Source organism: Streptomyces sp. NPDC091387, assembly GCF_044756945.1.
In the GTDB taxonomy this organism is placed as follows: Bacteria; Actinomycetota; Actinomycetes; order Streptomycetales; family Streptomycetaceae; genus Streptomyces.
This window is the reverse complement of sequence record NZ_JBIVTZ010000010.1, coordinates 256,059-365,136: the sequence shown is the minus strand read 5'-3', so window position 1 is coordinate 365,136 and position 109,078 is coordinate 256,059. Positions and strand designations below refer to the sequence as shown.

General features: G+C 71.5%; 96 protein-coding genes and 2 pseudogenes (1 of these 98 running past the window's edge). 42 read left to right on the top strand and 56 right to left on the bottom strand.

Annotated features, from left to right (window positions below; translation table 11 throughout):
- The first annotated feature begins 258 nt into the window (after positions 1-258).
- Entirely contained in the window at positions 259-3,525 is a 3,267-nt protein-coding gene (locus ACIQM0_RS22795) for a S8 family serine peptidase (RefSeq protein ID WP_401289475.1), read from the top strand.
- Between the two features lie 100 nt (positions 3,526-3,625).
- Here ACIQM0_RS22795 and ACIQM0_RS22790 read toward each other — a convergent pair whose 3' ends face one another.
- From ACIQM0_RS22790 to ACIQM0_RS22755, 8 genes are all read right to left on the bottom strand, one after another.
- Positions 3,626-4,903 carry a thymidine phosphorylase gene (locus tag ACIQM0_RS22790; protein ID WP_401289446.1) on the bottom strand — a complete coding sequence of 426 codons (1,278 nt, stop codon included), beginning with the start codon at positions 4,901-4,903 and terminating at the stop codon, positions 3,626-3,628.
- Between the two features lie 130 nt (positions 4,904-5,033).
- On the bottom strand, positions 5,034-5,456 hold the full coding sequence (locus tag ACIQM0_RS22785; protein ID WP_363022293.1) for a cytidine deaminase: 423 nt from the start codon (positions 5,454-5,456) through the stop codon (positions 5,034-5,036).
- Positions 5,453-6,742, bottom strand: coding sequence for an ABC transporter permease (locus ACIQM0_RS22780; RefSeq protein ID WP_401289443.1), 1,290 nt, complete (start codon positions 6,740-6,742; stop codon positions 5,453-5,455). Before ACIQM0_RS22780 ends, ACIQM0_RS22785 begins: the two co-directional genes overlap by 4 nt.
- Positions 6,739-7,854, bottom strand: coding sequence for an ABC transporter permease (locus tag ACIQM0_RS22775; protein ID WP_385041542.1), 1,116 nt, complete (start codon positions 7,852-7,854; stop codon positions 6,739-6,741). The genes ACIQM0_RS22780 and ACIQM0_RS22775 overlap by 4 nt, the downstream gene beginning before the upstream one ends.
- Positions 7,851-9,437 (bottom strand): ABC transporter ATP-binding protein, encoded by a 1,587-nt coding sequence (locus tag ACIQM0_RS22770; RefSeq protein ID WP_401289440.1) that lies wholly within the window; start codon positions 9,435-9,437, stop codon positions 7,851-7,853. The genes ACIQM0_RS22775 and ACIQM0_RS22770 overlap by 4 nt, the downstream gene beginning before the upstream one ends.
- Positions 9,438-9,694: 257 nt before the next feature.
- Entirely contained in the window at positions 9,695-10,735 is a 1,041-nt protein-coding gene (locus ACIQM0_RS22765; RefSeq protein ID WP_401289437.1) for a BMP family protein, read from the bottom strand.
- 138 nt (positions 10,736-10,873) lie between these two features.
- Positions 10,874-12,112, bottom strand: a complete 1,239-nt coding sequence (locus ACIQM0_RS22760) for an amidohydrolase (protein WP_401289435.1) — start codon at positions 12,110-12,112, stop codon at positions 10,874-10,876.
- Between the two features lie 129 nt (positions 12,113-12,241).
- Positions 12,242-12,793, bottom strand: coding sequence for a hypothetical protein (locus tag ACIQM0_RS22755; RefSeq protein WP_401289432.1), 552 nt, complete (start codon positions 12,791-12,793; stop codon positions 12,242-12,244).
- A 128-nt stretch (positions 12,794-12,921) separates the two neighbouring features.
- On the opposite strand from ACIQM0_RS22755, the gene ACIQM0_RS22750 reads away from it, so the two are divergent.
- The gene (locus ACIQM0_RS22750; protein WP_401289430.1) at positions 12,922-14,154 is read left to right on the top strand and encodes an XRE family transcriptional regulator; all 1,233 of its coding nucleotides are present in this window, start codon (positions 12,922-12,924) and stop codon (positions 14,152-14,154) included.
- A 384-nt stretch (positions 14,155-14,538) separates the two neighbouring features.
- The gene (locus ACIQM0_RS22745; RefSeq protein ID WP_401289428.1) at positions 14,539-15,699 is read left to right on the top strand and encodes a M48 family metallopeptidase; all 1,161 of its coding nucleotides are present in this window, start codon (positions 14,539-14,541) and stop codon (positions 15,697-15,699) included.
- Positions 15,700-15,881: 182 nt separating this feature from the next.
- On the opposite strand, the gene ACIQM0_RS22740 is transcribed toward ACIQM0_RS22745, so the two are convergent.
- From ACIQM0_RS22740 to ACIQM0_RS22715, 6 genes are all read right to left on the bottom strand, one after another.
- Positions 15,882-16,223, bottom strand: coding sequence for a hypothetical protein (locus ACIQM0_RS22740; RefSeq protein ID WP_401289425.1), 342 nt, complete (start codon positions 16,221-16,223; stop codon positions 15,882-15,884).
- A 163-nt stretch (positions 16,224-16,386) separates the two neighbouring features.
- Entirely contained in the window at positions 16,387-16,995 is a 609-nt protein-coding gene (locus ACIQM0_RS22735) for a hypothetical protein (protein WP_401289422.1), read from the bottom strand.
- 368 nt (positions 16,996-17,363) lie between these two features.
- Positions 17,364-18,422 (bottom strand): hypothetical protein, encoded by a 1,059-nt coding sequence (locus ACIQM0_RS22730; protein WP_363022272.1) that lies wholly within the window; start codon positions 18,420-18,422, stop codon positions 17,364-17,366.
- An 11-nt stretch (positions 18,423-18,433) separates the two neighbouring features.
- Complete coding sequence (locus ACIQM0_RS22725; RefSeq protein ID WP_401289418.1) at positions 18,434-19,369, bottom strand: N-acetylneuraminate synthase family protein; 936 nt, start codon at positions 19,367-19,369, stop codon at positions 18,434-18,436.
- An 11-nt stretch (positions 19,370-19,380) separates the two neighbouring features.
- Entirely contained in the window at positions 19,381-20,637 is a 1,257-nt protein-coding gene (locus tag ACIQM0_RS22720) for a cytidylyltransferase domain-containing protein (protein ID WP_401289415.1), read from the bottom strand.
- Between the two features lie 32 nt (positions 20,638-20,669).
- Entirely contained in the window at positions 20,670-22,058 is a 1,389-nt protein-coding gene (locus ACIQM0_RS22715; RefSeq protein ID WP_401289412.1) for a DUF6716 putative glycosyltransferase, read from the bottom strand.
- 220 nt (positions 22,059-22,278) lie between these two features.
- Between ACIQM0_RS22715 and ACIQM0_RS22710 the strand changes: the two genes are divergently transcribed.
- Positions 22,279-23,259, top strand: a complete 981-nt coding sequence (locus ACIQM0_RS22710; RefSeq protein ID WP_363022265.1) for a glycosyltransferase family 2 protein — start codon at positions 22,279-22,281, stop codon at positions 23,257-23,259.
- Positions 23,256-24,629: a polysialyltransferase family glycosyltransferase gene (locus ACIQM0_RS22705; RefSeq protein WP_401289410.1), complete on the top strand. Its 1,374-nt coding sequence runs from the start codon at positions 23,256-23,258 to the stop codon at positions 24,627-24,629. The genes ACIQM0_RS22710 and ACIQM0_RS22705 overlap by 4 nt, the downstream gene beginning before the upstream one ends.
- Before the next feature lie 91 nt (positions 24,630-24,720).
- Here the strand turns inward: ACIQM0_RS22705 and ACIQM0_RS22700 are convergent, their stop codons facing one another.
- Both ACIQM0_RS22700 and ACIQM0_RS22695 read right to left on the bottom strand, forming a co-directional pair.
- Positions 24,721-27,048: a glycosyltransferase gene (locus tag ACIQM0_RS22700; RefSeq protein WP_401289408.1), complete on the bottom strand. Its 2,328-nt coding sequence runs from the start codon at positions 27,046-27,048 to the stop codon at positions 24,721-24,723.
- Positions 27,045-28,595, bottom strand: coding sequence for a hypothetical protein (locus ACIQM0_RS22695; protein WP_401289405.1), 1,551 nt, complete (start codon positions 28,593-28,595; stop codon positions 27,045-27,047). Before ACIQM0_RS22695 ends, ACIQM0_RS22700 begins: the two co-directional genes overlap by 4 nt.
- 266 nt (positions 28,596-28,861) lie before the next feature.
- Here ACIQM0_RS22695 and ACIQM0_RS22690 point away from each other — a divergent pair, with 266 nt between their 5' ends.
- Positions 28,862-31,369: a YfhO family protein gene (locus ACIQM0_RS22690; RefSeq protein ID WP_401289402.1), complete on the top strand. Its 2,508-nt coding sequence runs from the start codon at positions 28,862-28,864 to the stop codon at positions 31,367-31,369.
- Positions 31,370-31,390: 21 nt separating this feature from the next.
- Here the strand turns inward: ACIQM0_RS22690 and ACIQM0_RS22685 are convergent, their stop codons facing one another.
- Positions 31,391-31,474: a hypothetical protein gene (locus ACIQM0_RS22685; protein ID WP_401289472.1), complete on the bottom strand. Its 84-nt coding sequence runs from the start codon at positions 31,472-31,474 to the stop codon at positions 31,391-31,393.
- Between ACIQM0_RS22685 and ACIQM0_RS22680 the strand changes: the two genes are divergently transcribed.
- The gene (locus tag ACIQM0_RS22680; protein ID WP_401289399.1) at positions 31,453-31,845 is read left to right on the top strand and encodes a hypothetical protein; all 393 of its coding nucleotides are present in this window, start codon (positions 31,453-31,455) and stop codon (positions 31,843-31,845) included. The two genes, ACIQM0_RS22685 and ACIQM0_RS22680, sit on opposite strands and share 22 nt — an antisense overlap.
- 15 nt (positions 31,846-31,860) lie before the next feature.
- Here ACIQM0_RS22680 and leuE read toward each other — a convergent pair whose 3' ends face one another.
- Both leuE and ACIQM0_RS22670 read right to left on the bottom strand, forming a co-directional pair.
- Positions 31,861-32,520: a leucine efflux protein LeuE gene (gene leuE, locus ACIQM0_RS22675; protein ID WP_401289396.1), complete on the bottom strand. Its 660-nt coding sequence runs from the start codon at positions 32,518-32,520 to the stop codon at positions 31,861-31,863.
- A gap of 51 nt (positions 32,521-32,571) precedes the next feature.
- Entirely contained in the window at positions 32,572-34,152 is a 1,581-nt protein-coding gene (locus ACIQM0_RS22670) for a methylmalonyl-CoA mutase (protein WP_401289394.1), read from the bottom strand.
- Between the two features lie 143 nt (positions 34,153-34,295).
- On the opposite strand from ACIQM0_RS22670, the gene ACIQM0_RS22665 reads away from it, so the two are divergent.
- The gene (locus ACIQM0_RS22665; RefSeq protein ID WP_401289392.1) at positions 34,296-35,210 is read left to right on the top strand and encodes a L,D-transpeptidase family protein; all 915 of its coding nucleotides are present in this window, start codon (positions 34,296-34,298) and stop codon (positions 35,208-35,210) included.
- A 192-nt stretch (positions 35,211-35,402) separates the two neighbouring features.
- Here the strand turns inward: ACIQM0_RS22665 and ACIQM0_RS22660 are convergent, their stop codons facing one another.
- Both ACIQM0_RS22660 and ACIQM0_RS22655 read right to left on the bottom strand, forming a co-directional pair.
- Positions 35,403-36,596 carry a hypothetical protein gene (locus ACIQM0_RS22660; RefSeq protein ID WP_401289389.1) on the bottom strand — a complete coding sequence of 398 codons (1,194 nt, stop codon included), beginning with the start codon at positions 36,594-36,596 and terminating at the stop codon, positions 35,403-35,405.
- Positions 36,596-37,399 carry an RNA polymerase sigma factor gene (locus ACIQM0_RS22655; protein ID WP_401289388.1) on the bottom strand — a complete coding sequence of 268 codons (804 nt, stop codon included), beginning with the start codon at positions 37,397-37,399 and terminating at the stop codon, positions 36,596-36,598. Before ACIQM0_RS22655 ends, ACIQM0_RS22660 begins: the two co-directional genes overlap by 1 nt.
- A gap of 551 nt (positions 37,400-37,950) precedes the next feature.
- Here ACIQM0_RS22655 and ACIQM0_RS22650 point away from each other — a divergent pair.
- Complete coding sequence (locus tag ACIQM0_RS22650) at positions 37,951-39,369, top strand: AAA family ATPase (protein WP_401289385.1); 1,419 nt, start codon at positions 37,951-37,953, stop codon at positions 39,367-39,369.
- Positions 39,366-39,998, top strand: a complete 633-nt coding sequence (locus tag ACIQM0_RS22645) for a hypothetical protein (RefSeq protein ID WP_401289382.1) — start codon at positions 39,366-39,368, stop codon at positions 39,996-39,998. The genes ACIQM0_RS22650 and ACIQM0_RS22645 overlap by 4 nt, the downstream gene beginning before the upstream one ends.
- A gap of 84 nt (positions 39,999-40,082) precedes the next feature.
- Here the strand turns inward: ACIQM0_RS22645 and ACIQM0_RS22640 are convergent, their stop codons facing one another.
- Together ACIQM0_RS22640 and ACIQM0_RS22635 are read right to left on the bottom strand one after the other, a co-directional pair.
- On the bottom strand, positions 40,083-40,244 hold the full coding sequence (locus tag ACIQM0_RS22640) for a hypothetical protein (protein ID WP_401289481.1): 162 nt from the start codon (positions 40,242-40,244) through the stop codon (positions 40,083-40,085).
- A 187-nt stretch (positions 40,245-40,431) separates the two neighbouring features.
- Positions 40,432-40,599: pseudogene (locus tag ACIQM0_RS22635) on the bottom strand (NUDIX domain-containing protein); the annotation flags it as partial.
- Positions 40,600-40,785: 186 nt separating this feature from the next.
- Here ACIQM0_RS22635 and ACIQM0_RS22630 point away from each other — a divergent pair.
- Both ACIQM0_RS22630 and ACIQM0_RS22625 read left to right on the top strand, forming a co-directional pair.
- The gene (locus ACIQM0_RS22630) at positions 40,786-41,526 is read left to right on the top strand and encodes a beta-phosphoglucomutase family hydrolase (protein WP_401289380.1); all 741 of its coding nucleotides are present in this window, start codon (positions 40,786-40,788) and stop codon (positions 41,524-41,526) included.
- Positions 41,523-43,901, top strand: coding sequence for a glycoside hydrolase family 65 protein (locus ACIQM0_RS22625; RefSeq protein ID WP_401289378.1), 2,379 nt, complete (start codon positions 41,523-41,525; stop codon positions 43,899-43,901). The genes ACIQM0_RS22630 and ACIQM0_RS22625 overlap by 4 nt, the downstream gene beginning before the upstream one ends.
- Positions 43,902-44,252: 351 nt before the next feature.
- Here the strand turns inward: ACIQM0_RS22625 and ACIQM0_RS22620 are convergent, their stop codons facing one another.
- The 3 genes from ACIQM0_RS22620 to ACIQM0_RS22610 all read right to left on the bottom strand — a co-directional run bounded on the left by ACIQM0_RS22620 (position 44,253) and on the right by ACIQM0_RS22610 (position 48,064).
- Positions 44,253-45,593, bottom strand: a complete 1,341-nt coding sequence (locus ACIQM0_RS22620; RefSeq protein WP_401289377.1) for a tetratricopeptide repeat protein — start codon at positions 45,591-45,593, stop codon at positions 44,253-44,255.
- Between the two features lie 114 nt (positions 45,594-45,707).
- The gene (locus tag ACIQM0_RS22615) at positions 45,708-46,403 is read right to left on the bottom strand and encodes a class F sortase (RefSeq protein WP_401289376.1); all 696 of its coding nucleotides are present in this window, start codon (positions 46,401-46,403) and stop codon (positions 45,708-45,710) included.
- Positions 46,400-48,064, bottom strand: a complete 1,665-nt coding sequence (locus ACIQM0_RS22610) for a DUF4331 domain-containing protein (RefSeq protein WP_401289373.1) — start codon at positions 48,062-48,064, stop codon at positions 46,400-46,402. The genes ACIQM0_RS22615 and ACIQM0_RS22610 overlap by 4 nt, the downstream gene beginning before the upstream one ends.
- A gap of 405 nt (positions 48,065-48,469) precedes the next feature.
- On the opposite strand from ACIQM0_RS22610, the gene ACIQM0_RS22605 reads away from it, so the two are divergent.
- The 3 genes from ACIQM0_RS22605 to ACIQM0_RS22595 all read left to right on the top strand — a co-directional run bounded on the left by ACIQM0_RS22605 (position 48,470) and on the right by ACIQM0_RS22595 (position 52,362).
- Complete coding sequence (locus tag ACIQM0_RS22605) at positions 48,470-50,173, top strand: nickel/cobalt transporter (protein WP_401289370.1); 1,704 nt, start codon at positions 48,470-48,472, stop codon at positions 50,171-50,173.
- Between the two features lie 157 nt (positions 50,174-50,330).
- Positions 50,331-51,623: a hypothetical protein gene (locus ACIQM0_RS22600; RefSeq protein ID WP_401289368.1), complete on the top strand. Its 1,293-nt coding sequence runs from the start codon at positions 50,331-50,333 to the stop codon at positions 51,621-51,623.
- Between the two features lie 217 nt (positions 51,624-51,840).
- Positions 51,841-52,362, top strand: a complete 522-nt coding sequence (locus ACIQM0_RS22595) for a hypothetical protein (RefSeq protein ID WP_401289366.1) — start codon at positions 51,841-51,843, stop codon at positions 52,360-52,362.
- Between the two features lie 70 nt (positions 52,363-52,432).
- On the opposite strand, the gene ACIQM0_RS22590 is transcribed toward ACIQM0_RS22595, so the two are convergent.
- From ACIQM0_RS22590 to ACIQM0_RS22580, 3 genes are all read right to left on the bottom strand, one after another.
- A complete protein-coding gene (locus ACIQM0_RS22590; RefSeq protein WP_401289364.1) occupies positions 52,433-53,002 on the bottom strand; it encodes a hypothetical protein in 570 nt (189 codons plus the stop codon).
- Positions 53,003-53,120: 118 nt separating this feature from the next.
- Complete coding sequence (locus ACIQM0_RS22585) at positions 53,121-53,912, bottom strand: DUF4328 domain-containing protein (protein WP_401289362.1); 792 nt, start codon at positions 53,910-53,912, stop codon at positions 53,121-53,123.
- A gap of 165 nt (positions 53,913-54,077) precedes the next feature.
- A complete protein-coding gene (locus tag ACIQM0_RS22580; RefSeq protein WP_401289360.1) occupies positions 54,078-55,685 on the bottom strand; it encodes a glycoside hydrolase family 20 protein in 1,608 nt (535 codons plus the stop codon).
- A 326-nt stretch (positions 55,686-56,011) separates the two neighbouring features.
- Here ACIQM0_RS22580 and ACIQM0_RS22575 point away from each other — a divergent pair, with 326 nt between their 5' ends.
- The 6 genes from ACIQM0_RS22575 (at position 56,012) to ACIQM0_RS22550 (ending at position 60,892) form a co-directional block, all read left to right on the top strand.
- Positions 56,012-56,521 carry a 2-oxo-4-hydroxy-4-carboxy-5-ureidoimidazoline decarboxylase gene (locus tag ACIQM0_RS22575; protein ID WP_401289357.1) on the top strand — a complete coding sequence of 170 codons (510 nt, stop codon included), beginning with the start codon at positions 56,012-56,014 and terminating at the stop codon, positions 56,519-56,521.
- Positions 56,522-56,743: 222 nt separating this feature from the next.
- A complete protein-coding gene (gene sdhC, locus ACIQM0_RS22570) occupies positions 56,744-57,124 on the top strand; it encodes a succinate dehydrogenase, cytochrome b556 subunit (protein WP_401289356.1) in 381 nt (126 codons plus the stop codon).
- 5 nt (positions 57,125-57,129) lie between these two features.
- The gene (locus tag ACIQM0_RS22565) at positions 57,130-57,603 is read left to right on the top strand and encodes a succinate dehydrogenase hydrophobic membrane anchor subunit (protein ID WP_401289353.1); all 474 of its coding nucleotides are present in this window, start codon (positions 57,130-57,132) and stop codon (positions 57,601-57,603) included.
- A gap of 30 nt (positions 57,604-57,633) precedes the next feature.
- Positions 57,634-59,394: a succinate dehydrogenase flavoprotein subunit gene (sdhA, locus tag ACIQM0_RS22560; protein WP_401289351.1), complete on the top strand. Its 1,761-nt coding sequence runs from the start codon at positions 57,634-57,636 to the stop codon at positions 59,392-59,394.
- The gene (locus ACIQM0_RS22555) at positions 59,394-60,170 is read left to right on the top strand and encodes a succinate dehydrogenase iron-sulfur subunit (protein ID WP_362954064.1); all 777 of its coding nucleotides are present in this window, start codon (positions 59,394-59,396) and stop codon (positions 60,168-60,170) included. Before sdhA ends, ACIQM0_RS22555 begins: the two co-directional genes overlap by 1 nt.
- 179 nt (positions 60,171-60,349) lie before the next feature.
- Positions 60,350-60,892, top strand: coding sequence for a hypothetical protein (locus tag ACIQM0_RS22550; protein ID WP_401289348.1), 543 nt, complete (start codon positions 60,350-60,352; stop codon positions 60,890-60,892).
- 66 nt (positions 60,893-60,958) lie between these two features.
- Here ACIQM0_RS22550 and ACIQM0_RS22545 read toward each other — a convergent pair whose 3' ends face one another.
- Positions 60,959-61,468: a MarR family winged helix-turn-helix transcriptional regulator gene (locus ACIQM0_RS22545; RefSeq protein ID WP_401289346.1), complete on the bottom strand. Its 510-nt coding sequence runs from the start codon at positions 61,466-61,468 to the stop codon at positions 60,959-60,961.
- Between the two features lie 99 nt (positions 61,469-61,567).
- On the opposite strand from ACIQM0_RS22545, the gene ACIQM0_RS22540 reads away from it, so the two are divergent.
- From ACIQM0_RS22540 to ACIQM0_RS22530, 3 genes are read left to right on the top strand one after another with little or no spacing between them, the layout of a single operon-like run.
- Entirely contained in the window at positions 61,568-61,999 is a 432-nt protein-coding gene (locus ACIQM0_RS22540; protein ID WP_401289344.1) for a hypothetical protein, read from the top strand.
- Between the two features lie 9 nt (positions 62,000-62,008).
- On the top strand, positions 62,009-62,449 hold the full coding sequence (locus ACIQM0_RS22535; protein WP_401289342.1) for a thiol-disulfide oxidoreductase DCC family protein: 441 nt from the start codon (positions 62,009-62,011) through the stop codon (positions 62,447-62,449).
- A 20-nt stretch (positions 62,450-62,469) separates the two neighbouring features.
- Positions 62,470-63,207 (top strand): TetR/AcrR family transcriptional regulator, encoded by a 738-nt coding sequence (locus ACIQM0_RS22530; protein ID WP_401289339.1) that lies wholly within the window; start codon positions 62,470-62,472, stop codon positions 63,205-63,207.
- 87 nt (positions 63,208-63,294) lie between these two features.
- On the opposite strand, the gene ACIQM0_RS22525 is transcribed toward ACIQM0_RS22530, so the two are convergent.
- The 3 genes from ACIQM0_RS22525 to ACIQM0_RS22515 form a co-directional block, all read right to left on the bottom strand.
- Positions 63,295-64,848 carry an ABC transporter substrate-binding protein gene (locus tag ACIQM0_RS22525; protein ID WP_401289337.1) on the bottom strand — a complete coding sequence of 518 codons (1,554 nt, stop codon included), beginning with the start codon at positions 64,846-64,848 and terminating at the stop codon, positions 63,295-63,297.
- 227 nt (positions 64,849-65,075) lie between these two features.
- On the bottom strand, positions 65,076-66,368 hold the full coding sequence (locus ACIQM0_RS22520) for a metallophosphoesterase (RefSeq protein WP_401289335.1): 1,293 nt from the start codon (positions 66,366-66,368) through the stop codon (positions 65,076-65,078).
- A 65-nt stretch (positions 66,369-66,433) separates the two neighbouring features.
- Entirely contained in the window at positions 66,434-66,679 is a 246-nt protein-coding gene (locus tag ACIQM0_RS22515) for an SCO4848 family membrane protein (protein WP_385034668.1), read from the bottom strand.
- Positions 66,680-66,800: 121 nt separating this feature from the next.
- Between ACIQM0_RS22515 and ACIQM0_RS22510 the strand changes: the two genes are divergently transcribed.
- Positions 66,801-68,063 (top strand): D-alanyl-D-alanine carboxypeptidase family protein, encoded by a 1,263-nt coding sequence (locus ACIQM0_RS22510; RefSeq protein WP_401289332.1) that lies wholly within the window; start codon positions 66,801-66,803, stop codon positions 68,061-68,063.
- Here ACIQM0_RS22510 and ACIQM0_RS22505 read toward each other — a convergent pair.
- Positions 68,011-69,027 (bottom strand): YihY/virulence factor BrkB family protein, encoded by a 1,017-nt coding sequence (locus ACIQM0_RS22505; RefSeq protein ID WP_401289329.1) that lies wholly within the window; start codon positions 69,025-69,027, stop codon positions 68,011-68,013. The two genes, ACIQM0_RS22510 and ACIQM0_RS22505, sit on opposite strands and share 53 nt — an antisense overlap.
- 140 nt (positions 69,028-69,167) lie before the next feature.
- On the opposite strand from ACIQM0_RS22505, the gene ACIQM0_RS22500 reads away from it, so the two are divergent.
- Together ACIQM0_RS22500 and ACIQM0_RS22495 are read left to right on the top strand one after the other, a co-directional pair.
- Positions 69,168-70,550, top strand: a complete 1,383-nt coding sequence (locus tag ACIQM0_RS22500; protein ID WP_401289326.1) for an FAD-binding protein — start codon at positions 69,168-69,170, stop codon at positions 70,548-70,550.
- A gap of 83 nt (positions 70,551-70,633) precedes the next feature.
- Positions 70,634-71,413, top strand: coding sequence for a decaprenylphospho-beta-D-erythro-pentofuranosid-2-ulose 2-reductase (locus tag ACIQM0_RS22495; protein WP_401289323.1), 780 nt, complete (start codon positions 70,634-70,636; stop codon positions 71,411-71,413).
- 22 nt (positions 71,414-71,435) lie between these two features.
- Here ACIQM0_RS22495 and ACIQM0_RS22490 read toward each other — a convergent pair whose 3' ends face one another.
- Together ACIQM0_RS22490 and trpS are read right to left on the bottom strand one after the other, a co-directional pair.
- On the bottom strand, positions 71,436-72,026 hold the full coding sequence (locus tag ACIQM0_RS22490; protein WP_401289321.1) for a 2'-5' RNA ligase family protein: 591 nt from the start codon (positions 72,024-72,026) through the stop codon (positions 71,436-71,438).
- A 106-nt stretch (positions 72,027-72,132) separates the two neighbouring features.
- Complete coding sequence (gene trpS / locus ACIQM0_RS22485; protein WP_401289318.1) at positions 72,133-73,152, bottom strand: tryptophan--tRNA ligase; 1,020 nt, start codon at positions 73,150-73,152, stop codon at positions 72,133-72,135.
- A 180-nt stretch (positions 73,153-73,332) separates the two neighbouring features.
- On the opposite strand from trpS, the gene rocD reads away from it, so the two are divergent.
- Positions 73,333-74,538 (top strand): ornithine--oxo-acid transaminase, encoded by a 1,206-nt coding sequence (gene rocD / locus ACIQM0_RS22480; RefSeq protein WP_401289315.1) that lies wholly within the window; start codon positions 73,333-73,335, stop codon positions 74,536-74,538.
- Positions 74,539-74,615: 77 nt separating this feature from the next.
- Positions 74,616-75,473, top strand: coding sequence for a hypothetical protein (locus ACIQM0_RS22475; RefSeq protein WP_401289469.1), 858 nt, complete (start codon positions 74,616-74,618; stop codon positions 75,471-75,473).
- Between the two features lie 54 nt (positions 75,474-75,527).
- Here ACIQM0_RS22475 and ACIQM0_RS22470 read toward each other — a convergent pair whose 3' ends face one another.
- A complete protein-coding gene (locus ACIQM0_RS22470; RefSeq protein WP_401289467.1) occupies positions 75,528-76,496 on the bottom strand; it encodes a helix-turn-helix domain-containing protein in 969 nt (322 codons plus the stop codon).
- 413 nt (positions 76,497-76,909) lie between these two features.
- Here ACIQM0_RS22470 and ACIQM0_RS22465 point away from each other — a divergent pair, with 413 nt between their 5' ends.
- From ACIQM0_RS22465 to ACIQM0_RS22455, 3 genes are all read left to right on the top strand, one after another.
- A complete protein-coding gene (locus ACIQM0_RS22465) occupies positions 76,910-77,077 on the top strand; it encodes a hypothetical protein (protein ID WP_401289313.1) in 168 nt (55 codons plus the stop codon).
- 115 nt (positions 77,078-77,192) lie between these two features.
- Positions 77,193-77,600: a peptidase inhibitor family I36 protein gene (locus tag ACIQM0_RS22460; RefSeq protein WP_385034682.1), complete on the top strand. Its 408-nt coding sequence runs from the start codon at positions 77,193-77,195 to the stop codon at positions 77,598-77,600.
- A gap of 195 nt (positions 77,601-77,795) precedes the next feature.
- Positions 77,796-78,782 (top strand): hypothetical protein, encoded by a 987-nt coding sequence (locus tag ACIQM0_RS22455; protein WP_401289310.1) that lies wholly within the window; start codon positions 77,796-77,798, stop codon positions 78,780-78,782.
- Positions 78,783-78,870: 88 nt separating this feature from the next.
- On the opposite strand, the gene ACIQM0_RS22450 is transcribed toward ACIQM0_RS22455, so the two are convergent.
- Entirely contained in the window at positions 78,871-79,083 is a 213-nt protein-coding gene (locus ACIQM0_RS22450) for a DUF397 domain-containing protein (RefSeq protein ID WP_401289307.1), read from the bottom strand.
- Between the two features lie 92 nt (positions 79,084-79,175).
- On the opposite strand from ACIQM0_RS22450, the gene ACIQM0_RS22445 reads away from it, so the two are divergent.
- Entirely contained in the window at positions 79,176-79,535 is a 360-nt protein-coding gene (locus ACIQM0_RS22445; protein WP_401289304.1) for a hypothetical protein, read from the top strand.
- Between the two features lie 28 nt (positions 79,536-79,563).
- On the opposite strand, the pseudogene ACIQM0_RS22440 reads toward ACIQM0_RS22445, so the two are convergent.
- The 4 genes and pseudogenes from ACIQM0_RS22440 to ACIQM0_RS22425 all read right to left on the bottom strand — a co-directional run bounded on the left by ACIQM0_RS22440 (position 79,564) and on the right by ACIQM0_RS22425 (position 82,091).
- Positions 79,564-80,625: pseudogene (locus tag ACIQM0_RS22440) on the bottom strand (helix-turn-helix domain-containing protein).
- A 140-nt stretch (positions 80,626-80,765) separates the two neighbouring features.
- The gene (locus ACIQM0_RS22435; RefSeq protein ID WP_401289302.1) at positions 80,766-80,978 is read right to left on the bottom strand and encodes a DUF397 domain-containing protein; all 213 of its coding nucleotides are present in this window, start codon (positions 80,976-80,978) and stop codon (positions 80,766-80,768) included.
- A gap of 70 nt (positions 80,979-81,048) precedes the next feature.
- Entirely contained in the window at positions 81,049-81,258 is a 210-nt protein-coding gene (locus ACIQM0_RS22430) for a DUF397 domain-containing protein (protein ID WP_401289299.1), read from the bottom strand.
- Positions 81,255-82,091: a helix-turn-helix transcriptional regulator gene (locus ACIQM0_RS22425; RefSeq protein WP_401289297.1), complete on the bottom strand. Its 837-nt coding sequence runs from the start codon at positions 82,089-82,091 to the stop codon at positions 81,255-81,257. Before ACIQM0_RS22425 ends, ACIQM0_RS22430 begins: the two co-directional genes overlap by 4 nt.
- A 106-nt stretch (positions 82,092-82,197) precedes the next feature.
- Here ACIQM0_RS22425 and ACIQM0_RS22420 point away from each other — a divergent pair, with 106 nt between their 5' ends.
- A complete protein-coding gene (locus tag ACIQM0_RS22420; RefSeq protein ID WP_401289294.1) occupies positions 82,198-82,437 on the top strand; it encodes a hypothetical protein in 240 nt (79 codons plus the stop codon).
- On the top strand, positions 82,434-82,640 hold the full coding sequence (locus ACIQM0_RS22415; RefSeq protein WP_401289291.1) for a hypothetical protein: 207 nt from the start codon (positions 82,434-82,436) through the stop codon (positions 82,638-82,640). Before ACIQM0_RS22420 ends, ACIQM0_RS22415 begins: the two co-directional genes overlap by 4 nt.
- A gap of 464 nt (positions 82,641-83,104) precedes the next feature.
- Here ACIQM0_RS22415 and ACIQM0_RS22410 read toward each other — a convergent pair whose 3' ends face one another.
- Complete coding sequence (locus ACIQM0_RS22410; RefSeq protein WP_401289289.1) at positions 83,105-84,508, bottom strand: PLP-dependent aminotransferase family protein; 1,404 nt, start codon at positions 84,506-84,508, stop codon at positions 83,105-83,107.
- Between the two features lie 47 nt (positions 84,509-84,555).
- On the opposite strand from ACIQM0_RS22410, the gene ACIQM0_RS22405 reads away from it, so the two are divergent.
- Complete coding sequence (locus ACIQM0_RS22405) at positions 84,556-85,065, top strand: carboxymuconolactone decarboxylase family protein (RefSeq protein WP_363022191.1); 510 nt, start codon at positions 84,556-84,558, stop codon at positions 85,063-85,065.
- A gap of 43 nt (positions 85,066-85,108) precedes the next feature.
- Entirely contained in the window at positions 85,109-85,837 is a 729-nt protein-coding gene (locus ACIQM0_RS22400) for an isocitrate lyase/phosphoenolpyruvate mutase family protein (RefSeq protein ID WP_401289287.1), read from the top strand.
- A 117-nt stretch (positions 85,838-85,954) separates the two neighbouring features.
- Here ACIQM0_RS22400 and ACIQM0_RS22395 read toward each other — a convergent pair whose 3' ends face one another.
- From ACIQM0_RS22395 to ACIQM0_RS22380, 4 genes are all read right to left on the bottom strand, one after another.
- Positions 85,955-86,944: a malate dehydrogenase gene (locus ACIQM0_RS22395; RefSeq protein ID WP_024488992.1), complete on the bottom strand. Its 990-nt coding sequence runs from the start codon at positions 86,942-86,944 to the stop codon at positions 85,955-85,957.
- A gap of 185 nt (positions 86,945-87,129) precedes the next feature.
- The gene (locus ACIQM0_RS22390; protein WP_401289284.1) at positions 87,130-88,224 is read right to left on the bottom strand and encodes a helix-turn-helix domain-containing protein; all 1,095 of its coding nucleotides are present in this window, start codon (positions 88,222-88,224) and stop codon (positions 87,130-87,132) included.
- A 485-nt stretch (positions 88,225-88,709) separates the two neighbouring features.
- Entirely contained in the window at positions 88,710-89,324 is a 615-nt protein-coding gene (locus ACIQM0_RS22385) for a DUF3017 domain-containing protein (RefSeq protein ID WP_401289282.1), read from the bottom strand.
- Between the two features lie 20 nt (positions 89,325-89,344).
- On the bottom strand, positions 89,345-90,211 hold the full coding sequence (locus tag ACIQM0_RS22380; protein WP_363022183.1) for a bifunctional methylenetetrahydrofolate dehydrogenase/methenyltetrahydrofolate cyclohydrolase: 867 nt from the start codon (positions 90,209-90,211) through the stop codon (positions 89,345-89,347).
- A 228-nt stretch (positions 90,212-90,439) separates the two neighbouring features.
- On the opposite strand from ACIQM0_RS22380, the gene ACIQM0_RS22375 reads away from it, so the two are divergent.
- Positions 90,440-91,219, top strand: coding sequence for an RDD family protein (locus tag ACIQM0_RS22375; protein ID WP_401289279.1), 780 nt, complete (start codon positions 90,440-90,442; stop codon positions 91,217-91,219).
- An 81-nt stretch (positions 91,220-91,300) separates the two neighbouring features.
- Here ACIQM0_RS22375 and purH read toward each other — a convergent pair whose 3' ends face one another.
- Both purH and purN read right to left on the bottom strand, forming a co-directional pair.
- The gene (gene purH, locus ACIQM0_RS22370) at positions 91,301-92,854 is read right to left on the bottom strand and encodes a bifunctional phosphoribosylaminoimidazolecarboxamide formyltransferase/IMP cyclohydrolase (RefSeq protein WP_401289277.1); all 1,554 of its coding nucleotides are present in this window, start codon (positions 92,852-92,854) and stop codon (positions 91,301-91,303) included.
- Positions 92,841-93,497 carry a phosphoribosylglycinamide formyltransferase gene (gene purN / locus ACIQM0_RS22365; protein WP_401289274.1) on the bottom strand — a complete coding sequence of 219 codons (657 nt, stop codon included), beginning with the start codon at positions 93,495-93,497 and terminating at the stop codon, positions 92,841-92,843. Before purN ends, purH begins: the two co-directional genes overlap by 14 nt.
- A gap of 384 nt (positions 93,498-93,881) precedes the next feature.
- On the opposite strand from purN, the gene ACIQM0_RS22360 reads away from it, so the two are divergent.
- Positions 93,882-94,877, top strand: a complete 996-nt coding sequence (locus ACIQM0_RS22360) for a hypothetical protein (RefSeq protein WP_401289272.1) — start codon at positions 93,882-93,884, stop codon at positions 94,875-94,877.
- On the opposite strand, the gene ACIQM0_RS22355 is transcribed toward ACIQM0_RS22360, so the two are convergent.
- Positions 94,867-96,687: a DUF6350 family protein gene (locus ACIQM0_RS22355; RefSeq protein WP_401289465.1), complete on the bottom strand. Its 1,821-nt coding sequence runs from the start codon at positions 96,685-96,687 to the stop codon at positions 94,867-94,869. The genes ACIQM0_RS22360 and ACIQM0_RS22355 overlap by 11 nt on opposite strands.
- Positions 96,688-96,812: 125 nt before the next feature.
- Between ACIQM0_RS22355 and ACIQM0_RS22350 the strand changes: the two genes are divergently transcribed.
- Positions 96,813-98,219 carry a helix-turn-helix domain-containing protein gene (locus tag ACIQM0_RS22350; RefSeq protein ID WP_401289269.1) on the top strand — a complete coding sequence of 469 codons (1,407 nt, stop codon included), beginning with the start codon at positions 96,813-96,815 and terminating at the stop codon, positions 98,217-98,219.
- A gap of 113 nt (positions 98,220-98,332) precedes the next feature.
- On the opposite strand, the gene sucD is transcribed toward ACIQM0_RS22350, so the two are convergent.
- From sucD to ACIQM0_RS22325, 5 genes are all read right to left on the bottom strand, one after another.
- Entirely contained in the window at positions 98,333-99,217 is an 885-nt protein-coding gene (sucD, locus tag ACIQM0_RS22345; protein ID WP_401289267.1) for a succinate--CoA ligase subunit alpha, read from the bottom strand.
- 21 nt (positions 99,218-99,238) lie between these two features.
- Positions 99,239-100,420, bottom strand: a complete 1,182-nt coding sequence (gene sucC, locus ACIQM0_RS22340; RefSeq protein ID WP_363022171.1) for an ADP-forming succinate--CoA ligase subunit beta — start codon at positions 100,418-100,420, stop codon at positions 99,239-99,241.
- A 250-nt stretch (positions 100,421-100,670) separates the two neighbouring features.
- Positions 100,671-101,945 (bottom strand): vWA domain-containing protein, encoded by a 1,275-nt coding sequence (locus tag ACIQM0_RS22335; protein WP_401289265.1) that lies wholly within the window; start codon positions 101,943-101,945, stop codon positions 100,671-100,673.
- Positions 101,942-104,347: a DUF5682 family protein gene (locus tag ACIQM0_RS22330; RefSeq protein WP_401289262.1), complete on the bottom strand. Its 2,406-nt coding sequence runs from the start codon at positions 104,345-104,347 to the stop codon at positions 101,942-101,944. Before ACIQM0_RS22330 ends, ACIQM0_RS22335 begins: the two co-directional genes overlap by 4 nt.
- A complete protein-coding gene (locus ACIQM0_RS22325; protein ID WP_401289259.1) occupies positions 104,344-105,456 on the bottom strand; it encodes an AAA family ATPase in 1,113 nt (370 codons plus the stop codon). Before ACIQM0_RS22325 ends, ACIQM0_RS22330 begins: the two co-directional genes overlap by 4 nt.
- A gap of 116 nt (positions 105,457-105,572) precedes the next feature.
- Here ACIQM0_RS22325 and ACIQM0_RS22320 point away from each other — a divergent pair, with 116 nt between their 5' ends.
- Positions 105,573-107,033: an SWIM zinc finger family protein gene (locus tag ACIQM0_RS22320; protein WP_401289256.1), complete on the top strand. Its 1,461-nt coding sequence runs from the start codon at positions 105,573-105,575 to the stop codon at positions 107,031-107,033.
- A gap of 17 nt (positions 107,034-107,050) precedes the next feature.
- A complete protein-coding gene (locus ACIQM0_RS22315) occupies positions 107,051-108,793 on the top strand; it encodes a DUF5691 domain-containing protein (RefSeq protein ID WP_401289253.1) in 1,743 nt (580 codons plus the stop codon).
- A 42-nt stretch (positions 108,794-108,835) separates the two neighbouring features.
- On the opposite strand, the gene ACIQM0_RS22310 is transcribed toward ACIQM0_RS22315, so the two are convergent.
- Positions 108,836-109,078, bottom strand: the 3' portion of a protein-coding gene (locus ACIQM0_RS22310; RefSeq protein WP_145767369.1) for a cobalamin B12-binding domain-containing protein. Its footprint extends 171 nt past the window's final position; only the last 243 of its 414 coding nucleotides appear in the window; its start codon lies beyond the right edge, outside the window; its stop codon occupies positions 108,836-108,838.

Genomic DNA, 109,078 nt, shown 5'->3' with positions numbered 1-109,078 from the left:
GCGCGGGCCCCCATTTCAGGCGCCCCCCCCCCCCCTTGGTGGTGGCCGGCGTTTACCCCCCCCGCGACCGCCCCCCCCCCTCTCCGGGTCCCCGGCGGGGGGGGGGGCCCCCCCCGGCCCCCGACTGCCCAGTGGCCCCCTCGGGGGCTGCCTGATTCTCCAGGGGGAGAGTTGCGCAGACACGTCAGAAGAGCGTGTGTTTCGACCGTCGCCACGGCAGCCGCCGTGGCGCTCGCGGCCGGGTTGACCACCCCGGCCATGGCCCGCGACAGCAGCCCGTCGCGGCCGGCGGACAGCCCGTCCGGCGCCCGGCACCAGCTGACGCTCATCACCGGCGACCGCGTCACGGTGGACGCCGAGGGCCAGGTCGTGAGCTTCCGCCCCGCGGCGGGACGCGAGCACATACCCGTGCAGCGTCAGATACGCGACGGGCACACCCTGCTCGTCCCGGCCGACGCACACCGGCTGATCGCTTCCGGAAAGCTGGACCCCCGGCTGTTCGACGTCACGGAGCTGAACCGGGCGGAGAACCGCAGGGCGCAGAAGTCGGGCCTGAAACTGATCGTCGCCTACCGGGGCACCGGGGCCACGGCCGCGAAGGCCGAGATCCAGGACGCGGGCGCGACCCGGGTCGGGCCCGTGCTGAAATCGCTGAACGCCCAGTCCGTGGCCACCCCGCGACAGGACGCCGCGGCTGTCTGGCAGGCGCTCACCGCCAGGCCCTCGAACAGCGCCCAGCGGACCACGGCCGCCGGGATCGACCGGGTGTGGCTGGACGGTGTGCGCCGGGCGAGCCTCGACAAGAGCGTCCCGCAGATCGGCGCCCCGACCGCCTGGAAGGCGGGCTACACGGGCAAGGGCGTCAAGATCGCCGTCCTGGACACCGGTGCGGACGCCACCCACCCGGATCTCAAGGGCCAGATCCTCACGTCGAAGAACTTCGCGGGGACGCCCGACGCGTTGGACCACTTCGGCCACGGCACCCATGTCTCCTCGATCGCGGCCGGCACGGGTGCGAAGTCGGGCGGGAAGTTCAAGGGTGTGGCCCCCGACGCCAAGCTCCTCGAGGCCAAGGTGCTCGACGACGACGGCTTCGGTGACGACTCCGGCATCCTGGCCGGCATGGACTGGGCGGTCGCGCAGGGCGCCGACGTCATCAACCTGAGCCTCGGCGGCACCGACACCCCGGGCATCGACCCGCTGGAGGAGGCGGTCAACAAGCTCTCCGCTTCCAGCGGCGTGCTCTTCGCCATCGCGGCGGGCAACGAGGGCGACCAGGCGGGCACGGTCGGCTCCCCCGGCAGCGCGGACGCCGCGCTGACCGTCGGCGCGGTCGACGACCACGACCGGCTGGCGGACTTCTCCAGCCGAGGACCCCGGGTCGGCGACAGCGCGATCAAGCCCGATGTCACCGCTCCCGGCGTGGACATCACGGCGGCGGCCTCACCCGGCTCCGAGATCGACAAGGAGGTCGGCCAGAACCCGCCGGGGTATCTGACGATCTCCGGTACGTCGATGGCGACCCCGCACGTCGCGGGCGCCGCGGCGCTCCTCAAGCAGCAGCACCCCACGTGGAAGTACACCGAGCTCAAGGGTGCGCTCACGGCCTCCACGAAGCCGGGGAAGTACAGCCCCTTCGAGCAGGGCTCGGGCCGGATCGCCGTCGACCGGGCGATCACCCAGTCCGTCGTCGCCGACCCGGTCTCGGTGAGCTTCGGCCTCCAGCAGTGGCCGCACACCGATGACGTGCCGGTCACCAAGCAGGTGTCGTACCGCAACCTCGGTACGGCCGATGTCACGCTCGCGCTCACCGTCCAGGGCACCGGCCCGACGGGCAAGCCGGCCCCGGCCGGCTTCTTCACCCTCGGCGCCACCAAGGTGACCGTCCCGGCGGGCGGCACCGCCCAGGTACCGCTGACCGTGAACACCAAGCTCGGCGGCACGGCCGTCGGTGACTACTCCGCGTCCCTCGTCGCGACCGGCGGCGGGCAGACCGTCCGCACCGCCGCCGCCGTCGAGCGCGAGCGCGAGTCGTACGACCTCACGCTCAGGACCATCGGGCGCGACGGCAAGCCGGCCGCGTTCACCACGGGCGACGTCTACGGCATCGGCGACGCCGAGGCCGGTCTGTGGGAGTCGCCCGAGGTCGTCGACGGCAAGGCGAAGCTCCGCGTCCCCAAGGGCGGGTACGTGCTGAACTCGGCCGTGTACGTGGACCCGGAGGACTTCGGCAAGGGCGTCGACTGGCTCACCCAGCCGTACCTGAACGTCACCAAGAACACCACGGTGACCTTCGACGCGCGGCTGGCCAAGCCGGTGGACATCACCGTTCCGGCCGCCGGCGCGAAGCCCCTGCTCGCCTCGGCCGACCTCCAGGTCGAGACCGCGGACAACGCCTACGGCTACGGCTGGCTGCTCGACTCGTACAAGCCGCTGCGCACCGCGCACATCGGTCCGAAGGCGACCGCCGTCCAGCTCTCGCAGCACTGGTACGGCAGTTGGGCCACCAAGAGCGGAGCGACCCGGTACGACATCGCGGTCGGCGGCCCGGTGAGCCGGGCGGCGACCGGCTACCACCGCGCGTTCAGCAGCGGCCAGCTGGCCAGGTTCACGATCCGCTCGGGTTCCTCCGTCAAGGGCAAGACCGGCGACATCTTCGCGTCGGGCTATGTGTCCGGCGCGCTCAGCGGCTGGGCGGCGATGACGACCCAGAAGCTCCCGTCGACCACCACCGCCTATGTGTCCACCGCCGACAAGGTGGAGTGGGGCTTCGACTTCGATCAGAGCGGCGCACCCGACGAGGACGGCTTCCCGCAGACCGACGCCTCGTACTCCCTCGGCGCCCCGCAGACCGTCAAGGCGGGCAAGGCGTACACGAAGACCGTGAACACCGCGGTGTTCGGCCCGTACGTCAACGCCGACTTCGGGGTCTTCCGTAAGGGCAACGGCCTCACGGGGTCGCTGCCGCTGGTCGCCGACGGCCACCGGAACGTCGGCGGCTCCACCTACAGCTCGGTGAAGACCGTGCTGTACCGCAACGGCAAGGTGCTCGTCCGGAACGACGACCCGCTGGCCGGCGAGAACTCCTTCACCGTGCCGGCCGCGGCAGCCGACTACCGGCTGACCACGTCGGTGCGGCGCGGCGCCGATGTCGCTTCCGTCTCCACCCGGATCGACGCGAGCTGGACCTTCCGGTCCGGCCGGACCAAGGGTCTCGCCGCGCTGCCGGTGTCCATGGTCCGCTTCACGCCCGACGTGGCGCTGGACAGCACGGCCAAGGCCGGGAAGTCCGTCTCGGTGCCGGTGACGGTGCAGGGCGCGGCCGCCGGGAAGAACCTCAAGTCGCTCACGGTGTACGTCAGTTACGACGCCGGGAAGACCTGGAAGAAGACGGCGGTCAAGAAGGGCAGGATCTCCGTGAAGAACCCGGCCAAGAAGAAGTCACTCTCCTTCAAGGCCGATGTCACGGACAAGAAGGGCAACAAGTCGTCGGTGTCCATCTATGACGCCTACTTCGGCAAGTAGCCGGTGACCGGCGGAACACAGCCGGCGCCGACCGCGTGAAAGCGGCCCGCCGGGACGGTGAGACACCGTCCCGGCGGGCCGTTCGCGTCGGCGGGCGCGGTTACGCGATGCGCTCGCGCACCACCGGGGTGGCGGTGAACTCCGTGCCCGACGGGGCGATGTCGTACGCGTCGGGCAGCGCCTTCAGCGCGTAGTCGAACTTCTCCGGGGTGTCCGTGTGCAGCGTCAGCAGCGGCTGGCCGGCCGTCACCGTCTCGCCCGGCTTGGCGTGCAGTTCGACGCCGGCGCCCGCCTGCACCGGGTCCTCCTTGCGGGCGCGGCCCGCGCCGAGGCGCCAGGCGGCGACGCCGATGTCGTACGCGTCCAGGCGGGTCAGTACGCCGGACGACGGGGCCGTCACGACGTGCTGCTCGCGGGCGACCGGGAGGGTGGCGTCCGGGTCGCCGCCCTGGGCGGAGATCATCCGGCGCCAGACGTCCATCGCGGAGCCGTCCGCGAGGGCCTTCTCCGGGTCGGCGTCCTTGAGCCCGGCCGCGTCCAGCATCTCGCGGGCGAGGGCCAGGGTGAGGTCGACGACGTCCTTCGGGCCCCCGCCGGCCAGCACCTCGACCGACTCGCGGACCTCCAGGGCGTTGCCCGCGGTCAGACCGAGCGGGGTGGACATGTCGGTGAGCAGCGCGACCGTCCGCACTCCGCTGTCGGTGCCCAGGGCGACCATGGTGGAGGCCAGTTCGCGGGCGTCCTCGATCGTCTTCATGAAGGCGCCGGAGCCGACCTTGACGTCCAGGACGAGTGCGCCGGTGCCCTCGGCGATCTTCTTGGACATGATCGAGCTGGCGATCAGCGGGATCGCCTCGACGGTGCCGGTGACGTCGCGGAGCGCGTACAGCTTCTTGTCGGCGGGGGCGAGGCCGTCGCCCGCCGCGCAGATGACCGCGCCGGTGGTGTCGAGGACGTGCAGCATCTCGGCGTTGGTGAGGTGGGCGCGCCAGCCGGGGACGGACTCCAGCTTGTCGAGGGTGCCGCCGGTGTGGCCGAGGCCGCGTCCGCTGAGCTGCGGCACGGCGGCGCCGCACGCGGCGACCAGCGGGGCGAGCGGCAGGGTGATCTTGTCGCCGACGCCGCCGGTGGAGTGCTTGTCGGTGGTGGGGCGGGAGAGCGCGGAGAAGTTCATCCGCTCGCCGGAGGCGATCATGGCGGCGGTCCAGCGGGCGATCTCCGTGCGGTTCATGCCGTTCAGCAGGATCGCCATGGCCAGCGCGGACATCTGCTCGTCGGCGACCTCACCGCGGGTGTACGCGTCGATGACCCAGTCGATCTGCTCGGGGGTCAGCTCGCCTCGGTCCCGCTTGGTGCGGATGACGGAGATGGCGTCCATGTCCTGGAGTCCTTCCGGCCGGTACGTACGCATGAGTCCCGTTGACTCTACGCGCATAGAGGATAAGAGCACCGCCGGGCGGGCAGGTTTCCCGGCCCGCCCGGCGGCGGCGGTGGTGCGGCGTGCGGCGCTATCCGAGGTGGGACGGCCCGAACGCCTGCGGGAGCATCTCGTCGAGGGTGCGGAAGCCGTCCGGGGTCTCCAGGACGAGTTCCGGCCCGCCGAACTCGTACAGCAGCTGTCTGCACCTGCCGCACGGCACCAGGATCTCGCCCGCCCCGTCCACGCAGGTGAAGTGGGTCAGCCGGCCGCCGCCGGTGGCGTGCAGCTGGGAGACCAGTCCGCACTCGGCGCACAGCCCGATGCCGTACGAGGCGTTCTCGACGTTGCAGCCGACGATCGTGCGGCCGTCGTCGACCAGGGCGGCGACGCCGACCGGGTAGCCCGAGTAGGGCGCGTACGCCCGGGACATGGCTTCCCGGGCCGCGGTCCGCAGGGCGTCCCAGTCGGCCCCTGCCACGGCGGTGGCGCCGGCCCCGGCGGTGGGCGTCACTTGCCCTGCCCCTTGCGGTAGCGCATGCCGTCCGCCTTCGGCATCCGCAGCCGCTGCGCGGAGAGCGAGAGGACGAGCAGCGTGACGACGTACGGGGTCGCGCTCACGAACTCGGTGGGCACGGTGTCCGTACCGAGGTACCAGACCAGGACCGCCGCGGCGATGACCGCGCTGACGACGCCCTGCACGAAGCTCTTGCGGTAGAGCTTCCAGGCCGCGATGCCGGCCAGGACGACCACGAGCAGCAGGAGCAGCGCGTGGACGGACTCGCCGCCGTTGCGCAGCTGGAGCGCGTCGGCGAAGCCGAACAGGCCCGCGCCCATGGCGAGTCCGCCGGGCCGCCAGTTACCGAAGATCATCGCGGCGAGACCGATGTATCCGCGGCCGCCGGTCTGTCCCTCGTTGTAGATGTGCGAGGTGACCAGGGAGAGGAAGGCGCCGCCCAGTCCGGCCATGCCGCCGGAGATGATCACCGCGATGTACTTGTACCGGTAGACGTTGACGCCGAGCGACTCCGCGGCCACCGGGTTCTCGCCGCAGGAGCGCAGCCGCAGGCCGAAGGCGGTCTTCCACAGGACGAAGAACGTCAGGACGAAGAGGAGCACGGCGACGATCGTCAGCAGCGACACGTTGGTGACCAGGCCGCCGAGGACGCCGGCCAGGTCGGAGACGAAGAACCAGTGGTGCTTCTCGACGGTGTGCAGCCAGTCGGAGAGGCCCGGGATCGTCACCGAGGTGATGTCGTCGGCCGGTGGGGACTGCTTGGGTGAGCCGCCCTTGAGCGCCGCGTCGCCCGAGTTGAACCAGAGCTTGGCGAGGTAGGTGGTGAAGCCGAGCGCCAGGATGTTGATGGCGATGCCGGAGATGATGTGGTCGACGCCGAAGGTGACGGTCGCCATCGCGTGCAGCAGTCCGCCGAGCATTCCGCCGACGACACCGGCGAGCACGCCGAGCCAGGGGTTGGTCTGCCAGCCGGCCCAGGCGCCGAAGAAGGTGCCCAGGATCATCATGCCTTCGAGGCCGATGTTGACCACGCCGGCCCGCTCGGCCCAGAGGCCGCCGAGACCGGCGAGGCCGATCGGCACGGCCATCGCGAGGGCCGCGCTGATCTGTCCGGCCGAGGTGACGTCCTGCGCGCCGGTGATGGCGCGCACGGCGGACAGCGCGAGCAGCACGCCCGCGATCATCAGGAGGATGACGGGGAAGGAGAAGCGGGTGCGGCCGCCCTTGCCGCCGGAGACCTTGGGGGCCGCGGGGGGCGGGGTGGAAGTCGCCGTGACGGTCACGCCGACACCTCCTGCTGGTCGGAGTTACGGGCGGCCTGTGCGGCGAGTTCCGCGCCGACCTTGCTCTGCTGGCGCTTGAGTCCGTAGCGGCGGACGACTTCGTAGGCGATGACGACGCACAGGACGATGACGCCCTGGATCACGCCGACGATCTCCTTGTCGTACCCCTCGAACTCCAGCTTTCCGGTGCCGCGTTCCAGGAAGCCCCAGAGCAGCGCGCCGAGCGCGATGCCGACGGGGTGGTTGCGGCCGAGGAGCGCGATGGCGATACCGGTGAAGCCGATGCCGACCGGGAAGTCGCCGCTGTACTCGTAGCTGTCGTTGAGCAGCGTGGGCATGCCGATCAGGCCTGCCACGGCGCCGGAGATGAGCATCGAGGTGACGACCATCCGCTTGACGTTCACACCGCTGGCCTCGGCGGCGGAGCCGGACTGGCCGACGGTGCGCAGGTCGAAGCCGAACCGGGTGCGCGAGAGCGTGAACCAGTAGGCGACGCCCGCGACGACCGCGACGACGACGAAGCCCCAGACGGGCGTCGGGGTGGTCGGGAACGTGAAGAAGTGCGAGGACTCCGGGAGCGGCTTGGTGGAGATCTTGGTGCCGGCCTCGTCGAGGTGCCCGAGGCGGTTCTGCTGGAGCAGGTAGCCGATGATCGCGGTCGCGATGGCGTTCAGCATGATCGTCGAGACGACCTCGCTGACGCCCCGGGTGACCTTGAGGACACCGGCGATCCCGGCCCACATCGCGCCGACGATCATCGCGGTGAGGATGATCAGCGGGATCTGGAGGGCGCCGGGCAGGGTCAGCGCGCCGCCGACCGCCGCGGCGAAGAACGCGGCGAGGCGGTACTGGCCGTCGACGCCGATGTTGAAGAGGTTCATCCGGAAGCCGACGGCCACCGCGAGACCCGCGAGGTAGTACGTCGTCGCCTTGTTCAGGATGTAGACCTGGCTGTCCGACTTCACCCCGTAGTCGAACATGATGCCGAAGGCGCTGAACGGCTCCTTGCCGGTGGCGGCGAGCACGAGTGCCGTCACCAGGAAGGCGACCACGATCGCGAGTACGGGGGCCGCGATCCCCAGGAGCAGCCGCTCCTTGTCGATCTTCTTCATCGGTCCTCTCCCCCGTCCCGGGGGTCGGTGTCGTCCGTGGTGGGGGCGGCGGACCCGCCGTCGCCCTCGGGCACTTCGAGGTGGCCCTCGGCCGCGCCCGTCATCGCCGAGCCGAGTTCCTCCGGGGTGACGGTGGCGGGGTCGGCGTCCGCGACGAGTCCGCCGCGGTACATGACGCGCAGGGTGTCGGAGAGCCCGATCAGCTCGTCCAGGTCGGCGGAGATCAGCAGCACGGCGAGCCCCTCGCGGCGTGCCTCGCGGATCTGGTCCCAGATCTGGGCCTGGGCGCCGACGTCCACGCCCCGGGTCGGGTGCGCGGCGATCAGGAGCTTGGGCGAGTGGCTCATCTCGCGGCCGACGATCAGCTTCTGCTGGTTGCCGCCGGAGAGCGAGGCCGCGGTGACCTCGATGCCGGGGGTGCGCACGTCGTACTCGCGCACGATCCGCTCGGTGTCGGCGCGGGCGGCCTTGAGGTCGAGGAAGGCGCCCTTGCTGTTGGGGCGCTCGGTGACGTGGCCGAGGATGCGGTTCTCCCAGAGCGGGGCCTCCAGCAGCAGTCCGTGCCGGTGGCGGTCCTCGGGGATGACGGCCATCCCGTCCTCGCGGCGCTTGCGCGTCGGCGTGCGGGAGATGTCCGCCCCGTCCAGGGAGAGGGTGCCCGCGTCGAGGGTGCGCATGCCCATGATGGCGTCGACCAGTTCGGACTGGCCGTTGCCCTCGACGCCGGCGATGCCGAGCACCTCGCCCTTGTGGATGGTGAAGGTGATGCCGTCGAGCACGGCACGCACCACCCCGTCCGGGTCGGTGGCGGTCAGCCGCAGCCCGTCGACGGCCAGCATCGGCGTGTCGGTGACGGTCGACTCGCGGGTCTCCGGCGACGGCAGCTCACTGCCGACCATCAGCTCGGCGAGCTGCTTGGCCGTGGTGTGCGCCGGGTCGGCGGTGCCCACGGTCGTCCCGCGCCGGATGACGGTGATCTCGTCGGCCACCGAGAGCACCTCGCCCAGCTTGTGCGAGATGAAGATGACGGTCAGGCCCTCGGCCTTGAGCTCGCGCAGGTTGTCGAAGAGCGCCTCGACCTCCTGCGGTACGAGGACGGCGGTGGGCTCGTCGAGGATCAGGGTGCGGGCGCCGCGGTAGAGGACCTTGAGGATCTCCACGCGCTGGCGGTCGGCGACACCGAGGTCCTCGACCATCGCGTCGGGGCGGACGCCGAGACCGTAGGAGTCGGAGATCTCCCTGATCCTCGCGCGGGCCCGGTCTCCGATGCCGTACAGCTTCTCGGAGCCGAGTACGACGTTCTCCAGGACGGTGAGGTAGTCGGCGAGCATGAAGTGCTGGTGCACCATGCCGATGCCGCGGTCGATGGCGTCGCCCGGGTTGGAGAAGGTGACCTGTTCGCCGTCCACCGCGATGGTGCCCTCGTCCGGCTTCTGCATGCCGTACAGGATCTTCATGAGCGTGGACTTGCCGGCACCGTTCTCGCCGATGAGGGCGTGGACGGTGCCGCGGCGCACGGTGATGTCGATGTCGTGGTTGGCCACGACCCCGGGGAACCGCTTGGTGATGCCGCGGAGCTCCACGGCATGGGGACTGCTGGACGCGTTGATGGCGCACTCTCCTTGACAGGAGCGGAGGGCGGAGGCGGTGGGGTGCCGATTGCGGGGGCGGAAAAAGGTACCGCGCCCGAGCGGGCGCTACGCGCGTAGCGCCCCCGAATCGTTGGCCACCCGTTCACAGGTGGCATACCGGGGCCGTGACCCCCGTCGCGGGGGTACGTGAATCGGGGCCCGGACGAGCAGCCGAAGCCGCTCGTCCGGGCCCCGATCGACGGGCCGGATCAGGTCGTGGACTTGACCTTGATGGTGCCGTCGACGATCTTCTTCTTCGCGGCGTCCAGCTTGGCCTGGATGTCCTTGAGGTGGTCACCCGTGTTGGTCAGGCTGACACCGCCCTTGGCCAGGGAGTAGGTGTTCGTGCCGGTCAGCGGCTTGCCGTCCTTGACGGACTTGACCAGGTCGAACACACCGGTGTCGACGTTCTTGACGACCGAGGTCAGGATCGTTTCCTTGTACTTCGCCAGCGCCGGGTCCAGGGCCTGGTCGGAGTCGACTCCGATGGACCAGGCGCCCTTCTTGCCCGCGACGGCCTCGATCGAACCGGCACCCGAGCCGCCCGCGGCGGCGAAGATGACGTCGACGCCCTTGTCGAGCATGCCCTTGGCGGCTTCCTTGCCCTTGTCGGGGCTGCCGAAGCCGGACAGGTCCGAACCGGTGGACAGGTACTGGATCTGCACCTTGGCCTTGGGGTTCGTGTCGGTGACGCCCTGCTGGAAGCCGGCGGCGAACTTCTTGATCAGCGGAAGGTCCACACCGCCGATGAAGCCGACCTGGCCGTCCTTGGACTTCAGCGCCGCCGCGACACCGGCGAGGTAGGAGCCCTGCTCCTCGGTGAAGACGATCGAGTCGACGTTCTTCACGTCGGAGACCGAGTCGACCAGACCGAAGCTGACCTTCGGGTACTTGGGCGCGATCTTGTCGACCGCGTCCTTGTAGGCGAAGCCCACGGCGATGACCGGGTTGTAGCCGCCCTCCGCGAGCGACTGCAGGCGCTGCTCGCGGTCGGCCGGGGTCTCACCGTTCTTGGCGGTGAGCTCCTTCGTCTGGGCGTCGAACTCGGCCTTGGCCTTGTCCAGGCCGCGGGCCGCGGAGTCGTTGAACGAGTTGTCGCCCCGGCCGCCCACGTCGTAGGCCATGCCGATCTTCATCCCGCCCTTGTCGGAGCCGGTGGACTCGTCGGACGAACTGCCGCACGCGGTGGCGGTGAGAGCGAGCGCCGCAGTAATGGCACACGCGGCGGTGATCTTGGATACCGGGCGCAAGGGAAGGCTCCTTCAAACCTGACCGAAGCGCCTCTGCCGGCGCTGGTTTCGCGGCGATCGTAACGCGCGTAGATGTCAGATAAAGCCCTGTACGGAAGCCGTTATCGGATCGTCGCGAACCGGGGGTGACCTGTCCGGTTACAGATGATTACCGTCCAGTAACGCAGAGGCGGTAAAGAGCTCCACGGCCACGGTGATCGCTTCCTCGTCCGCGTCGAAGTTGCCCCGGTGCAGGTCCAGCCCGCAGGTGTCGCCGGGCGTCCGCACTCCGAGCCGCGCCATCGCGCCCGGTACGTGCTCCAGATACCAGGAGAAGTCCTCCCCGCCCAGACTCTGTTCGGTGTCCTCGATCGCATACGATCCGCGGCGGGCGGTCATGGCCCCGGCGAGCAGATCGATCGCGGCGGCGTCATTGACCACGGGCGGGACGCCCCTGATGTAGTTGATCACCGTCTTGGCCCGGTGCATTCCGGCCACCTCGTCGATCGCGGCGTGCACCAGATCGGGGGCGGCCCGCCAGGCCGCCAGATCCAGGCAGCGGACGGTGCCCGACAGCTCGGCGTGCTGCGGGATCACGTTGCAGGCGTGCCCGGTCTCCAGCCGCCCCCAGGTCACCGCGAGCCCGGCCCGCGCGTCGACCCGGCGGGCCAGCAGCGCGGGGACCTCGGTCGCCACCCTGGCGGCGGCGGTGACCAGGTCGGTGGTCAGGTGCGGGCGGGCGGTGTGGCCGCCGGGCCCGTCCAGGGAAAGCTCCAGCCGGTCGCAGGCGGAGGTGATCGCCCCGACCCGCAGCCCGATCCGCCCCACGTCGACCTTCGGGTCGCAGTGCACCCCGACGATCCGGCCGACTCCCTCCAGCACCCCCGACTCGATCGCGTCGGGCGCCCCGCCGGGCAGCACCTCCTCGGCCGGCTGGAAGATCAGCCGCACCGGGTTGGGCAGCAGCCCCTGCCGGTCCAGCCCGGCGAGCACGAGACCGGCGCCGAGCACGGCGGTGGTGTGGACGTCGTGCCCGCAGGCGTGCGCCCGGTCGGGCACGGTGGAGCGGTAGGGGACGCCCGTCTTGGTGTCCGGGATCGGCAGCGCGTCGATGTCCGCCCGCAGCGCCAGCATGGGCCGGGTGGCCTCGCTCCGCGTCCCCACGTCGCACATGAGCCCGGTCCCGGAGGCGAGCACCCGGGGCTCGAGGCCCGCCAGCTCCAGCCGGGCCTTGATGGCCGCGGTGGTGCGGAACTCCTGGTTGCCGAGCTCGGGGTGCATGTGCAGATCGCGCCGGAAGGCGATCAGCTCGGCGCGCAGCGCTTCTGGCAGCGTGCCGGGCAGGGCCTCTGCTGCGGGCGGCTGGGCTTCACAAACGCTGGACGTCGAGTGGTTCACTGGTGAAGCGTAAAGCCGTTCCCCCTCCAACTGACCATGAAACAAGAAAAGTTCAGCCACATAGGCGAACTAAATGACCGGGTCACGGCGTGTGGGCCGACACCGAGGTGGGTAAACTCCCGCGCGCTCTCACGGTGGAGCCGTGATCACCTCGCGGGCGCTCCGGGTGAACTTCTCCCGGCTCCTCTCCACCGCGTCGACCGCGTCTTCGAGGCCGGTGCGGTACCCGTCGTCCGGCAGCCCCTCGCGCACCCCGTGGAGCGCCCCTTCGAGGTGGGCCCGCAGGGACCGCACGTCCGACCACACGTTCACGGCGTCCTCGGCCACGGGCTCCGGCCCCATGAGGTCGAGCCGGGCCTGCGCCTTGTACAGCGCGAACACCGCGCTCCCGAGCTCCTGGACCGCCGCGTCCAGCACCTCGACCGCCGGCGGGGTGTCCCGGGCTGAAGCCGGCACACCGTCCTGGTGCGCGATCCGGTGCAGCACGTCGTCGACCGGCTCCGCCGCCTGCATGAACGCGAGGTACGCCTCACGGCGTTCACCCCGCAGCGCCCGCCCGTGCTCGACCAGCCCCTGGTCATGCGCCTGCCGCCGGGCGGACGCGTACGTCAGCCCGGAGGTGCACAGGGTTCCGGCGACGCCCAGCCCGGTTCCCAGCAGGGCCGCCCACGCTTGGTCCATGCGGTCCATTTTCTGCGATACGCCGCCGGACGCGGCCTTTTCGCGGATATTCGCTCCTCCTAGACTCGGGAAGGCAGACCAGACGTCACACATGGACGATCCCGGACCATGGCTTGGAGGACGGACAGGTGGCCGCAGCATCACAGCCCCCGCCGGACGATCCGGCGGCGGATTCGGCAGCGCGGTTCGCCCACGGGTTACGGGCCCTGCGCAGCGCGGCGGGCACGCCGTCGTACCGACAGATGAGCGCGCGTACGGGCCAGTCGCCCGGCGCCCTGTCCGACGCGGCGGAGGGCAGCCTGCTGCCACCCCTCGAAGTCGCCCTGGCCTACGCGGAGTTCTGTGGCGGCGACCGCGGGGAGTGGGAGCGGCGGTGGCTGGCGGCGAACGCCGGTTCCGGTACCGCGCCCCGGCGGGGACGGCGGCGGACGGTCGTCGCCGTCGCGGGTGGTGTCGTGCTCGCGCTGGCGGTCACCGTGGCGGTCCTCGCGATCCGGCCGGGGCACGAGGCGCCACCGCCGGACGCGGCCGGCGGCTCCTCCCGCTTCTTCGCCGACGACGACGCCTTCAACCAGCGGCATCCGCGTCCCCGTCTGTCGCCCGACTCCGCGCGGATGGTCACCGGCCTGCTCGCCACGGGCCGGGTGGAGCTGTACACCGGCACGGCCGGCTCCCTGGTGTACCGGGCCACGTCCGGCACACGGACCTACGACGTCACTCCGCGCAAGCACGTCGGCCAGTGGGGGGCCAACCCCTTCGACGGTGCCGCCTTCCCCTGGGACCCGTCGTGGAAGGCGCCCGCACCGGACCGTGAGTGGACGGTGGTGATCGGACCGGACGGGCGGGCGATGGAGTGCTGGCGGACCGAGGTGGTGGACGGCAGGCCGAGCTGCGAGTGGGGAGCCGTCTCCGACACCCGGGGCTCGTCGGTCTCGGAGAAGGGCCGGGAAACGGGCAGCGGCCTGTCCCGCCTCGCCGGACTGATCACCCGCGCGGACTGGAAGGCCGGCCGCATCGATCACGCCCTGAGCTTCGGCACCCCGGACAACAACGGCCGGCACGTCCTCCCCGCGGTCGGCAGCGACGGCAAGGGCCAAGGGCTGTGGCGCGCGGGGCAGTTCATCTGGCTGGACCCCTCGTACGACATCGACGCCGACACCTCGCTCAAGCCGTACGAGCGGATGATCGCGAAGGCGCTGCAGGAGTACGGCGCGTTCAATGTCAAGAACGCCCGCGAGTTCAGCTTCACGTCCGAGTTCGGATCGCGCGCCCCGGGCGACAACGGCGACGCGTACGCCTCCCTCGGCCACATCAGGTTCGCGGAGTACCTGCGCGTGGGGACGGTCGAGCCGCCGTCGTAGGAGGCCACGTCTCGAACATGTCGCTCATGGACCGGCCGTCCGCCGCGACGAACCCGACCGCCGGATCGGTCACCGCCTGACCGGGGATGACCCGCGTCTCCCTCGGGGCAGATTCGGGGGCGGCATGGAGGAGACTCTCCCGGGCCGTACCGGTCCGAACCGCCTGTACACCCCATCGACTGGCGGCTTACGCTGCGTCGTTGCCGTCGGACGTGGACACGCGTCCGGCATCACGTGAACGGTTCCTGGGGGGGCCGTCGGACGAGGGGGGCCTCAGCAGTGCTCGGCACGGTGGAGGAGCGCGTTCAGTCATGCCCGGAGTGCGGGGAGGAGATCCGGACGGACCAGAGGTTCGTACCGTGGTGTGCCGCCTGCGACTGGAATGTGGACCCGGGTGAGCCCGAGGAGGCGGGCGGGCGGCTGGAGGCCCTGCGGCGCAGGCTGGCCCGGGAGCACGGGGAGCGGCTGCTGGCCGAGGTGACGACGGACGAGGCCCTGCGCCCCCGGCGCGACGCGGCGAGCGTCCTCGCCCTGGCGCTGGCGTCGGCCGTCCACGGCTTCACGGCCGCGCTGTTCGTCGGCGGAGTGCTGCTGGTCGTTCTCGGCTGGGGCGGCGCGCTCCCGGCCCTCGGCGCCCTGTGCCTGCTCATCTCCTGGCTCCTGCGCCCCCGGTTCTCGCGCCTGCCCGAGGACGAACAGGTGCTGTACCGGTCGGACGCGCCCGAGCTGTTCGCCCTGATCGACGAGATCGCCGGGACGGTGGGGACGACCGGGGTGCACGCGGTCGCGGTCAACGGAGAGACCAACGCGAGCGTGTCGACGTACGGCCTGCGGCGCCGCAGGCTGCTGACCATCGGTCTCGGCCTCTGGGAGATGCTCACCGCCGGTCAGCGGATCGCACTGCTGGGCCATGAACTCGGCCATTACGCAGGCGGCGACACCCGGCACGGCCTGGTCATCGGAAACGCGCTCGCCTCGTTGCGCACCTGGCTCTACCTGCTGAGCCGGATCGAGAGCCCCACGGTCCCCGAAGCCGTGCTGAACGCCCTCTATCTGCTCCCCCGCGGCGCGGTGCTCGGCGCCGCGATGGCCCTCGACCACCTGACCCTGCGCGCCACCCAGCGCGGCGAGTACCTGGCCGACTCCTTCGCCGCCCGGTGCGGCTCGACGGAGGCCGCCGTCGGGCTGATGGACGCGCTGATGGTCTCCGGCTCCGCCGATGCCACCCTGCTGCGCGAGTCCAACGCGCTGCGCGGCCACCGCGGGGCGGCCGGTGACGCCGAGAGCGGCCTGTGGGACCGGCTGGCCGCCCATACGGAGTCCATTCCGGCGAGCGAGTACGAACGCCGGCGCCGCCGGGGCGCCCTGCGCGGGCACAGCGTCGACTCCACGCACCCCCCGACCCACCTGCGCCGATCCCGGCTACTGGCCGTCGCCGCCCTGCCGGCGGCGGTCACCGTGGACGCGGCGCGCGGTTCCGCGGTGCGGACCGAACTCTCGGGGGCACGGAAGCTCGTGGCGCGCCGCATCCTGAACGGCGGGTAGGGCCTGTATGGGGTTGTCACGCGGAAGGAGGAGCGGGGCTGGGTGCGTGCGGTCGCAAGGCGCCGAAACGCTCTTGTGGCGGAGCTACCAGGGCGTTTCGGCAACGCCGCGAGCGTGCGTGCCCAGCCCCGTGACGCCGCGGGACAACCCCATACAGGCCCTGGTTCCGGCCGGGGCGCGCGTCACCCACGAGATGATCGGTGACCGTCCGCGACGCTCGACCCGGTCGCGTCCTGAGCGCTCCCGTGCAGCCGGTTCCCACGGCTCACGGCGACGCACACAACGTCCCGCAGCGACTCGGTGAGCCGGCCTGCGAGGTAGCGGACCTGCCCGGGGTCGGCCTCCGGATCGGCCAGCATGTCCCGCGCGTGCTCGATCAGCCCCATTCCCATGCCGAGCTGTACCGCCTCGATCCGATCCGCTACCCGGGACACGGGGCCGGGTGCCTCAGGATCGGTGATCAGCAGACACGTCCTGCCGTCGGCGCCGGTCCAGGGCAGCACGCGGGTGACAGGAATCGGCATGGAGAGCTGCTTTCGTCGAAACGGCACGCTTCCGATGCCGAAGAAACCAGGTCTGCCCGCAGGGCATCACCAGGGACACTCCGTGCGACTTCCCGCCCGATGGGCGCTCCACCATGCCGTGCGAAGGTCGAGCCGCCGTCCTCGCAGGAGTCCGGGACCGCCGTCAGTCCGGCAGCCCGCGGCGCACCGGGAAGAGGGCCAGTCCGATGCACAGGGCTCCCACTGTCAGCAGGTCCAGGCTCACGGCCATCATGGCGGTCCCGGCCAGCACCAGCATTGGGGACCAGGCCGGGACGTCGTCGCGGCGGAGGAACGCGAGCAGGGTGACGAGCGCCAGCAGCCCGAACCAGAACAGCATCGGCACCGCTGTGTAGACCACCGGCATCACACCGGGCACGTCCTGCACCTTCTCGAACATGTCGCTCATGGCCTCGTCGTCCGCCGCGACGAACCCGACCGCCAGGTCGATCACCGCCTGGACCGCCACCGCGGCCACCCCCAGCAGCCCGGCCCCGGCCGCCACCCGGACCCCGGCCCGTCCGGCGCCCCGTACCCCGTCCGGCGCCCGCAGGCCCCGGAAGACCGGAACGAACGCGAGCACCCCGGCCAGGAACAGCAGGTGCGCCACCGACCACCACACCCCGGGCCCGTAGTCCCCCACCGCCCGCCCGGCCAGCCGCACCAGGCCGTAGCCGGCCATCAGGGCCGGACCCAGGAGGAACTTCCTTGCGATGAAGCTGTCCTGACGTAGCGTCATGTCCGTGGTCTGCATGCTTCGATGATCGTCTCGGCGTGTCCCTGGCCGCTATCGGGGATGGCCCCGGGCCGACCCTGGTCCGGATGCCCGCGGCACCTGGGGGTGGACTCGGGGTCGGCGGCCGGAGCGGGTCCGCTCGCCGCGGTTCAGGGTTGGTCAAACGGTTGGTCCGCCTATCGATCCGGCCCTGCGAGGCAGCCGTGGAAGCAGCGCGTCAGTACAACGTCCATGAGGCCAGGACGCACCCTTCGACCGGATACTGATCGCGCAGGCTCGGACCGAGGGGATGACCATCCTGACCCGAGACAAGTGGATCCCCTCCTACGACGTACAGGTCATGCCCGTCTGACCCTGCCAGGCCGGCTGGGCCAAGTCCGCCCGGCTCATGCCTCCCTCGTCACCGCCGTCGCCCTCCACGGCGCCAGCCGCTGGACGTCGCGGGCCGTCTCCGTGACGCCGGCCAGGAAGCCCTGGGCCCGCGGGGACGCCGTTTCGCGGAGCCACTCCGGGGCGATGTCGCAGACCGCGACCTTCACCTCGGTGCCGACCAGGGCCAGGGGCAGGGTGTGGACCACCGTGGAGGGGAAGCTCAGGACCGTGCGGCCGATCGGGCCGCGGCGGGCGATGAGTTCCAGGGGGAGGTCGGGGCGGACGATCTCCAGGCCGGTGGCGGCTTCCAGGGCGTGGAGCTTCTCGGTGGATTCGCGGCGGTGGGCGAAGTAGCGGGTGGCGCCGTGGGTGCGGGCCAGCTCGGCGACCGCCTCCAGGTACGGGGCGCGGTCGACCACGCCCGTTTCCACCAGGGAGGTGCCGACCAGGTCGGCGCCCTTGGTGAGCAGCGGCGGGCCGAAGCGGGAGCGGGTCCAGGAGAAGGTGTTGGGGATGAGGGTGATGCCGGGCGGCGGTATCACCGGCATCGCGGTGAAGAGTTCGACCTCGCGGGCCGCGGACGGGGTGAAGCGGCGCCGCGCGGTGGCGGTGACCGGGGCCAGGGCCAGGTCGCGGGGGCTGGATCCGCCGCGGCGGTGCCAGCGGGTGAGGCGTTCGCCGCGGGTGATCTGGGCGACGAACTCCATGGTGGCGGTGCCGTCGTCGACCACGGTGAGGCGGCGCGGCCGCACCAGGGTGAGCAGCAGTTGTACGTAGCGGGAGAACGGGTCCCCGATGACGATGTGGTCGGCGTTGCGGACGAGCCGGGTCAGGGCGCGCAGCGACTTCAGGGGGGTGCCCGAGTCGCCGCGCGCCTCCTGCCAGCGCACGGTGACGCCCTCGTCGCGGGCCAGCTCCGCCATCCGGCGCAGCTGGCCGCGCGACATCGGGTCGACCGGAGGGAGGACGACGACGGTGACGTCCGCGAGGACGCGGCCGCCGCCTCCCTCTGTGTAGGCCCACTCCAGGACGTTCAGGAGCTGGACCGGGCTCTCGACGAAGGCGAGGTTCACCGGTCTGCCCGTCAGACCGCGAGCGGCTCGGCGGCCTGGGCCGTCTCACCGCTCTCCGCGACGACGCCCGGGACCCGGCGGAGCTTCTTCATCGGGCCGAGCTCCGACTCGTACACCTTCTTGACGCCGTCGCCGAGGGACGCCTCGATGGTGCGGATGTCGCGGACCAGGCGGGTGAGGCCCTGGGGCTCGACGGACGCGGCCTGGTCGGAGCCCCACATGGCGCGGTCGAGGGTGATGTGGCGCTCGACGAAGGCGGCGCCGAGGGCGACGGCCGCGAGGGTGGTCTGCAGGCCCGTCTCGTGGCCGCTGTAGCCGATCGGGACGTTGGGGTACTCCTGCTGAAGGGTGTTGATGACCCGGAGGTTCAGCTCCTCCGCCTTCGCCGGGTACGTCGAAGTGGCGTGGCAGAGAAGGATGTTGTCCGAGCCGAGCACCTCGACCGCGTGACGGATCTGGCGCGGGGTGGACATGCCGGTGGAGAGGATCACCGTGCGGCCGGTGGCGCGCAGCGAGCGCAGCAGTTCGTCGTCGGTGAGGGAGGCGGAGGCCACCTTGTGGGCGGGGACGTCGAACTTCTCCAGGAACGTGACGGCCTCGGTGTCCCACGGGGAGGCGAACCAGTCGATGCCGCGCTCGGCGCAGTGCTCGGAGATGGCCCGGTACTCGGTCTCGCCGAACTCGACGCGGTGGCGGTAGTCGATGTACGTCATCCGGCCCCAGGGGGTGTCGCGCTCGATGTCCCACTGGTCGCGCGGGGTGCAGATCTCCGGGGTGCGCTTCTGGAACTTGACGGCGTCGCAGCCGGCCTCCGCGGCGGCGTCGATCAGCGCGAGGGCGTTGTCGAGGTCGCCGTTGTGGTTGATGCCGATCTCGCCCGTGACGTAGACGGGGTGGCCGGGGCCCGCGGTGCGGTCGCCGAGGGTGCGCAGTCGTGAGGTGTTCATGAGCGTGGTCCTTACTCGGTGGGGGTGGAGCCGGTGGGGGTGGAGAGGTGGTCGGTGAGGGTGGGGCCGAGCAGCCAGGCCGCGATCTCGCGGATGGCGCCGAAGCCGCCGGGTGTGACCGTCACGGCGCGCGCCGCGGCGCGTACCGAGTCGTGGGCGCTCGCGACGGCGACGGGCCAGCCGGCGAGTGCGAAGCAGGGGAGGTCGTTGACGTCGTTGCCGACGTACATGACACGTTCGGGGGCGATGGACTGCTCGTCGCACCACTGCTTGAGCGCGAGGTCCTTGCGGTCGATGCCGTGCAGGACGGGGACGCGGAGTTTGTGGGCGCGGGCGGCGACGACCGGGTTCTGTTCCGTGGAGAGGATCAGGAGGGGCAGGCCCGCCCTGCGCAGCGCGGCGATGCCGAGTCCGTCGCCCCGGTGGACGGCGACCGTCTCGCGGCCGTCGGCGTCGATGAGGACCCGGTCGTCGGTCTGGGTGCCGTCGAAGTCCAGGACGACCGCGTCGATGTCGTCGCGGGTGGGCAGCGGCGCCGGGTCCAGGAGCGGGGCCAGGGCGCGAGCGCGGGCCAGGTCGTTCGGGTCGTCGATCTCCAGCACCCGCGCCGGGTCGGTGCGCACCAGGGCGGTGTGGCCGAAGAAGCGGTGGCGGTGGGTGCGGAAGCCGGCCGCGTCCATCGCGTAGGCGGCGCCGGTCTCGAGGAGGTCCTCGGGGCGGTCCTGCCGGCGGGGGCGGACCGACTTGTCGTGGTTGACGCCGTAGTTGTGGTCCTCGACCGCGCTGCCGTCGCGCCACAGGAAGCCGTGGAACGGGGCGACGGTGACGGCCGTGTCGGCGCCGTCCCGGGAGACCGCGGCGGCGACGCCGTCGATGTCCTCGCGGGCGACGAAGGGGCTGGTGCACTGGACGAGGAGGACGACGTCCACGCTCCGGCCGTGCTCGGCCTCGTAGCTGTCCATCGCGTGCAGCACGGCGGCCTCGCTGGTCGCGGTGTCCCCCGCGATGGCCTCGGGGCGCCGTACGCAGTGGACCCGGGCGCTCTCGCCGAGCGCTTCGCCGGCGGCGCGGACGGCCTCGGCGACGGCCGGGGCGTCGGTGGTCACGACGACGTCCGTCACCTCGGCCGACGCCAGGCAGGCGCGGACCGCGCGGACGACCAGTGGTACGCCGCCGACCTGGGCGAGGTTCTTGGCCGGTACGCCCTTGGATCCGCCGCGGGCGGGGATCACGGCGAGCACGGTGGGCGGTGTGGTGGGCTGCGTCATCGCTGCTCCCGGGGGTGTCTTGGTAGGGGTGTTCACAGCTCGCCCATCCGCCGGATGACCGGGGCGACCCGCTGGACGCCGTGGCGGTACGCGCCCCGCGCCGCGTCCCGGACCGCCTCGCGCACCGCTCCCCTGACCCGGCCGGTCTCCCCGGTCGCGGGGGCGCCCGGCAGCGGGTGGCCGTCGGGGGCCAGGTGGTGGCGGGCGAGGATGCCGGGGAGGTAGCCGGGGGCGGTGGCGGGCGTGTAGTAGGGCGCCGGGCCGGGCAGCCGGTCCTTCGCCAGCAGGGCGGCGACCCGGGCGCGTGCGGTGTCGTAGGCGGCGTCGTAGCCGCCGTCGGCGGCGACGCCCTGGCCGGACAGCCAGTGCTCGTCCGGCTCCGGGTGGGCGCCGCCGTCCAGGTGGTCCCAGGAGGTGAGCAGGCCGGAGCCGATGAAGTGGTGGTTGCCGAGGGTCTCGCGGACCCCGAGGTCGGTGAGGACGGCGGTGGGGATGCGCCGGTGCAGGGATTCCAGGGCGGCGGTCGAGGAGACGGTGACCAGCAGGTCGGTGCGGTCCAGGACCTCGCCCATGTGCCCGTACACCAGGCGGAAGTTGGGCGGGAGCCCGCCGGGCAGCCGCTCGGCGAGCCGCTGGTAGGGGAGTTCCTCGATGTGGGTGGTGTGCTCGCCCGGCTTGGAGCGCAGCTTCAGCAGCACCTCGCGCCCCGGGTGCAGCCTGGCGTGTTCGACGAGCCTGCGCAGCAGGTACGTACGGTCGGCGCGGGAGGCCGGCACGGAGGGCTGGGCGGCGAACACGACGGTGTCGCGGCCCGGTTCGGGGGTGTACGGGGCGCCGCCGAGGAACGGCAGGGCGGCCTCCGTGACGGCCGAGGCGTCGGCGCCCACTCCCTCGTACACCGCGCGGAAACGCTCCGCGTCGTGGCGGGAGTTGGCGAGGACGACGTCGGCGCCGTGCCGCAGCAGCAGCCCGTCCGCGAGCTTCTCGTAGACGACGCCGACGTAGCCGGTGACGACGACGGGTCTGGCGGGCAGCCGGAGTGCGGCGAGGCCGTGCAGCATCGCCTGGACGGCGCCGCCGACCAGGGCGAGGACCACCAGGTCGTACCCCTCGTCGCGCACGGTGTGCAGGAATTCGGCCGCCGTCACCTCGCGCACCCGGTCGGTGGCGATGCCGACGTCTCCGACCTCGGCGAGCTGGCGCGGGGTCGGGGTCGCCCGGCCGCGCAGCAGCAGTCCGCTGATCTCCGCCCGGGGCGTGCCCGCACGGCCGTCGCCCGAGGCCAGCCGGCGCGCGGTGAGCGCGCCCCACTTCCATCGGGTGTCGGAGTCGGCGAGCACGGCCACCCGGAGCGCCGGGGGCGGCGCGTCCGTGGATTCCGGTTCTGCCGGAGAAGTCGAATTACTGTGACGAGGGGGCACGTCCAAGAAGGTAGGAAGGCCCGGGGGTGCGCAGCCCAACGTGACAGCAACAAAGGGTTAACAGCCCACCGACGATTGCCCAACCCGCCGCCGGACCGCTCGAACGGGCCGGAAAGGCACCCCCGGGTGCTTACCGGTTCATCATTTCGACGGGTGCCGTTCACCCCGCGTCCGTACGGCCGCAAGGGCGAATGCCCGGCCCGGAACTAGCGTGATGCGGGTGGTTAAGCTCTCCGTCATCGTGCCGTTCTACAACGTGCAGACATACGCCCCCGACACCCTGAGAAGCCTGCGGGCGAACGCCCGCGAGGACTTCGAGTTCATTCTCGTCGACGACTGCTCGACCGACGGGACCGCGGACATGCTGCGCCGCGCGCAGGACGAGATTCCGGGGGTGGTCGTCCGCAGACACGAACAGAACGGCGGACTGGCCACCGCCCGGAACACCGGTCTGGACGCGGCCCGCGGCGAGTACCTCGCCTTCCTGGACGGCGACGACTGGCTCGCCCCCGGTTTCTACGCCGAACTCCTTTCCAGGACCGAGGCGTTGGGCTGTGACTTCGTCCGTACCGACCATGTGCAGGCCGACGGCAGGACCCGTACCGTCCAGCGCGTCCCGCACGGTCCCAGGGGCGAGGTGATGGCGCCCCGGGACGCGATCCTGCCCGCCGGGCGCAGCACCTCGGTCGACTACGCGTACGCCTGGGCGGGCCTCTACCACCGCCGGCTGCTGGACCGCGGGCTGCTGCACTTCACGGACGGTCTGCGCACCGCGGAGGACCGGCCGTGGATCTGGCGGCTGCACCGCGAGGCGGATTCCTTCGCGGTGCTGGGACTTCTCGGAATCTTCTACCGACGCGGCGTCGCCTCGTCGCTCACCCAGATCGGTGATATGCGCCAGCTCGATTTCATTCGCTCGTTCGACCAGGTCGTACGGGAAACAGCGGCGGACCGCGATGCGCGGGAACTCCTGCCGAAAGCGGTCCGGAACTATTGCGCGATCATTTCCCATCACATGGGTTCGATCGAAAGATTCGAACCCGCTGTGGCGCGTGCGCTGAAATCGATGAGCGCCGGCGCTCTCGGGCGAATGCCGCAGGATGTGCTGGACGAGGCCCTGGACTCGATGGACGTCAAGCGCGCGACCCTGCTGCGCCGGCTGCGCCGCCGGTCCGCCGCGAAGGAGGTGGCGGCCGCGTGAGCAGCAGCCGGGCCCGTACGACGCAGATCTTCTTCGCCTCCACCCTCTACGGCACGGCCACGCTCGCCGCCGCCCTGGACGCGGGTCTCTTCGCGGACGCGGGCCGCCGCGTCCTGCTCGTCTCGAACAACGCGGCGATCCCGGAGACGGCGACCGCTCTCGACGCGATGCCCGGGTTCGAGGTGCTGCGCGGCCGGTTCGACGACGTCGTGTCGTGGAACGCGACGATCGCCCCGCACCACCCGGGCGGCTGGTCCCCGCGCCCCGACGACGTACCGCTGTGGGAGCGGCATCTGCGGCTCGCCTGGGGACTCGGAGACGACGCCGTCGAGATCGCCGTGGAGTCGATCCAGGTCGACCCGGCCATGGCCATCGCCCAGATCTTCACCGGCGCCCCCATCGACGTGTACGCGGACGGGCTGATGAGCTACGGCCCGACCCGGAACAAGATCGACCCGCTGGTCGGCACCCGGGTGCGGCGGCTGCTCCATCTCGATCTGGTGCCGGGGCTGCGGCCGCTGCTGCTCACGGAGTTCGGCGTGGCGCCGCGGATCGTGCCGACCGAGGCCTTCCTCGAGGTGCTCGGTGAGCTGGGCGACGCGCCCGACGTCGCGGCGGGCGTGCCGTCCGCGCGGGCGCCCGCGCTGCTGCTCGGCCAGTACCTCTCCGCGCTCGGCCTGATCAGTGCGGCGGAGGAGGAGGAGCTGCATCTGCGGATGATGCGCGGCGCGGTCCGGCTCGGCCACACCCGGCTGGTGTTCAAACCGCATCCGACGGCCCCGGCCCAGTGGTCGCGGGGGATGGAGGCGGAGGCGGAGCGGCTCGGTGCGGAGCTGACCGTGCTGGACGCGGGGGTGCTCACCGCCCCGGTCCTCGCCGAGGTGCTGTACCGGCGGATGCGGCCCGCCCTGGTCGTCGGCTGCTTCTCCACGGCGCTGCTCACGGCGTCCGCGTTCTACGGGCTGCCGGTGGCGCGGGTCGGCACGGAGAAGCTGCTCGACCGGCTGACCCCGTTCGAGAACAGCAACCGGATTCCGGTCACGCTGGTGGACGCGCTGGTGCCGGACCTGGAGGACCGGGGCGCGGGCGCGGCGGTGCCCGCGGTGGCACCGGACGGGCTGAACGACCTGGTGAGCGCGGTCGGCTTCGCCATGCAGCCGAAGATCTATCCGGGGCTCCGCCCGGTCGCGGAGCGGTATCTCGCCGGCCGTCCCGCGGCCGCGACCCGGCGCTACTTCAAGCGCAGGCGGCTGACCTCGCTCGCGCTGCCGGGCGGGGTGCCCGAGCAGCTCGCGTTCCTGCCGCGGAGCGCCGCGGTGCGCCGGGTGGCGCGGCGGGCGAAGGCGCTGCGGCCGGGCGCGCGGCGGTGAGCCGGGCCTGAACCGGGGGCCGTTGACAGCGGGTGAGGGGGCGGGGCGCCGTTCGGCGGCCCACCCCCTCACCCGTTGTGCCGTTCCGCTGTCAGACGCGCACGCCGGCCTGGATCAGCTGGAGGTCGGCGGCGTTCGCCTCGGTGACCTTCCACAGTTCCCGCTGGCGTCCGTGCACGTCGGCCACCGCCGCCGCGTGGTCGTCCAGCAGTCCGGCGGCCCGCTCCACGAGCCGCGCGCCGAGGTGGCGGTCGTGGACGGAGATGCCCCACTCGGGCCGCTCGATGTCGGACAGGAAGTACGCCATCTTCGGGTGCGAGATCAGGCTGATGACCGGTGTACCGCAGCCGAACGGGATCATGCCCGCGTGCCCGCGCATCCCGATGACCAGCTTGGTCCTGGCGTAGGTGTCCCGGATCGCGTCGTTGCCGAAGTCGTACATCGGGATCACCGGCAGCGCGATGCCGTGCTCGCGCCGCAGGTCGAACGCGATCCGCTCGTCGTCCAGCGAATGGGCCACGCACTTCACCTCTGCGCGGGCGCCGAGCCCCTTCACGGCGGTCGCCATCTCGGCGAGGAAGTGCCCGTAGTCGTGGCCGAAGCGGAGCCCGGAGCGGTCGTACGCGGCGTTGATCAGCACGGTGTCCTCGCGCCGCGCGGGATCGGTCCAGCCGTCCACCAGGTGCCGGGTGACGGTGGTGGGGCAGGGCTGGAAGCGGACCTTGTCGTGCAGCGAGGCCGGCAGCAGCTCGCGGACCTTCCGGATCGATCCGTGGTTGCGGAGTCCGAAGAACGCGGAGCGCTCGACCAGCTTGCGCAGCGAGGAGAGGAAGCGTTCCCGGCCGTGGCCGTACGCCTGGCCGTCGAAGGCGTTGAAGCCGACCGCGTACACCATGACGGGTACGTCGATCCGCTCCAGCATGTCGTCGGGGACGTTCCACTGCCAGCCGCTGTTGCCGTTCGGAGCGGTGTCCGGGATGAAGAGGCCGCCACCGCCGATGACCAGTCCGCGGCGGGCGTTGACCCGTTCCAGCGCGGCCTCGTCGAACAGCCGGTGGGCGTGGACGGAGTGCCAGCGGGCCGGGCCGGTGTCGCGGCCGAAGGCGAGGCGGACGCTCGTAGGGAGCAGCTTGTCCCCGGCGTTGCCCTGCCGGTCCATGTAGAAGGCGACGTGTGCGAGCTGGTCGGCGGCCGGTCCCTCGTCGGGGGCGGCCGCCTCGCTGGTGCGCTTGTACATCAGGCGGTTGGCCCGGTGGGTGGGGTCGACGCCGAGCCCTTCGAGGGCGTACCGCGCCGCGCTCGTGTCGTCGCCGTGGATCCAGGCGATCTGGGCGAGGCGCGAGAAGGCGGTGGCGGCCCGGTTGGGGGCGGCGGCGGCCAGCAGGAGCTGGGCGCGGGCCTCCTCGTAGCGGGAGAGGCTCATCAGGGCGTGGCCGAGCACCTCGTGCGGCCAGGCCTCGTCGACGGGGATCCGGACCGAGCCGAGGAGTTCGGCCGCCTCCTGGTACTCACCGGCGACGATGTGCGCGGTGGCGACCCGGCGGGCGCTGTCGGGGTCGGCGGTGCGGCGGACGTGCGGGGTGCCGTAGTGCACCAGCAGGTCGTGGTGCTTGGCGCCGGGGAGGGCCAGGTAGGCGGCGTGGAACTCGGCGCCGGACAGCTCGGACTCGCGCCAGCGCTCCTCGGCCTGTCCGTACCCGGCCTCGCCGCCCTGCCACGGCTTGTGCCGGCCGGTGAAGTGCAGGATCGCGGTGGTGTCCGGCACCGGGAGGTCGCCGGAGAGCCGCCGCTTGACGTAGTTGTAGCGGGAGTCGAGCGGTACGAAGTCGCCGTCGAGCACGGCGTTCAGGATGCCCTGGTCGTGCTTGTCCAGCTCGTAGTCGCCGCTGCGGCCGGTCTCGTCGATCCGTGCGCAGAACGCGTCGCTCAGGTACTCGCGCTGGATGACCAGCAGCCCGCTGTTGAGCTTGTGCTGCCCGTAGAAGAACTGCGGAACGGCGGCGAGTCCCTCGCGCAGCCGCAGCAGTTCGTCCAGGGCGCCGAGGACGACCATGTCGGTGTCCAGCGTGATCACGGTGTCGTAGTCGCGCACCCGGAAGACGTCCAGGATGAAGTAGGCCTTGCGCACCAGGTAGTTGTCCTGGTCGCCCTTGGCGTACGTGTCGTAGTGCGCGGCGTCGACCCGGCGGAAGTCGACGCGCGGGTGCAGTTCCCGGATGCGGGCGACGGACGCGGGGCGCAGACCGTCGTGCAGGACGATGAAGTCCTCGCAGACCCCCGGGTTGGACAGGGCGAGGCTGCGCAGCAGGGCGAGGAAGCCGGGCAGGTAGTTCTCGTCCACGAAGCTCGCGAAGGCGACCCGGCGCTTGCCGGTGAGCGCGTTGGCGGGGAGTGTCTCGGCAGGGGGCGTCGTCGTCATCGCAGTCGGATCCTCGTATCGGTGACGCTCTGGGCGCGTTCCATGACCCACGCCTTTTCGCTGGTGTACTCGTGCACGGAGGTGATCGGCATCTTCATCGCGGCGGGCAGCCGGTAGGCGCCGCTCTCGTAGAAGTCGAAGCCGATCAGGTCGAGCCGCGGGCTGACGTCCAGGTGGTCCAGCAGCCACAGCATGTTGAATCCGCTGGTGGGGATGGACGGCCAGACGTCCGTGCCGACCTTGCCGATGTCGCGCAGCGGCCAGCGCAGCGACTCGTCCCCGAGGTACCGCTGGGCGCCCGGCACCAGCCGGTTGCGCAGCGAGTACTTCCAGTCGCCGGAGAGCCCGCCGAACACCAGCCGGGTGTGGACCTCGCGGTCCCAGTTGAAACCGTGCTTGTGGATGGTGACGTGGATGTCGGTGCGGCTGCCGGTGGCGGCCGGGTCGATCCGGTAGGAGTTGAAGCGGACGACCAGGTCGTACGCGTCGATCTCGGCGCCCATCGAACCGGCGCCGACGCGCTGCGAGTTGGCTATCAGACAGATCGACTTGCCCGCGATGTGGTTGCGGAACTCCCCGAGCGTGACCCATTCGACCCCGCCGAAGGTGGGGTCGGCGACCGGGCCGCGCATCCGGGTCCGGCGCTGCCCGGCGTAGAGCGCGATCAGCTCCGTCAGGTGACCGGCGCCTTCGCCGCCCGCGGTGGTGCGGGGAGCGCCGCCGCTGCCCGGCGCCCCGGCGGCCTCCAGGGCGAGGCCGAGGTACTGGGCCAGGGCCTCCTGGATCTCCGGCACCGGCGCGCCGGACCGCTCCTGGGCCAGGAGCGCGCCGATCAGCCGGGACCGCGCCCGGTTCCGGTCCCCGCGCGCGTGCAGCGCCAGGCCCTCGGCCCAGGTGTCGGTGACCGGCTCCCCGGCGAAGCCCGCGGCCTCGGGGCAGTCCCGCTCCAGCATCCGCAGCAGTTCGTCCTGGCGCTCCGCCCCGGCCCGCAGCCCGGCCGTCCTCGCCGCGATCCCGAAGCCGTCGTCGTCGGTGAGGGCGAGGTAGCGCTCGTACGCCTCGACGGCGTCGCTCTCCGCGCCCATCGCCTCCAGGACGCGGGCCCGCAGCCGCCAGGCCGCGCGGGAGCGTCTGCGCTGGGTCAGCACGGTGTCCGTGACGAGGACCGCGAGCTTCAGCTCGTCCTCGTAACCGCAGTCCAGGGCCTTGTTGCCGACGGCGAGCAGCGGGTCGAGCAGTTGGTCGCCGAGGATCAGGGCGGGGCCGGCGGGGCCCTTGGAGGTGCGCCGCAGCAGGGGCGCCGGGGCGGCGGCGGGCGTCTGCTCCATGGTGGCGTGGGTGGCGAGCAGGTTCCGCAGGGCCTCCGCGAGCGCCGTGCGCCGCCGGTCGAGCCCGGCGACCAGCTTCCCGCTGTGGGCGGCGCAGGCGCGCAGGCAGGTCTCCAGCTCCGTCGGCCGGACGGCGGCGAGGGACCCGGTGCCGTCCTCGGACGGGTCCGGGTCCTGTGCGTCGCGCTGCCGTGGCCAGCGGGTGCGGGCTTTCGTCATGGCGCTCCAAAGCGTCTGCTGCCCGTGGGGTGAAGGGCGTAGGGAGGCGGACGGATGTTCGTCAACCGTTCGGGGTTCCACGGCACGCTAGGAAACCTGAACGGCCGCGGGATGAACTCGCCCTGTCGGCGGGGGAAACTGCTGCCGCCCGCCCGTTCCCGGTGATGACCTGGCGGGGGCCGTCGAATGAAGGGCCGCGGACCATCAGGTGAACCGCCCTTTCCCGCAAGGGATTTCACGATGTTCGATGACATATTCGACCCACCATGAGGACTCCGCCGATTCTTCGATCGCCGCGCGGCCGGGGCGCCGCGCTGGCCGCCGTGCTCACCGTCGTCACCGTCTGCGCCGGCGACGCGATGGCCCGCGGCTACCCCTTCGGCCCGCGCACGCGTAGCGTGAACGACCTGGGAAATCAGTTCGTACCGTTCCACGCCCACCTCTGGGACCTGCTGCACGGCAGAGCGGACGGCGGTCCGCTGCTGAACTGGCAGTCCGGCTTCGGCACCAGCTTCCTGCCGGACCTCGGTACGTATCTGAGCAGCCCGTTCGCGCTGCTCGTCGGGGTGTTCCCGAGGGACCGGATCGACCTGGCCGTCTACGTGGTCACGCTGGTGAAGACGGGCGTGGCGGCGGCGGCGATGACGTGGCTGCTCACCGCGTTGCGCCGGGGGCGCGGCCGGGAGTGGGCGGCGGCCCTGCTCGGCGCCTCGTACGCGCTGTGCGGCTGGTCGGTCGCGGAGGCCGCGTACAACCCGATGTGGCTGGACGGGCTGATCGCCTTCCCGCTGCTCTGCCTGGCCGGCGAGTGGGCGCGGACCGCGCGGCGGCCGGTCCTGGGAACGCTCCTGGTGACGCTCGCCTGGGTCTCCAACTTCTACACCGCGTACATGGCCACGCTCGGGGCCGCGCTGGTGCTGGTGGTCCGGCTGCTGCTGGAGGACGGGACGTCACGGGAGCGGGTGCGGGGGCTGGGGCGCGCGGTACGGACGGTGCTGCTGGGCATCGGGCTGGCCGCGCCGGTCCTGCTGCCGGTCTTCCTCGGCACCGAGCACGCCTATCCGGGCTGGACGCGGGAGTTCGCCCCGGCCGCCTGGCCGGATGTCGCGGCCCGGCTGCTGCCGGCCACGTACGGCTTCTTCAGTCCGGCGGTCTTCCTCGGCACGGCCGCCCTGCTGCCGGCCTGCGCGCTGGCCTTCCACCGTGCCGTGCCGCGTGCCGAGCGGTGGGTGTGGCCGGGGCTGGTGGCGGTGGTCGCGCTGTCGCTGCAGTGGGGGCCCACCCATCTGCTCTGGCACGCCTTCGCGACGCCGAACGGCAGCCCGTTCCGGCAGACGTTCGTGCTCTCCGGTCTCCTGGTGATCGCCGCCTGGACCTCGGTCGCCCGCGCCTGGCCGGACCGGCGGGCGCTGCTGGGCGGCGGCGGGGTGCTGCTGCTGATCGCGGCCGCGGCCGCGCCCAGCGCGCTGGTCACGCGGTGGACGTATCCGCTGTTCGCCGCGGGTCTGGTGGCGGCGCTCTGCGCTCTCGCGCTGGTACGCGGCGGGAGGTTCCTGGCGCTCGCGGTGCTGCTGCTGGTGGGGGCGCAGGCCGGGCAGGCAGCGGCGACCACCGCGTACGCCGACCGGCAGCGGCTGCGGCTGCTCGACGACTACGCGCCCTGGGGCGAGCGCCAGCGCCTCCAGGCCGACGCGGTGGCCGGCGCCGACGGCTGGCCGCGCTACCGCACGGAGCCGGGCCAGGAACAGACCACCGCCAACGACCCGCTGGTGGTCGGCGGCCAGGGCGGGGCGTACTACAGCAGCCATACGCCCGACGTGACGACCCGCACCTTCCTCGCGCTGGGCGGCGGCTGGACCTCCCGCGGCCGGGCGCTGCAGGGCCTGGACAACCCGGTGACCGACGCGGTGTTCTCGGTCGGCGCCCGGGTCCACGCACCGCGCGATCCGCACCAGGTCTGGAACCGCCCCGACGACCGGCCGGTGACGGTGACCCGGCAGGACGTCCCGCCGCTGGTGACCGTCCGGCCGTCCGGGTCCGGGGGCGCGGCTCCCTGGGGGCGTTCGCCGTTCCGCAACCAGGAGAGGCTGCTCGGCGCCCCGGTGTACACGTTGCCGCCGACCGTGCTGCGGTCCGCGGACGGTGCGGCCGCCGCGGACCGGAACGCGTCCGCGTACGAGGTGCGGTCCGGCACGTACACCCTGAGCGCGAGCTGTCCGGCCGGCAGCCGGGTGTTCCTGTGGGCGCCCGACCTGTTCGGCACCGCCCGGCTGGGGGCCGCCGGTGAACCGGCCGATCTCCGGGGCGACCTGCCCACGCGCCGGGCCGCGATGCTGCCGCTGGGTCCGGGCGCGGGCCGGATCGCCGTGACGCTGCGGGCGGAGCGGGACGGGACCGTTCCGCACGGGTCCGTCGGCTGTCTGGATCCGGGGCGCCTCGCCTCGGCGGTGGCGGGGCTGAAGCGGACGGGCGCGACCCGGGTCACCGTGTCCGGCGGCGGGGTGCGCGCCGAACTCCCGCCGCACGCCGAGGGGATCGCCGTGCTGGCCGCTCCCAGGATCGCGGGCTGGAGCTGCGACGGGCGCCCGGCCGGCTCGTACCTCGGCCTCGTCGCGGTGCCGGTGGACGGCCGGACGGCGGTGGACTGTTCGTTCCGGCCACCGGGGCTGCGGGCCGGGACGCTCGCCGGGGCCGCCGCGCTGGCGGGCCTGCTCGCGACGGCGTTCGCACCGGCGGTCCTGGCCCGGACCCGGCGGCGGCGCGCCCGCCCGTAGGGCCCGGCCGGGCGGGGACCCTCAGCGCACCCCGTACCGCGCCTCGACGCCCGCGACGATCAGCCGGAGCCCGTCGTCGAAGCGTGCGTCGTAGTGGTCGAAGATCTCGGAGCCGGCCGCCGCGGCGAGCGGGTAGCGGTTACCGCGGCGGCCCGCTCTCGACGGGCCGGGCGGGCGTCCTGGAGGCCGACGACCGCGCCCCCGACGGGCCCACCGGCGACCGGCGGCTGTTCGACGTCTTCCGGGGCCCGCACTTCACGCTGCTGGCGATCGGCACCGACGCGGAACTGCCGCAGTCCGCGGGGCCGGCGCTCTTGGTGCACCGCACGGACGCGTACGAGGCGTACGGCAAGGGGCTGTTCCTGGTCCGGCCGGACGGCTACATCGGCTGGGCGAGCGAGGACACGACCGGGCTCGCCGCGTACCTGGCACCGCTGGGCCTCGGACCGCGGCTCGGCCGAGGGGCCGCCGGGTGACCTCCGGCCGGACGGTCAGACGCTGCTGAGCGAGAGCTTCGCGGCGAAGCCGAGGAACAGCACACCCGCCGCCGAAGTGGCCCCCGCCGAGAGCCGCTTGCGGCGGCGGAACGCGGCGGACAGCCGGGTGCCGCCGAATATCAGCATCGTCAGGTACAGGAAGCTCGCGGCCTGGAGCAGGGTGCCCAGCAGCAGGAACGAGAGCGCCGGGTAGGCGTACCCGGGATCGACGAACTGCACGAAGAACGAGATCAGGAACAGGATCGCCTTCGGGTTGAACAGGCTGACCACCAGCGCCCGGCGGTACGGCCGCTCCATCGCGCCCGCGGCCCCGTCCGGCTCGCCCGTCAGCTCGGCCACCCGCCGGTGCCGCTCGCGCCACATGGACACCGCGGCCCGCAGCATCCCGAAGGCCAGCCAGGTCAGATACCCCGCCCCCGCGAACTTCACCACGGCGAAGAGCACGGGCGTCGTCCGCAGCAGCGAGGAGGCCCCCAGCGCGGACAGTGTCATCAGCACGGTGTCCCCGGTCCACACCCCGGCCGCGGCCACATAGCCGGTCCGCACCCCGCGCCGGGCGGCGACGGACAGCACGTACAGCGAATTCGGGCCCGGCAGCAGAACGATCAGCACCAGACCGGCGAGATAGGTCGGAAGGTCAGTGACACCCAGCATGAAACGGAGTGTCGCACGCGAGTACGACAGTCCGGCCCCGGGGTGGCGGGATCAGAACGCGTCCACCGGCACGTACACCCCCCACACCTCCCGGAGCGCGTCGCACACCTCGCCCACCGTGGCGCGGGCCCTGAGCGCGTCCTTCATCGGGTACAGCACGTTGTCCGTGCCCCCGGCCGCGCTCCGCAGGGCGGCCAGTGCGGTGTCCACCGCGTCCCCGTCGCGCTCGGCGCGAAGCCGCGCCAGCCGGGCCGCCTGCCGGTCCTCGATCTCCGGGTCGACGCGCAGCGGCTCGTACGGCTCCTCCTCGTCGAGCCGGAAGCGGTTGACGCCGACGACGACCCGCTCGGCGCTGTCCGTCTCCAGGGCGACGCGGTAGGCGCTGCGTTCGATCTCGTTCTTCTGGAAGCCGCGCTCGATCGCGCTGACGGCGCCGCCCATGTCCTCGATCCTGAGCATCAGCTCCAGGGCCGCGGCCTCGACGTCGTCCGTCATCCGCTCGACGACGTAACTGCCGGCGAACGGGTCGACGGTGGCCGTCACGTCCGTCTCGTACGCCAGGACCTGCTGGGTGCGCAGCGCGAGCCGGGCGGACTTGTCGGTCGGGAGCGCGAAGGCCTCGTCGAAGGAGTTGGTATGGAGGGACTGGGTGCCGCCCAGGACCGCGGCGAGGCCCTGCACCGCGACGCGCACCAGGTTGACCTCGGGCTGCTGGGCGGTGAGCTGGACGCCCGCGGTCTGGGTGTGGAAGCGCAGCATCAGCGACTTGGGGTTCGCGGCGCCGAACTCCTCCTTCATCACCCTCGCCCAGATCCGGCGGGCGGCCCGGAACTTGGCGACCTCCTCCAGCAGCGTCGTACGGGCGACGAAGAAGAAGGAGAGCCGCGGCGCGAAGTCGTCGACGTCCATGCCGGCCGCGACGGCGGTACGGACGTACTCGATGCCGTCCGCGAGGGTGAAGGCGATCTCCTGCACGGGCGAGGCCCCCGCCTCCGCCATGTGGTAGCCGGAGATCGAGATGGTGTTCCACTTCGGGATCTCGGCCCGGCAGTACCTGAAGATGTCGGCGGTCAGCCGCAGCGAGGGCCCCGGCGGGAAGATGTACGTGCCGCGGGCGATGTACTCCTTGAGCACGTCGTTCTGCACGGTGCCGGTCAGCTGCCGTGCGGGCACTCCCTGTTCCTCGGCCACCAGCTGGTACATCAGCAGGAGCAGAGCGGCCGGGGAGTTGATCGTCATCGAGGTGGAGACCCGGTCCAGCGGGATCCCGTCGAACAGCACCCGCATGTCGTCGACCGAGTCGACCGCCACGCCGACCTTGCCGACCTCGCCGGACGCGAGGGCCGCGTCGGAGTCGTGGCCCATCTGGGTGGGCAGGTCGAAGGCGACGGACAGGCCGGTGGTGCCGTTGGCGATGAGCTGCTTGTACCGGGCGTTGGACTCGGCGGCCGTACCGAAGCCCGCGTACTGGCGCATCGTCCACGGGCGGCCGGTGTACATCGACGGGTACACGCCGCGGGTGAACGGGTAGCCGCCCGGCTCCCCCAGTTTCTCCGCGGGGTCCCAGCCGTCGAGCGCGTCCGGCCCGTAGACCGGCTCGATGGGCAGTCCCGACTCCGACTCGCGCGTCATCCGCTCCGCCTCCCGCCGGTCACCGATGCGGAACCTGAGGCCCTCGGGTGCCCCTCAACGATTTCCCCATCATCCGCGGGATTCGGCAACCGCGCGGAGCGGGAATCCGTCCCATGGGATACCGGAGACCCGAGGGGGCCGAGATGATTCGCACCAGAAGGACCGGACGCGGCCACGCGCCCGGGGGTAGCAAGGGAGCCGCGGCGACAGCCGCGGCCGTCGCCGTACTCGCGCTGACCGCGGTGACCGCCGGGTGCGAGCCGCAGGCCGCGGGCAGCACCCCGTCCGCCCCGGCGCCCGCGCCGACGAGCGGCAGGCCCACCGAGGACGACGCCGAGCCCGGCGCGGACAAGCCGACGACACCCCCCTCCGCGAGCGCGGAGCCGAGCGCGCCGTCGACGTCCGCACCCCCGCCCGACCCGCAGGGCAAGGTGCTGATGGCGAGCGGCGCGCAGGGCAAGCAGGTGCGCGAGCTCCAGGCCCGGCTGCGCCAGATCGGCCACTTCGACCGCAGCCCCACGGGTTACTACGGCACCGTCACGGTCGCCTCCGTGCAGTCCTTCCAGGGCAAGCGCGGACTGTCCCGTACGGGGAAGGCGGACACGCTCACCTGGCAGAAGCTGCTCGGCATGACGCACGAGCCGACGGCGGCGGAGCTGAACCCGCCGACCACGCGTCCGGTCGCGAAACCGGACAAGCGCTGCATGACGGGCCGGGTGATCTGCATCAGCAAGAACAGCCGGTCGCTGTCCTGGATGATCGACGGCAAGGTCCTCTCGTCGATGGACGTGCGGTTCGGCTCGCAGTACACGCCGACCCGCGAGGGCACCTTCTCCGTCTACTGGAAGTCCCGGCACCACGTGTCGACGCTCTACGACTCCCCCATGCCGTACGCGATGTTCTTCAGCGGCGGCCAGGCGGTGCACTACTCGTCGGACTTCGCGGCCCGCGGCTACAACGGCGCCTCGCACGGCTGCGTCAACGTCCGGGACGAGGGGAAGATCGCCTCGCTGTTCGCCCAGGTCCGCAAGGGCGACAAGGTCGTCGTCTACGGCTGAGCGCCGGGCGGGGCCGGAGTACGCAGGAGGTGAGGGGCGCGGGCGGGACCGGGGGAACGTGTCCCGCCCGCGCCGATGCGCCGAGCCGAAGGTACGGGGGGAACCCCGGCTCAGGACGCGGCCGATGACCAGTCGGCTCACTCAGTACTGCGTCCGTGCCCCGAAAAACGTCACACCCGGTGGCGGGCGGGGTCAGCGGGCCGCGACGGGGGTGCCCGGCGCCGCCGGCTGCGAGGCGCCGACGTCCGACGCCGGCTCGGTCCCGGGGCCCGTTCCCGGGTTCGTCGCGGGGTCGGTTCCGGCGAAGGCGGTCGACGGCTGCGGGGAGACCGGGGTGAACCCGATCGACGGGAGGGGGCCGGAACCGCCGGACGGCGAGTCGCCGTCGCCGCCCGAATCGCCGCCACCGTTCTGGCTGCTGCCCGACCCGTCACCGGCCTGGTCGAGCATCCGGTCGCAGAACCGGTCCAGGTTGCGGGCGCCCTTGGCCAGCGCTTCGAGGCGGCGTCTGCGGTCGTCGTCGAGCTTGCCGTCGCGGTAGTCGCGGCAGGCCTTCAGGGTCTTGGCGTACCAGGCGTCCGAGGTGTCGTCCTGGGAGGTGTCGGGCTTCCCCGCGCCGTCACCGTCCTGGCCCCCGGCGGCGTCCGAGGAGCCGCCGGCCGGGTCCTCGTGCTTCCCGGTGCCGGTCCCGCCACCGGCGGCGGGGGCGGTGGGGCCGCTGCTGCCGGGGCCGCCGGTGCTCTTCCCGCCGGAGCGGGCCGGGTCCGGGGTCTTCGGCGGCACGCTCTCCGCGCTCGCCGAGCCGGTCGGCGGCTCGGGCGTCCCGTCGTCGGCGGTGAGGCCGGAGCCGAGCTCCTCGGGCGAGGCGGCGGCCGACACCGACGTCGCCGGCGAGGGGGTGTGCCGGCCGAAGGGGCCGGGCAGCACCCCGGTCCCGGCGGCCACCGCCACCCCGCCGATCGCACAGCACGCAAGGGAGGCGACCAGGCCGAAGCGGATGGGCCGGCTCCAGCGCGACGGGCGGCCACCGCGGAAGCCCGCGGACCCGGACCCGTTGCCGGAGGTGGCCCTGCCTATGTGTACGGGCGCGAGCATGCCGGAATCGCCCATCCCGTCCAGCCCGGCGGCGGGCACCCGGCCGGTGCGCGCGGACGCGGAACGGATACCGGACGCGGCGCGGGGGGCGGCCCGGAAGGCGGCCAACGCGGCTTCCTCTCCCGGGAGTTCACCGGTGGCCGGGCGGGCGGACCGGGCCGCGGCGTCCAGAGCGGCCGCGAGCCTCCGGGCGTCCTGTTCAGGCCGGCCGTCGGCAGGATCGACCGGTTCGCCGCGGAGCAGTCTCTCCGCCGCTTCCTTGTCAAGCCATTCGTAGTGCTCGTCGGCCATCACATGTCCTTCTGCGTCCACGGACGCGAATGCGTCACACCGGCGGGCGCCACCAGGCCGGTGTGGGAGGGGCGCTGCGCGGGTACGGCACCGAGTTCCGCCGTGCGGCCGGCGGCGCTGCCGTGCGGGGACTGCGCGGGGGACGAGGCGTCGACCGGATGCCCGGTACCGCCGGGACTGCCGGTGCCACCGGGGCCGCCACCGGGGCCGCCCATGCCGTCGGGGCTGCCCGCACTGTCCACGCTCTGCGCGCTGTCCGCCCGCAGCAGTTCGGCGAGCCGCTTCAGCCCGCGGTGGGCGGCGGTGCGTACCGCGCCGGGCCGCTTGCCCAGCGTCAGCGCCGCGCTCTTCGCGTCGAGACCCACCACCACGCGCAGCACCACGGCCTCGGCCTGGTCCTGCGGCAGCTGCGCTATGAGCGACATGGCGCGGCCGGTGGCCAGGGCCTCGATCGCCTCCGCGGCCGTGTCGGACTCGGCGGGCTTCTCGGACAGTTCCGTCTCGTCGCCGCCGGCCGAGGGCCTTCTGCCGCGCATCCGCAGATGATCCAGGGCACGGTTACGCGCTATCCGCGCCGCCCATCCCCGGAACCGGTCCGCGTCACCGCTGAACCGGTCCAGGTCGCGCGCTATCTGGAGCCAGGACTCGGACGCCACGTCCTCGGCGTCCGGCTCCCCCACCAGCGTCCTTATGTAGCCCAGCAACCGCGGCTGCACAGCGCGGTACACAGTACGGAAGGCGTCCTCGTCCCCGTCCTGTGCCGCGAGCACCGCGGCAGTAAGCCCCGCGTCGTCCCCCAGCACTCCTCAACCCGCCCTGCTGTCCTGAATCGCAGCTGGTCACCACTGCCGCGCCACCCTGCGCGACTCAGCACGCTACGTCCTTCGCGGGCATCACGTCCATGACTTGTACAACCCGCAACATTCCACGGCCGGGCCGCGGTGTGACAGAAAACGCGGTCACGACGCTGAGATGAGTACGGGGTCGTCCTGCGGCCCCGCGGAAGACGACCGGGGCCTCTCCTGTGGGGGGTGGCGGCCCCGGTCGTCGTTCCATTTCATCGGTCTGACCAGGCAATATGCGGGTCGCGGGTCCGCTCCATGACCAACGCATCCAGGCGTTCACCCGATCGGCCCCAGGTCAACACGCCGCACCGCCCCTTGACGCGTGTTCCGGGCCCCCGCCCTCAGACGCTTTGCCTATGGGGACATCGCAAGCCGTGGAACCAGGCATGCCCGCACGCGGGATAGTCAGATAGCGACCAAGCACGAGAGGCCGCCGACGCATTGGCGGGGATGACAGCCCTCCCGCCAGTAGGCTTGTTGGACCCGCTCGACGAGCTTCCGGAGACCGCATGCTGACTCGCATCGAAGTCCACGGGTTCAAGAATCTCCTGGACCTGTCCATCGACTTCGGACCCTTCACCTGCATCGCGGGGGAGAACGGCACCGGCAAGTCGAACGTTTTCGACGCCATCCAGTTCCTCTCGCTCCTCGCCGACCAGTCGATGATGGAGGCGGCCCAGGAGGTTCGGGGCGTGCATGGCGAGCGTCAAGGCGACCCGCGCGACCTCTTCTGGAAGGGCTTTGAGCCTGGCAACCACCGGATGCGGTTCGCTGCCGAGATGATCGTTCCGCTGCACGTGCAGGACGACTTCGGCCGGGCCGCGAAGGCCAGCAGCACCTTCTTGCGGTACGAACTGGAGGTCGGCTACCAGGAGCCGTCCGGACTCGACCGCTTCGGGCGCCTCACGCTCCTCCACGAGACGCTGGCACACATCACCAAGGGCAAGGCTGCGCAGCACCTTCGCTTCCCTCACAGTGCGAAGCAGTTCCGCGACACAGTCATCCAGGGCCACCGTAGCGGCGCGCCTTTCATCTCGACGACCACCGAAGCCGACGAGTCGATCGTCAGAATTCACCAAGACGGTGGCAGCCGGGGCCAGCCCAAGCCGGCTGCGGCATCCCGGGCGCCGGCGACAGTGGTCTCCACGATCACCAGCAGCGATGACCCGACCATTCTCTCGGCTCGCCGTGAGATGCAGTCCTGGCGAAGGCTTGCCCTGGAACCATCCGCTCTACGCCGGTCCGACCGATACGTGGACCCGCACGTGATGGGCGCCGACGGCTCCCATCTGCCGGCGACCCTCTTCCGCGTGGCCCACGACACTCCCGGTGCGGATCCCAGTCAGGTATACGCCCGGGTTGCGGGACGCCTCTCGGACCTGACCGGCATCCATGTCCGTGATCTGGAAGTCGATCAAGACGAGGTTCGGCAACTCCTCACGGTCAACGTGCACGAGGTGGCTGGCATGACACTGCCTGCGCGCAGCCTCTCCGAAGGCACCCTGCGCTTCCTGGCACTCTGCGTTCTGCTCGAAGACTCCTCCGTGCGTGGACTCATCTGCATGGAAGAACCCGAGAACGGCATCCACCCAGCGAACCTCAACGCCATGGTCGACTTGGTACAGGATCTTGCCGTGGATCCGTCGGAAGAACCCGGCACGGACAACCCATTCCGGCAGGTGCTGATCAATACGCATTCACCCGGTGTCGTACAACTCGTCGGCAACGAGGATCTTCTGTTCGCCGACACCGCAATGCACAGAGGCGAGAACGGCACTCTGAACCGCGCACTGCGCCTGCGTCCACTCGCCGGTACCTGGCGGGCCAATAAGGTGACGAGCGGCGGTTTCGTGACGAAGGCTGACATCCTGCCCTATCTCACTACGCCCGTCGGAGCACAGCTCACGCTGAGCGGGGACGCCGCGTGACCGCTCGTGTCCTGTTCATCGGTGAAGGCAGCAGCGACAACGGCCTCGTCCCACATATCGAATCGATTGCCGTTCGTAAGGGACTCGACGTCTCGGTCACAGTCCCCGACTTCGGTCTGCTCCGTCTGCCGACCGGGCACTCCGTACCGGACAAGCTCCGGGCCGCCCGCGCACTCGGAGGGAGCTACGACTTGGCAGTGGTGCAACGGGATGCTGACCGAGGTCCTGTCCAGCACCGCAAGGACGAGATCGAAAAAGCGGTGGACGCCGAGTGGCCCGGCCTTCGGCACGTCGCCGTTGTGCCCGTCCGCATGCTGGAAGCCTGGCTCCTCCTCGACGAAGGGTGTCTGCGTCAAGTCGCCGAGAACCCTCGCGGCCGCGTCGGTCTTGATCTCCCCAAGGGTGTCGCGGCGGAGAATATCGCCGACCCGAAGCAGCTCCTCAAGGAGTCGCTCGCTCGGGCGAGCGAGTACAAGGGGCGCCGCCTCGCCCAGTTCCAGAAGCGCTTCTCTCAGCACCGGCTGCGCATGCTGGAACTCCTGGACCCTGAGGGCCCCGTCACCTGCCTTCCGTCGTGGCGTGCTTTCGTTGAGGACCTCGACGCTGCATTCGAGGTCCTCAACAGGTGACCCGCACGCGCACGCTCCGCCATTCCGTGGCCGCTGAAGTGCGCCGACTTGGTGCAGGAGTCGTTGTTCACGTGCCGCACGGAGTTACTGGTGGTTCTCGACCGGCTTGACCGCCGCACCTTCCTCGTCCTCGGCGCAGAGCCACTGGCACACCACCCTGGGGACAGGTGCGTCGCTCGAACCCCACAGCAGCGAAGCTGCCGTTCGCGATCTGCGCTCGTACGCGCACCAGCGGCTGACGGCCAAGCCTGAACAGCCTCCTCGGACACCGGACAAGCTGGGCAGATCGCATGACCAACGCGTGACCAACAGCGCCCGAGCACAGACACAAACGCCTGGAAGCGGGCCGAGGCAGCCGGAGGCCAGGAACCCCCTCCTGGACGACAAACTTGCAGTTCAGATGGGTTCTTCGATTGGTTACGACCGGGGGTGGCGGCCCCGGGTTCTCGGGTTCGCCACTCCATTCGTGGGTGGCGAAGACGACAGTGAGGAAGCCGTTGGGGGCTTCGACACCCCAGGCACCGTGGACGATGTGGGCGACCTCGAGAGATTCGGGCTTCACGGTGAGGCCCGTTTCCTCGTAGAGCTCACGGACCGCGGTCGTTCCCGCTGCGTTGAAGGAGCACGACGCGATGGGGCCCTCTTGCCGGCCAGCCGTCAAAGACCGCGGCCTGGCACCGATACGGACGCCCTCGCCGTCCTCAACGTCCTCGCCCATGCGGGCCGCCCGGCACACTCCACAGCGTGTCGTCCGATCAGCCCCGCCCCGGCAGGAAAATGTGGGGGTATGACGACGCAGCTCGGACTTCCCGAGGACATCCAGGCCTGCCTCTTCGACCTCGACGGGGTGGTCACCAGGACGGCGGTGGTGCACGCCGCCGCCTGGAAGGCGACCTTCGACGCCTTCCTACGCGAGCGGGACGGAGCGGGCTTCCGCCCCTTCACCGACTCCGACTACGACCAGTACGTCGACGGCCGCCCCCGTGCCGACGGCGTCCGCTCCTTCCTCGCCTCCCGGGGCATCGAGTTGCCCGAGGGCACCCCCGGCGATCCGCCGGACACGCAGAGCGTCAACGGCGTCGGCAACCGCAAGAACGAACTCCTCCTGGAGAAGATCCGCACCGACGGCGTGGAGCCGTACGAGGGCACGCTGCGCTACATCGACGCGGTCCGCGCCGCCGGACTCGCCACCGCGATCGTCTCCTCCAGCGCCAACACCCGCGATGTACTGCACTCCATCGACGCCGAGCGGCTGTTCGACGTACGGATCGACGGTGTAGTGGCCAGGGAACGGAAACTGCCGGGCAAACCACACCCCGACACCTTCCTGGCCGCCGCCCGCGACCTCGGCGTCGAGCCGTCCCGCGCCGCCGTCTTCGAGGACGCGCTGTCCGGCATGGACGCGGGCCGATCCGGGCACTTCGGCTTCGTCGTCGGCGTCGACCGCGTCGGGCAGACCGACGCCCTCTACGCCCACGGCGCCGACCGTGTCGTCAAGGACCTCGCCGAACTCGGAGACCACGCATGATCACCAACCGGACGTACACCGTGGAGCCCTGGCGCGTGCGCGAGACGGCGCTCGACCTCGACCTCCTGGCGCAGAGCGAGTCCGTCTTCGCCCTGTCCAACGGGCATGTCGGCTGGCGCGGCAACCTTGACGAGGGCGAACCGCACGGCCTGCCCGGCAGCTACCTCAACGGCGTGTACGAACTGCACCCGCTGCCCTACGCAGAAGCGGGCTACGGCTACCCCGAGTCGGGCCAGACCGTCATCAACGTCACCAACGGCAAGCTGCTGCGGCTGCTGGTCGACGACGAGCCCTTCGACCTGCGCTACGGGCGGCTCGGCAAGCACGAACGCACCCTGGACTTCAGGCGCGGCGTGCTGGAGCGGAGCTGCGAGTGGACCTCCCCGGCCGGTACGACTGTCCGCGTGCGTTCCACTCGCCTCGTCTCCCTCACCCAGCGCGCCATCGCCGCCGTGGAGTACGAGGTCGAGCCCGTCGACAGCCGGACCAGAGTGGTCATCCAGTCGGAGCTGGTCACCAACGAGAGCCTGCCCTCCTCCGACGGCGACCCGCGGACGGCCAAGGCGCTGCAGTCCCCGCTGGAGCAGGAAGAGGACCAGGCCATCGGATCGCGGCTGCGCCTGGTCCACCGCACCCGGCACAGCGGCCTCAGGGTCGCCGTGGCCGCCGACCACGTCGTGGACGCCCCCGGGGAAATCACCACCAGCAGCGAGAGCAACACGGACGTCGCCCGCCTGACCATCACCTCCGTCCTGGAACCGGGACAGCGGCTGCGGGTGCAGAAGACCGTCGCCCACGGCTGGTCGGGCACCCGCTCCCGGCCCGCGATGAGCGACCAGGTCGAGGCCGCGCTGGCCGCCGCCGCCCATGGCGGCTGGGACGAACTGATGGCCCAGCAACGGGCTTACCTGGACGACTTCTGGGCCCGCGCCGATGTCGAGGTGCACGGCGACGAGGAGATCCAGCAGGCCGTCCGCTTCGCCCTGTTCCATGTGCTGCAGGCCGGCGCCCGCGCCGAACAGCGCGCGATTCCAGCCAAGGGGCTGACCGGTTCCGGATACGACGGCCATGCCTTCTGGGACACCGAGATGTTCGTGCTGCCCCTCCTCACCTACACAGCGCCCAAGGCAGTCGCCGAGGCGCTGCGCTGGCGGCAGGCCACCTTGCCCGCCGCCCGGGACCGCGCCACCCAGCTCGGGCTGCGCGGCGCCGCGTTCCCGTGGCGGACCATCGACGGCTCGGAGGGCTCCGCGTACTGGCCGGCCGGCACCGCCGCCTTCCACGTGGCCGCCGACATCGCTCACGCCGCGGTGCGTTACACAGCGGTGACCGGCGACACCCACTTCGAACGCGATACCGCCCTGGAACTCCTGGTGGAGACGGCCCGGCTGTGGCGCTCGCTGGGCCATCACGACAACCGCGGCGTGTTCCACATCGACGGCATCACGGGGCCGGACGAGTACAGCGCCGTCGTCGACGACAACACGTACACCAACCTCATGGCCCGCTCCAACCTCCTCGCCGCGGCCGACGTGTGCGAACGCCATCCGGAGGAGGCGGCCCGGCTCGGCGTGGACGAGGAGGAGAGCGCCGCCTGGAGAGACGCCGCCGAGGCCGTGCACATCCCCTACAACGAGGAGATCGGCGTCCACGAACAGCACGCCGGCTCCACCCACGACCAGCGCTGGGATTTCGCGGGCACGGGCGCCGACCAGTATCCGCTGATGCTGCACTTCCCCTACTTCGACATCTATCGCAAGCAGGTGGTCAAGCAGGCTGACCTCGTGCTGGCCATGTACACCTGCGGCAACTGGTTCGACGCTCAGTGCGACGACGACCAGATGGCCGCGAACTTCGCCTACTACGAGCCCCTGACCGTACGGGACTCCTCCCTGTCCGCGTGCTGCCAGGCCGTCGTCGCCGCCAGGACCGGACACCTGCGGCTGGCCTACGACTACGCCACCGAGGCCGCCCTGATGGACCTGGCCGACTTGGAGCACAACACCCGCGACGGACTGCACATCGCCTCACTGGCCGGTACGTGGATGGCACTGGTCGCCGGATTCGGCGGCACCCGCCGGAACGGCGACAGTCTGCGCTTCACACCCCGACTGCCCGAGAAGTTCAGCCGCCTCGCCTTCCGGCTCCAGTTCCGCGGCCGGTGCCTGCAGGTGGAGATCGAGCCCGACAAGGCGACGTACTCGCTGCTGTACGGCGACCCCCTGACGATCCACCACCACGGGACGGAGGCACAGGTGAACGGGGAGGGGCACGTCACCCTCGCCATCTCCCCGCCGAAGCGGCGGCCCACCCCCGAACAGCCACCGCACCGCCGTCCGGGAGCCACCGACCGGTGGGGCCCGGAGCAGGGATGAGACGGCGCGACTGGGCGAGTAGGACGCGTGGGCGACCGGGACGAGGGTGACGTGGTGGTGCCGGCCCTGCCGGCTGCGGCCGTCGGTCCGGCCAGGGGCGGCGGCCCCGGTCGTCGTTCCGGCCTTCCCGGCTTCGGCCTGGGGGTACACGGGGCGCGGGGCCTCCGCGCGACCGCCGTGTGACCGGCGAGGCAGCACGCCCAACCGGAGCTACCGCAGGTCAATGCTCCTCGGCGACCAGGTGATCGACCCCGTCGAGCTCGCCGTCCCCTCGTCCGCGACCGGCGTCAGGCTGCTGCGGCTCGGCCGGGTCAACTGACCGCCCTTTGCGGCCTGGTGCGGTGAGACGGTTCACATGGTTTTCAGAGCGGCGCTCGCCTCTGGCGCGTGCAGCGGGCTGAAGTGCGGGTTGATGGCGAGGGCGGTGGTGAGGTCGTCGCGGGCGGCGTCGGTGTTGCCGAGGGACTGCTGGATCATCCCTCGGTGGTAGTGGAAGAGCGCGTTGCGGGTGCCCAGGGTGAGCGCCTTGTCCGAGACGGCGAGGGCTTCCCGGTCCTGGCCGTTGACGTGGAGGGCCCAGGCGAGGGCGTCCTGGGAGTCGAGGAAGGGCCGGCTCCTCACGCTCTTGCGGGCGAGGGCGAGGGCTTGCCCGTGGTCTCCGTGGTCGGCTTCGAACAGGGCCGCGTCGGAGTCGAGTGTGACGCCGTTGGCCGCGAGGAGTCTCTGTTCGGCGCGGAAGATCCCGTACTGCTGCTCTGCTTCCTTCGTGCGGCCGAGCGACTGGTGGAGCTCGCCGAGCTGGAGCACGTATTCGGGAAGTGGCAGGCGTTGTCCGGCGCGGGTGAGGTCGGTGACGGCTGCGGTGTTCTTCCCGAGGGCGGCCTCGGCCCTGGCTCTGATCTGGAGCAGGGGGGCGTCGTCGGGGACGGTGCGCAGGCCCTCTTCGGCGTCGGTGAGTGCCTGGTGTGCGTCGCCGTTGTTGAACGCCATTTCGCTGAGGTAGTAGCGGGCGAACGCCTGGTCCGCGGGGCTGCCCGCGGATCGCAGGGCTCGTCGCATGTCGGTGCGCGCGGTGGTGAGGTCGCCCCGCAGTTCCGCGGCGTAGGAGGCGCGGGCCAGTGACGGCGTGCCGGGTTTGAGGTCGACCATCTTCTGCACGGCGTCGGCGGCCTCGGCGTAGCGGCCCAGCTGTGTGCAGGCGTCGGCGAGCGTCCCGTAGAGGGTGGCGTTGTACGGGTTGACGGCGATGGCGCGCTCGGCCCACTCCAGTCCCTGGGCGAAGTTGTGCCGGGCCGCTTCGAGTGCGGCCATGCCGCCCATCGCGGCGAAGTTGTCCGTGCTGTCGAGCGCCAGTGAGCGCTTGAGGACTGCTTCGGCCTTGGGGTAGTACGTCGGGTCGGCGGTGATCTTCGCCTGCTGGACGTAGTTCAGGCCGAGCGTGCCGAGTGCGACCGGGTCACGCGGGTTGCGTCGTGCGCGGTCCTGGAGCGTGGTGATGTCGGCAGCCAGCGGGTCGGCGCCGGTCGCGGGGCCGTGTCCGGCGTTGGCTTCGGGGGCGCCGGAAGTGCTGTGCGATGCGGGCCACGGGGTCAGCCCCAGTCCGCCGGCGAGGAAGAGCGCCACGGCGAGGACGGTGGCCACGGCGGCGGACAGCAGGACGCTTCGGTACGTGGGCGGTCGGCGGAGTCGCATGGTCTGTTCCCGCTCTGGAGGGGTGTGGAGGAGCCCGGTGGCTGGGGCTTTCTGCTGGATCAGGGGAGTACGGCACCGGACCCCGCGCGCCCGGCCTGATCCGGACGGGACGCTCTAGCCGGCGAGGGTGGCGTAGACGACGAGGTTGGCGAGGTACTCGCCCTGGGTCCGGTCGTAGGTTCCGCCGCAGGTGATGAGTCTCAGGGCCGGTGGTCCGGTGGTCGCGTAGACCTGGCTGTCGGGGAAGGCGTCCTTCTCGTAACTCCGCAGCGCCCGGACCGTGAAGGCGAGATCCGTGTGGTCGTCGCGGCGGACGGTTATCCGGTCGCCCGGCCGAAGGGAGGACAGGCCGTAGAAGGCCGCCGGCCCTGTGGCGGAATCGACGTGGCCGACGAAGACCGCCGCACCCGGGTCGCCGGGCCGCGGGCCGTCGCTCCACCATCCGACGTCCGCGGGATTGCCGGGGGCCGCGAGCGTGCCGTCCTGCTGGACGCGGAGGCCGGTGAGGGCCTTGTCCAGTCCGATCGAGGCGATGCGTATGCGCTGGGGCGGCGCCGCCGGTGAGGTCCCGGTGGCGGCGTCGGCCGCGCCCGGCTGGACAGGGACGACACCTAGGTCGACGTCCCTGATGCCGGCGGTCGTCGGTGCGAGGAGCGCCCACGTTCCGGCGCCGCCGAGCGCTATGCCCCCGACGACGGCCGCCGTCGCGATGATCAGGCGGCGGCGCTTCGGGTGCTGCCTCCGGTCGCGCCGCGGTCGCCCGCCCTCGGGTGCAGAGGGCGGGCGACCTGTGGTGGCGGGGCCGGTCATGCCTGGTTGGCGCGCCGCCGGCGCAGGGCCAGCGCTCCCGCACAGGCGAGGAGAGCTCCGCCGCCGACCGCGGTGACGGCCACGACGGGGAATCCGTCGCCGAAGGCGGTGCCGCCGAGGCCCGCCCCGACGCCGCCGTCTGGGTGCAGGGAGTCGGCCTGGTTGACGGCCGCGGTGTTGGGCAGCGCGACGTAGGGGAACGAGGTGCCCGGCCGGCGGTAGGGGGTGTCGACCGCGTCGCCCGCCGCGAGGCCGGTCACGATCTTGCCGGTCTGCGCGGCGCCTTCGAGTGCCTGGAGCGAGATGTCGACGACGTCGTCGTTCAGCCGGCGGCCGTTGGGGAAGCCGCCCAGGTCCTGGGCGAGAACACCGAGGCGGTTGGGCTTGGCCGTGACCGGCACGGACATGTTCAGCCGCAGCTCCTCGGCCGGGACGAACGCGGCCTTGTCGACGTCCGCGTTCAGCAGCTGGGAGTTCAGGTCCGCCTTGATCGGTCCGCACGCCTTGCAGACGCCGGTGAGGAAGATCTCGACCAGGTCGTTGCGCGGCGCGGCCGGTGCCGGAATCCCGTAGATGCTCTGGATCAGCTTGGGCACGATCGGGTCCTTGACCTTGTCCACGACCGGCGTGACGGTGTGGTCCATGTCCGGACTCAGCGCGTTGAAGGCGTCCTTGTACTTCAGCGGGACGACCACCTCGTTGACCAGCGGGTTGCCGAGGCGTGAGACCTGACGCCAGTCGGACTCGCCGCCCTTGTCGGGCGCGGTGCCCTTGGCGTCACCGGCCGAGGACGACGACTCCCCGCCCTTGCCGCCCGCACCGGCGACCGTGGCGCCCTTGCGGTCGGTGGTGGACCAGATGCCGATGACCGGGTTGCGCTCGGCGTCGCCCTTGAGTGCCAGATCCTTCTTGGGCACCTGGAGGGCGATGGTGTTGACGTTGTAGCCGGCGAGCGTGTTGTGCCCGGTCTCCTTCAGATTGCCTCCGTAGAGGAGGTCGAAGATCCGCAGGTCCAGGAAGAACGGGTCGGACGCCTGCCCCGCGAACGTCCGGCCTCCGCCCGGCACGTCGAGGACGGCCTGCTTGCGGAGCGAGGCGTAGTCGGGCATCGAGGCCCTGCCCACGTTCGACGGCGCCGCCGGGGCGTCCTTGAGGAGCGTCTTGGTGTTTCCGTGCGCGTCGGTCGCCGTCAGCGTGTACGTCTGGCGGAAGTTGAGCGTCGGGTCGTCCAGGGTCTTCACGACACCGGTGTTGTAGAGGAACTGGTTCGCGTCGTCCCGGATGTGGTCGGTGAACGCCCAGGTGTACGTGGTGTCGGGCTTGCCGTCACCGTTCCCGTCGATCTTGATGTTGTAGCGCGCGTCGTTGGCGAACGGGTAGAAGTTCGGCCCGCCGTTGGGTTCCTGGAAGGGGATCCAGTTGGCCACCAGCGTGACCGTGTCCGGCTTGTCGGGGCTGGTGAAGGCGTAGACGTCGGTGTTGTCGGCCTTCGGGTCCCCCGATGTCAGGGGCGCCTCTCGGTGGCTGGAGGCGGAGCTGGTGCCGGGCGCCAGGCCGGTGAGCGCCATGGCGCTCACCAGGGCGAGGGTTCCGGAGGCTGCGAGGGCCCGTTCGAGGCTGCGAGCCGGGCGGGTGGATCGTGAGGGGCGGCAGAACTGCATGGGCCATCCGTTTCCGGTGAGAGCCGCGGCCTTCCGGAAGGTGAAGGGAGGCGGCTGGGAGCTGCGCTCGAAGTGCCACCTGGGAGTACGCCGGGCCCATCCCGGAGGTGAGACCCACGCGGCAAGCGTCACACGACGTGACGAAGAGCTACGCCAAGGGCACCATGGGTGATGGGCCTCCGCACGGTGACGGAGCCGAACGAGCGCCCCCACAGCGGCGCCCCCTGCGTCGGCCCGGAGGGCTTCGCTGAGCCGCGTGAGTGACGAGCGGGCCGGGGCAGTCGGTCACGGAGGGCGAACGGGTACCACTGTGGTCCCGCCCGTCAGGCGGTCCCCCCATCAGCATGCAGGCTGCGCCGACCGCCCCGGCGTCCCTCCTGCGTCCCCTCGCCGGAGGCGAAACGGATGAACTTCCCGCTCGGAAGCGGCCCTGCGGTGACGACTCGCCGCGCCCTCGCGCGGCGTGCGGCCCTGGTGGCCGCCGCCGTGGCGTGGCTGTTCGCCATGGCCGTGCCCGCGGCCGAGGCGCATCCCCTCGGCAACTTCTCGGTCAACGAGTACGCCGGATTCACCCTCCGCCCCGACCGCGTCGACGTGCTGACGGTCACCGACACCGCCGAGATCCCCACGCTTCAGGCCACCCCGGCGATCGACGCGGACGGCGACGGCCGGGCGAGCAGCGGAGAACTCACCGCCTGGGCCACCACGCAGTGCGCCGCGACCTCCGCGAGGCTCACCGTCACCGTCCCGCGGCGCCTGGCCTGGACGACCCGGTCGGCGGCCTTCCGCTTCCAGCCCGGCCAGGGCGGTCTGCGCACCAGCCGGCTGGAGTGCCGCCTGCGGTCACCGCTGGACCTGACGGCGGGGCCGGTGACGCTGCGGGTCGACACGGGCGCGGACCGGAAGCGGGTCGGCTGGCACGAGATCACCGCGACCGGGATCGGAACCCGGCTCCGGCACTCCACCGTGCCGCGGACCTCGCCCACCCATGAGCTCCGCAGCTACCCGCGCGATCTCCTCTCCGCACCGCGTGGAGACACCACGGCGCGGTTCACCACGCTCCAGGGCGGCCGGACAGCGGGCGCCCCGCCCGGCAGCGCTCCGGAGGCGGGGCTCGGCGACGGCCTCACCGGCCGCGTAGAAGCGCTGTCGCAGCACCTCACGTCGATGGCCGGGGCACGCGACCTCACCCTCCCGATCGGTCTGCTGGCCGTGCTGCTCTCCCTCGTCCTGGGCGCGGGTCACGCGCTGCTGCCCGGCCACGGCAAGACGGTGATGGCGGCCTACCTCGCGGGCCGCCGCGGCAGCGTACGGGACGCGGTCACCGTCGGAGCGACAGTGACCGTCACCCACACCGCGGGCGTCATCGTCATCGGCCTCTGCCTCACCACCTTCTCCTCCCTGGCCGGCGACACGGTCCTGAACTGGCTCGGAGTCATCAGCGGCGCACTCGTCACCGTCGTCGGCGCCACCCTCCTCACGGACGCCGCCCGCCGCACCCGCCGCATCCGCCGCACGGCAGGCACTCCCGCCGCGCACCCGGCCGAGGTGTCACCACTGGCACTGGCCGGCGCGGGCACCCACGGCCACGGCCACGCCTGCACGACCGCCGAGACGCCCCGCACCCGAGACCACGCGAACCACTCGCACCCGCCGTACGAACACCCCCATGAGCACGACCACGAACACGGCCACGACCGCGAAAAGCCCCACCGCCACGGCCTGTTCGGGCACCACCACACACACGCACACGCACCGGCCGACGACGGCGCACAGCCGTTCACCACCCGCGGCCTCATCGGCCTGGGCGTCGCCGGAGGCCTGGTGCCCAGCCCCTCCGCACTCGTCGTGCTCCTCGGCGCCATCGCCCTGGGCCGCACCAGCTTCGGCGCGGCACTCGTCCTCGCCTACGGCATCGGCATGGCCGCCACGCTCACCGCCGTCGGGATCCTCCTCGTCAAGCTCGGCAACCGCGCCGAATCCCTCACCTCACGCCCGGCGTTCGCACTCATCCGCAGGATCGCCCCCTGCACCGGCGTCCTGACCGCGGCGCTCGTCCTCGTCGTCGGAATCAGCCTGGTGGCACGCAGCCTGCCCCTCGCCCTCTGACCGGCGGCCAATTGACGATGCCGGTATGAGCCCGGTGCCCGCAGGGTACGGATACGGCTGCTGTGTGGCCGTTCGGATCTGCAGGCGCCGGGACTCTGCGGCCGGGCGCCCCAGGGGGAGGCGAGCGGTGCAGGCTGATCAAGGAATTCTCGCGTTAATGGGCTCGGGCGAGACCAGCCCCACCATGGTCACGTTGCACCGGGAACTGGTCGCGCACCTGAGCGCGGATCCGGGGGCGGCGATCCTGGAGACGCCGTACGGGTTCCAGGTGAACCGTGACGACATCTCCTCCCGTGCCAGGGACTACTTCCGGCGCAGCGTCGGTCTCACCACCGCGGTCGTGTCCGACGCGGTCGCGGAGACCGTGTCGGAGGACGCGCTCGACGGCATACGCGATCAGGTCCGCAGGGCGGCCTGGGTGTTCTCCGGGCCGGGCAGCCCCTCCTACGCACTGGGCCGGTGGCGGGAGCAGGGGCTGGGGCAGGTCCTGGCCGACCGTGTGCGCCGCGGCCACGGCGTGACGGTGATGGCCTCGGCGGCCGCGTGCACCGTCGGGTTCGCCGCGCTCCCCGTCTACGAGGTCTACAAGGCGGGCCACGCCCCGGTCTGGCTGGAGGGCCTGGATCTGCTCGGTGTCCTCGACCTGCCGGTCGTGGTGATTCCGCACTACGACAACGCGGAGGGCGGCACGCACGACACCCGCTTCTGCTACCTCGGCGAAACCCGTCTGGCCTCCATGGAACGGCAGTTGCCCGACACGGCCGCCGTCCTGGGCATCGACGAGCACACCGCACTCGTCATCGATCTCGATGCGTCTGTCGCCCGGGTGTGGGGACGCGGTGTGATGACCATTCGCCGACGCGGCGTCAGCACCCTCGTCCCCTCGGGCACCACGCTGACGCTGGAACGGCTGCGCGCCCTCGCGGCCGGTACGGACGAGGGCGAGATCCCCACCCCCCGGCAACCGTCCGCCGGCCCCGACACGGCCGCGCGTCCCACCGGTCAACCGGTCACTCTCCAGGAGGCCGTGACCACCGCGGAGGCCCGCTTCGACGCCGCCCGCACCGCGCAGGACGCGGGCGCGATGGTGGACGCGGTCCTCGCCCTGGAGACGGTGATCGCCGCATGGGCCACGGACACCGAGGAGGATCTCGGCACGGACTGGGCCCGTACCGTCCTGCGCGGCATGATCCGCCAGCTCACCCGGCCCGCTCAGCAAGGCCTGCTGGAACCGGACGTGACCATCGGGCTCATCGCGGGCCCCCTGCTCGAACTGCGCCGGCGGCTCCGCGCCCAGGGCGCCTACGATCTCGCCGACGTCGTGCGCGACGCCCTCGCCGCGGCCCGCGTCCACATCCGCGACACCCCCGACGGCAGTCGGTGGCACTTCACCCCGGGCGAAGCACCCCGGCCGGTCACCCCGGACGGCCCCGCGCCGCCGCAGGCGTAGCGGCGGGCACACGCCGTGACCTCGACATGCAGGTGCGAACGAGTCGCAATAGGGTCGGCGAGGTCCGGGCCAGAGCCCGCCCTGCCGACCTTGGAGCCGCCATATGGGTGCTGCCGCACACGCCGCTCGCGGGGCGCACCCCTCCAGCCCCTGCGAAACGGGCAGCCCCTCGCGGTCGCGGGCCGACGCCGCACCCCCCACGACGGGACGCGACAGCGTGGATCCCGTACGGGACGCCACGCCTCCGCCCGTCATGATCGAAGCGCTGCTCCTGCGACACGACGCGGCCCATGGCTTCGCCTACCGCAGCCGGACCACGCCGCTCGAACGGCACACGAACCCCGACCACACGGCCCGCCGCCTCGCGGGCCTCAGGGATGACGACGATCGCCACCTCGTGCACTCGACCAGCTGGCGCGCCACCGAGGACGGCCACATCGTCCTGACCTACCTCATCCACCCCGACCCGGATCCGGCGCAGCCGGCACACGCCCTGGCGGATCCGCACGCCATCGCCCACGGCACCCGGCCCGCCCACCCCGCGCCTCCCGCCCTCGCGCTGGAGCACGTAGCGGCCCACGCGGTCAGGCACCTCGCGTTTCTCGGACGCACCGACCCCACCGTCGCCGCGCACCTCGCGGACCGACCCCACACCCTGCGGACGCTCGGCACCCTGCCGCCACTGCCCGCGGGCCAGTTCCAGGGGGTTGTCCTCGCGTCGAACGCCCGCGAGGCCTGAGGCTCGCCCACGCCCCGTGTGGCGAACGCGGGAAGCCGGGGCCGCGGCCCCGGGGCGGGCCCGCGCCCCCTCAGCCCCGGACGCGTGCGCGTCGCGAGACCGCCGCGCGCAGCACGCGCCGGCCCTCGGTCGACACGTCCATCACCTGGCGCAGCCCGGCTCCGGTGGGGGCCTCTTCCGCGATCTCGGCCAGCATCTCCAGGATGCGGAGCTGGCGCGCGGTCTCCCCGGCCAGCAGCGGTCCCGCCCCCTGTGGGTCGCCCGCCCGGCAGCGCTCGACCAGTTCCGCCGGGTCGGCGCGTTCGGCGTCGTGCCCGAGGTGGACCTCCAGGGCGAGCAGCGAGCAGGCGTCGGCCCAGTCGCGCAGTTCCGCGCCCGCCCGGTCCGCGGGCGCCTCGCCGAGCAGCTTCCGGATCCGCTGGACGGCCGGCTCCCCGCCGGGCAGGGCGTCCAGCGCCGCACGTGCCTCGGCCAGGCGGTCCGGCCAGGCCGCCCCGTCCGCGCAGCCGGCCCAGAGCGGGCGCAGCGGGTCGGGGCCGGCCCCCTCGGCGGACTGCGGCAGGCAGCGGTCGAGGCAGGCGGCCCCGCTCGCGGTCAGTCCCCGCTCATCAGCGGCGGCGATCAGTTCCAGCAGGCTCATCGGCGTCTCCCGTCGGCCCCCCTCCCCATGCCAGGACGCATGGGGACGCAGCGCTTCCTGTACCGCGTTCAGCGCCGAATGGCCGAAAATCGTCACCGCATGCGGCCGAAACCGCTTGCTACGGGCGGGCGCCGAGCGGGTACGGGCCGAGGGCGGCCCGCTCGCCCTGCATCCGGGTCAGCTTGCGCACGAACAGGACCGCGAAGACCGCGGCCACGACATCGAGCAGGTCGGCCACCACCATCTGCGAGGCGGCGCTCGCGATCTCCTGCGCCGACTCGGCCCGGTCGTACTTGCCGGAGGCGTACCGGCCGACCAGCAGCGAGAGCACCCAGGCGCCCCACCACAGGTTCACCGGAGTCCGGGAGACGTCGCGCCAGGTGCCGTCGGCGTCGGTCCCGCCACTCGCGACCCAGATGCCGCCCGCGACGCGGCGGGGCAGCCACAGTCCGGCAACCGGCACGAACCAGCCACCGATGGCCCAGCCGGGCCGCATCGGCTGGGCGCTCGCGTCGAAGATCTCGGCGTTCGCCCGGACCCGCCAGAACCACATGAGGAACGCGACGGCCGTGGCGGCGGTCGTGAGCATCTGCAGGATGCCGGCGCCCGCGGAGAACATGTCGGCGCGGTCGGCCTCCGCCTCCTCGACCGCCACGAAGCCCTGGTCGAGAACGCCGTCGAACAGGCTTCGGACGTTGAGGTCCGCGGCCACCGCCAGCAGGTCCGCCACGGCGACGACCACCAGCAGGACGACGACGGTCTTCGCGAGCGTGTCGGGCGAACGCAGCCACTGCTGCGGAGCGGTGAAGGCCGGGGCGTGCGGCGCCGGGGCGCCGGCCGACCGCGCGCAGAGCGCGCAGCGTCCGTCGGCGGTGACCGGTGGTCTCGTACGGCAGGTGGAGCACAGCATGAAGGAACCCCCCAGGGTTGTGGGCGCGAAGACATTCCGGGCGCGGATGAGAGACGGGCGCGCGCTCCTCCCCGAGGGCGCGCGGCATCCGGAACATAGCCCCAGGTCACCGCCCTGTCCACAGCGATTCCGGGGTCTGCCCCGGGTGCGGGCCGCGGTGCGGTCTCAGCCCTTGTCGATCTCTCCCGCCAGCTTCCGGAACCCGTCCCAGCTCAGCTTCGGCTTCCCCGGGTCCCACAGCTTCTGGGACGTCGCCCGCAGCGGCATCCGGATGCCCTGCGCCACCTGCGCCGTGGTCTGGGCCTGCGGCAGGTCGCCCCAGACGGCGAACCGGCCGCCGAGGATCTGGTCGGAGTAGCGCGCCGGTACGGGGGTGGTGCCGCGCAGGACGAGGGGGGTCCACTGCTCGTAGATGCGCTTGCCGGTGGGGTAGACGAAGTCGTTGGGCTGGCCGAGCACGTAGTAGAGGAACTCGTCGTTGAGGTTCGTCAGCTCGCGGCCCTCGTTCAGGTACTCCTCCGGCTGCCGGGCCCCGTACTCCTTGCCCGTCCAGTACTCGACCTGGATGTCCTTGTCCGCCTTGACGACGCCGTCGCGGAAGAGGCCGTCGTTCCACGCCTTGGGCTGTTTGCCGTGCGGGCGGACCACCGCCACGCGGTCGTTGAGCCAGCCGGTGGCGAGGTCGCCGATCCCGGCCTGCGGCCCGTACTTCTGTACGGCGGCGCGCTGGAGCTGGGGATAGGAGGCGGCGGGGTCCCGGGCCATCAGCGCGAGGTACTCGTCGGCGCCCAGCTGCCAGTACGTGCCGGGGAAGAGCTCCGTGAACTCGCCGAGGAGCTCGTCGATGAGTTTCGCCGAGCCGGGCTTGGAGATGTCGATCGATCCGGCCGAGGCCACGCCCGACACATTGCGCAGCTGAAGGTCGGTGTGGGCGCGCAGGACCGCGCCGAGGTGGCCCGGGGAGTCGATCTCCGGCACGATCTGGATGTGCAGCCGGTCGGCCAGGGCGATGATCTGCCGCACCTGCGCCTTGGTCAGGTGCTCGGGCGACACCACCTCGGGGTGGGTGTCGGACTGGATGCGGAAGGCCTGGTCGTCGGAGAAGTGCAGGCCGAACTGGTTGAGCTTGAGGTCGGCCATGTCGCGCAGCCGGTCCTCGATCCAATCGACGCTGTAGAACTTGCGTGCGATGTCGAGGTTGAACCCGCGCTGCGGGCGGTCGGGGCGGTCGCGCACCTCGCCCTCGGGCATGACGCCGTCGGCCCGTACCGACTGCTTGAGGGTGCGGGTCCCGTAGAAGACTCCCGCCTCGCCGGGTCCGCTGATCGTGACGCGGCCGTCGCGGGCCTTGAGCGTGTACGACTCGGGCCCGCCCTTGGCCGACGGGGTCAGGGCCAGCTCGACGTCGCCGGCGCGGGCGGGCACCTCACCCCGGTAGCCGATCTTCAGCTCGCCCGCGAGCAGCCGCCCCTCGTCGGCGAGCCCCTTGCTGCCCTTGGCGATCACCACCGCGCTGTCCTTGCCCGGCCGCCAGCCGGGACCGTGGGCGGCGGTGTGCTCGCGTACGGCGGGGATGGTGCGGGGCGTCGTCGAGAGCGGGTAGCTCCGGGTCGGGGACGGCGTGGGGGCGGCGGACGACGCGCCGGGCGAGGTCTGGGCCCCGGACCGGCGTGCGGAGTCGGAGCTGTCGGGCCACAGGACGACGGTGAGCGTCACCGCGGCAGCCGCGGTGACGGCCGCTCCGGCCGCGAGGGCGCCGCGTGAGAGCGACATCGGTCAGAAACCTCCGGTTTTCAGCGGGAAAGAGAGCAGAAGTAAGGAGATAGCCGGGCATTCTCCTCGCTATTTCGTCCATCAGTCATCCCGAAACCCTCCCGTCCGGGTGAAATTCGCGCATCCGTCGGACGGCCGCTGCCCGGCGTCGCTAGCTTTGAGGCACATTCGTCTCTCCCTTCACTCTGCATCCACCTGGTCTCTCCGGTTTCCCCCCACTCCAGGTTCACAGATGCCGCTGATTCGAGGAGCCAACGCTGTCCAGGTCCAGCGAGTCCCACGCCGGCCTCCCCGAGCAACCGCACCGGTCCGTCCGGCAGACCGCCGTGCCCCTGCAGAACCGCGGAACCGTACCCGATCGGACCGCTCCGCACGGCTTCGGCCTGCACCGTCTCAACGCCGCGGCCGCCGCCGACGTCGAGGCCGCGCTGCTGGACTGCTTCGGCAGCCGCCGCTGGGCCCAGCGGCTGACCGCCCACCGCCCCTACCCGGATCTGGACGCGCTGCTCGCCGCCGCCGACGAGGCGGGCTACGACCTCTCCCTCACCGACCGCGCGGAGGCGCTCGCCGCCGAGGTCTCCCCGGCGCTGCCGCCCGACGCGGCGCCCTCCGCACACCTCGCGCTGGCCGCGGCGCACGCCGCGTACGAGTCGAAGTTCGGGCATGTCTTCGTCATCTGCCTCGACGGTGTCCGGCCCGCCGAGCACCCCGATGAGGTGCTGGCCGGCATCCGGGCCAGGCTGGGCCACGACCCCGACCAGGAGCGGGTGGTGACGGCCGACGAGCTGCGGCGACTCGCCCGGGGCCGCATCACCGGGCTGGTCTCGAGTCAGTAACGGGTTACCGCCGGGTCCGGAAGGCCCGCGGCCCCGGCGACAGGCCCCCGCCTAGCCCGTCCGTGCCTGATTGATTGCCACTTTGATCACACCAGAGGCCCCGGCGCGAACGAACCGACAAACCGTCGCTACGATGGCCGGGGCCGGTGGACCGTACCTGGCCGGGTCAGACCGACAGTCAAGCCGGCCGACCCCCAATCCCCGCTCCCGGAGGGTTCTTCCGTGCCGGCTGGAACGCTGTACCGCGGCCGGGAAGGCATGTGGTCCTGGGTGGCTCATCGAGTCACCGGTGTCCTCATTTTCTTCTTCCTGTTCGTACACGTCCTGGACACCTCTCTCGTCCGTGTCTCTCCCGAGGCCTACGACGAAGTCGTGGCCACGTACAAGACATGGCCTGTCGCGCTCCTTGAATACGGCCTCGTGGCCGCGGTTCTCTTTCACGCGCTGAACGGTCTCCGCATCATCGCTGTGGACTTCTGGGCCAAGGGCCCGCGTCTCCAGAAGCAGATGCTCTGGACCGTGCTGGGCATCTGGATCGTGCTCATGGTCGGGGCCCTGTACCCCGTCCTCGGCCACGCCGTCCGTTCCATCTTCGGGAGCTGAGGCCCATGTCCACCGAGACTTCCGCGATCGGCGCGGTCGAAGGCGTCAGCCTCTACGATGCCGACAATCCGGCCCCCGTGATCGAGCCCCCGCGTACGCGGACCGGCAAGACCCCCAAGGGTTCGCGCACCAACTTCGAGATGTACGCCTGGCTCTTCATGCGCCTGTCGGGCGTCGTGCTGGTCGTCCTGGTCATCGGCCACCTGCTGATCCAGCTGGTGCTGGACGGCGGCGTGTCCAAGATCGGCTTCGCCTTCGTGGCCGGCCGCTGGGCCTCGCCGTTCTGGCAGATGTGGGACCTGGCGATGCTGTGGCTCGCCATGCTGCACGGCGCCAACGGTCTCCGTACGGTCATCAACGACTACGCCGAACGGGACAACACCCGCTTCTGGCTGAAGATGCTGCTGTACACCGCCACGGTGTTCACCGTCCTGCTGGGCACGCTGGTGATCTTCACCTTCGACCCGAACATCCGCTAGGCGCCGGGCCCGAAGGACCAGAGGTAAACCATGCAGATCCACAAGTACGACACCGTCATCGTCGGCGCCGGCGGCGCCGGCATGCGCGCGGCCATCGAGTCGACCAAGCGCAGCCGCACCGCCGTGCTGACCAAGCTCTACCCCACCCGCTCCCACACGGGCGCAGCGCAGGGCGGCATGGCCGCCGCGCTCGCCAACGTGGAGGAGGACAACTGGGAGTGGCACACCTTCGACACGATCAAGGGCGGCGACTACCTGGTCGACCAGGACGCCGCCGAGATCCTGGCGAAGGAGGCCATCGACTCCGTTCTCGACCTGGAGAAGATGGGCCTGCCGTTCAACCGCACGCCCGAGGGCAAGATCGACCAGCGACGCTTCGGCGGCCACAGCCGTAACCACGGCGAGGCCCCCGTCCGCCGGTCCTGCTACGCCTCGGACCGCACCGGCCACATGATCCTCCAGACGCTGTACCAGAACTGCGTCAAGGAGGGCGTGGAATTCTTCAACGAGTTCTACGTCCTGGACCTGCTGCTCCAGGAGGACCCCGAGACCGGGGTCAAGAAGTCCGCGGGCGTCGTCGCGTACGAGCTGGCGACCGGCGAGATCCACGTCTTCCAGGCGAAGGCGATCATCTTCGCCTCCGGCGGCACCGGCAAGTTCTTCAAGGTGACGTCGAACGCGCACACCCTGACCGGTGACGGCCAGGCCGCCGCGTACCGCCGCGGTCTGCCGCTGGAGGACATGGAGTTCTTCCAGTTCCACCCGACGGGCATCTGGCGCATGGGCATCCTGCTGACGGAGGGCGCCCGCGGTGAGGGCGGCATCCTCCGCAACAAGGACGGCGAGCGCTTCATGGAGAAGTACGCGCCCGTCATGAAGGACCTCGCGTCCCGTGACGTCGTCTCCCGCTCCATCTACACGGAGATCCGCGAGGGCCGCGGCTGCGGTCCCGAGGGCGACCACGTCTACCTGGACCTGACGCACCTGCCGCCGGAGCAGCTGGACGCCAAGCTCCCGGACATCACGGAGTTCGCGCGGACGTACCTCGGTATCGAGCCCTACACGGACCCGATCCCGATCCAGCCGACCGCGCACTACGCCATGGGCGGCATCCCGACCAACGTCCAGGGCGAGGTGCTGGCCGACAACACCACCGTCGTCCCGGGCCTGTACGCCGCGGGCGAGGTCGCCTGCGTCTCCGTGCACGGCGCCAACCGCCTCGGCACCAACTCGCTGCTCGACATCAACGTCTTCGGCAAGCGGTCGGGCATCGCCGCCGCCGAGTACTCCGCGAAGAACGACTACGTCGAGCTTCCCGAGAACCCGGCACAGCTGGTCATCGACCAGGTGGAGCGGCTGCGCAACTCCACCGGCACCGAGCGGGTCTCCGCGATCCGTCTGGAGCTGCAGGAGTGCATGGACGCCAACGTGATGGTGTTCCGCACCGAGCAGACGATCAAGACGGCGGTCGACAAGATCGCGGAGCTGCGCAAGCGGTACCTCGACGTGTCCATCCAGGACAAGGGCAAGCGGTTCAACACGGACCTGCTCGAAGCGGTCGAGCTGGGCAACCTGCTCGACCTCGCCGAGGTCATGGCGACCTCCGCGCTGGCCCGCAAGGAGTCCCGCGGCGGTCACTACCGCGAGGACTACCCGAACCGCGACGACGTCAACTTCATGCGCCACACCATGGCGTACCGCGAGGTCGCCGACGACGGCACCGAGTCGATCCGGCTGGACTACAAGCCGGTCGTCCAGACCCGCTACCAGCCGATGGAGCGTAAGTACTGATGGCTACCCCCACGATGGAAAAGGCCGACCAGGTCCCGGAGCCCGAGGCCGGCTTCGCCGACTCCCCGTACATCACCGCCACGTTCCGGATCCGCCGGTTCAACCCGGAGGTCTCCGAGGAGTCCCAGTGGCAGGACTTCCAGATCGAGATCGACCCGAAGGAGCGTGTCCTCGACGCCCTTCACAAGATCAAGTGGGAGACCGACGGAACGCTGACCTTCCGCCGCTCCTGCGCGCACGGCATCTGCGGCTCCGACGCGATGCGGATCAACGGCAAGAACAGGCTCGCCTGCAAGACGCTGATCAAGGACCTGAGCCCGGAGAAGCCGATCACGGTCGAGGCCATCAAGGGCCTCACGGTCCTCAAGGACCTCGTGGTCGACATGGACCCGTTCTTCCAGGCCTACCGCGACGTCATGCCCTTCCTCATCACCAAGGGGAACGAGCCGACCCGCGAGCGCCTGCAGTCCGCCGAGGACCGCGAGCGCTTCGACGACACCACCAAGTGCATCCTGTGCGCCGCGTGCACGTCCTCGTGCCCGGTGTTCTGGAACGACGGGCAGTACTTCGGCCCGGCGGCGATCGTCAACGCGCACCGCTTCATCTTCGACTCGCGCGACGAGGGCGGCGAGCAGCGGCTGGAGATCCTCAACGACCGTGACGGGGTGTGGCGTTGCCGCACCACCTTCAACTGCACGGACGCCTGCCCGCGTGGCATCGAGGTCACCAAGGCGATCCAGGAGGTCAAGCGCGCGCTGATCACGCGTCGCTTCTGACCCTCCCCGCGCACCATCGGCATCCAGGGCCCCGTCCTCCGCACGAACACTGCGGGCGGCGGGGCCTCCTGGCTGCACGGCGCGGCGCGTAACGGTACGGTCGTGCGGAACCGGACACGGTTCGCCGCCCGCGTCGCAGCAGGCCACCGGGCGCACGGCACGATCGAGAGCGGGGAACGTTGAGCGATCCGAATCCGTACGCGGACGACTCATACAAGTGGGGGCCTCCCCAGCAGCCGGCCGGTCCGCCCGTCGACGGCTACCCACAGCCGTTCCAGGAGGCGCCGCCCCAGCCCGGCTACGGCTACCCGGCAGGTCAGCCGGGGGTGCCTGGCTACGGGTACCCGGGGCCGCAGGGCATGTTCCCGACGGGCGCCGGCGCGCCGATGCTGTCGATCGGCGACATCACGATCGTGGGCGACTCCATCGTCACTCCGTCCGGAACGATGCCCCTCAAGGGCGCGGCGTGGACGGCCACGGACGTGTCGCACACCGAGGAGAAGATCCCCACGGTCGGGATCGTGCTCGCGATCCTCTTCGCCCTGCTCTGCCTGGTCGGTCTGCTCTTCCTCCTGATGAAGGAGAGGAAGACCACCGGATACGTCCAGGTGTCGGTGTCCAGTGGCGGCCGCCACCACTGGACGATGATCCCGGCCGTGCACCCGGGCACCTTCGCGATGGTGATGGCCCAGATCAACACCGCCCGCTCACTGAGCTTCTGACGGCCGGCCCGGGGCCCGCGGCGGGACGGCGCCGGGGGCGTCCTGGGGTCCTCCCCGCCGGCGCGGTCAGTCCCAGGCCGCGCCGCCCCGGTCCTCCGCGACCACCATGATGCGCCGCAGCATGGAGTTGAGCAGCCCGCGCTCGTCCTTGCCCAGGACACCGAGCAGCCGCTCCTCCTCGTTGCCGAGGACGTCCATCGCGCCGAGCCACGTCGAGCGGCCCTGGTCGGTCAACTCCACGTCCACGCGCCGCCGGTCCGTGACGGAGGGCGTACGGCGGACGAATCCGCGCCGCTCCAGCGCGTCCAGCCGGCCGGTGACGGAGGCGGGCGCGAGGTCGAGGTCGGCGGCCAGATCGGACGGGGCCGCCTCGCCGCCCCGGCCGGCGAGCTTGTGCAGGGTGTCGAACTCCTGACGGTCCAGGTCGAAGTCGACCAGGGACTGTTCACGCACCCGGCGCAGATGGACGGAGAGCTTCTTCATCCGGGTCACCGCACCCTCGACGTCCGGGTCGAGTTCCGGAAGCACCGGCTTCCACCGCTCCACGTGTCCGTCGGTCCAGTCCCGTTGCTCCATGGCCCTCAGCCTACGCCGGAGCCATGACTTGAACATGTTCAAAGTCAGGTCTACAGTCCATGACAACAGCATTTGAACGCGTTCAAGGGAGGGTGGGGCATGGACCTCACTGTTGTCGCGTACGTCATCTACCTGCTCATCAGCGTGGCGCTCACCATCTGGGTGGCCCGCACGCTCAGCCGCAACGGCAGGGTGTTCATCGCCGATGTGCTGCACGGGAACGAGAAGCTCGCCGATGCCGTCAACCACCTGCTGGTGGTCGGCTTCTACCTGGTCAACCTGGGCTTCGTGACGCTCTATCTGAAGAACTCCGACAAGGTCACCGACGCCCGCGAGCTCTTCGACGCACTCTCGGTGAAGATCGGTGTGGTGCTGCTCGTCCTCGGGATCATGCACCTGGGCAACGTCTATGTGCTCAACAAGATGCGCCGCCGGGGCCTGATGGAGCGCGAGCAGACCCCGCCCGTACCGCCGCAGGGCTGGACGGGTCCGGGTGTCGGTCCGTGGGCCCCGCCCGCCACCAAGGCGTGAGGGCCGGCCATGGCGGCCCGGACCGGTGGGCGGCGGCTCTCCGTCGAACGGCTCACCGTGCTCTACGACGCACAGTGCTCGCTCTGCGTCCACCTGCGGCAGTGGCTGATGAGGCAACGTCAGCTGGTCCCGCTCGACCTCGTCCCGGCGGACTCCGCGGAGGCGCACCGCCGCTTCCCCGGTCTCGACCACTCCGGCACCCTGGAGGAGATCACGGTGATCGGTGACGGGGGCCAGGTCTACCGGGGCACGTCCGCGTGGATCGTCTGCCTCTGGGCGCTGGCCGAGCACCGGCCCCGGGCCCACTGGCTGACGACGCCGGCCGGCCGCCCGTTCGCCAGGGCGACCGTCCTCGCCGCCGCGAAGTACCGCTCGCTGACGGCAGCGCCCTGCCGGGCGGACGGGGACGGGGCGTGCGCGGTGCGGGGGCCGGAGCCCGGCACGCGGTGATCCCGGATACCCTCGGGACCGTGGTGAAGGAAGAGAAGGACGTGAAGGAAGTCAAGGCTCCCAAGAGCGAGCAGACCCGCACAGTCATCCTCGAAACCGCGCTCCGGCTCTTCCAGGAACGCGGTTACGACAAGACGACGATGCGGGCCATCGCCCAGGAGGCCGGGGTCTCCGTAGGGAACGCGTACTACTACTTCTCGTCCAAGGAACACCTCGTCCAGGGCTTCTACGACCGGATCGCCGCCGAGCACGAGGCGGCGGTCCAGCCGGTTCTGGCCGGTGACAAGGACCTCGCGGTACGCATCCGCGGGGTCCTGCTCTGCTGGCTGGACGTGGCGGAGCCGTACCACCGCTTCGCCGCCCAGTTCTTCAAGAACGCCGCCGATCCGGAGAGCCCGCTCAGCCCCTTCTCCAAGGACTCCGTCTCGGCCCGCGACGCGGCGATCTCCATCCACAAGCGCTGCCTGGCGGGCGCGGGCACCAAGGTCGACCCCGAGCTGGCCGAGCTGCTGCCGCAGCTGATGTGGCTGAACCAGATGGGCCTGGTCCTGTACTGGGTGTACGACCGGACGGACGACGCCGAACGCAGCCGCCGCCTCGTCGAGCGCACCGCCCCGATCGTCGCGCGGGCCATCGCCCTGTCCCGGTTCCGGGTGCTGCGGCCGCTCGTGCGCCAGGTCCACGAGGTGCTGGAGGAGTTCCTGCCCGGAGCGGCGGGACGCGCGGCGGACCGGCCCGGCCCGCGCCCCACCGAGTAACGGCGCACTGAACCGAGGAGCGGCCGCCCCGATGACGCCGGGACGGCCGCTCCTTGGTGTACCGCGCCACTGGTCCGTGGCGGCCGGTCAGATCCAGCCGAGTTCCCACAGCCGCCAGATGCCGGTGCCGTCCGAGAGGTACTGCGAACCGGCCACGTCGGGCTTGGCGACGACGTAGTCCTTCTTCTGCCACAGCGGCACCAGCGGCACGTCATCGCCCACCAGCTTCTGGAGCTCCTTGAAGTCGGCCGAGGTGCGGCTGCGGTCGCTGAACTGCAGCGTGCTGCTGATCAGCGAGTCCATCTTCTTGCTGCTGTAGCCGTTGTGGAGGCTGGTGTCGCGGCCGACGAGCGGCTGGCTGAAGGTGTCGGGGTCCGGGTAGTCCGGGAGCCAGCCGACGGTGTACGCGTCGTACTGGCCGGCCGCGTAACCCTTCTGGAACGCCTGCCACTCCACGGCCTTCACCGTGACCTTGAACAGCCCGTCCGCCTCCAGCTGACGCCGGATCTCCCCGGTCTCCTTCGTGTACGCGTCGTCGTCGCGGTAGGCGAAGGTGATGTGGAGCGGCAGCTGAACGCCCGCTTCCTCCATGAGCTTCTTGGCGCGCTGGGGATCGGGCGCGGGGTACTCGTCGAAGAACGGGGTGCTGTGCCCGATGTAGCCCTGCGGGATCAGCGAGTACAGCGGTTCGACGGTGCCCTTGTAGACGTCGGTCACCAGCGGCGCGCGGTCGATGATCGACGCGATGGCCTGCCGGACCCGCTTGTCGGCGAGCGGTGCCCCGTCACGGACGTTGAAGACGAGGTTGCGGATCTCGGCGCTGTCCGCCTCGGTGATCCGCTGGTCCGCGTCGCCGGGGTTCAGCTCGGCGAGCGTGGACGGCGGGAGCTGCCGGTGCGTGACGTCGACCTTCCCCGACTTCCAGGCCGCCAGCAGTTCGTCCGACTGCTTGTAGTAGCGCACGGTGACCGGCCCGCCGGTCTTCTTCAGCGCACCCTTGTACCTGGTGTTCGGCACCAGTTCGGCGCTGACGCCCGGCTTGTACGACTTCAGCACGTACGGCCCGGAGCCGCTGACCTTGTCGTCGTCGCGCAGCTTGTGCTCCGAGTAGGCCTCGCTGTCGACGATCGAACCGGCCCCGGTGGCGAGCTTCTGCGGGAAGGTCGCATCGCGCGAGGACAGGTTGAACGTGATCGTCCGGCCCTCGGCCACCACGTTCTTGAGGCTCGGGTACAGCACCGACGGACCGACGTCCGTCTTGATGTTGATCATGCGATCGAAGGAGTACTTGACGTCCTTGGCGGTGATCTTCCGGCCGTTGGAGAACGACAGGTCGTCACGGAGCTTGCACTGGTACGTCTGGAGCTTCCCGCCGATGAAGCCGCAGCTCTCGGCCGCGTCCGGCTCGGGGACGATCGCCCCGGACTTGAACGTCATCAGCGACTGGTAGATGTTGCTGTATATCGCCCAGGAGCCGGCGTCGTAGGCTCCGGCCGGGTCGAGCGAGGTCACCTCGTCGGTCGTGCCGACGGTGACAGGGTCGTCCTTCGCTCCGTCCGAGGGAAGCAACTGCCAGGCGCCGACGCCTGCGATGACCAAAACCGCGAGAATCGCGAGAATCCGTAGTCGGATCGACCGCATTGCCGTGCTCTCCCTTAACAGCCCCACCTCGGCGTCGCGCTCAGATACGCAGATCGCCGCACGTTCGGGCTCAGCCAATCACACGATTTTCACATCTGGAAGAGGAAATCAGGGACACATAGCCTTTTGTTCGTTACTTGAAACCTTGGGCGGATAGGTCGAATACAGAGGGTTGGTAACCGGTCACCGAATTCACTGCGGACGGGCCCGGGAGCGCGCCGGAAGGGCTACGCACGCGTGGAGGCGAGTTCGACGACGGTGATGTCCGAGGGGGCACCGACCCGCACCGGCGGACCCCACGCCCCCGCGCCGCGGGTGACGTACAACTGGGTGTCGCCGTAGCGTTCGAGCCCGGCGACCGTGGGGTTGGACAGCTCCGCGATGTAGTTGCCCGGCCAGAGCTGTCCGCCGTGGGTGTGCCCGGAGAGCTGCAGGTCCACGCCGTGCGCGACGGCCTCGTCGATGACGACGGGCTGATGGGCCATGAGGACGGCGGCCCGTGACCGGTCCCGGTCGCCCAGGGCGCGGCCGAAGTCCGGGCCCTGCCCCTCGCTCTCGCCCCCGATGTCATTGACCCCGGCCAGATCGAAGCCGTCGATCTCCACCCGGGCATTCTCCAGCGGGTGCAGCCCCAATTCCCTTACGTGATCCACCCATTGGGCCGCGCCGGAGTAGTACTCGTGGTTGCCGGTGACAAAGAACGCGCCGTGCCGGGAGCGGAGTCCCGCGAGCGGTTCGGCGGCCGGACCGAGATCGGCGACCGATCCGTCGACCAGGTCCCCGACGACCGCGATCAGATCGGGCTGGGTCCGGTTGACCGTGTCGACGATCCGCTGGGTGTGCGCCCGGCCCAGGATCGGGCCGAGGTGGATATCGCTGACGACGGCGATCCGGAAACCGTGCGCGGAGCGGGGCAGCCGGGCCAGCGGGATGGTGACGCGCTTGACCCGCGGGCCGCGCAGCACCCCGTAGGTGCCGTACCCGACCGTGCCCAGTCCGGCGACGGCCGCGGCGCCCCCGACGGCCCGCGCGACGAAGAGCCGGCGCGAGGCGGAGCCGGCGGCGGGAGCGGGAGCCGGCGGGGCGGCCGTTCTGGTCTCCGTGGCGGAAGCGGCGGATGCGCTGGATGCGGTGGAGGCCACGGATGCGGTGGATGTGGCGGGTGCGGTGGTCGCGGTCTCCCCCGTCTCCCCCGTCTCCGTCGCCCGGCGCGCGAGCACCCGGCGGAGCAGGGGCCGTACCGCCTCGCCGACCAGCAGGGCCAGCGTCAGGTACAGCAGGGCCGCCAGCCACAGATAGCCCGGCCAGGCCAGCACCTGCTGGAGCCAGAAGGGCGCGCCCGTACGGCCGGAGACCAGCGCGCCGACGCTCAGCAGCGGCAGGACGTACGCCGCCACCGTGCCCGCCCGGCGCATTGGGCTGCCCACGGCTGTCGTGTCACCGACGAAGCGGCGCCACACATAGCGGTGCACGGCGACGAGCAGCGCGAGGACCGCGATCACCGCCAGAGCGAATCCCATGACTGCCACGTGTACTGAGCCCCGCCCTGTTTGTCCGTATCCGGTCCGTACGAGGTGCCGAGTGGCTACGCGGTCCGCTCGCGCGAGGCCCTGACGCCACGGAACCCGATCACGCCAACCGCCGTCCCCAGAAGAAAGGACGTGATGGCGAGCAGCAGATGCACCCAGAAGTACGCAGTAGGGTCACCCGCGTCGTCGAAGGCGAGACCGCTGCCGTCCTTCCACAGGTTCTTGACGAAAGTGATCCAGATGAACCAGCTCCACACCCCGAATGCGAGCAGGAACCAGGAGACGGGGCGGCTGAGCTTCATGGACTCAGTATCTCCGCCTCGCTCGGACCGGCTCGCCCGGGGTGGGCTGTCCTGGCGGGACGCACGGCGGGTCATACCGCCGGTGTCCATTTTCACATCAACTGCATGTACGTTTTTCACCGTGCCAGCTCTCAAAAAGACCGCGCTGGCGGTCACCTCTGCCGCTCTGCTGTCCGCTTTTGTCGTGAGTCCTGCCTCGGCGGTCGCCAAGGACGCCTCCGACAACGAGCCGAAGCCGCCCGCCGGTATGTCGAGGATCGGTGGCGAACAGCTGGGCCTGTCCGGCACCCAGGTCAATCTCGGTCCCGGCGCCCCGGTCCTGCCCAAGGACCTGACCGGCAGGTCCTGGATGGTCGCGGACGCCGAGAGCGGTGAGGTGCTGGCCTCGCACAACCCGCACTGGCGGCTGCCCCCGGCCTCCACGCTGAAGATGCTCTTCGCGGACACCGTGCTGCCGGCGCCGGCCCTCCAGCCGAAGACCCGGAAGTACACGGTGAAGGACGAGGACCTCGCCGACATGGGCGAGGGCAGCAGCCTGGTGGGCGTCAAGGAGGACCTCAGCTACACGGTGCACGACCTGTGGCTCGGGGTCTTCCTGCGTTCGGGCAACGACGCGGTGCACGTGCTGGCCGCGATGTACGGGGGCGTCCCCAAGACCGTCCAGGACATGCAGACGCACGCCGAGGAGCTGCAGGCCCTCGACACCACGGTCGTGTCGCCCGACGGCTACGACTCCCCCGAGCAGGTGTCGAGCGCGTACGACCTGACGCTGTTCGCCCGCAGCGGGCTGCAGAACGCGGACTTCCGCGAGTACTCCTCGACCGCGGAGGCGGAGTTCCCCGGCGAGCAGAAGAAGGGGAAGAAGCGCGAGAGCTTCGGCATCCAGAACACCAACCGGCTGCTCACCGGGGCCGACGGCGTCACTCCGTACAAGGGCATCGCGGGCGTCAAGAACGGCTACACCACGCACGCGGGCAACACCTTCACCGGTGTCGCCGAGCGCAACGGCAAGGTGCTGCTCGTCACCGTCATGAACCCGTCGTCCAACGAGACGCACGCCGTCTACAACGAGGCGGCGAGCCTGCTCGACTGGGGCTTCAGCGCCGGCGGCAAGGTCACACCGGTCGGCGAGCTGGTCCCGCCGAAGTCCGCGGAGACCGGCAACGGCACGGGCAAGGGTGCCGAGGCCGACGGATCCGCCGCGGCCAAGGGCAAGCACAGCCCGGTGAAGACCACGAAGGCCGCTGCCGCGGGCGGCTCCGGCGGGGTCGGGATCGCGCTGGGCATCGCCGGCGGGGTGCTGGTGCTGCTGGCCGGGGCCGCGTTCCTGGTCAACCGGCGCTGGCCGCTGCCGGACCTGGTGCGCCGCCGCCCTCGTCCCTGACCCGGCCGCCCGGGGCACTCCCGCCCCGGGTGAGGTCGCTCCGGGTACTCCCGCTCCCGCCCCCCTCCGCCTCGTCGTCCTGGTCGCCCCCGACGGGCAGGGGCTCCTCGGCGTCCTTGCTGGGCGTCGCCGTCCAGGCGGCGCAGAACAGCAGCAGCTTCGCGGTGAAGTTGATCCACAGCAGCAGGGCGATCGGCACGCCGAACGCGCCGTACATGCTCTTCGACGCGACGCCCTGGATGTAGCTGCCGAGCAGCAGTTTCAGCAGCTCGAAGCCGACCGCGCCGACCAGGGCGGCGACCACCAGCCGGTGCCGCCGCGGCTCCACACCGGGCAGCAGCGTCAGCAGGTAGAGCAGCAGCAGGAAGTCGGCGCACACGGCCACCAGCAGGGCGGCGATCCGCAGCAGCACACCGCCCGCGCCGTTCTCCGGAATGTTGAGCAGATCGGCGACCCGGCCGACGGCGACGGAGCCGACCGAGGAGATCGCCAGCGTCACCAGGGCCGCACCGCCCAGGCCGAGCAGCACCCCGCCGTCCTTGAGTTTACGGATGACCGGGTTGCCCTCGTCCAAGTCGTCCATCTCCCACACCGCGCGCAGGCAGTCCCGCATCGAGCCGACCCAGCCGATACCGGTGAAGAGGAGCAGCGCACCCGCCACCAGCCCGACCGTGCCCGCGTGGGCCACCAGGTTGTCGATGCCCAACTGGTCGGAGATGCCGGGCACCTGCTCGGCGACCTTGTCCTCGATCTTGTCGAGCTGCTTGGTGGAGAGCAGCGCCGCTCCGATCGCCGCGCCGACCGCGATCAGCGGGAAGAGCGCCAGGAAGCTGATGAACGTGATCGCTGCGGCAAGCCTCGCCCAGTGGACCCGTACCAGCGTTTCGTAACTGCGCCAGGCGTGCGTCTCCATCAGCCGGGAGACGAGCGGCCCGATGACGGGGAGTTTTTTCAGCCAGTCCATGACGTACGACTACCCTCCCCGGCACCGAAAACCGATGCCCGTTGCGGAGCGTGGGAGATGATGCCCTCTCAATCACCCATTTCGGTGAGTGTTGTAACAAATCCCTCAAAGGTGTTTTCTCGGGCGATACGGTCACCCCTATGTCTGTCGACACCGTGTCCCTGACCGGCTGGGGCCGTACCGCCCCGACGACCGCGCTGCGCTTCCGCCCCCGTAGTGACGAGGAGGCGGCGGCGACGGTACGCGGCTGCGGGCCCCGTGGCTCGATCGCCCGCGGCCTGGGCCGGGCACACGGCGACGCGGCGCAGAACGCGGGGGGTTCCGTCCTCGACATGACGGCGCTGAACCGGATTCGCGCCTTCGACGCCGGGACGGGTGTGGTGGTGTGCGAGGCGGGTGTGACCCTGCACCGGCTGATGGAGGTGCTGCTTCCGCTGGGCTGGTTCCCCCCGGTGACACCCGGCAGCCGGTACGTCACGGTGGGCGGCGCGATCGGCGCCGACGTCCACGGCGACAACCACCTCGCCGCGGGCTCCTTCTCCCGCCACGTCACGGAGTTCGAACTGCTCACCGCCGACGGCGGGATCCGCACGGTCCGCCCCGGCACCCCGCTCTTCGACGCGACCGCGGGCGGCATGGGCCTGACCGGGGTGATCCTCTCGGCCACGCTCCGGCTCCACCCCGTCGAGACGTCCCTGATGTCGGTCGGCACCGAACGGGCCGCCGACCTGGACAACCTGATGGACCGTCTCGCCACGGGCGGCCACCACCGCCACACGTCCGCCTGGGTCGACCTGACGGCCCGCGGCCGGGCGACGGGCCGGGGCGTCCTGACCCGGGGGGAGCACGCACCCCTGGACGCGCTCCCGGCGCACGCCCGGCGCACGCCGCTCTCCTTCCGCCCCGCCCAACTCCCCGCCTCCCGACTCCCGTCCGCCCACTCGCTCGTACCGGACCTCCTCGGCCTCGCTCCCGGCGGGCTGCTCGGCCGTACCTCTGCGGCCGTCCTGGCCGAACTCCGGTACCGCCGGGCGCCGCGGTCCCGCGCCGGTGGGCTCCAGCGGATCTCCGCCTTCTTCCACCCACTGGACGCCGTGCCGCACTGGAACCGGATCCATGGGCGCGGCGGCTTCGTGCACTACGAGTTCGCCGTCGGCCACGGACAGGAGGAGACGCTGCACCGGATCGTCCGGCAGGTCTCCCGGCGCCGGTGCCCGTCGTTCCTCGCCGCGCTCAGACGGTTCGGCGAGAGCGGTCCCGGCTGGCTGTCGTTCCCGGTGCCCGGCTGGGCCCTCTCGCTCGACCTGCCGGCCGCCCTGCCGGGGCTGGGCCGCTTCCTCGACGGCCTGGACGAGGAGGTGGCGGCCGCGGGCGGCCGGGTCTCCCTGACGGACGACTCCCGGCTGCGCCCGGACGTGCTGGCCGCGATGTATCCGCGGCTGGGTGCATTCCGGTCGCTGCGGGCCCAGTCGGACCCGGACGGCGCGTTCGGCTCGGACCTCGCGCGCCGGCTGTCGCTCTGACCGACGCCCCGGCTGTCGCGACGGCTGCGGCTGCCGCTCTTTCCTGCTCCCCCCGCCCTCCGCCTTCCTTAAGGAGCGTTTCCGTGAAGGATGCCTTCGGTGCCCCGCAGTCCCTGCTCGTCCTCGGCGGTACCTCGGAGATCGGGCTCGCCACCGCACGCCGCCTGATCGCCTGCCGTACCCGCACGGTCTGGCTCGCCGGGCGCCCCTCCCCCGCCCTGGAGTCCGCCGCGGCCGAGCTGCGCGGGCGCGGGGCCTATGTCCGTACCGTCGACTTCGACGCCCTGGACACCGAGTCCCACGAGACCACCCTCGGCAAGATCTTCACCGAGGGCGACATCGACATGGTGCTGCTCGCCTTCGGCATCCCCGGCGATCAGGAGCGCGACGAGGAGGAGCCGCTCTCAGCGGTCCGGGTCGCGCAGACGAACTACACGGGGGCCGTCTCCGCCGGACTGGTGTGCGCGGGCGCACTCCAGGCGCAGGGGCACGGCTCGCTGGTGGTGCTGTCATCGGTGGCAGGGGAGCGCGCCCGGCGTGCGGACTTCATCTACGGGTCGAGCAAGGCGGGCCTGGACGCGTTCGCCCAGGGGCTCGGGGACGCGCTGCACGGTACGGGCGTGCACGTGATGGTCGTGCGCCCCGGTCACGTACAGCCGGCCGGTATGGCGGTCGAGGGGCCGCTCGCGACGATCCCGTTCACCCGGACGCCCCTGGTGACCACGCCGGACGCGGTCGCGGCGGCGATCGTGACGGGTCTGCGCCGGCGCTCGGAGACGGTGTGGGTGCCCGGGGCGCTACGGGCCGTGATGTCGGCGCTGCGGCACGTACCGCGGCCGCTGTTCCGGCGCCTGCCGGTCTGACGCCGACCGGCCCGGGAACGGGTCAGGGGTGGAGGGAGGGCGCGTCCACGGAGCTGCCGCTCTGCACGGGCAGGGCGGGGGCGCCGCCGCCCGCCTCGAACGGGAACTCGTTGATCTTGCGCCAGACGCTGTCCGGGCCCTGCTCGTACAGCGCGAAGGAACCGCAGGTCCAGGCGGCCTCGTAGTCGCCGAGCTCCGCGTACGCCCGGTCCATCGCCTCTTCGGAGATGCCGTGCGCCACGGTCACGTGCGGGTGGTACGGGAACTGGAGCTCGCGCACCAGCGGACCGGACGCGTCCCGGACGCGCTTCTGCAGCCAGGAGCACGCCGAGGCGCCCTCGACGACCTGGACGAAGACGACCGGCGAGAGCGGACGGAAGGTGCCCGTGCCGGACAGCCGCATCGGGAAGGGGCGGCCACCGGACGCGATCGCGGCGAGGTGCGCCTCGATCGCGGGCAGGGTGGCCGCCTCCGCCTGGGTCGGCGGAAGGAGGGTGACGTGGGTGGGAATGCCATGTGCGGCAGGGTCCCCGAAGCTCGCGCGCCGCTGCTGGAGCAGGCTGCCGTAGGGCTCCGGGACCGCGATCGAAACGCCGAGCGTTACGGTCCCCACGTCGTTCTCCTCAATCCTCGATGGTCTGTTTTCAGCCACTGTCGGCCGCAAACTTCACGCCGCCAGTCTGCCGCCTGTGGAGGGGGTACCGCCAGGGTCCTTGGACTCAGTGCTTGGCGGGCAGAAGGCCCAGACGGTCGTAGGTCCGCGCCAGGGTCTCGGCGGCGACGGCGCGGGCCTTCTCCGCTCCCTTGGCCAGGATGGAGTCCAGCGTCTCGGTGTCGTCGAGATATTCCTGGGTGCGGGTCCGGAACGGTGTGACGAACTCGACCATGACCTCGGCGAGGTCGGTCTTCAACGCACCGTAGCCCTTGCCCTCGTACTTCTGCTCCAGATCCGGGACAGAAGTGTCGGTAAGGGTGGAATAGATACTCAGAAGGTTGCTGATACCGGGCTTCTCCGCCGGGTCGAAGCGGATCACCGTGTCGGTGTCGGTGACCGCGCTCTTCACCTTCTTGGCGGTGGCCTTCGGCTCGTCGAGGAGGTTGATCAGCCCCTTGGGGTTCGCCGTCGACTTGCTCATCTTCGCGGACGGGTCCTGAAGGTCGTAGATCTTCCCCGTCTCCTTGAGGATGTACGGGTCCGGCACGGTGAAGGTGTCGCCGTAGGTGCCGTTGAACCGCTCGGCGAGGTTGCGGGTCAGCTCCAGGTGCTGGCGCTGGTCCTCGCCCACCGGGACCTGGTCGGCCTGGTAGAGCAGGATGTCCGCGACCATCAGCATCGGATAGGTGAAGAGCCCCACCGTGGTGCGGTCGGTGCCCTGCTTGCCCGACTTGTCCTTGAACTGCGTCATCCGGGACGCCTCACCGAAGCCGGCCAGGCAGTTCATGACCCAGCCGAGCTGGGCGTGCTCGGGAACATGGCTCTGGACGAAGAGCGTGCAGCGGTCCGGGTCGACCCCGGCGGCGAGCAGCTGGGCGACGGCGAGCCGGGTGTTGGAGCGCAGTGCCGAGGGGTCCTGCGGGACGGTGATCGCGTGCAGGTCGACGACCATGTAAAAGGCGTCGTGGGACTCCTGCAGGGCCACCCACTGGCGGACCGCGCCGAGGTAGTTGCCGAGGTGGAACGAGCCTGCGGTGGGCTGGATTCCGGAGAGCACACGGGGACGTTCAGAGGCCATAGACATCATTGTCTCAGGTACGGAACGGATCTCGGGCAGCCGGTGCAGGAAAGGTGTGAGGACGTGGAGGGGGCCCCGGCGGCGGGAATCGCGGGCGCGCCGTGCGGTGAAGGTTTCCTCGCGGGTGATCCGACCGACGATACAAGTGGGCACACCAACCCGACCCGCACGACGAACGGAGATCCCGTGTCGACCACGGAAAACGCCATCGCCTCCGCCGAGGCGCACAGCGCGCACAACTACCATCCGCTGCCCGTCGTCGTCGCGACGGCGGAGGGTGCCTGGATGACCGACGTGGAGGGACGGCGCTATCTCGACATGCTCGCCGGTTACTCGGCGCTGAACTTCGGTCACGGCAACCGCCGCCTGATCGACGCGGCCAAGGCGCAGCTGGAACGGGTGACCCTCACCTCCCGGGCCTTCCACCACGACCGGTTCGCCGACTTCTGTACGAAGCTCGCGGAGTTGTGCGGCATGGAGATGGTGCTGCCGATGAACACCGGCGCGGAGGCCGTGGAGACCGCGGTGAAGACCGCCCGCAAGTGGGGCTACCGGGTCAAGGGCGTCCCGGACGGCATGGCGAAGATCATCGTCGCTTCGGACAACTTCCACGGCCGGACGACGACGATCATCAGCTTCTCCACGGACCACGAGGCCCGCGCGGACTTCGGCCCGTACACGCCGGGCTTCGAGATCGTGCCGTACGGGGACCTGACCGCGCTGCGGGACGCGATGACGGAGAACACCGTCGCGGTGCTGCTGGAGCCGATCCAGGGCGAGGCGGGGGTGCTGGTGCCGCCGCCCGGCTACCTCCCGGGGGTCCGTGAGCTGACCCGCGAGCGGAACGTGCTGTTCATCGCGGACGAGATCCAGTCGGGTCTCGGCCGGACCGGGAAGACGTTCGCGTGCGAGCACGAGGGCGTCGTGCCGGACATGTACGTGCTCGGCAAGGCGCTGGGCGGCGGCGTCGTGCCGGTGTCGGCCGTGGTGTCCTCGGCCGCGGTGCTGGGGGTCTACCGGCCCGGGGAGCACGGTTCGACGTTCGGCGGGAATCCGCTGGCGTGCGCGGTCGCGCTGGAGGTCATCGCGATGCTGCGCACCGGTGAGTTCCAGGAGCGGGCGACGGAGCTGGGCGACCACCTCCACCAGGAGCTGGGGCTGCTGGTGGGCGGGGGCGCGGTGGACGCGGTGCGGGGGCGCGGGCTGTGGGCCGGTGTCGACATCGCCCCCGGCCACGGCACGGGCCGGGAGATCTCCGAGAGGCTGATGGAGCGCCGGGTCCTGGTGAAGGACACCCACGGCTCCACGATCCGTATCGCCCCGCCCCTGGTGATCAGCAAGGAGGACCTGGACTGGGGCCTGGAGCAGCTCCGCGAGGTCCTGCGCGGCTGACCCGCGTCCGGTTCGGTACCCGGCGCCCGGCCGGGGCGCCGGCGCCCGCCCAGTAGAGTCCCCGTGTGCTCCTGGGGATGATCTGCGCGCTCGGTTCAGCGGTCTGCTTCGGCACGGCCTCCGTCCTTCAGGCCGTCGCCGCGCGGGCCGCCGCCGAGCCCGGGGCAGGCGGCGCGGGGGTCGATCCGGCGCTGCTGCTGCGAGCCGTACGGCAGTGGCGCTACGTCGCCGGGCTCGCGCTCGACGGCCTCGGCTTCGTCCTCCAGATCATCGCCCTGCGCTCCCTGCCCATCTACGCGGTCGGCGCGGCCCTGGCCGCGAGTCTCGCCGTCACCGCCGTCGTCGCCGCCCGCCTGCTCCAGGTGCGGCTGAGCTCCACCGAGTGGACGGCCGTCGCCGTGGTCTGCGCGGGCCTGGGCATGCTGGGGCTCGCTTCCGGCGGCGAGGGGCACCTGACCGGCTCGGACGCGCTGCGCTGGTCGATGCTCGGTATCGCCGTCGCCATCCTGCTGATCGGCACGACGGCGGGCCGGCTGCCCGAGCGGGCCCGCGCGCTGGTCCTGGGGCTCGGCGCGGGCTGCGGTTTCGGCGTGGTGGAGGTCGCCGTCCGGCTCATCGACGACGTCGCACCGTCCGCACTGCTGACCAACCCCGCCGTGTACGCGCTGCTGGTCGGCGGCGGTTCGGCGTTCCTGCTGCTCACCTCCGCGCTGCAACGCGGCTCGGTGACGACGGCGACCGCCGGGATGGTCCTGGGCGAGACGATCGGCCCCGCGCTGGTGGGCGTCATCTGGCTCGGGGACCGTACCCGCGAGGGCCTCGGCTGGCTGGCGATCACCGGCTTCGCGGTGGCCGTGGCGGGCGCCCTGGCCCTGGCCCGCTTCGGCGAGGCCCCGGCAAAGGACGTGGACGGCGCTGTGGTGAGCCCGGGGTAGGGGGGCGGCTGAGCAGGCCTGGTCTCCGCGAGAGTTGCCGACGTACCTGCTGGCTCAAAGCGCTGCCGTGAGTCGGCTCTGGTCCCGCCACGCCTTGGGCGAGACGCCGTAAGCCCGCTTGAACACCTTGCTGAAGTGGGTCGCGTCCATGAAGCCCCAGCGCCGTCCTATCGCCGCGATGGTCCGGAACCGGCCCTCCGGGCCGGTCAGCTCCCGGCGGCATTCCTCCAGGCGGTGTGAGCGGATCCAGTCCCCCAGGCTGACACCGGACTGGGCAAGTACTGCGTAGAGACGGCGGATCGAGATGCCGTGTGCAGCGGCGATCCGTGCGGCTGACAGGTCGCGATCAGCCAGGTGGGCTCGGACGTACTGCATGATCCGCAGACTCAGCGTCGCCTCCAACGGTGCGCGGGCCAGGTCCGAGTCGCCGAGCTGGGACGCCACGACCGCACGGAGCAGTTCGATGCTGGGCTCCACGACCGCGTCGGCGTACCGGCCCTGACGCATCCTTTCGCTGGTGGACAGGCGGGAGAAGTACGTGGAGGCGAGGACGGCGATGGGGTTGTCGGATCCGAGGGTCACAGCCGTGATCTCGTTCAGCGACCGGCTGGGCAGCGCGAGCGCCGTGCGGGGGAAGCGCAGAAAGTGCTGGTCGACACCCGCGTCGAAAAGAAGTGTGTAGGGAACGGTCGTGTCGTAGAGCGCGAAGTCTCCTGGTCTCAGGACTGCCTGGCGGTCGTTCTGCACCACCATGCTGGTGCCTGTCATCTGGAGGCCGAGGAAGACGGCCGGCTCCGAATCCTCCCGTGCCAGCCGTTGTGTCCGTCGTATCGTCAGTGCGCTCGCCCGCGCCGTGCACACGCTGATGTGCCCGATGGTATTCAGCTCGATATGGACCGACATGTCCTTGGGTGGAAGATGGTGGTCGATGTCGATCCGCACGACGGATTCCCAGACGGCCTGCCGGACCGTTTCCTCCCGATCCCGTGGTGCCACGGACGTGGTGTCCAGGGCCGCGCTCACGCTCATGGGGCTCCCCTTCGCCGCCTTCGGCCACGCGGGCCAGTCGTATTCCTTCCGGGCGATACGGGCAGGGCCTCGCGCCCCGCGCCGGGTGTGTGGCCCGACCGGATGGAATGAGGGGGCCGGCCGGGAAGGTGCCGACCCGGCCGGTCGTGACGCTCCGGCCTTGCGACACAGGCCGGGCAGGGCCGGTGCGATCCACCAGGCCCGACAACTTCACGATGGTGTCGCTCCCCCACCACGCCGCCTCTCAGAAAGATCGGTGCGATTGTCAGAATGACAGGGCCACGTCATGTCGCGCAATATCGCCACCCGCCACGTTCTGGGACACCGAGGTCGGCGCCGACCACGCTGTGACCGCCTCGGTGCCCGACCTCCCGGCGGCCCGGGCACCCGGGCCGCGGAAGGGCCCTGTGCGTGCACGAAGAGAGGTGGCGCCGGAAGATGCCCACTGCCGCAACGGCTCGCGGCGCGTCGCGGGCATCTTCCGGCAGGCCGTGGCACTCCGCACCGAGGAGTACCCCGCGGCTCAGGACCGGGCCCCCGTCTCCGCCGACCCACCAGAGCCCGTGCACACCTGACCAAGAACGGTGCACGCACGGCACATCCACCATGAATCGAACTGCCTAGAGTAATTGCGCAGCGATCGTTCCTTGCCTTGCATATCGAATCTCTCTGAGGAGCAGTATGCGTAAAGTGGCTTCACTGTTGACCGCCGTTGCCCTCGCGGCCGGGTTCGGCATAGCGGGTTCGGCTTCCGCCGCAGCCGCCAGTTACGACGGCAGCTGCGGCGCCGACAACGGCGGAGAAATCTGCCTCTACCGGGACGCCGGCTACACCGGCGGGATCTACGACACGATCCACTCCCTCAGTAACTACACCAGTTACTACACGTATCACGGCACTTCCATACAGCTCAACAACAGCGTCTCGTCGGCGTGGAACCGGGACCCCGACACCGGTGCCCGCATCTTCGCGAACGCCGGATACAGCGGCCCGCAGGTGTACCTGAGCGGGAACGGATACGTCTACAACATGGCGGAGGCCGGGCTCAATGACGTGGCCTCCTCGCACTGCTTCACCAACGTGAGCGGCTGCAGCTGAGATATCGCGTGTCGATTCCCTGAGAAATGCGTCGGGCAATCAAGCGCGATGAATTCGAGTAAATGATTCCCCGGTCGGTCGACCGGCGCGGGGCGCAGATCGCCATACTCCGGGACCTATTTGCCGGCGCACGCCGTCCGACCCCGGAAAACCGGGGCCGGACGGCGTGCACGCCGAATGCGAGGGGGAGGGACCGTGAGAGCAGAAGCGCGCACAGCGTGTTCGATATTCCTGTCGGTGATTCTTCTGACTGCCTGCCAGGCCGAGGACCACGCCCGAACTGATCACGGCACGGCGGCCTCGGAGTCTGCCCCCCGTTCGGTCGACGCGGGCGGCAGCGGGGCGTTTCGGACCGTCGCCGGTGCGCCCGTGCCCGTCCTTCCCCTGGGGCAGTACCAGATGACGCCCCAGGAGGAACGCGAAGTGGAACGGGGAGTCGAAATCCTGGCCGGGAAGTGCATGCGGAAACTCGGGCTGACCTGGCCTGTCGAACCGCCCTCGCCAGGAGTGGCGCACTCCCCGGACGAGAGACGGTACGGGATCGTCGATCCCGTCACCGCTGCTGTGTACGGATACCAGCTGCCACCGGCAGCGGGGGTGACCCAGGCGCAGGAGAGGGCCGGCGAGGAACAGGAAAAACGCCGCGAGCACTCGATCTCCGCCGCAGCGAGAAAGGCCTACACGGGCGAGGCCAGCCCGACGAGGCCAGGCAGCGGAAACGGCGGATGCCTCGGCGAGGCACGCGAAGCACTCGGCCTTCCCGCCCGGAACGACCAGTCCCGCGGCAGAGCCGTCTGGGCCGCCCAGACAGAGGCGTGGTCCAGAACCACGGCCGACGGCCGGGCCGAGAAGGCCGACGCCGACTGGCGCGCGTGTATGAAGAAATCGGGTCACTCCTACGCCACACCACACGTAGCAGCCGCTGACCCCAAGTGGTGGAAAGCGGGCGGCCCAGGCGCTTCCTCCGGCGCGCGCATCGTTTCCAAGGAACAGATAGCCGTGGCAGTCGCCGATGTCGCCTGCAAGCGACAGGTGCACTACACGAAGACGTGGCAGTCGGTCGAGGCCGAGTATCAGCGGCAGAGCATCCAGAAGCGTCTGCAAGCACTCGAATCCGAGCAGGCCGGAGTGCGGGTTCTGCTGGCCCGGGTGAGAGGGCTGACGGCCCAGCCAGTGCTCTGACCGGGTCATCAAGACGATCGCCCGCGACGGCTACGCGTGGTCGAGGCCGACGAGTGCTGAGGATGTCGGGCGCACCCGGACCGAGTCCTCAGGCGGCGCCGAACCCTCCGGCCTTCACGCCCGCCACGAACGAGACGAACGAGCCGGGGGCGGCGCGCAGGACCGGGCCGCTCACGTTCTTCGAATCACGGACCGGCACCACGCCATGCGCGGCGACGAGATTGACGGCCACCTCGACGCAGTCGCCGCCGTTGTCACTGTAGGAGGACGTGAACCATTGCGGGGTAGGCGTGGTCGTCACAAGATGTCCCTTTCTAGTGCTCTGACCGGATAGGTTCGCCGGAAGGTCTCGGTGTTCGTCATGGACGGGCCTCGCCAACCCTCCGTAGGCTGGTGATCGCCTACGAAGGGGGCGGGGTGAACGGTAATCCGCTGTACCACTGGATAGCGCTGGCAGTGTCCACGGCGCTCATGCTGCCGGTGCCGGTGGCGATACTGGCGCGGTGGACGCCGCCGTGGATGCGCAAGCGACAGGCCGGGATGCGGCTTCGTGCCTACGGCATTCTGTGCATCTACGCTCTCATGCTCGTCAACGGCATTCCTCGGATCGCCGACGCCTCATTCGAGACGGTCATGGTCTGCACGAACGTCGGTCTCGGGTTCGCCGCCGCCGCTGCGGTCCTGTTCCTGCTCTCGGCACGCAAGGATTCAGGCGCCCGTACAGCTGGCCCAGTCGAGCCTCGGGAAGGCTGAGAGACAGCCTGCCGCGTCACGGGTTTGGTCAGGCTGCTGGTGCGAGGGGGCGTCCGCCCAGCGGGTGCCCTTCTCGCTGCGGATGCGGGCGCGTTCCTTGCGTTCGGCGGCCAGGAGGTCGCGGTGGCGGGCGTTGGCGTTGCGCCAGCGCAGGTAGGCGTGCAAGGCCCGGGTCTGCACCGTGTGGTTGGGATGGTGCGAGTTGGCGATGGTGAACTGCCTCAGCGGTCCGAAGTGCGCCTCGATCGGGTTCACCCACGAGGCGTAAGTCGGGGTGAAACACAACTCAACCTTGTTCTTCTTCACCCAGTGCACCGTCGGGCCGGGCAGCGCGGATCGACTTGAGTGCGGCCAGCGTGTTCGCGGCACCTTCCCGCGGTGATTGACGCCCCATAGGCGGTCGTCACCGACCGAGTAGCAGCCGTGGAAGTAGCGCACCCCGTGGGTGCGGTGGTAGGTGGCCGGCACGCGGTCGGAATGTTTCCGTTCGACCCAGCCCGAGCCTGCGGTGGGCCGGATCCCGAGCGGGCCGAACTCGTCGAACGCGAAGACCCGGTCGGGGAAGCGGTCCATGACCTCCTCGATCCGGTCCAGCTTCGCATCGCGGTCGGGGTCGGGGGATTCCTTCCATGTCTTGGTGCGCTGGAAGGTGACGCCGCGACGGGCGAGCAGGCCGCGTAACGCTACGCGGCCGATCCGGATCACGCGGCCGTGGACTTTCCGCAGGTAGGCAACGAGTTTGCGCAGTGACCAACGGGTGAAGGGCTGGCCGAGTTTGGTGGGGCGGGTGGTGGCCGTCCGGACGACGAAGTCCTCGTCGTCCGGACTGAGCAGGCGGGGACGGCCTCCCGCCCGCCGAGGGGCCGGACAGGTCAGGCCGATCTCGTTGAACCGGTGGATCACGTCCCGGACAGTGTCCTCATCGGCCTGCACCAGCTAAGCGATACCGGCACCTGGTTCCCGCCTGCCGAAGCCAGCAGCATCATCGCGCGCGGAACCGCACCGAACTGGCGCTGCCCCGCCGCACGATCTGCTGCAGCTTCTGCCCTTCATGATCGGTCAACCTGCGCGCACGGACAGGCTCAGCCACCAAACCCCCAGCAGTCGGAGCGGACGTCACCGCATATCCAACCGCCACGACCACCAACCCGGCGAACCATCCCGGTCAGAGCACCAGCCGCTCAGTCATGTCCCCACACAGGCACAGCGGGGCGGCGCTGCTTCCGTCTGTCAGACGCTGCCGAACTCTCCGCCCTTCACGCCCGCCACGAACAAGACGAACGAGCCGGGGGCGACGCGCAGGACCGGGCCGCTCACGTTCTTCGAATCACGGACCGGCACGACGCCATGCGCGGCGACGAGATTGACGGCGACCTCGACGCAGTCACCGCCGTTGGAGCTGTACGAGGACTTGAACCAACGGGGAACGGGCGTGGTCGTCACAAGATGTCCCTTCCTAACCGCTCGGCCATGACCCCACCCAGGTACAGCGGGGCGGCGCTGCTTCCGTCTGTCAGATGCTGCCGAACTCTCCGGCCTTCACGCCCGCCACGAACGAGGCGAACGAGCCGGGGGCGACGTTCAGGACCGGGCCGCTCACGTTCTTCGAATCACGGACCGGCACGACGCCATGCGCGGCGACGAGATTGGCGGCGACCTCGATGCAGTCGCCGCCGTTGTTGCTGTACGAGGACTTGAACCAACGCGGGGATTCGGTCGTCACGGGATGCCCTTTCGCAACTCACTGATCATGGCCACGGACGCCGCTTGTGACATCGCTTCGCCCTGTAGTTGATGGTAGGCCGTCAACATGGGCACCACGGACGCAGTTTCCCGGTCCAGGTGCCCCTGCGCCTGAGACTCGGCGTAGCAGAGCACGGACCGATCCGACAGGGTCAGCAGATTGACGGGCAGGTCGAACGTGCGGCGCTCACCAATCTCGTACGGTGCCACCTGGAGCAGAGTGTTCGACAGTCCGGCGAACTCGACGAGACGCGTCAACTGGGCTTCCATCACGGCAGCCCCGCCGATGGGTCGACGGATGCAGCTTTCGTCCAGGATGACGAACACCATGGGTGGCCGGGGGCGCACAAGCGCCGCCTGTCGCTCCGCCAGAAACGAGACGCGTTCCTCGGCCTGTTCGGACGTGATGGCGCCTCTCCGCACAGCGCTGTCCGCCAACACCCGTGCGTACTCCGGCGTCTGCAACAACCCCGGAATGATGCCAATGTTGTACAGCCGGATCTCCACGGCCCGGCCCTCGTGGCCCACGTACTGCGGGAAGCCCTCCAGGAGCGATCCGTGCCGGATCTCGCGCCACTGGCGTTCGAACGTGTCAGCGGTTTCTCCGGTGCCGAACACTTGGTCCGCACTGCGCGAAAAGCGGAGAGTCGGCATCTTGCGACCGACTTCCACGGCCGAGATGTGCGTACCGGAGTACCCCATCCGCTCGCCGAGTTCTTCCTGTTTCCACCCGCGAGCCTCACGTGCACGGCGGATACGCGCCCCGAAGGCGGCTTGGGGACTGCTCTCGGGGTCCAAATCCTTGCGGTTCAAAGGGACATCACCAGTCTTTCGTTCACGACTGACACGTTGAACAGCTCCTGACTCTAAGCCACGCTGAACGCCCTTGGTAGTGAAACGACTACAGAGAGGAGCGGCGATGCCTGAGCAGAAGCACGTCCAACTCCCGCCCGCCGGGGCACTCGTGGTGGACAGCGCCCGTAGCGACCGCGTCGGGGAGTTCCGAGGAGCCTCCGGCCCCTACTGGTCGCTGCGGCCCATCGGCGGAGGTCCCGAGTGGGAAGCCGTCCCCGAGCACGTCCGACTCGCCACCGCCGACGAGCGCCTCCGCGCACGTACCGCGTACGAGAACGCCAGGAGCCGGGGGGAAGTGGCATGACCGACCACAGCACCGCCGAGCCGTCCGGGACTACCGAGTGCCGGGAGTGCCAGGAACTCGATCTGGCCGAGGCCGTGGCCCGGGGCGAGAGGGACGAGAGCCGGGCGACCGACTGCCGGGTGCTGCGCAGGCGGCACCTCGCCGCCGAGCACGGAGAACGCGGAGAACACCCGGAGCACCCGGAGCACGGGGAACCGACGTGAAGCGCGCCCCCGATCACGCGAGCGAGCTGCCCCCGGCGTGGGAGCGCATGACCGGTGCGGGCTACGCGGCGGAGATCACCGTGACCGACGGGCAGCGTGCCGTTTCGCTGGGCGAGGTCGTGGTGCGCAATCGCCGGCTCGCGCTGCGCTGGCTGCGGCGGCGGGCGGTTCGGCTCGCGGAGGGGCCGGGTGCCCGGTCCGGCTCGCGGCGTTCCGGAGGGACGGGCGTACGGTCGGCCGTCCTGCGGAGCCGTACCGTGCTGAACGGGCTTCGGGGCTGGGCCGAGGAGCAGGCGCAGCAGGACGAGGCGATGGCGCGGCTGGAATCGGGGTGCCCCGACGCGTTCACCGTGGTCGACCCCGCCGCCGGACTGCTGGTGACACTCGCCGTACGGCGCGTCCGGTCGGGCCGGGCCGTGGGGCGGGCACCGGCGGCGCCGGGTGGGGCCCTCGCGTACCGCACCTCACGGCAGCACCCGTACGAGCGCGTCCAGTGTGCCGGCCCAGGCGCTGTCGGTCGGGGTTCCGTAGCCGATGACCAGGGCCTCCCGGCGTACCTCCGCGTCCGGGTGGCGGAAGGAGGACAGCCCTTCCACCGCCAGCCCCTGCCAGGCCGCGGAGCGGACCACGTCCGCCTCGCTTCCCGCCGGGAGTTCGAGTACGGCGTGCATCCCTGCGGCGATCCCGCTGATCCTGATGGACGGGGCCCGTTCCGCCAGCGCCGCGACAAGCTGGTCGCGGCGGTTGCGGTAGCGCAGCCGCATCGAGCGCACGTGCCGGTCGTACGCGCCGGAGGCGATGAACTCCGCGAGCGTCAGCTGGTCCAGCGCACTGGACGCCCAGTCGCTCAGCCCCTTGGCCGCGGTCACCTCGCTCACCAGCGCCTGCGGGACGACCATCCAGCCCAGCCGCAGCCCCGGTGCCAGGGACTTGCTGGCGGTGCCCAGGTACACGACGTGTTCGGGGTCCAGTCCCTGGAGTGCGCCGACCGGCTGGCGGTCGTAGCGGAACTCTCCGTCGTAGTCGTCCTCCAGTATCAGGCCGCCGGTGCTCCGGGCCCAGTCGACGGCGGCGGCCCGCCGGTCGGGGTGGAGCGGCACCCCGGTCGGGAACTGGTGCGCGGGTGTCAGCAGCACCGCGCCCGCGCCCCGCAGCCGGGGCAACTCGCCCGTCCCGGAGCCGAGTCCGTCGAGCGGGAGGCAGGGTATGCGCAGCCCGGCCTCGGTGAGGAGGCGGGTGTGCACGTCGAGTCCGTACGACTCGACGGCCACCTCCCGCACCCGGCGTTCCCGCAGCACCTTCCCCATCAGCATCAGTCCGTGGACGAAGCCGGAGCAGACCACGATGCGGTCGGGGTCCGCGTACACGCCGCGGGCCCGTGACAGATAGCCGGCGAGCACGGTACGCAGTTCGACACGGCCGCGCGGATCGCCGTATCCGAGGGCCTCGTTGGGTGCCGCGGCGAGGGCGCGCCGGGCCGCCTTGAGCCACTCGGCGCGCGGGAACGTCGACAGGTCGGGCGAGCCCGGCATCAGGCTGTAGGCGGGACGGGTGCGCGGCGGCCGGGAGCGCGGCGCCCTGGCCGCCGCCCGGCGCGGCTCGGCGCGCTGTGCGACGCGGGTGCCGGAGCCCTGGCGGGCGGTGAGCCAGCCCTCGGCGACCAGTTCCGCGTAGGCGTCGGCGACCGTGTTGCGGGCGATGCCGAGGTCGGCCGCGAGGGTGCGGGACGACGGCAGCCGGGTTCCCGGTGCCAGCCGGCCCGTCCGGGCCGCCTCGCGCAGGGCGTCCATGAGCCCGGCCCGCAGTCCGGTGCCGCCGTTCGGGTCGATGTGCAGGTCGGCGCCGAAAGTGGCCCAGGGATCTGTCATGAAAATGGACCATACCGCTGCGCCACCCACCGCGTAGCGTCGTATGCATGACGACGAACGAGCACAGCCACGCAACGTCCGAATACACCACCGAGCACACGCCCCGCATGCAGTGGGCCGAGCACGCTCCCGACGTCTACAAGGCGATGGCCCGCCTGGAGGCCGCGTCCCGCAAGGGGCTCGACCCGGTCGTGGCCGAGCTGGTGAAGATCCGGTCCTCGCAGCTCAACCACTGCGCGTTCTGCCTCGACATGCACACCAAGGACGCGCTCGCGGCGGGTGAGTCCGTCCAGCGGATCGTGCAGCTCAGCGCGTGGGAGGAGTCGCAGCACTTCTACACGCCGAAGGAGATCGCGGCGATCGAGCTGACCGAGGCGGTGACCGTCCTGACCGACGGTTTCGTGCCGGACGAGGTGTACGCGAAGGCCGCGAAGCACTTCGACGAGGCGGAGCTCGCGCACCTCGTCGCCGCGATCATCACGATCAACGCCTGGAACCGGTTCGCCGTGACCACCCGGATGGTCCCGGGCCACTACACCCCCGGCGACCACCGCTGATCCGCTCACCCCGCACCCCCCATCCGACTCAGGAGCCACCGCGATGACCGCGTCCGACCTCCGCGCGCTGCACCACGGCCGCACCGCCGGCGATCCCCTGGTCCTGCCCGGCCCGTGGGACGCCGCGAGCGCCCGCGTCTTCGCCGACGCGGGCTTCCCGGCGCTGGCCACGCCGAGCGCGGGCGTCGCGGCGTCGCTCGGGTACGAGGACGGCCGGACGCCCGCGGCCGAGATGTTCGCCGCGGTGACGCGGATCGCCCGCGCCGTCGCCGTCCCCGTGTCGGCCGACATCGAGGCGGGGTACGGGCTGGCACCGGAGGAGCTGGTGGAACGGCTGCTCGCCACCGGGGCCGTCGGCTGCAACCTGGAGGACTCGGTGGACGGTGTCCTGAGGGACGCGGACCGGCAGGCGGACCGGCTGGCGGAGGTGCGGGCGGCCGCCGGGGACCGGCTCTTCGTCAACGCCCGCGTCGACACCTACGTCCGCGGCGTCCCGGCGGGCACGGACCAGGAGGCGGAGACCGTGCGCCGGGCCCTGCTGTACGTGGCCGCGGGCGCGGACTGCGTCTACCCGATCGGCGCCCCGGCCGAGGCGCTCCCCCGCCTGGCCGCCGCCGTACCCGCACCGCTCAACGCGCTGGCCCGGCCGGAGGGTCCGGGCCCGCGCCGGCTCGGGGAACTGGGCGCCGCCCGGATCACCTTCGGCCCCGGTCTCCAGCACCGGGCGATGGCCGCCGTACGCGGGATCGCCGACGAGCTGCGGAGGGCCTGAGCCCCCCACGCACAAAACGCGAACGCCCCCGGCAGGCTGAGCGCTGCGCCGGGGGCATTCGCGTACCCGCGAACGGGCGGTGGATCAGCTGCGGACCGGGTCAGGATCCGCCGGGGATCAGATGAGGCCGAGCTCGCGGACCGCGTCGCGCTCCTCGGTGAGCTCCTTCACCGACGCGTCGATGCGCGCACGGGAGAACTCGTTGATGTCCAGACCCTGGACGATCTTGTACGTGCCGTTCTCGGTGGTGACCGGGAAGGACGAGATGATGCCCTCGGGAACGCCGTAGGAGCCGTCCGACGGGATACCCATGGAGGTCCAGTCGCCGGCCGCGGTGCCGTTGACCCAGGTGTGCACGTGGTCGATGGCGGCGTTCGCGGCGGAGGCGGCCGAGGACGCGCCACGGGCCTCGATGATCGCGGCGCCGCGCTTGGCGACGGTCGGGATGAAGGTGTCGCCCAGCCAGGCCTCGTCGTTGACGAGCTCGGCGGCGTTCTTGCCGGCGATCTCCGCGTGGAAGATGTCGGGGTACTGGGTGGCCGAGTGGTTGCCCCAGATCGTCAGCTTCTTGATGTCGGAGACGGCGGCACCGGTCTTGGCGGCCAGCTGCGAGATCGCGCGGTTGTGGTCCAGCCGGGTCATCGCGGTGAAGCGCTCGGCCGGTACGTCCGGGGCGGCGGCCTGCGCGATGAGCGCGTTGGTGTTGGCCGGGTTGCCGACGACGAGGACCTTGATGTCGTCCGCGGCGTTGTCGTTGATCGCCTTGCCCTGCGGCTTGAAGATGCCGCCGTTGGCGGAGAGCAGGTCGCCGCGCTCCATGCCCTTGGTGCGCGGGCGGGCGCCGACGAGCAGGGCGACGTTCGCGCCGGCGAAACCGACATTGGCGTCGTCGGTGATCTCGATGTTGCGCAGCAGCGGGAAGGCGCAGTCGTCGAGCTCCATCGCGGTGCCCTCGGCGGCCTTCAGACCCTGCGGGATCTCCAGGAGACGCAGGTTGACCGGCACGTCCGGGCCGAGCAGGTGGCCGGAGGCGATGCGGAAGAGCAGCGCGTAGCCGATCTGGCCGGCTGCGCCGGTCACGGTGACATTCACGGGAGTGCGGGTCATGGCGATCTCCGTTAGACAGCTGGCGGTGGGGGCTCCTGGCCCCTGGTGCTGGACATCCCTGAATCTTGATGTGAAGAGATATCCAGCGATCAGGCTATCCGACCCGGAACCCCGTGGCCGCCCGGCCCCCTGTGGCACCGCACACAACCGGTCACTCCCCGCTCACCGGCTCGCCACTCCCGCGCTCACCCGGACGCTTCGTCCGTGCACCCCTTCGTACCGGTCGCGAGGGTCGCGCACGCCTTGATGTCGGCGACCCGCTTCACGGCGACCATCGGGGTGTACGTGTCGGCGGCGGCGGACACCGTGCCGTCCTGGCCCGCGCCGCCCGCGCTGATCCGTACGGTGTCGCCGGTGGCCGCCTTGGTGATCCGGGCCCACGCCGCCCCGCACGTCTTGCTGTAGCGCACCTCGACGACGCTTGCGCCGACGGTGGCGCTGGAGACGGTACGGACGTACTCGCCGCCGCAGCCCATGTCCTCGGGGTCCTGTCCGGCGCAGTCGGAGCCGCTGCACCCGACCCCGGCCGGCAGTTCCGGCGCGCTGCTCGTCGGCGTCGGGGAAGGCGCGGCGGCCTTGTCGGCGTCGGGGTCACCGCCCGAACCGGTCAGCAGGACGACACCGGTCACCGCCAGCAGCACAGCCACCGCGGCTACGGCGACCACGAGCTGTTTGCGGCGGCCGCGGTCACGGCGACGCCCACCACCGGTGCCACGGCGTGCGGGCGGCCGGCCGGGCCCCGGATCCCTCTGCTGGTCCGGCCAGGCCTGCGGCTGCTGGTCCGGCCAGGCGTACGGCTGCTGCGGGACCTGCGGAACGGTCCCGCGCTGGACCGGTACGGACGGTGAGCGGTCCCCGTCGCTCGCACCCGCCGCCGCGCCCTCGGCCGTGCCGACGGCACCGGAGGGGCGGCTCCTGCCGTGCCCGCGCGACGGCTGCCCGGTCTCGCCGAGCGCGGCACGCGCCTGGATGATCCGCATGCCTTCCATCGTCATGTCGTGGCGCATCTCGGCACGGCTCCAGGCCCGTTCCGTCAGCTCCCACATGGTGTTCAGATGTGCGTGGTTGGCGCCCGTCACCTCTGCGAGCGCGACGATCGCGCCCCTGGGGGCGAGCAGCCGCCCGTTCAGATACCGCTCCCACGACGTCCTGCTGTACCCCGTACGGTCGGCCACCGCCGCGAGGCTCAGACCGCTGCGGTCGACGAGCCTGCGCAGCTGGCCCGCGAACTCCCGTACCTGTGGGTCGAGATCCTCCGGCAGTGCCTTCCAACGAGGCATTACTTCCCCCTACTTCCCACTTCACATCGTGTCGGCTTCCGCAGCCCCCGGACGCGCCCGGCGCATCGCACACCGCTCCCCCTGTCCGGAACCGGTGGTCTTCCGCCCCGGACTACCCAGGTGGATGCGCGCACGCAGGCCGCCAGTTCCTGGAGCGAGAGCGCACGGTTGCACCCGGAAGTCCGGTACGCACCCTCGCGCGCCCCTGCCTCGCCCGGTTCGCCCGCTGCCTGCCGGGCCAGTCTGCCATCGTTGCCTGACGATCACACCGTGGCGGAATGGTCACTTCCGTGCCACAGGCCACAGCCATCCCTTGAACAGACCTCCCCCAACCACAAGGCTGGAGTCAGGACGGGGCAAGGCCGCTCAACTCGCCGCATTCCGGAGCTTTTCGCTCCGGGCGTGCCCCGTCCCGCCTCCGGCGTCCGTCCCTTCTCGGGGGAGGGGACGGGCCCCGGACCGCGGCCCGGGGCGGCCGCACGGATTCAGCGGATCGTGAAGTGGACCGCGTTCTCCAGGAACGGGATGTCCAGCCACGGCTTGGGCTGCGCCATCAGCGAGAGCATCACGATGAGGACGCCCAGCAGTCCGTACGTCACCAGGTCCGTGAAGCGGGAGCGCACCGCGAGCATGCCCACCGAGGGGATCACGAGGCGGAGCACAGCGCCCCCGATGAGCGCCACGCCGATCAGTATCGTGCCGATCCGGAAGGCCTGCTCGAAGGGCTCGGAGGCCACGATCAGCAGGCCGATCGCGGCCGTGCCGAGCACCGCGAGCAACGGCCACTGACGGGCGGGGGCCGGGGCGTCCCCGCCCGCCGCCCGGCCGCCGCCCTCGGGACGCGCGGTGTCCAGGGTGAGCGACGCCGCCGGCCGCGACCGGCCCGCCGCGGGACCGGGTGCCGGGTGGCTGCCGGTGCGGGCGTCCGAACCATCGCCCGGGGTCGCCGCCGTCGCCCCCTCACCCGAAGCCGCGGGCTCCTCGCCGGCCGGGGCGTCGGCAGCACCGTCGGCCAAGGCCTCGGCCCGCACCTCGGGCTGCTCGGCGACCGGCCCGTCCGCAGCGGCGGCCCGGTCGGCCGGACTCGTACCAGCACCCATGGGGTTCCTTCCGGTTCGGATCAGCCCGCGGACGGGACGGAGTCGCGCTCGGCCGCCTCGACCACGTTGACGAGCAACTGGGCACGGGTCATCGGGCCGACACCGCCCGGGTTCGGCGAGATCCACGCGGCGACCTCGGCGACGCCCGGGTGGACATCGCCGACGATCTTGCCGTTCTCGTCCCGGCTGACGCCGACGTCGAGCACGGCCGCGCCCGGCTTCACGTCCTCGGGCTTGATGATGTGCGGCACACCGGCGGCCGCGACGATGATGTCGGCCTGCCGCAGGTGTGAGGAGAGGTCGCGCGTACCGGTGTGGCACTGGGTGACCGTGGCGTTCTCCGACTTGCGGGTCAGCAGCAGCGGGATCGAGCGGCCGATGGTGACACCGCGTCCGACGACCACGACATGTGCCCCGTTGATCTCCACACCGTGGTGGCGGAGCAGCTGCACGACACCCTGCGGGGTGCAGGGCAGCGGTCCCGCCTCGTTGAGCACGAGCCGGCCGAGGCTCATCGGGTGGAGGCCGTCGGCGTCCTTGGCCGGATCCATCAGTTCCAGAACGCGGTTGGTGTCGATTCCCTTGGGAAGGGGGAGCTGCACGATGTAACCCGTGCACTCGGGATCGGCGTTGAGTTCCCGTACGACGTCCTCGATCTCCTCCTGGGTGGCGGTGTCGGGGAGTTCGCGCTGAATGGAGCCGATGCCGACCTGCGCGCAGTCGCGGTGCTTGCCGTTCACGTACCACCTGCTGCCCGGGTCGTCCCCCACCAGCAGGGTTCCCAGGCCGGGGGTGACACCCCGCGCCCTGAGGGCCGCCACGCGGGCGGTGAGATCGGACTTGATCACGGCTGCGGTGGCTTTGCCATCGAGAATCTGGGCAGTCATGCGGGCATTCTCGCGGATGACCCGCCCGGGGACCAAGTACAGGTACCGACCGTGGACACAAGGTTGCACTTGGACAACTTCTCGTACTGCGGCTGGACAAACTTACATCCCGCTTATAACGATGAAGGCCGCAGTGCCGCAGATGTACCCGGGGGGCGGACCGCTGATGTTTTCTTTCCTCCGCGCGGCCGCATTCGTCCCCGTATGTCCGTTGGAGGAAACGCCCAGATGAGCTTCGGCGACCCGAACCCGAACAACCCCTACGGCGAGCAGCCGGGCCAGCAGCCCGGTCAGCCGCCGCAGGGCCAGCCGCCGCAGGGCCAGCCCGGATACGGCTACCCGCAGCAGGCCCCGCAGGGCGTCCCGCCGCAGGGCCAGCCCGGTTACGGCTACCCGCAGCAGCAGCCCGGCGTCCCGCCGCAGGGCCAGCCCGGCTACGGCTACCCGCCCCAGGCCCCCGGCACGCTCCAGGCCAACAGCGGCTACATCAACATCCCGACGCTCGGCACGGTCGAGGTCGCCTCGATGGGCCGCCGCCTCGGCGCCCGTTGCATAGACGGCGTCGTCATCGGCGTGCTCTACGGCATCCTCAGCGCGATCGGCCTGGCGAGCGCCATGGGCCTCGCGAAGAGCACCGACGACTGCGGCAGCTCCCTGGACCCGGGCTACCAGTCCTGTGCCAACGACGCGAGCGTCAGCATCATCGCCACCATGTTCGGCGTGCTGGCCCTCTTCATCCTGATCACGCTGCTCTACGAGTGGCTGCTGATCTCGCTGATCGGCGCCACGCTGGGCAAGAAGGCGCTCGGGCTGAAGGTCGTCAAGGAGAACACGGGCCTGGCCCCGGGCCTCGGTGCCGGCTTCATCCGCTGGATCATCCCGATCGTCGGCGCGTTCCTCTGCTACATCGGCGCCATCCTCACGTACCTGTCCCCGTTCTTCGACAACTCCGGGAAGCTGCAGGGCTGGCACGACCGTGCCGCCGGCACCCTGGTGATCAAGCAGTAACGCGGACCGCACCACGCGAAGGGCCGGTCTCCCCGAACGAGTTCGGGGAGACCGGCCCTTCGCCGTGGGGACCGTCCGGGCTCAGTGGAAGAAGTGCCGGGTGCCGGTGAAGTACATCGCCACGCCCGCCTTCTTCGCGGCCTCGACCACCAGCTCGTCGCGGACCGAACCGCCCGGCTGGGCCACGGCCTTGATACCGGCCGCCGTCAGGATCTCCAGCCCGTCGGGGAAGGGGAAGAAGGCGTCGGAGGCCGCGTACGCGCCCCGCGCCCGCTCCTCGCCCGCCCGCTCGACGGCGAGCTTCGCGGAGTCGACGCGGTTGACCTGGCCCATGCCGACGCCGACGGAGGCGCCGTCCCGGGCGAGCAGGATCGCGTTGGACTTGACCGCGCGGCACGCCTTCCAGGCGAAGGAGAGCTCCCTGAGCTCATCGGCGGAGAGCGCCTCGCCGGTGGCGAGCGTCCAGTTGGCCGGGTCGTCGCCGTCAGCCTGGAGGCGGTCGGTGACCTGGAGCAGCGCACCGCCGTCGATCGGCTTGACCTCGACCTCGGCCGACGGGGCCTCGGGGCAGCGCAGCACGCGGATGTTCTTCTTGCGGGACAGGACCTCGACCGCGCCGTCCTCGTACGCCGGGGCGACGATGACCTCGGTGAAGATCTCCGCGACCTGCTCGGCCATGGCGACGGTCACCGGACGGTTGACGGCGATGACACCGCCGTACGCCGACAGCGGGTCGCAGGCGTGCGCGTTGCGGTGCGCCTCCGCGACGTCGTCGGCGATCGCGATGCCACACGGGTTGGCGTGCTTGATGATCGCGACGCACGGCTCGGCGTGGTCGTACGCGGCCCGGCGCGCGGCGTCGGTGTCCGTGTAGTTGTTGTACGACATCGCCTTGCCGTGCAGCTGCTCGGCACCGGCCAGGCCGCCGGTGCCGGAGGTGTAGAGCGCGGCGGGCTGGTGCGGGTTCTCGCCGTAGCGCAGGACGTCCTGGCGCTCGTACGTCGTACCGAAGAAGTCGGGGAAGCCCGAGTCGTCGGCGGCGGCGTAGTCGGCGGCGAACCAGGAGGCGACGGCCACGTCGTACGCGGCGGTGTGCTGGAAGGCCTCGGCGGCGAGCCGCTTGCGGGCGGTCAGGTCGAAGCCGCCCGCCTTGACCGCGGTGAGCACGTCGGCGTACCGCTCGGGGCTGGTGACGACGGCCACCGACGGGTGGTTCTTGGCGGCGGCGCGGACCATCGAGGGGCCGCCGATGTCGATCTGCTCCACGCACTCGTCGGCCGAGGCGCCGGAGGCGACGGTCTCCTTGAACGGGTAGAGGTTGACGACCACCAGGTCGAACGGCTCCACGCCCAGCTCGGCGAGCTGCTCGCGGTGGGCGTCGAGGCGGAGGTCGGCCAGGATGCCGGCGTGGACGCGGGGGTGCAGCGTCTTGACGCGGCCGTCGAGGCACTCGGGGAAGCCGGTGAGCTCCTCGACCTTGGTGACCGGCACTCCGGCGGCCGCGATCCTCCCGGCGGTGGAACCGGTGGAGACCAGCTCGACACCGGCCTCGTGCAGACCGCGGGCGAGGTCTTCGAGCCCGGTCTTGTCGTAGACGCTGACCAGGGCGCGGCGGATGGGCTTATTCACCGACATGATCGAGATGAACCTTTCGTCCCTCAATGCGATAGCCGTCACGGGCGAGCCGCCCCACGGCCTCGACGAGCAGCTTGCGCTCGACTTCCTTGATGCGTTCATGGAGGGCTGCTTCGCCCTCCGGGGTGTCCTCTTCGGTCACCTCGACCACGCCCTGCGCGATGATCGGACCGGTGTCGACGCCGTCGTCGACGAAGTGGACGGTGCACCCGGTGACCTTCACGCCGTACGCGAGCGCGTCACGCACGCCGTGGGCACCGGGAAAGCTCGGGAGCAGGGCGGGGTGGGTGTTGATGAACCGGCCACCGAACCCGGCGAGGAACTCCTTGCCCACGATCTTCATGAACCCCGCGGACACGACGAGGTCCGGGCGGTGCGCGGCGGTGGCCGCGGCGAGCGCGGCATCCCACTGCGCGCGGGACGCGTGGTCCTTGACCCGGCACACGAAAGTGGGGATTCCGGCCCGTTCGGCCCGCTCCAGACCGGCGATGCCGTCGCGGTCCGCACCGACCGCGACCACCTGTGCGCCGTACCCCTCGGGGTCGTCACCGATCGCGTCGAGCAGGGCTTGGAGGTTCGTACCGGAACCGGAGACCAGCACGACCAGTCGGGCCGGGGCGGCGGAGGAGAGCGGGGAGGCCACGGCTGGGCCCTTTCTCGCGTGTGGAGCAGTTCGAAGCGGCCGCACCGCCAGCCGCATTGCGGGAGGTGCGGCACGACGGCCATGCTGTTTGTACGGTCATACGAAAGAAGCACGCCCCCCGATACGGGGAACTCTACGAACGAGTCGACCGTCAGCAACGATACCGGCACCTCACGAGGCCCCCGCGTGACGGGGGTGAGGGACCGGTGGCGCTCCGCCTCGTGCGGGAGTGGGCGCTCCGGGCGGCGGCTGTGGGCCACCGCGCGTGCACGCCCAGCTTTCGGCCCCTCCTCGCCGGGAGGTAGCGTCAGGTGACAGCGAACCGTCCACAGGGCGGAACCGTCCACAGGGCGGACATGACGAGATGGGGAAGACGTTCACCATATGCCGGACCGACGCCGCCGCACCGCCTTCCGCCACCCGCTGCCCGAGCGGACCTCACTGCTGATGCGGGAGCGCCAGTCCCCCACGCCGGGCTCCTCCTCTTCCTCCTCTTCCTCTTCCTCGTCTTCCTCCTCCTCGCCGTCGGGGTCCTCCGGGTCCTCCGGCGCCCGTCCCGAGGACGACAACCCCTTCGCGCCGCCGCCGGAGGACCGCCCCGACCAGCCGTGGCAGCCGCGCCAGCCGGTCAACGGCGGTACCCACGGCAACGGCGAGAACAACGGCGACGGCGGGGACGCCCCCGACGGCGGCTCCCCCGACAACCGGCCCGTCTGGGGCAGCCAGTGGAGCAGCCACCAGCCGGGACGCCAGAGCGGCGACTTCGGCGGGCGGCCCGCCGGGCCCGCCGGGCCGAACGGACAGGGTGGCGGCCGGAACGGCAAGGAGGGCAAGCCCGGCGGTATGCGCTGGGACCCGACCGACCCCGTCCAGCGCCGGGCGCGCTACTCACTGCTCGCCGGCATGTGGGCGTTCTTCTTCGCGATCTTCGATCTGCCGGAAATCGCCCTGCTCTTGGGCGCGCTCGCGACCTACTGGTCCATCAGCGCACTCCGGGCCAAGCCGAAGGAACCGTCGGCGACAGGCGAGACGTCGGCCGGATCGCCCTCGGGCGCAGCCGCCGGGACCGGTGGCGGTGCCGACCCGGCCCCCGCGGCGGGATCCGCAGCAGCACCGGGGGCCGCAGCCGCGCCGGGGGCACCGGGCACGCCGGGCACCGCGTTCGCTCAGCGCGGCAGCCGGCAGCAGACGACGGCCGCGGTCAGCGGTCTGGTGACGGCGCTGATCGCTCTGGCGATCGTCGCGACGTCGTTCACGGTGCAGCTGGTCTACCGGGACTACTACACCTGCGTGAACGACGCCCTCACCAAGTCGGGCCAGGTGTCCTGCAACGATCTGCTGCCGAAGCCGCTGGAACCCCTCTTCGGCGTCAAGAAGTAGCGTCCGGCGGGTGGACCGGTCCGGCATCCGCCGGCCGGTCCACCCGTTCGTCGGCCGCCCTCGCGTGCCAGGAACCGGTCGGCAGGAAGTCGTACAGCTCGCCGTCCTCGTCGCCCGGCTCGCCGAGGCCGCCGACGCCGGTCCCGGCGGAGGCGCCCGATGCGGGTGCGGGCGGGGATGCGGACGGGGACAGGGACGGGGACGGAGATACGGACAGGGACGCGTGCCCGCGTCCCTGTGCGGGCATGGCTGCCGGAGCGTGGCCGGGGACGGGGGCTGCCCCGGCCTCCGCGCCGTCCGGGTCCGGGTCCGGTTCCGGGTCCGCCTTTCGGCGGCCCCACCAACTGCGTCCGGTCGGCGCGGCCGCCTCTTCTGTCGCCTGGGCCCCCTGCGCCTCTTCTGTCACTTCGGCCGTTGTGGTCACTGTTGTCGCTGTGGTCGCTGTGATCGATGTGGGCACTTCCGCTGTGGTCGCTTCCGCCGTGTTCGCCGTGTTCGCTCCGGTCGTCGCCTCGGCCGTCGGCTCGGCCGTCGGCTCCTCGGAGGCGGTACGTACACGCAGCCGCCAGGCCCGCAGCACCAGCGCCACCGGGACACCGAGGGCCACCGTCCACGCGAGGGCCGCCGCCCCCGTGAGCCACCACACGGGGCCGAACTCCGCCAGGGCCCGGTTCCCGAGCCGCCCCCCGGCCGCCGCCGCCAGCAGCGCGGCGCCGATCCCGCAGCCCAGCGCCCCCAGCACGGCGGTGAACGCGGTCTCCCCCAGGCTCCACGCGTCCTCGCGCGCACCGTCGGCGGGCGCCGCCCGTCGCACGGTGAACCAGGCGACCGTCAGCGCCGCCGCGACCGGGACCGCCGCGGTCGCCCAGTTCAGCGGCGTCCCCGCGCCCTCGGCCGGCAGCGCGGCCAGCAGCGGGAAGTCCGGCACCGCGGGGCGGCCCACGAAGGCGACCGGGGCGACCGTGGACGCCGTACCGAGCGCGAACCCCGGCCCGAGCCCGTACGCGGCGCCCCACACCGCCGCGTTCGGCACCAGCAGCAGCGCGAGGAACAGCACCGCGAACCGCCCGGCCCAGTCGCCGGACAGCCGCAGGAACGAGTCCTGAACCGGATCCGCGTGCCACACCAGCGCCGCCGCGACCACGAGCGCACCACCGCCCAGCAGGACCATCACCCCGGCCGCCGCGGACCGGCCCACCACCTCCGCCCGCCGGACGAACCTGGAGCGTGCCATCGCCTCGTGCAGCCGTACCGGCGCCCAGGAGGGCGGCGGTCCGAGCGGGCGCCCGGAGGCCGTCCACACCCCGGCCGCCGCGGCGCCCGCCACCACAACGGCCGAGGGGAACAGCAGGGACAGCGGCTCCGCGGACAGCGAGGCGCCCCGCACGTAGAGCGCGACCACCGCCCCGACCAGCAGATATCCGCCCGTCACCAGGGCGAACGCGGCTGCGGGCGAAGGGGCCCCGCGGCCCTCCTCGGGCTCCAGCACATCCCTGGCCGCGCGGTGCACCAGCCAGACCGGCATGGCGGCGAACAGAAGCGGGACGAGCCCGACGGGGGCCGGGGCCCCGGTCAGGGTGTCGGTTCTGATCAGTTCGGTGCCATGGGCCAGCAGCCACAGGCCGGCGGCCGTGTGGACGGCCTCGCCGGGGCTGCTGTCGGAGGCCGGGGAGCTGATCCACAGCACCATGACGAGCGCGGCGACAGAGCCCAGTCCGAGCCCTGCGGCAAGCGCCCCGCGCAGCAGCGCGGAGGCCAGTACGGCGGGCCGTCCGTGCTCTGCCGACAACGACGGGCTGCGTTCGGTCACTTGGGTCACACCGCAATGCTGCCAACGACACGCGCTTAATCCATGTAACGGGCGAATGACCGCTGTGTCGCTCAATATACGTTTATGTACTTTTTCACCCCGTGCAGGCCGGGCGGAGAGCCCTCATGACACAGAGCACGACCGGCACGGCAGCCGCCTACCCGCTCCCGTCGCCCAAGGAGCGTCGCAGGCTGCGGGAGGCGAAGTCGCTGAGTGAGGAGCAGGTCGCGGCGGCCGTGGGGGTAACCCGGGCCACGGTCCGGGCCTGGGAGACGGGCCGCACCAGTCCGCGCGGACGCAAGCGCGAGGCGTACGCCCGGCTCATCGGAGCGGGTGATGACACTCCGTCCACGCCGCCCGCCGATGCCGTCAAACCGGCCACCCCGGACATGTGGTCGAAGGATGCCGGGGCCAGGGCTGTGGCTGATGCTGGGGCTGTGGCTGGGGCTGCCAAAAGTGAGGCTGTGGCTGTTGACGCGTCTGAGCCCACCGAGCCCCCTGAGGTCGCTGAGGTCCCTGAGCTTGCCGAGGTCCCTGAGGTCCCTGAGGTCCCTGAGGTCCCTGAGGCAGTCTCCGCGGCCCCTTCCAGCGGCAGTGAGAGTGGTTCAGAGACCGAGGCCGGAGCCGAGGCCGAGGCCGGGACAGAGACCGGGGCTGAGGCCGGGACAGAGACCGGGGCCGAGGCCGGGACAGAGACCGGGGCTGAGGCCGGGCCCTCGCCCGCCGAGGCGTTCGACACCCTGTACCGGCACACCGCCGCCGCGCTGTTCCGCCAGACCTATCTGCTCACCGGCCGCCGCGGTCTCTCCCGCGAGGCCGTCCGCAAGGCCTTCGACCTCGCCTGGCAGCGCTGGCCCGAGGTCGCCGTGGACCGGGACCCGGCGGGGTGGGTACGGGCGGCCGCCCACGAGCACGCGATGTCGCCGTGGCACCGGCTCCGCCGCGAACACCGGCACCCCGATCCGCCGCCCGAGGCGCCCGGCCCCCGTGCGCTGCTCGACGCGCTACTGGCCCTGCCGCCCTCGTACCGTCGCACGCTGCTGCTCCACGACGGGGTCGGGCTGGGGCTTCCGGAGACGGCGGCGGAGACGGAGGCGAGCACCCCGGCGGCGGCGGGGCGGCTGATGACCGCGCGGGCGGCAGTCGGCGAGAGGGTGCCCGAGCTCGCCGCGCCGTCGACACCGGGCGAGCAGTCCGCGCTGCTGCGCGAGCACCTCGGGGCGCTCGCCCTCGCCCAGCCCGCGTCCTCGCTGCCGGTCCCGGAGCTGATCCGTACGGGCAGCGAGCGCAAGGCGCAGCTGTGGGCGCGGGCGGCTGTCGCGTTCACCGTGCTGCTGATCGGCCTGACGCTGATCACCCTGGCCACCGCCCCGAGGAAGTACGAGACGCCCCAGTCGCCCGCGCAGAGGGTCGGCGGGGTGCCGCCGCTCGGCGGTCCGCAGAAGCTCACGCCGCAGGACAGGAAGCTCCAGAAGAAGCTCGGCGGCGAGCTGGTGCACGGTCCGGCCCGGCTGGTTCCCGGAGTGGGCTGAGCCCGGGGCCGTGAGCGCAGCGAAGCGGGCCCGTACCCCCGGCCGGGGGTACGGGCCCGCTTCGCTGCTCGTGGTGACGCGGTCCTGCGGTGGTGCTCCGACGCGGTGAGGCGTCAGGCGCCGAGGATCTCGCGCGCCAGCTTGGCGGTCTCGGTCGGCGTCTTGCCGACCTTGACGCCGGCGGCCTCAAGGGCCTCCTTCTTCGCCTGCGCGGTGCCGGAGGAACCGGAGACGATGGCGCCGGCGTGGCCCATGGTCTTGCCCTCGGGGGCGGTGAAGCCCGCGACGTAACCGACGACCGGCTTGGTGACGTTCTTCGCGATGAAGTCCGCCGCACGCTCCTCGGCGTCGCCGCCGATCTCACCGATCATGACGATGAGGTCGGTCTCGGGGTCGGCCTCGAACGCCGCGAGGGCGTCGATGTGCGTCGTACCGATGACCGGGTCGCCACCGATGCCGACGGCGGACGAGAAGCCGATGTCACGGAGCTCGTACATCATCTGGTAGGTCAGCGTGCCCGACTTCGACACGAGACCGATGCGACCGGGCTTGGTGATGTCGCCCGGGATGATGCCGGCGTTCGACTGGCCGGGGGTGATCAGGCCGGGGCAGTTCGGACCGATGATCCGGGTCTTGTTGCCCTTCGCGCCGGCGTACGCCCAGAAGGCGGCCGAGTCGTGAACGGCGATGCCCTCGGTGATCACGACGGCGAGGGGGATCTCGGCGTCGATCGCCTCGACGACGGCGGCCTTGGAGAAGGCCGGCGGCACGAAGAGGACGGACACGTTCGCGCCGGTCTTCTCCATCGCTTCCTTGACGGAACCGAAGACCGGGATCTCGCTGCCGTCGAAGTCGACGGAGGTGCCGGCCTTGCGCGGGTTCACGCCGCCGACGATGTTGGTGCCGTCGGCGAGCATGAGCTTGGTGTGCTTCATGCCCGTCGCGCCGGTCATCCCCTGGACGATGACCTTGCTGTCCTTGGTGAGGAAGATAGCCATGGTGGTCTGAGTCCCTCTTCCTTACTTCGCAGCCGCGGCGAGCTCGGCGGCCTTGTCGGCCGCGCCGTCCATGGTGTCCACGCGCTGGACCAGCGGGTGGTTGGCGTCGGAAAGGATCTTGCGACCCAGTTCCGCGTTGTTGCCGTCGAGACGCACGACGAGCGGCTTGGTGACCGCTTCGCCCTTGGTCTTGAGCAGCTCGAGCGCCTGGACGATGCCGTTGGCGACCTCGTCGCAGGCGGTGATGCCGCCGAAGACGTTGACGAACACGGACTTGACGTCCGGGTCGCCGAGGATGATCTCGAGGCCGTTCGCCATGACCTCTGCGGAGGCGCCGCCACCGATGTCGAGGAAGTTGGCGGGCTTCACGTTGCCGTGGTTCTCACCGGCGTACGCGACGACGTCCAGGGTCGACATGACCAGACCGGCACCGTTACCGATGATGCCGACCTCGCCGTCGAGCTTGACGTAGTTGAGGTTCTTGGCCTTGGCGGCGGCCTCGAGCGGGTTGGCCGCGTCCTTGTCCTCGAGCGCCTCGTGGCCGGGCTGGCGGAAGTCGGCGTTCTCGTCGAGAGACACCTTTCCGTCCAGGGCCAGGATGCGCCCGTCCTTGGTCTTCACCAGCGGGTTGACCTCGACGAGGAGGGCGTCCTCGGCGACGAAGGTGTCCCACAGGGTCACCAGGGCCTCGGCGACACCCTCGGCCACGTCGGCCGGGAACTTCGCCTGGGCCACGATCTCGCGGGCCTTGACGATGTCGACCCCGTCGACAGCGTTGACCGGGACCTTCGCGAGGGCCTCGGGAGACTTCTCCGCGACCTCCTCGATGTCCATGCCGCCCTGCACCGAGGCCATGGCCAGGAAGGTGCGGTTGGTCCGGTCGAGGAGGTACGAGACGTAGTACTCCGCCTCGATCTCCGGGGACAGCTCGGCGATCATCACCTTGTGGACCGTGTGGCCCTTGATGTCCATGCCGAGAATGTCGGTCGCGCGAGCGACCGCCTCGTCGGGGTTGGCGGCCAGCTTGACGCCGCCGGCCTTGCCTCGGCCACCGACCTTCACCTGTGCCTTGACGACCGACTTGCCGCCCAGCCGCTCGGTCGCCTCGCGGGCTGCCTCAGGCGTGTCGATCACTTCACCGGCCAGCACCGGTACACCGTGCTTGGCGAAGAGGTCCCTCGCCTGGTACTCGAACAGGTCCACGCGCGTCCGTCCCTTATCAAATGGTCTCGCGGTTGGTTTTCTGCGTGGGCGTGCCGCGAGGGGCAACGTGACTGCTCTGTCACTAGGAAGGCGCACACGGTGACCGAATACGCGGCATGTCCATCTCGCAGGTTATCCCCGCGCCCCGCAGGACCCTAAATCGCAGATCCCCCCTGGGCGGTGATTACGGTCACAGACCGCGCTGGTGGCCGGGCCGCAGTGGACAAATCGGCGCGGGCACGGCGGCCCGTCACCCTTGGGCCTCCCTGTCCGGCACGGGCAGTGGCCGCTTCTCGATCGCCGCGGCCATCACCTCAGGAAAGAGGTCCGGCGTGCAGGCGAAGGCGGGGGCGCCGAGCGCGGCGAGTGCCGTCGCGTGGTCGCGGTCGTAGGCGGGTGCGCCCTCGTCGGAGAGGGCGAGCAGGGTCACGAACTGCACTCCGGACGCCTTCATCGCGGCGACCCGCTTCAGCATCTCGTTGCGGATGCCGCCCTCGTACAGATCGCTGATGAGCACGACGACGGTGTCCGCGGGGCGGGTGATCCTGGACTGGCAGTAGGCGAGCGCGCGGTTGATGTCGGTGCCGCCGCCGAGCTGGGTGCCGAAGAGCACGTCCACCGGGTCGTCGAGCTGGTCGGTGAGGTCGACGACCGCCGTGTCGAAGACGACGAGTCTGGTCCGCAGGGCGCGCATGGAGGCGAGTACGGCGCCGAAGACCGAGGCGTACACCACGGAGGCCGCCATCGAGCCGGACTGGTCGATGCAGAGGATGACGTCCTTCTTCACGGACTGCGCCGCGCGCCCGTAGCCGATGAGCCGCTCCGGCACGATCGTGCCGGCCCCGTCCTCGCCGGGGAGCGTCAGATAGTTCTTGAGGTTGGCCCGGATGGTCCGGTTCCAGTCGATGTCGTGGTGCCGCGGCCGGCTGACCTTCGCCGAGCGGTCCAGCGCCCCCGTGAGCGCCGCCCGGGTGCGGGTGGTGAGCCGGCTCTCCAGCTTCTCGACGACCTTGCGGACGACGGCTCTCGCGGTCTCCTTCGTCGTCTCCGGCATGACCTTGTTGAGCGAGAGCAGGGTGCCGACGAGATGGACGTCCGCCTCGACTGCCTCCAGCATCTCCGGTTCGAGCAGGAGCGCGGAGAGGCCGAGCCGGTCGATGGCGTCACGCTGCATGACCTGGACGACGGAGCTGGGGAAGTACGTACGGATGTCCCCGAGCCAGCGGGCCACGGAGGGCGCGGAGGCACCCAGTCCGGCCGAACGCCCACTGCCGCCCCGGCCGCCGGGCTGTCTGCCCCCGCCCTCGTACAGCGCGGTCAGTGCGCCGTCCATCGCGGCGTCGCGTCCGGTGAGGGCGCAGCCCGTGCTCTCCGCGCTGTCCGCGCCCAGCACCATGCGCCAGCGCCGCAGCCGTTCACCGCTGTCCGCGCCATGCGCCCGAGGGGTCTCGTCCGTCCCGGCCGTCTTCTCCGTCGCCGTCACCGTTGCCGTCCCCGCCGAGTTGGCGGCCCTGTCCGTCGTCATCCCGTTGCCCCCAGCGGTTCCTCGGTGGTGTCGTGTCTCTCCGCGGACGCGTCCGCGGACACATCCGCATCGGCATCCGCGTCCAGGCCCAGCAGCAGGCGCAGCACCGGCAGCACCGCGTCCGCCCGCGGCCCGTCCAGCACGGGGCCGAATCCGGGTGCCGTCGCCCCGCCGCCCGGGACCCCGCCCGCGCCCGCGGCCGTTCTCCCGGCGGCCGGGCCGCGCCGGACGAGCTCGCCCAGCGTGCGCCGGACGCCGGATTCGTACGCCGAGAAGGTGCGGCGCAGCAGCGGCAGCACGTCGGTGAAGGTGTCCGGGGAGACCCCGGACAGCCAGGAGTCGACCAGGGCGAGCAGCCTCTCGTCGTGGACCAGGAGCATGCCGCCACCGGCCGCCCCGCCGACGAAGCCCTCGATCCACGCGGCGGCGTCGGCGGGCGGTGTGCCGGGTGACAGGGCCAGGCCCATCAGCCGGGCCGCGTCGTCCTGTTCGAGGTGGCCGTCGTCGAGCAGCAGCCGGGCGGCCCGGCCCCGGATGACGCCTGCGACGGTGTCCCGGGCGGCGAGCTTGTGCAGCACCGCCCTCCAGCGTTCGCGCAGCCCGTCCGCGTTCGCCGGTACGGCGCCGGCGAGCAGGCCGATCGCGGTGTGGACGCCGTCGACCCGGCGGCGCAGTGCGGCGGCCCCGTCGGCGTCGAGTCCGGTGCAGGCGGGGGGCAGTCCGACGCAGATCCGCTCCGCGAGCCCGGCCGCGACCTCACCGAGCGCCGCGGTGTCCGTGGACCGGACGTCCCCGTAGCGCAGCGTCCGGGCCAGGGACGGCAGGGCGTCGGCGAGGTGGCCGACGTCCGTGTCGAGGGCGGCGCGGTCGGCGAGCACCCGCATCACGACGGGCAGCGCCTCGGGCAGTTCGGCCAGCAGACACCGTTCCGCGAGGGAGGTGACCTCGGCGAGGGTGGTGGCCGCGAGGGCGTCCGACTCGGCGCGGGCGGTCGCGGCGGAGAGCACGGTGGTGCCCCATACGCCCGCCTCCGCGACGCGTACGTACAGCTCCGGCTCCCAGCGCAGCCGCCAGCTCTCCCGGAAGGTGCCGGTGCTCCCCCGGCCCGCCGCGGGTTCGCCCCAGCCGACGCCGAGGATCCGCAGCCGGTGCAGCAGCCGGCTGCGGGCGGCGTCGGTGTCCTTGCGGAGGTCGAGCTCCATGTCCCGTTCCGACGCCTCCGGTTTGAGCCGCAGGGTGCGCTGCCGGCGGGTGAGGTCGCGCTGGAGCGGCACGGCGGGGGCGGTGTCCGGCACCTCTCCGAGTGTCCCGCCGACGATCAGCCGGTCCCGGACGAGGGCCAGCGGTACGTCGGAGCCGTCGCACATCACGGCCCGGACGGCGTCGGTCGCCTCGCTCAGGCCGGCGAGTGGCCGGCCGCGCATGGCGGCGAGGGTCGCGGCGAGCCGGACGGCCTCGATGACATGGGCAGAGGAGACGAACCGGTCCTCGTCGCGCAGGAGTCCGGCGACCTTCGTCATCCAGCGTTCGACCGGGCGGTCCGGGGAGGCGAAGAGGTGCGCGTACCAGCCGGGTGAGTCGATCCCCGCCCCGTATCCGCTGTGCCGGGCGAGCCGGTGGTGGGTCCAGGGCACCCAGGTCAGCTCGGCCTTGACCTTGGGCAGGCCCTTGAGGAGGGCCCGGTCGGCGGCGAGTGTGGTCCTCGCTCGGAGCGCGGGCACGTGCCAGGCACCGCAGACGACGGCGAAGTCGTCGCCGAACTCCTTGCGCGCCGTCCGCACCTGGATCCGCATGTACGCCTCGCGGACCGCGTCCCTGGGGTGGCCGCCGTCCCCGTACACCTCGCGCAACGCGGTCATCGCCTCGCCCAGCGCGGCGAAGGCCGCCAACGGGTCGCCGGGGCCGCCGTCGTGGGCGCGGTGTTCGACGACGTCCTCCCACCAGCGCTCGGGGTCGTCGTAGCCCGCGGCCTCGGCCAGGACCCCGATGGGGTCGACCGGGGCGGGCGGGGGGTCCGCCTCCCCGGCCTGTTCCGCCGGGTCCCGGCGCTCCTCTTCCTCCGCCATGGCCAGCGAGTGGGCGGCCGGCAGGTCGATGAAGCGGACCGGGACGCCGTGCGCGAGGGCCCAGCGGATCGCGACCCACTCGGGCGAGAACTCGGCGAGCGGCCAGAACGCGGCCCGTCCGGGGTCACCCACCGCGTGGGCGAGCAGGGCGACGGGCGGCCGCATCTGCTCGTCGGCGGCGAGCGGCAGCAGCGCGTCGCCCTCGGGCGGGCCCTCGATGAGCACCGCCCGCGGACGGGTGGCCTCCAGTGCGGCGCCGACGGCGCGGGCCGAGCCGGGGCCGTGGTGCCGCACCCCCAGCAGCAGCGGCCCGCCGGGGCCCGGGACGCCGGTCATGCGGAGGCCTCACGGCAGGCGCGGTAGAAGTCCTTCCAGCCGTCCCGCTCGCGCACCACGGTCTCCAGGTACTCCTGCCAGACCACTCGGTCGGCGGCCGGGTCCCGGACGACCGCGCCGAGGATGCCGGCCGCAACGTCCCCCGCGCGCAGCACCCCGTCGCCGAAGTGGGCGGCGAGTGCCAGACCGTTGGTGACGACGGAGATGGCCTCGGCCGTGGACAGCGTCCCCGAGGGCGACTTGAGCTTGGTGCGGCCGTCGGTGGTGACTCCGTCCCGCAGTTCACGGAAGACGGTGACCACGCGGCGGATCTCCGCGAGGCCGTCGGGCGCGGGCGGCAGGTCGAGCGAGCGGCCGACCTGGTCGACGCGCCGGGAGACGATGTCGACCTCCGCCTCCGGGGTAGCGGGCAGCGGCAGGACCACCGTGTTGAACCGGCGGCGCAGGGCGCTGGAGAGCTCGTTGACCCCGCGGTCGCGGTCGTTGGCCGTGGCGATGACGTTGAAGCCGCGGACCGCCTGGACCTCCTGGCCCAGCTCGGGCAGCGGCAGCGTCTTCTCGGACAGGATGGTGATCAGTGAGTCCTGCACATCCGCGGGCATGCGGGTGAGCTCCTCGATCCGCGCGGTCATGCCCTCGGACATGGCGCGCATCAGCGGGCTGGGCACCAGCGCGGCGCGGCTGGGGCCGTGCGCGAGCAGCTCCGCGTAGTTCCACCCGTAGCGGACCGCCTCCTCAGGTGTGCCCGCCGTGCCCTGGACGAGGAGCGTCGAGTCTCCGCTGACGGCGGCCGCGAGGTGCTCGGACACCCAGGTCTTGGCGGTGCCGGGCACGCCGAGGAGCAGCAGCGCCCGGTCGGTGGCGAGCGTGGTGACGGCGACCTCCACGAGGCGGCGCGGGCCCACGTACTTGGGTGTGATCACCGTGCCGTCGGACAGGGTGCCACCGAGCAGGTACGTGGCGACGGCCCAGGGCGACAGCCGCCAACGGGCGGGCCGCGGGCGGTCGTCAGCGGCCGCGAGCGCCTTCAGCTCGTCGGCGAAGGCGTCCTCGGCGTGCGGGCGCAGCGCCTCGGCGCCCACGGCTGTGGTGGTTTCTGACACGGTCATGGATCCCCCTCCAGATCGGTCGTCCCGATGTGGTTCCCACGGTGCACCATGGCACTGACAATCGGCGTTCCCGCAGGTCGGAGCAGTTGTCAGTGGTGCGGCCTACCGTCGTATCCATGCTGCTGACTGACGGGGGAGAACCCTTGAGCGCCGCCGCTCCGGCGGTGCGCTGGACGGTGGAGCAGGTCCTGGCCCTGGCTCCTGACGACGCTTCACGCAAGGCGGGGAACAAGCTCGGTTCTGCCGGGCCGTGGTCGGACACCGGGTGGGACGGGCCGGGTGCGGTGTGGGGGCTGTGCAGGGGGAGCGGGAGCAAGCCGTACCGCACGGTGGTCGACACCACCGGTCCCGCGTACAAGTGCAGTTGCCCCAGCCGGAAGTTCCCCTGCAAGCACGCGCTGGGCCTGTTGCTGCTCCGGGCGTCCGACGAGGGGGCCCTGCCCGCGGCCGATCCGCCGGACTGGGCCGGTGAGTGGCTGGAGGGCCGGCGCCGGCGGGCGGAGGCCGCGGAGGTGAGGGAGCGGTCGGAGGGGGCCGAGGGCCCTGCGTCCGGTCCCGCCGATCCTGCGGCCGCCCTGCGGCGGGCCGAGCGCCGGGCGGGGCGGATCGGCGGCGGGGTAGCGGAGTTGGAACGGCGCCTGGCCGATCTGGTGCGCGGCGGTCTGGCCGCGGCCGAGCAGTCGGGATACGGGCTGTGGGAGGAGACGGCGGCCCGCATGGTCGACGCCCAGGCGCCCGGTCTGGCGGGTCGGGTACGGGAGTTGGGCGCGATCCCGGCGTCCGGGCCGGGCTGGCCGGTGCGGCTGCTGGAGGAGTGCGCGCTGCTGCATCTGCTGGACACGGGCTGGCTGGGCATCGACCGGCTGCCGCCGGCGCTGGCCGCCACGGTCCGTACCCGGGTCGGGCTGCCGGTCACCACCGAGGACGTGCCGGTCCGTGACCACTGGCTGGTCCTCGCCCAGTACGACACCCCCGAGGGCAAGATCGTCGCTCGCCGCATCTGGCTGTACGGGAGGGAGTCGGGCCGGACGGCGCTGCTGCTGTCCTTCGGTGCCGCTGGCCGCTCCCCCGCTCATGCCCTGCCGGTGGGCGCCACGCTGGATGCCGAGCTCACGCCCTGTCGGGGCTCGGGACAGCTACGGGCCGAGCCCGGACCGCAGTTCGGGGCGCAGTTCGGACCGCAGTTCGGGGCGCCGGTGCCGGCCGGCCCGCCGCCGGGTGTCACGGTCGCCGGGGCCATCGCCGCCTACGGGCGGGCCCTGGGCGAGGACCCCTGGCTGGACTCCTGGCCGGTGACGCTGCGCGACGTCATACCCGTGCCGTCCGAGGGCGGCTGGCAACTGGCTGACGCGGACGGGGACTCGGCCCTGCCCGTCGCCCCGTCCGCGCTGTCCCGGCCCGCGCTGTGGAAGCTCGTCGCGGTCTCCGGCGGCGGCCCGCTCACCGTCTTCGGGGAGTGCGGCCACCGCGGCTTCGATCCGCTCGCGGCCTGGCCGGCCGCGCGCGAGGGCGACGACGCGACAGCGGCCGATCCGCACACCCTGCCGGCCAACGCCGAGACCGTGCCGCTCATCTGACTCCTGGAGGAGGAGCGATGCCCCGTACCACCACACCCGTCACGCCCACCACGACCACCGCGACCACCACGACCGCCACGCCCGTCCCCGCCGCCGGCCTGCTCACCGCGACGCCGTGGGAGGAGCTCGTCACCTCGGCGCTGCTCGGCACGGACCGCCGCCCGCTCGCGACGGCATCCGGCACCGGCACCGGTCCGGCCGGCGAGCCGGGCGGGGTCCCGGACGGGGTCCCGGCCCCTGCCGGTCCGGACGGCGCCGCGGCCGCGCTGCTGAACGCGGCCGCCCTGCACACCGTGCGGCGCCGGGCCGGTCTGCTGCCCGCTCCTGCGGCTCCCCGGCCCGATCCCGCACCCGCCGACCCTCGGCCGCCCCTGCCCGCGGCTGCCCGGAGCCGGCTGGAGCGGCTGCTCGCGGACCGGGCGGCACCGAGCGGTTCGGGCGGCAGACGCGGCACGGCTCCCGATCTGACGGAACTGATTCCGCAGTGGCTGGCCACCGCCAATCTGCACGGCTACCGGGCACCGGACGCGGCCCTGCCCGCCCTGCTCGACGCGGCCCGCGCGCGGACCGATCTGCGGCCGCAGGCCCTGGCGTTCGCCGGGCCGCGCGGACTCTGGCTGGCCGGGCTGAACCCCGAGTGGAAGTTCGCGCTGCGCGGCTCGTCCGGCACCTCACTGCTGCCGGACGTGACCGACCCGGAAGCGGTCCGCCGGCTGTGGGAGGAAGGCCTGTTCGCCGAACGGGTCGCCCTGCTCACCGCGGTACGCGCGCACGAGGCGGGCGCCGCTCTCGCGCTGCTCGCCACCACCTGGGCCACCGAGCGGGCCGAGGACCGGTTGATGTTCGTCGACTCCCTGCGCACCGGGCTCTGCGGCGCCGACGAGGCCTTCCTGGAGCAGGCCCTCGCCGACCGCAGCCGCAATGTCCGTGCGACGGCCGCCGAGCTGCTCTCCGCACTTCCCGAATCGGCGCTCGCCCGCCGGATGGCGGACCGCGCCCTGTCCTGCGTGAGCCCCGGTCTCACCGGCAGCGGACCGTCCGTGGCCGTGGAGGCGCCGCACGAATGCGACGCGGCGATGGAGCGCGACGGTGTGGTGGCGCTCCCGCCGTCCGGGCGGGGCGAACGGTCGTGGTGGCTCGGCCAGCTGGTGGAGTCGTCCCCGCTCGCGATCTGGCCGGCGCGGTTCGGCGGCCGCGAGGCGCGGGAGATCGTCGCGCTCCCCGTGGCCGACGGCTGGAGCGAGGAACTCCACGCGGCTTGGTGCCGGGCCGCCGTCCGGCAGCGGGACCCGGAGTGGGCGCGGGCGCTGCTCGGCTCCCCCTCGACACCCCCGTCGAACGGCCCCGGTACGGCGTCGCTCGCCGAACGGTCGAAGCTGCTGATCGTGCTGCCCGCCGCCGAACGGGCCGGCTGGGTCGCCGAGTTCATCGCCGCGCACGGCCTGTCGGAGGCGTTCCAGCTGCTGGGGGTCTGCCCGACCCCCTGGGCGGAGCCGCTCGGCCGCTCCGTCGTCGACGCCCTCGACATCGCCCGGGACGCCGGCAGCTATCCGTGGAGCTTCAGCGGAGTGATGGGCCTCGCGGAGCGCTGCCTGAATCCGGCGGAGGCGGACCGCCTGGAAGTCCTCACCACGACTCCCGACGAGCCGGCGGACGCCTCCCCCGGCGCGAACGGCTACTGGTCGGAGGCGTTCCAGCGGCTGGTCTCCACCCTGCGGCTCCGCGCGGCGATGGACGCCGAACTGACACCGGCCCGGTGAATGCAGGTGAGACGGACAGACGGAGAAACGGACAACGCGGGATCAGGCTTCCGCCGGCTGGCGGACGTTCGCGTTGACCCAGGCGACGATCTCGACCGTCGTCGCGCCCGGGGTGAAGATCTCCGCGACTCCCTGCTCCTTGAGCGGTGCGATGTCCGCCTCCGGGATGATGCCGCCGCCGAAGACCTTGATGTCCTCCGCCTCGCGCTCCTTCAACAGGGCGATCACCTTCGCGAAGAGCGTGTTGTGCGCGCCGGAGAGGATCGAGAGGCCGATCGCGTCGGC

What these genes read in the sequence shown, in the direction of transcription:
- ACIQM0_RS22795 (WP_401289475.1), top strand. Translation starts at nt 259, where the DNA reads ATGGCCCGCGACAGCAGCCCGTCGCGGCCGGCGGACAGCCCGTCCGGC.
- ACIQM0_RS22790 (WP_401289446.1), bottom strand. Translation starts at nt 4,903, where the DNA reads ATGGACGCCATCTCCGTCATCCGCACCAAGCGGGACCGAGGCGAGCTG.
- ACIQM0_RS22775 (WP_385041542.1), bottom strand. Translation starts at nt 7,854, where the DNA reads ATGAAGAAGATCGACAAGGAGCGGCTGCTCCTGGGGATCGCGGCCCCC.
- ACIQM0_RS22755 (WP_401289432.1), bottom strand. Translation starts at nt 12,793, where the DNA reads ATGGACCAAGCGTGGGCGGCCCTGCTGGGAACCGGGCTGGGCGTCGCC.
- ACIQM0_RS22740 (WP_401289425.1), bottom strand. Translation starts at nt 16,223, where the DNA reads ATGCCGATTCCTGTCACCCGCGTGCTGCCCTGGACCGGCGCCGACGGC.
- ACIQM0_RS22735 (WP_401289422.1), bottom strand. Translation starts at nt 16,995, where the DNA reads ATGCAGACCACGGACATGACGCTACGTCAGGACAGCTTCATCGCAAGG.
- ACIQM0_RS22725 (WP_401289418.1), bottom strand. Translation starts at nt 19,369, where the DNA reads ATGAACACCTCACGACTGCGCACCCTCGGCGACCGCACCGCGGGCCCC.
- ACIQM0_RS22720 (WP_401289415.1), bottom strand. Translation starts at nt 20,637, where the DNA reads ATGACGCAGCCCACCACACCGCCCACCGTGCTCGCCGTGATCCCCGCC.
- ACIQM0_RS22700 (WP_401289408.1), bottom strand. Translation starts at nt 27,048, where the DNA reads ATGACGACGACGCCCCCTGCCGAGACACTCCCCGCCAACGCGCTCACC.
- ACIQM0_RS22695 (WP_401289405.1), bottom strand. Translation starts at nt 28,595, where the DNA reads ATGACGAAAGCCCGCACCCGCTGGCCACGGCAGCGCGACGCACAGGAC.
- ACIQM0_RS22690 (WP_401289402.1), top strand. Translation starts at nt 28,862, where the DNA reads ATGAGGACTCCGCCGATTCTTCGATCGCCGCGCGGCCGGGGCGCCGCG.
- leuE (WP_401289396.1), bottom strand. Translation starts at nt 32,520, where the DNA reads ATGCTGGGTGTCACTGACCTTCCGACCTATCTCGCCGGTCTGGTGCTG.
- ACIQM0_RS22670 (WP_401289394.1), bottom strand. Translation starts at nt 34,152, where the DNA reads ATGACGCGCGAGTCGGAGTCGGGACTGCCCATCGAGCCGGTCTACGGG.
- ACIQM0_RS22665 (WP_401289392.1), top strand. Translation starts at nt 34,296, where the DNA reads ATGATTCGCACCAGAAGGACCGGACGCGGCCACGCGCCCGGGGGTAGC.
- ACIQM0_RS22660 (WP_401289389.1), bottom strand. Translation starts at nt 36,596, where the DNA reads ATGGCCGACGAGCACTACGAATGGCTTGACAAGGAAGCGGCGGAGAGA.
- ACIQM0_RS22650 (WP_401289385.1), top strand. Translation starts at nt 37,951, where the DNA reads ATGCTGACTCGCATCGAAGTCCACGGGTTCAAGAATCTCCTGGACCTG.
- ACIQM0_RS22630 (WP_401289380.1), top strand. Translation starts at nt 40,786, where the DNA reads ATGACGACGCAGCTCGGACTTCCCGAGGACATCCAGGCCTGCCTCTTC.
- ACIQM0_RS22625 (WP_401289378.1), top strand. Translation starts at nt 41,523, where the DNA reads ATGATCACCAACCGGACGTACACCGTGGAGCCCTGGCGCGTGCGCGAG.
- ACIQM0_RS22620 (WP_401289377.1), bottom strand. Translation starts at nt 45,593, where the DNA reads ATGCGACTCCGCCGACCGCCCACGTACCGAAGCGTCCTGCTGTCCGCC.
- ACIQM0_RS22615 (WP_401289376.1), bottom strand. Translation starts at nt 46,403, where the DNA reads ATGACCGGCCCCGCCACCACAGGTCGCCCGCCCTCTGCACCCGAGGGC.
- ACIQM0_RS22610 (WP_401289373.1), bottom strand. Translation starts at nt 48,064, where the DNA reads ATGCAGTTCTGCCGCCCCTCACGATCCACCCGCCCGGCTCGCAGCCTC.
- ACIQM0_RS22605 (WP_401289370.1), top strand. Translation starts at nt 48,470, where the DNA reads ATGAACTTCCCGCTCGGAAGCGGCCCTGCGGTGACGACTCGCCGCGCC.
- ACIQM0_RS22600 (WP_401289368.1), top strand. Translation starts at nt 50,331, where the DNA reads ATGGGCTCGGGCGAGACCAGCCCCACCATGGTCACGTTGCACCGGGAA.
- ACIQM0_RS22590 (WP_401289364.1), bottom strand. Translation starts at nt 53,002, where the DNA reads ATGAGCCTGCTGGAACTGATCGCCGCCGCTGATGAGCGGGGACTGACC.
- ACIQM0_RS22585 (WP_401289362.1), bottom strand. Translation starts at nt 53,912, where the DNA reads ATGCTGTGCTCCACCTGCCGTACGAGACCACCGGTCACCGCCGACGGA.
- ACIQM0_RS22580 (WP_401289360.1), bottom strand. Translation starts at nt 55,685, where the DNA reads ATGTCGCTCTCACGCGGCGCCCTCGCGGCCGGAGCGGCCGTCACCGCG.
- ACIQM0_RS22565 (WP_401289353.1), top strand. Translation starts at nt 57,130, where the DNA reads ATGTCCACCGAGACTTCCGCGATCGGCGCGGTCGAAGGCGTCAGCCTC.
- sdhA (WP_401289351.1), top strand. Translation starts at nt 57,634, where the DNA reads ATGCAGATCCACAAGTACGACACCGTCATCGTCGGCGCCGGCGGCGCC.
- ACIQM0_RS22555 (WP_362954064.1), top strand. Translation starts at nt 59,394, where the DNA reads ATGGCTACCCCCACGATGGAAAAGGCCGACCAGGTCCCGGAGCCCGAG.
- ACIQM0_RS22545 (WP_401289346.1), bottom strand. Translation starts at nt 61,468, where the DNA reads ATGGAGCAACGGGACTGGACCGACGGACACGTGGAGCGGTGGAAGCCG.
- ACIQM0_RS22540 (WP_401289344.1), top strand. Translation starts at nt 61,568, where the DNA reads ATGGACCTCACTGTTGTCGCGTACGTCATCTACCTGCTCATCAGCGTG.
- ACIQM0_RS22535 (WP_401289342.1), top strand. Translation starts at nt 62,009, where the DNA reads ATGGCGGCCCGGACCGGTGGGCGGCGGCTCTCCGTCGAACGGCTCACC.
- ACIQM0_RS22525 (WP_401289337.1), bottom strand. Translation starts at nt 64,848, where the DNA reads ATGCGGTCGATCCGACTACGGATTCTCGCGATTCTCGCGGTTTTGGTC.
- ACIQM0_RS22520 (WP_401289335.1), bottom strand. Translation starts at nt 66,368, where the DNA reads ATGGGATTCGCTCTGGCGGTGATCGCGGTCCTCGCGCTGCTCGTCGCC.
- ACIQM0_RS22515 (WP_385034668.1), bottom strand. Translation starts at nt 66,679, where the DNA reads ATGAAGCTCAGCCGCCCCGTCTCCTGGTTCCTGCTCGCATTCGGGGTG.
- ACIQM0_RS22505 (WP_401289329.1), bottom strand. Translation starts at nt 69,027, where the DNA reads ATGGACTGGCTGAAAAAACTCCCCGTCATCGGGCCGCTCGTCTCCCGG.
- ACIQM0_RS22500 (WP_401289326.1), top strand. Translation starts at nt 69,168, where the DNA reads ATGTCTGTCGACACCGTGTCCCTGACCGGCTGGGGCCGTACCGCCCCG.
- trpS (WP_401289318.1), bottom strand. Translation starts at nt 73,152, where the DNA reads ATGTCTATGGCCTCTGAACGTCCCCGTGTGCTCTCCGGAATCCAGCCC.
- ACIQM0_RS22475 (WP_401289469.1), top strand. Translation starts at nt 74,616, where the DNA reads ATGATCTGCGCGCTCGGTTCAGCGGTCTGCTTCGGCACGGCCTCCGTC.
- ACIQM0_RS22420 (WP_401289294.1), top strand. Translation starts at nt 82,198, where the DNA reads ATGCCTGAGCAGAAGCACGTCCAACTCCCGCCCGCCGGGGCACTCGTG.
- ACIQM0_RS22415 (WP_401289291.1), top strand. Translation starts at nt 82,434, where the DNA reads ATGACCGACCACAGCACCGCCGAGCCGTCCGGGACTACCGAGTGCCGG.
- ACIQM0_RS22410 (WP_401289289.1), bottom strand. Translation starts at nt 84,508, where the DNA reads ATGACAGATCCCTGGGCCACTTTCGGCGCCGACCTGCACATCGACCCG.
- ACIQM0_RS22405 (WP_363022191.1), top strand. Translation starts at nt 84,556, where the DNA reads ATGACGACGAACGAGCACAGCCACGCAACGTCCGAATACACCACCGAG.
- ACIQM0_RS22400 (WP_401289287.1), top strand. Translation starts at nt 85,109, where the DNA reads ATGACCGCGTCCGACCTCCGCGCGCTGCACCACGGCCGCACCGCCGGC.
- ACIQM0_RS22395 (WP_024488992.1), bottom strand. Translation starts at nt 86,944, where the DNA reads ATGACCCGCACTCCCGTGAATGTCACCGTGACCGGCGCAGCCGGCCAG.
- ACIQM0_RS22390 (WP_401289284.1), bottom strand. Translation starts at nt 88,224, where the DNA reads ATGCCTCGTTGGAAGGCACTGCCGGAGGATCTCGACCCACAGGTACGG.
- ACIQM0_RS22385 (WP_401289282.1), bottom strand. Translation starts at nt 89,324, where the DNA reads ATGGGTGCTGGTACGAGTCCGGCCGACCGGGCCGCCGCTGCGGACGGG.
- ACIQM0_RS22380 (WP_363022183.1), bottom strand. Translation starts at nt 90,211, where the DNA reads ATGACTGCCCAGATTCTCGATGGCAAAGCCACCGCAGCCGTGATCAAG.
- ACIQM0_RS22375 (WP_401289279.1), top strand. Translation starts at nt 90,440, where the DNA reads ATGAGCTTCGGCGACCCGAACCCGAACAACCCCTACGGCGAGCAGCCG.
- purH (WP_401289277.1), bottom strand. Translation starts at nt 92,854, where the DNA reads ATGTCGGTGAATAAGCCCATCCGCCGCGCCCTGGTCAGCGTCTACGAC.
- ACIQM0_RS22360 (WP_401289272.1), top strand. Translation starts at nt 93,882, where the DNA reads ATGCCGGACCGACGCCGCCGCACCGCCTTCCGCCACCCGCTGCCCGAG.
- ACIQM0_RS22350 (WP_401289269.1), top strand. Translation starts at nt 96,813, where the DNA reads ATGACACAGAGCACGACCGGCACGGCAGCCGCCTACCCGCTCCCGTCG.
- sucD (WP_401289267.1), bottom strand. Translation starts at nt 99,217, where the DNA reads ATGGCTATCTTCCTCACCAAGGACAGCAAGGTCATCGTCCAGGGGATG.
- ACIQM0_RS22335 (WP_401289265.1), bottom strand. Translation starts at nt 101,945, where the DNA reads ATGACGACGGACAGGGCCGCCAACTCGGCGGGGACGGCAACGGTGACG.
- ACIQM0_RS22330 (WP_401289262.1), bottom strand. Translation starts at nt 104,347, where the DNA reads ATGACCGGCGTCCCGGGCCCCGGCGGGCCGCTGCTGCTGGGGGTGCGG.
- ACIQM0_RS22325 (WP_401289259.1), bottom strand. Translation starts at nt 105,456, where the DNA reads ATGACCGTGTCAGAAACCACCACAGCCGTGGGCGCCGAGGCGCTGCGC.
- ACIQM0_RS22320 (WP_401289256.1), top strand. Translation starts at nt 105,573, where the DNA reads ATGCTGCTGACTGACGGGGGAGAACCCTTGAGCGCCGCCGCTCCGGCG.
- ACIQM0_RS22315 (WP_401289253.1), top strand. Translation starts at nt 107,051, where the DNA reads ATGCCCCGTACCACCACACCCGTCACGCCCACCACGACCACCGCGACC.